At 40.5% G+C, this 115343-nt stretch carries 104 protein-coding genes, 2 pseudogenes and 1 riboswitch (1 of these 107 running past the window's edge); of the genes and pseudogenes, 24 read left to right on the forward strand and 82 right to left on the reverse strand.

Annotated elements, in window-relative coordinates:
• The 13 genes from murA (NST91_RS24400) to NST91_RS24460 all read right to left on the reverse strand — a co-directional run.
• On the reverse strand, nt 1-497 hold the 5' end (the start) of the coding sequence (gene murA / locus NST91_RS24400; RefSeq protein WP_121448482.1) for a UDP-N-acetylglucosamine 1-carboxyvinyltransferase. 802 nt of this gene lie to the left of the window's left edge; 497 of the gene's 1299 nt are visible here — the first part of the coding sequence; its start codon is at nt 495-497; its stop codon lies off the left edge, out of view.
• A gap of 841 nt (nt 498-1338) precedes the next feature.
• A complete protein-coding gene (locus NST91_RS24405) occupies nt 1339-1575 on the reverse strand; it encodes a DUF1146 family protein (RefSeq protein ID WP_099354564.1) in 237 nt (78 codons plus the stop codon).
• 404 nt (nt 1576-1979) lie between these two features.
• Complete coding sequence (gene nuoN, locus NST91_RS24410) at nt 1980-3491, reverse strand: NADH-quinone oxidoreductase subunit NuoN (protein ID WP_341333229.1); 1512 nt, start codon at nt 3489-3491, stop codon at nt 1980-1982.
• 4 nt (nt 3492-3495) lie between these two features.
• Nucleotides 3496-5007, reverse strand: a complete 1512-nt coding sequence (locus NST91_RS24415; RefSeq protein ID WP_341333230.1) for an NADH-quinone oxidoreductase subunit M — start codon at nt 5005-5007, stop codon at nt 3496-3498.
• On the reverse strand, nt 5004-6872 hold the full coding sequence (gene nuoL / locus NST91_RS24420; RefSeq protein ID WP_341333231.1) for an NADH-quinone oxidoreductase subunit L: 1869 nt from the start codon (nt 6870-6872) through the stop codon (nt 5004-5006). Before nuoL ends, NST91_RS24415 begins: the two co-directional genes overlap by 4 nt.
• Before the next feature lie 127 nt (nt 6873-6999).
• Nucleotides 7000-7314, reverse strand: a complete 315-nt coding sequence (gene nuoK, locus NST91_RS24425) for an NADH-quinone oxidoreductase subunit NuoK (RefSeq protein WP_341333232.1) — start codon at nt 7312-7314, stop codon at nt 7000-7002.
• Nucleotides 7311-7826, reverse strand: a complete 516-nt coding sequence (locus NST91_RS24430; RefSeq protein ID WP_341333233.1) for an NADH-quinone oxidoreductase subunit J — start codon at nt 7824-7826, stop codon at nt 7311-7313. The genes nuoK and NST91_RS24430 overlap by 4 nt, the downstream gene beginning before the upstream one ends.
• Nucleotides 7823-8242, reverse strand: coding sequence for an NADH-quinone oxidoreductase subunit NuoI (nuoI, locus tag NST91_RS24435; protein ID WP_010677182.1), 420 nt, complete (start codon nt 8240-8242; stop codon nt 7823-7825). The genes NST91_RS24430 and nuoI overlap by 4 nt, the downstream gene beginning before the upstream one ends.
• Nucleotides 8243-8687: 445 nt before the next feature.
• Nucleotides 8688-9689: an NADH-quinone oxidoreductase subunit NuoH gene (gene nuoH, locus NST91_RS24440; protein WP_121448488.1), complete on the reverse strand. Its 1002-nt coding sequence runs from the start codon at nt 9687-9689 to the stop codon at nt 8688-8690.
• Nucleotides 9689-10789, reverse strand: coding sequence for an NADH-quinone oxidoreductase subunit D (locus tag NST91_RS24445; protein WP_341333234.1), 1101 nt, complete (start codon nt 10787-10789; stop codon nt 9689-9691). The genes nuoH and NST91_RS24445 overlap by 1 nt, the downstream gene beginning before the upstream one ends.
• A gap of 3 nt (nt 10790-10792) precedes the next feature.
• The gene (locus NST91_RS24450) at nt 10793-12184 is read right to left on the reverse strand and encodes an NADH-quinone oxidoreductase subunit C (protein WP_341333235.1); all 1392 of its coding nucleotides are present in this window, start codon (nt 12182-12184) and stop codon (nt 10793-10795) included.
• Nucleotide 12185: 1 nt separating this feature from the next.
• Nucleotides 12186-12698: an NADH-quinone oxidoreductase subunit NuoB gene (locus tag NST91_RS24455; RefSeq protein WP_121448491.1), complete on the reverse strand. Its 513-nt coding sequence runs from the start codon at nt 12696-12698 to the stop codon at nt 12186-12188.
• A complete protein-coding gene (locus NST91_RS24460; RefSeq protein WP_099360914.1) occupies nt 12689-13066 on the reverse strand; it encodes an NADH-quinone oxidoreductase subunit A in 378 nt (125 codons plus the stop codon). Before NST91_RS24460 ends, NST91_RS24455 begins: the two co-directional genes overlap by 10 nt.
• A gap of 975 nt (nt 13067-14041) precedes the next feature.
• On the opposite strand from NST91_RS24460, the gene NST91_RS24465 reads away from it, so the two are divergent.
• From NST91_RS24465 to NST91_RS24475, 3 genes are read left to right on the forward strand one after another with little or no spacing between them, the layout of a single operon-like run.
• A complete protein-coding gene (locus NST91_RS24465; RefSeq protein WP_341333236.1) occupies nt 14042-15142 on the forward strand; it encodes a GerAB/ArcD/ProY family transporter in 1101 nt (366 codons plus the stop codon).
• Nucleotides 15129-16577, forward strand: a complete 1449-nt coding sequence (locus NST91_RS24470) for a spore germination protein (RefSeq protein ID WP_341333237.1) — start codon at nt 15129-15131, stop codon at nt 16575-16577. Before NST91_RS24465 ends, NST91_RS24470 begins: the two co-directional genes overlap by 14 nt.
• Nucleotides 16578-16580: 3 nt before the next feature.
• Nucleotides 16581-17696 carry a Ger(x)C family spore germination protein gene (locus NST91_RS24475; RefSeq protein WP_341333238.1) on the forward strand — a complete coding sequence of 372 codons (1116 nt, stop codon included), beginning with the start codon at nt 16581-16583 and terminating at the stop codon, nt 17694-17696.
• A 79-nt stretch (nt 17697-17775) separates the two neighbouring features.
• On the opposite strand, the gene NST91_RS24480 is transcribed toward NST91_RS24475, so the two are convergent.
• The 15 genes from NST91_RS24480 to upp all read right to left on the reverse strand — a co-directional run bounded on the left by NST91_RS24480 (nt 17776) and on the right by upp (nt 31585).
• Complete coding sequence (locus tag NST91_RS24480; protein ID WP_341333239.1) at nt 17776-17946, reverse strand: ATP synthase delta/epsilon chain alpha-helix domain-containing protein; 171 nt, start codon at nt 17944-17946, stop codon at nt 17776-17778.
• A gap of 2 nt (nt 17947-17948) precedes the next feature.
• Nucleotides 17949-19253, reverse strand: a complete 1305-nt coding sequence (locus NST91_RS24485; RefSeq protein ID WP_341333240.1) for a DUF4179 domain-containing protein — start codon at nt 19251-19253, stop codon at nt 17949-17951.
• A complete protein-coding gene (locus NST91_RS24490; protein ID WP_341333241.1) occupies nt 19229-19768 on the reverse strand; it encodes an RNA polymerase sigma factor in 540 nt (179 codons plus the stop codon). The genes NST91_RS24485 and NST91_RS24490 overlap by 25 nt, the downstream gene beginning before the upstream one ends.
• A 330-nt stretch (nt 19769-20098) precedes the next feature.
• Nucleotides 20099-20503, reverse strand: coding sequence for a F0F1 ATP synthase subunit epsilon (locus NST91_RS24495; RefSeq protein WP_099360911.1), 405 nt, complete (start codon nt 20501-20503; stop codon nt 20099-20101).
• A 25-nt stretch (nt 20504-20528) separates the two neighbouring features.
• Nucleotides 20529-21950, reverse strand: a complete 1422-nt coding sequence (gene atpD, locus NST91_RS24500) for a F0F1 ATP synthase subunit beta (RefSeq protein WP_341333242.1) — start codon at nt 21948-21950, stop codon at nt 20529-20531.
• Nucleotides 21951-22159: 209 nt separating this feature from the next.
• A complete protein-coding gene (locus tag NST91_RS24505; RefSeq protein ID WP_121448501.1) occupies nt 22160-23017 on the reverse strand; it encodes a F0F1 ATP synthase subunit gamma in 858 nt (285 codons plus the stop codon).
• 324 nt (nt 23018-23341) lie between these two features.
• The gene (gene atpA, locus NST91_RS24510; protein WP_099354578.1) at nt 23342-24853 is read right to left on the reverse strand and encodes a F0F1 ATP synthase subunit alpha; all 1512 of its coding nucleotides are present in this window, start codon (nt 24851-24853) and stop codon (nt 23342-23344) included.
• An 18-nt stretch (nt 24854-24871) separates the two neighbouring features.
• A complete protein-coding gene (locus NST91_RS24515; protein WP_341333243.1) occupies nt 24872-25408 on the reverse strand; it encodes a F0F1 ATP synthase subunit delta in 537 nt (178 codons plus the stop codon).
• Nucleotides 25405-25929: a F0F1 ATP synthase subunit B gene (atpF, locus tag NST91_RS24520; protein WP_341333244.1), complete on the reverse strand. Its 525-nt coding sequence runs from the start codon at nt 25927-25929 to the stop codon at nt 25405-25407. The genes NST91_RS24515 and atpF overlap by 4 nt, the downstream gene beginning before the upstream one ends.
• Nucleotides 25930-26156: 227 nt before the next feature.
• Nucleotides 26157-26375, reverse strand: coding sequence for a F0F1 ATP synthase subunit C (gene atpE, locus NST91_RS24525; protein ID WP_116352009.1), 219 nt, complete (start codon nt 26373-26375; stop codon nt 26157-26159).
• 85 nt (nt 26376-26460) lie between these two features.
• The gene (gene atpB / locus NST91_RS24530; RefSeq protein ID WP_121448505.1) at nt 26461-27195 is read right to left on the reverse strand and encodes a F0F1 ATP synthase subunit A; all 735 of its coding nucleotides are present in this window, start codon (nt 27193-27195) and stop codon (nt 26461-26463) included.
• Nucleotides 27196-27252: 57 nt separating this feature from the next.
• Nucleotides 27253-27621 (reverse strand): ATP synthase subunit I, encoded by a 369-nt coding sequence (locus NST91_RS24535; protein ID WP_121448506.1) that lies wholly within the window; start codon nt 27619-27621, stop codon nt 27253-27255.
• 6 nt (nt 27622-27627) lie between these two features.
• Nucleotides 27628-27849, reverse strand: coding sequence for an AtpZ/AtpI family protein (locus tag NST91_RS24540; RefSeq protein ID WP_341333245.1), 222 nt, complete (start codon nt 27847-27849; stop codon nt 27628-27630).
• A gap of 388 nt (nt 27850-28237) precedes the next feature.
• The gene (locus NST91_RS24545) at nt 28238-30475 is read right to left on the reverse strand and encodes a S8 family serine peptidase (RefSeq protein ID WP_341333246.1); all 2238 of its coding nucleotides are present in this window, start codon (nt 30473-30475) and stop codon (nt 28238-28240) included.
• A gap of 480 nt (nt 30476-30955) precedes the next feature.
• On the reverse strand, nt 30956-31585 hold the full coding sequence (gene upp, locus NST91_RS24550) for a uracil phosphoribosyltransferase (protein ID WP_121448508.1): 630 nt from the start codon (nt 31583-31585) through the stop codon (nt 30956-30958).
• Between the two features lie 239 nt (nt 31586-31824).
• Between upp and NST91_RS24555 the strand changes: the two genes are divergently transcribed.
• Nucleotides 31825-32667 carry an SPFH domain-containing protein gene (locus NST91_RS24555; protein ID WP_341333247.1) on the forward strand — a complete coding sequence of 281 codons (843 nt, stop codon included), beginning with the start codon at nt 31825-31827 and terminating at the stop codon, nt 32665-32667.
• Between the two features lie 12 nt (nt 32668-32679).
• Nucleotides 32680-32841 carry an Arc family DNA-binding protein gene (locus tag NST91_RS24560; RefSeq protein ID WP_121448510.1) on the forward strand — a complete coding sequence of 54 codons (162 nt, stop codon included), beginning with the start codon at nt 32680-32682 and terminating at the stop codon, nt 32839-32841.
• Between the two features lie 405 nt (nt 32842-33246).
• On the opposite strand, the gene glyA is transcribed toward NST91_RS24560, so the two are convergent.
• The 11 genes from glyA to spoIIR form a co-directional block, all read right to left on the reverse strand.
• Nucleotides 33247-34488, reverse strand: a complete 1242-nt coding sequence (glyA, locus tag NST91_RS24565) for a serine hydroxymethyltransferase (protein ID WP_341333248.1) — start codon at nt 34486-34488, stop codon at nt 33247-33249.
• Between the two features lie 295 nt (nt 34489-34783).
• Complete coding sequence (locus NST91_RS24570; RefSeq protein WP_341333249.1) at nt 34784-35797, reverse strand: anti-sigma factor; 1014 nt, start codon at nt 35795-35797, stop codon at nt 34784-34786.
• 14 nt (nt 35798-35811) lie between these two features.
• The gene (locus NST91_RS24575) at nt 35812-36324 is read right to left on the reverse strand and encodes a sigma-70 family RNA polymerase sigma factor (protein WP_341333250.1); all 513 of its coding nucleotides are present in this window, start codon (nt 36322-36324) and stop codon (nt 35812-35814) included.
• A 139-nt stretch (nt 36325-36463) separates the two neighbouring features.
• The gene (locus NST91_RS24580; RefSeq protein WP_341333251.1) at nt 36464-37036 is read right to left on the reverse strand and encodes a TIGR01440 family protein; all 573 of its coding nucleotides are present in this window, start codon (nt 37034-37036) and stop codon (nt 36464-36466) included.
• Nucleotides 37037-37138: 102 nt separating this feature from the next.
• Nucleotides 37139-37591: a ribose 5-phosphate isomerase B gene (gene rpiB / locus NST91_RS24585; protein WP_341333252.1), complete on the reverse strand. Its 453-nt coding sequence runs from the start codon at nt 37589-37591 to the stop codon at nt 37139-37141.
• A 122-nt stretch (nt 37592-37713) separates the two neighbouring features.
• Complete coding sequence (locus NST91_RS24590) at nt 37714-39000, reverse strand: methyl-accepting chemotaxis protein (protein WP_341333253.1); 1287 nt, start codon at nt 38998-39000, stop codon at nt 37714-37716.
• A 26-nt stretch (nt 39001-39026) separates the two neighbouring features.
• Nucleotides 39027-39458, reverse strand: a complete 432-nt coding sequence (locus tag NST91_RS24595; RefSeq protein WP_341333254.1) for a low molecular weight protein arginine phosphatase — start codon at nt 39456-39458, stop codon at nt 39027-39029.
• Nucleotides 39459-39674: 216 nt separating this feature from the next.
• Entirely contained in the window at nt 39675-40241 is a 567-nt protein-coding gene (locus NST91_RS24600; RefSeq protein WP_121448518.1) for a manganese efflux pump, read from the reverse strand.
• Between the two features lie 206 nt (nt 40242-40447).
• Nucleotides 40448-41491, reverse strand: coding sequence for an L-threonylcarbamoyladenylate synthase (locus NST91_RS24605; protein ID WP_341333255.1), 1044 nt, complete (start codon nt 41489-41491; stop codon nt 40448-40450).
• 351 nt (nt 41492-41842) lie between these two features.
• A complete protein-coding gene (locus tag NST91_RS24610; RefSeq protein ID WP_341333256.1) occupies nt 41843-42289 on the reverse strand; it encodes a GNAT family N-acetyltransferase in 447 nt (148 codons plus the stop codon).
• Between the two features lie 78 nt (nt 42290-42367).
• Entirely contained in the window at nt 42368-43051 is a 684-nt protein-coding gene (gene spoIIR / locus NST91_RS24615; RefSeq protein ID WP_341333257.1) for a stage II sporulation protein R, read from the reverse strand.
• A gap of 1672 nt (nt 43052-44723) precedes the next feature.
• Here spoIIR and NST91_RS24620 point away from each other — a divergent pair.
• The 3 genes from NST91_RS24620 to NST91_RS24630 all read left to right on the forward strand — a co-directional run bounded on the left by NST91_RS24620 (nt 44724) and on the right by NST91_RS24630 (nt 47384).
• Complete coding sequence (locus NST91_RS24620) at nt 44724-45896, forward strand: IS256 family transposase (protein WP_341333258.1); 1173 nt, start codon at nt 44724-44726, stop codon at nt 45894-45896.
• An 808-nt stretch (nt 45897-46704) separates the two neighbouring features.
• Complete coding sequence (locus NST91_RS24625; RefSeq protein WP_121448522.1) at nt 46705-46908, forward strand: helix-turn-helix domain-containing protein; 204 nt, start codon at nt 46705-46707, stop codon at nt 46906-46908.
• Between the two features lie 2 nt (nt 46909-46910).
• Nucleotides 46911-47384: a hypothetical protein gene (locus NST91_RS24630; protein ID WP_341333259.1), complete on the forward strand. Its 474-nt coding sequence runs from the start codon at nt 46911-46913 to the stop codon at nt 47382-47384.
• A gap of 81 nt (nt 47385-47465) precedes the next feature.
• Here the strand turns inward: NST91_RS24630 and prmC are convergent, their stop codons facing one another.
• The gene (prmC, locus tag NST91_RS24635; protein ID WP_341333260.1) at nt 47466-48335 is read right to left on the reverse strand and encodes a peptide chain release factor N(5)-glutamine methyltransferase; all 870 of its coding nucleotides are present in this window, start codon (nt 48333-48335) and stop codon (nt 47466-47468) included.
• Nucleotides 48335-49411 (reverse strand): peptide chain release factor 1, encoded by a 1077-nt coding sequence (gene prfA / locus NST91_RS24640; protein WP_121448525.1) that lies wholly within the window; start codon nt 49409-49411, stop codon nt 48335-48337. The genes prmC and prfA overlap by 1 nt, the downstream gene beginning before the upstream one ends.
• 484 nt (nt 49412-49895) lie before the next feature.
• Here prfA and NST91_RS24645 point away from each other — a divergent pair, with 484 nt between their 5' ends.
• The gene (locus tag NST91_RS24645; protein WP_341333261.1) at nt 49896-50411 is read left to right on the forward strand and encodes a MerR family transcriptional regulator; all 516 of its coding nucleotides are present in this window, start codon (nt 49896-49898) and stop codon (nt 50409-50411) included.
• Nucleotides 50412-50478: 67 nt separating this feature from the next.
• On the opposite strand, the gene NST91_RS24650 is transcribed toward NST91_RS24645, so the two are convergent.
• The 7 genes from NST91_RS24650 to NST91_RS24680 form a co-directional block, all read right to left on the reverse strand.
• Nucleotides 50479-51099 carry a thymidine kinase gene (locus tag NST91_RS24650; RefSeq protein WP_341333262.1) on the reverse strand — a complete coding sequence of 207 codons (621 nt, stop codon included), beginning with the start codon at nt 51097-51099 and terminating at the stop codon, nt 50479-50481.
• Between the two features lie 173 nt (nt 51100-51272).
• Entirely contained in the window at nt 51273-51473 is a 201-nt protein-coding gene (gene rpmE, locus NST91_RS24655) for a 50S ribosomal protein L31 (protein ID WP_116351985.1), read from the reverse strand.
• A gap of 213 nt (nt 51474-51686) precedes the next feature.
• Nucleotides 51687-52979 carry a transcription termination factor Rho gene (rho, locus tag NST91_RS24660; RefSeq protein ID WP_121448529.1) on the reverse strand — a complete coding sequence of 431 codons (1293 nt, stop codon included), beginning with the start codon at nt 52977-52979 and terminating at the stop codon, nt 51687-51689.
• A gap of 633 nt (nt 52980-53612) precedes the next feature.
• On the reverse strand, nt 53613-54575 hold the full coding sequence (gene glpX, locus NST91_RS24665) for a class II fructose-bisphosphatase (protein WP_121448530.1): 963 nt from the start codon (nt 54573-54575) through the stop codon (nt 53613-53615).
• Nucleotides 54576-55027: 452 nt separating this feature from the next.
• Complete coding sequence (gene murA / locus NST91_RS24670) at nt 55028-56314, reverse strand: UDP-N-acetylglucosamine 1-carboxyvinyltransferase (RefSeq protein ID WP_341333263.1); 1287 nt, start codon at nt 56312-56314, stop codon at nt 55028-55030.
• Nucleotides 56315-57217: 903 nt separating this feature from the next.
• Nucleotides 57218-58081: a class II fructose-bisphosphate aldolase gene (locus tag NST91_RS24675; RefSeq protein WP_341333264.1), complete on the reverse strand. Its 864-nt coding sequence runs from the start codon at nt 58079-58081 to the stop codon at nt 57218-57220.
• A gap of 338 nt (nt 58082-58419) precedes the next feature.
• Complete coding sequence (locus NST91_RS24680; RefSeq protein WP_010677224.1) at nt 58420-58791, reverse strand: response regulator; 372 nt, start codon at nt 58789-58791, stop codon at nt 58420-58422.
• 284 nt (nt 58792-59075) lie between these two features.
• On the opposite strand from NST91_RS24680, the gene NST91_RS24685 reads away from it, so the two are divergent.
• The 3 genes and pseudogenes from NST91_RS24685 to NST91_RS24695 all read left to right on the forward strand — a co-directional run.
• A complete protein-coding gene (locus NST91_RS24685) occupies nt 59076-59609 on the forward strand; it encodes a DUF2529 domain-containing protein (RefSeq protein ID WP_341333265.1) in 534 nt (177 codons plus the stop codon).
• Between the two features lie 736 nt (nt 59610-60345).
• Nucleotides 60346-60636, forward strand: a complete 291-nt coding sequence (locus tag NST91_RS24690; RefSeq protein WP_165918306.1) for a transposase — start codon at nt 60346-60348, stop codon at nt 60634-60636.
• Nucleotides 60630-61520: pseudogene (locus tag NST91_RS24695) on the forward strand (IS3 family transposase); the annotation flags it as partial. The gene NST91_RS24690 and the pseudogene NST91_RS24695, both read left to right, overlap by 7 nt.
• Nucleotides 61521-62356: 836 nt before the next feature.
• Here NST91_RS24695 and pyrG read toward each other — a convergent pair.
• From pyrG to NST91_RS24740, 9 genes are all read right to left on the reverse strand, one after another.
• On the reverse strand, nt 62357-63964 hold the full coding sequence (gene pyrG / locus NST91_RS24700; protein ID WP_341333266.1) for a CTP synthase: 1608 nt from the start codon (nt 63962-63964) through the stop codon (nt 62357-62359).
• Nucleotides 63965-64478: 514 nt separating this feature from the next.
• The gene (gene rpoE / locus NST91_RS24705; protein WP_341333267.1) at nt 64479-65051 is read right to left on the reverse strand and encodes a DNA-directed RNA polymerase subunit delta; all 573 of its coding nucleotides are present in this window, start codon (nt 65049-65051) and stop codon (nt 64479-64481) included.
• A gap of 378 nt (nt 65052-65429) precedes the next feature.
• Nucleotides 65430-68690: a fused isobutyryl-CoA mutase/GTPase IcmF gene (gene icmF / locus NST91_RS24710; protein WP_341333268.1), complete on the reverse strand. Its 3261-nt coding sequence runs from the start codon at nt 68688-68690 to the stop codon at nt 65430-65432.
• 20 nt (nt 68691-68710) lie between these two features.
• Nucleotides 68711-69334 carry a TetR family transcriptional regulator gene (locus tag NST91_RS24715; RefSeq protein ID WP_121448538.1) on the reverse strand — a complete coding sequence of 208 codons (624 nt, stop codon included), beginning with the start codon at nt 69332-69334 and terminating at the stop codon, nt 68711-68713.
• Between the two features lie 202 nt (nt 69335-69536).
• On the reverse strand, nt 69537-70676 hold the full coding sequence (locus tag NST91_RS24720) for an acyl-CoA dehydrogenase family protein (RefSeq protein WP_121448539.1): 1140 nt from the start codon (nt 70674-70676) through the stop codon (nt 69537-69539).
• Between the two features lie 86 nt (nt 70677-70762).
• A complete protein-coding gene (locus NST91_RS24725) occupies nt 70763-71896 on the reverse strand; it encodes an acyl-CoA dehydrogenase (protein WP_341333269.1) in 1134 nt (377 codons plus the stop codon).
• Between the two features lie 73 nt (nt 71897-71969).
• On the reverse strand, nt 71970-72821 hold the full coding sequence (locus NST91_RS24730) for a 3-hydroxybutyryl-CoA dehydrogenase (protein WP_341333270.1): 852 nt from the start codon (nt 72819-72821) through the stop codon (nt 71970-71972).
• 189 nt (nt 72822-73010) lie between these two features.
• On the reverse strand, nt 73011-74189 hold the full coding sequence (locus NST91_RS24735) for an acetyl-CoA C-acetyltransferase (RefSeq protein WP_341333271.1): 1179 nt from the start codon (nt 74187-74189) through the stop codon (nt 73011-73013).
• 209 nt (nt 74190-74398) lie between these two features.
• Nucleotides 74399-76519, reverse strand: a complete 2121-nt coding sequence (locus NST91_RS24740) for a (Fe-S)-binding protein (protein WP_341333272.1) — start codon at nt 76517-76519, stop codon at nt 74399-74401.
• Nucleotides 76520-76834: 315 nt separating this feature from the next.
• On the opposite strand from NST91_RS24740, the gene cls reads away from it, so the two are divergent.
• Nucleotides 76835-78037 (forward strand): cardiolipin synthase, encoded by a 1203-nt coding sequence (gene cls, locus NST91_RS24745; RefSeq protein ID WP_341333273.1) that lies wholly within the window; start codon nt 76835-76837, stop codon nt 78035-78037.
• A 227-nt stretch (nt 78038-78264) separates the two neighbouring features.
• On the opposite strand, the gene NST91_RS24750 is transcribed toward cls, so the two are convergent.
• The 6 genes from NST91_RS24750 to speE all read right to left on the reverse strand — a co-directional run bounded on the left by NST91_RS24750 (nt 78265) and on the right by speE (nt 83437).
• Complete coding sequence (locus NST91_RS24750; protein WP_099360873.1) at nt 78265-78444, reverse strand: XapX domain-containing protein; 180 nt, start codon at nt 78442-78444, stop codon at nt 78265-78267.
• 79 nt (nt 78445-78523) lie between these two features.
• Nucleotides 78524-80194, reverse strand: coding sequence for an arginine--tRNA ligase (gene argS, locus NST91_RS24755; RefSeq protein WP_341333274.1), 1671 nt, complete (start codon nt 80192-80194; stop codon nt 78524-78526).
• Entirely contained in the window at nt 80195-80632 is a 438-nt protein-coding gene (locus tag NST91_RS24760; protein WP_341333275.1) for a YwiB family protein, read from the reverse strand.
• Nucleotides 80633-80946: 314 nt separating this feature from the next.
• Entirely contained in the window at nt 80947-81324 is a 378-nt protein-coding gene (locus NST91_RS24765; protein WP_341333276.1) for a cytochrome-c oxidase, read from the reverse strand.
• A 161-nt stretch (nt 81325-81485) separates the two neighbouring features.
• On the reverse strand, nt 81486-82364 hold the full coding sequence (speB, locus tag NST91_RS24770; RefSeq protein ID WP_121448548.1) for an agmatinase: 879 nt from the start codon (nt 82362-82364) through the stop codon (nt 81486-81488).
• 248 nt (nt 82365-82612) lie between these two features.
• Entirely contained in the window at nt 82613-83437 is an 825-nt protein-coding gene (gene speE / locus NST91_RS24775) for a spermidine synthase (protein WP_121448549.1), read from the reverse strand.
• Between the two features lie 243 nt (nt 83438-83680).
• On the opposite strand from speE, the gene NST91_RS24780 reads away from it, so the two are divergent.
• Nucleotides 83681-85750 carry a transglycosylase domain-containing protein gene (locus tag NST91_RS24780; RefSeq protein ID WP_341333277.1) on the forward strand — a complete coding sequence of 690 codons (2070 nt, stop codon included), beginning with the start codon at nt 83681-83683 and terminating at the stop codon, nt 85748-85750.
• 951 nt (nt 85751-86701) lie between these two features.
• On the opposite strand, the pseudogene NST91_RS24785 reads toward NST91_RS24780, so the two are convergent.
• The 3 genes and pseudogenes from NST91_RS24785 to NST91_RS24795 form a co-directional block, all read right to left on the reverse strand.
• Nucleotides 86702-87904: pseudogene (locus NST91_RS24785) on the reverse strand (IS256 family transposase).
• A gap of 996 nt (nt 87905-88900) precedes the next feature.
• Nucleotides 88901-89410: a YwhD family protein gene (locus NST91_RS24790; protein ID WP_341333278.1), complete on the reverse strand. Its 510-nt coding sequence runs from the start codon at nt 89408-89410 to the stop codon at nt 88901-88903.
• A 299-nt stretch (nt 89411-89709) separates the two neighbouring features.
• Entirely contained in the window at nt 89710-90390 is a 681-nt protein-coding gene (locus NST91_RS24795) for a site-2 protease family protein (protein ID WP_341333279.1), read from the reverse strand.
• 87 nt (nt 90391-90477) lie between these two features.
• Here NST91_RS24795 and thmT point away from each other — a divergent pair, with 87 nt between their 5' ends.
• Nucleotides 90478-90666, forward strand: a complete 189-nt coding sequence (gene thmT, locus NST91_RS24800) for a 2-hydroxymuconate tautomerase (RefSeq protein ID WP_121448328.1) — start codon at nt 90478-90480, stop codon at nt 90664-90666.
• Between the two features lie 57 nt (nt 90667-90723).
• Here the strand turns inward: thmT and NST91_RS24805 are convergent, their stop codons facing one another.
• The gene (locus NST91_RS24805; RefSeq protein WP_341333280.1) at nt 90724-91284 is read right to left on the reverse strand and encodes a DUF4256 domain-containing protein; all 561 of its coding nucleotides are present in this window, start codon (nt 91282-91284) and stop codon (nt 90724-90726) included.
• A gap of 244 nt (nt 91285-91528) precedes the next feature.
• On the opposite strand from NST91_RS24805, the gene NST91_RS24810 reads away from it, so the two are divergent.
• Nucleotides 91529-92830, forward strand: coding sequence for an NCS2 family permease (locus NST91_RS24810; protein ID WP_341333281.1), 1302 nt, complete (start codon nt 91529-91531; stop codon nt 92828-92830).
• A gap of 228 nt (nt 92831-93058) precedes the next feature.
• Here the strand turns inward: NST91_RS24810 and NST91_RS24815 are convergent, their stop codons facing one another.
• From NST91_RS24815 to NST91_RS24825, 3 genes are all read right to left on the reverse strand, one after another.
• Nucleotides 93059-93565 carry a YwgA family protein gene (locus NST91_RS24815; RefSeq protein ID WP_341333282.1) on the reverse strand — a complete coding sequence of 169 codons (507 nt, stop codon included), beginning with the start codon at nt 93563-93565 and terminating at the stop codon, nt 93059-93061.
• A gap of 41 nt (nt 93566-93606) precedes the next feature.
• Entirely contained in the window at nt 93607-94902 is a 1296-nt protein-coding gene (locus NST91_RS24820) for an HD domain-containing protein (protein WP_341333283.1), read from the reverse strand.
• A 210-nt stretch (nt 94903-95112) separates the two neighbouring features.
• Entirely contained in the window at nt 95113-95340 is a 228-nt protein-coding gene (locus tag NST91_RS24825; RefSeq protein ID WP_121448333.1) for a DUF1450 domain-containing protein, read from the reverse strand.
• 298 nt (nt 95341-95638) lie between these two features.
• On the opposite strand from NST91_RS24825, the gene NST91_RS24830 reads away from it, so the two are divergent.
• On the forward strand, nt 95639-96331 hold the full coding sequence (locus tag NST91_RS24830; RefSeq protein ID WP_341333284.1) for an RsfA family transcriptional regulator: 693 nt from the start codon (nt 95639-95641) through the stop codon (nt 96329-96331).
• A 51-nt stretch (nt 96332-96382) separates the two neighbouring features.
• Here NST91_RS24830 and NST91_RS24835 read toward each other — a convergent pair whose 3' ends face one another.
• The 9 genes from NST91_RS24835 to NST91_RS24875 all read right to left on the reverse strand — a co-directional run bounded on the left by NST91_RS24835 (nt 96383) and on the right by NST91_RS24875 (nt 107495).
• The gene (locus NST91_RS24835) at nt 96383-97951 is read right to left on the reverse strand and encodes a hypothetical protein (protein WP_341333285.1); all 1569 of its coding nucleotides are present in this window, start codon (nt 97949-97951) and stop codon (nt 96383-96385) included.
• A 14-nt stretch (nt 97952-97965) separates the two neighbouring features.
• Complete coding sequence (locus NST91_RS24840) at nt 97966-98985, reverse strand: ABC transporter permease subunit (protein WP_341333286.1); 1020 nt, start codon at nt 98983-98985, stop codon at nt 97966-97968.
• 329 nt (nt 98986-99314) lie between these two features.
• Complete coding sequence (locus NST91_RS24845) at nt 99315-100619, reverse strand: IS91 family transposase (RefSeq protein ID WP_083967595.1); 1305 nt, start codon at nt 100617-100619, stop codon at nt 99315-99317.
• A 108-nt stretch (nt 100620-100727) separates the two neighbouring features.
• Nucleotides 100728-101111, reverse strand: a complete 384-nt coding sequence (locus NST91_RS24850; RefSeq protein ID WP_121448337.1) for a VOC family protein — start codon at nt 101109-101111, stop codon at nt 100728-100730.
• Nucleotides 101101-102123 (reverse strand): ABC transporter permease, encoded by a 1023-nt coding sequence (locus NST91_RS24855; RefSeq protein ID WP_341333287.1) that lies wholly within the window; start codon nt 102121-102123, stop codon nt 101101-101103. Before NST91_RS24855 ends, NST91_RS24850 begins: the two co-directional genes overlap by 11 nt.
• Complete coding sequence (locus NST91_RS24860; protein WP_341333288.1) at nt 102092-103630, reverse strand: sugar ABC transporter ATP-binding protein; 1539 nt, start codon at nt 103628-103630, stop codon at nt 102092-102094. Before NST91_RS24860 ends, NST91_RS24855 begins: the two co-directional genes overlap by 32 nt.
• A gap of 37 nt (nt 103631-103667) precedes the next feature.
• On the reverse strand, nt 103668-104744 hold the full coding sequence (locus NST91_RS24865) for a sugar ABC transporter substrate-binding protein (protein WP_341333289.1): 1077 nt from the start codon (nt 104742-104744) through the stop codon (nt 103668-103670).
• A 551-nt stretch (nt 104745-105295) separates the two neighbouring features.
• Nucleotides 105296-105451, reverse strand: a riboswitch (SAM riboswitch).
• A gap of 319 nt (nt 105452-105770) precedes the next feature.
• Entirely contained in the window at nt 105771-106598 is an 828-nt protein-coding gene (gene lipL, locus NST91_RS24870; protein WP_121448341.1) for an octanoyl-[GcvH]:protein N-octanoyltransferase, read from the reverse strand.
• Between the two features lie 357 nt (nt 106599-106955).
• Entirely contained in the window at nt 106956-107495 is a 540-nt protein-coding gene (locus NST91_RS24875; RefSeq protein ID WP_121448342.1) for a CarD family transcriptional regulator, read from the reverse strand.
• A gap of 252 nt (nt 107496-107747) precedes the next feature.
• On the opposite strand from NST91_RS24875, the gene NST91_RS24880 reads away from it, so the two are divergent.
• Nucleotides 107748-108176, forward strand: a complete 429-nt coding sequence (locus NST91_RS24880; RefSeq protein ID WP_121448343.1) for a winged helix DNA-binding protein — start codon at nt 107748-107750, stop codon at nt 108174-108176.
• Between the two features lie 138 nt (nt 108177-108314).
• On the opposite strand, the gene pta is transcribed toward NST91_RS24880, so the two are convergent.
• Entirely contained in the window at nt 108315-109286 is a 972-nt protein-coding gene (pta, locus tag NST91_RS24885; protein WP_341333290.1) for a phosphate acetyltransferase, read from the reverse strand.
• A gap of 293 nt (nt 109287-109579) precedes the next feature.
• Between pta and hemQ the strand changes: the two genes are divergently transcribed.
• The 3 genes from hemQ to gerQ all read left to right on the forward strand — a co-directional run bounded on the left by hemQ (nt 109580) and on the right by gerQ (nt 111641).
• A complete protein-coding gene (hemQ, locus tag NST91_RS24890; protein WP_121448345.1) occupies nt 109580-110332 on the forward strand; it encodes a hydrogen peroxide-dependent heme synthase in 753 nt (250 codons plus the stop codon).
• Nucleotides 110333-110674: 342 nt separating this feature from the next.
• A complete protein-coding gene (locus NST91_RS24895; RefSeq protein WP_121448346.1) occupies nt 110675-111097 on the forward strand; it encodes a cell wall hydrolase in 423 nt (140 codons plus the stop codon).
• A 55-nt stretch (nt 111098-111152) separates the two neighbouring features.
• Nucleotides 111153-111641, forward strand: coding sequence for a spore coat protein GerQ (gerQ, locus tag NST91_RS24900; protein ID WP_246006490.1), 489 nt, complete (start codon nt 111153-111155; stop codon nt 111639-111641).
• Between the two features lie 44 nt (nt 111642-111685).
• Here gerQ and NST91_RS24905 read toward each other — a convergent pair whose 3' ends face one another.
• Nucleotides 111686-112057, reverse strand: coding sequence for a DUF423 domain-containing protein (locus tag NST91_RS24905; protein WP_341333291.1), 372 nt, complete (start codon nt 112055-112057; stop codon nt 111686-111688).
• A gap of 96 nt (nt 112058-112153) precedes the next feature.
• Between NST91_RS24905 and pxpB the strand changes: the two genes are divergently transcribed.
• From pxpB to NST91_RS24920, 3 genes are read left to right on the forward strand one after another with little or no spacing between them, the layout of a single operon-like run.
• Entirely contained in the window at nt 112154-112876 is a 723-nt protein-coding gene (gene pxpB / locus NST91_RS24910) for a 5-oxoprolinase subunit PxpB (RefSeq protein ID WP_341333292.1), read from the forward strand.
• Nucleotides 112863-113621, forward strand: a complete 759-nt coding sequence (locus tag NST91_RS24915; protein ID WP_341333293.1) for a 5-oxoprolinase subunit PxpA — start codon at nt 112863-112865, stop codon at nt 113619-113621. Before pxpB ends, NST91_RS24915 begins: the two co-directional genes overlap by 14 nt.
• A 4-nt stretch (nt 113622-113625) precedes the next feature.
• Nucleotides 113626-114552, forward strand: a complete 927-nt coding sequence (locus NST91_RS24920) for a 5-oxoprolinase subunit C family protein (RefSeq protein WP_341333294.1) — start codon at nt 113626-113628, stop codon at nt 114550-114552.
• A 182-nt stretch (nt 114553-114734) separates the two neighbouring features.
• On the opposite strand, the gene NST91_RS24925 is transcribed toward NST91_RS24920, so the two are convergent.
• Entirely contained in the window at nt 114735-115025 is a 291-nt protein-coding gene (locus NST91_RS24925; protein ID WP_341333295.1) for a YwdI family protein, read from the reverse strand.
• Nucleotides 115026-115343: the final 318 nt, after the last annotated feature.

Genomic DNA, 115343 nt, shown 5'->3' on the forward strand with positions numbered 1-115343 from the left:
CCCACACTTGGGAAATCCATATATACTTTTGCACCACGAAGTCTACCATTGACCTCGGCATCGATATATCCATTTCCAACTTTCACAATTGCACCCATTGCTTCGAATCCTTTTAAATGCTGGTCAATCGGTCTTGAGCCAATTGCACAGCCGCCAGGAAGAGCAACTCTCGCATGGCCATTGCGTGCAAGCAATGATCCCATGACTAGTACAGATGCGCGCATTTTTCGAACATATTCAAAAGGTGCTTCCGTTTTTAGCTCTCTTGATGCATCAACAACGATTTGATTGTTTGCAAACGTAACGTCTGCATTTAAATAACGCAATACCTCATTAATCGTATACACATCTGAGAGCGTGGGTACTTCATTTATTACACTTTTTCCATTACTTGCTAATAAGGATGCAGCGATTACTGGCAAAACGGCGTTCTTTGCGCCTTCTACTTTGACTGTGCCGTTTAGCTTACGACCGCCGCGGACGATGATTTTTTCCAAGGTATTCCCCTCCGCGTCCCATTTTCTATATATTCATATTCATTCATTACAATTGGTGTTCCATCTCGAATGTGTTAAAAGAACCCAATCTTATTACATTCATACCTTTTTTGTGAGAAAGTACATTCACACTGCTGTAGTATATGCAAACCACCGGGCAAGTGTCTCTATTCTGATGTGATGAACCCAATTAGGTCGATCAAACTTTGTTTTTTAAATAATAGGCTAGCTCGTTGCTAAACGGGCATATCCTCATTGTTTTAAGGCTTCATTTTTTTTACAAAACCAATTTACATCATATCACTTAAGCATTCGCTGGCACAAGTGAAAAATGTGGGATTTTCGCACAAATTGTCGAAAAAGTTTAGGTCGTTTGTAGCAATGTTTTCACACGAAAATTTTACATAACTCACATAGTACATGTTATACGTAAGGAACTTTGTTTTTTTGAGGGTTTGTCTTCTTTTTTAGACAGTTTACATATGTGGATAACTATCTTGAAAAAGTAAGTACTTTTGATGACATTTCTAGAAGGGACTAACTTGCGGGCCACCGCTTGGGGTGATTCTTCCGTGAAAATCATCAACTTGGGTTCCTTCGTATTCTACTTCCAGCAAAAACCAATGTATTTTTCTATACCATTGGTATACTAAGGAATGTTTTTAAAAAAAGCATCATGACTCGTACTCTTATTTGATTTCCTCTCCTTACTTACATTTTTTCCGGATGTATCACGCAGGATACGTGGAAAGTAGTGGAGAGAACAGATGAAAACTACTTCGAATACTTTTACCTTAAACTTCTTGCATATATTATTCATTCATAAAGGACAAAGTAACAGTTAATTTAAGATAGTAGGTAATTGTTGTGACCAAAGAAGATAATCTAAGAAAAAATTGCTGACGGTCGATCCAATTGCAATCGTCACAAGAACGAGAAGAACGCGCACCTGAAAAATATGATTTGGCTTTACCAAATGCTCATATCGAATACTTTGCAGCGCCCACCATGTAACTGCAATAAAAATTAAATGTGAAATAATACTTATAAGTGCTTGATACCCAAAACCTGCTAACATAAACCCACTCCTTGAACTTTATTCAGCAGCAATTCCCCTTCAACAAGTGGGAAATGATGCAAAAAAGCATTCAAAATCCAGCCAGGGTTTAAACCCTCACTGAATAAAGATAAGCCTCCGGCGGATGCCACAGATTTATAAAGGAAGTATTTCGAGAAGCTCGAAAAAATCTGGGCGAAAATACGCCAAGGCGCATTTGATTATAAAAAAAGGAAATATGTATGAAACACACACCTATACATTTTAGCATTTTCTGTGACAGAAGTCCTCAAATACAAGCCTACAAAAAGCTACAATAATAAACACCAAAACAAAAGAAGAGGCATCCCCATACCTCTTCTTCTCATACACCCCTATTTGTTTGAAATGGAATGGCAACATTTCATGGTGCTGCCACCCAACTTTTATCCTATAAAATCTGCGAAGCTTTCGAATTGCTGGATGAATTCAAAGGCGACACCTGGGAAAATTCCAAAGCCAATGGTCCCAACCACTGCAACAATTAAAACAATCAACACACCTGCAGGTAATTTAATTTTTTCATCGTTTGCAGCAGGTCTAAAGAACATCTGTGTTAAAATTCCGAAGTAATAGAAATAGGATACAACGGTTGTTGCAATCATAATCGACGCCAGCACATAATGTGGTGGGCTCGTTACAAAAGCTCCAATGAAAATCTCTAGTTTTCCAATGAATCCTGCCGTTCCAGGGATACCTGCTAAAGAAAGGATAAACACTCCAAGTGCAACGGCTAACACGGGTGAGCGCTTATATAAACCTGCAAATTGACTAATATCCTCGGAGTCAGATTTCTGCGTGATCACCTGAAGAACCGCGAAGAATCCAAGGCTCATGAAGAGATAAGCAACTAAATAGAACCAAATCGCATCCATCATAAAATATGAGAAAGCTACAAATGCTACTAACAGGTATCCTGCGTGGGCAATACTTGAGTATGCCATCATCCGCTTTATATTTCGTTGTCTAAGCGCAATGGTATTCCCGATAATCATGGTTGCACCCGCTATGATTGCTAACAGGTCTTGCAGGTGGAACAATAAAAATTCTGCTTCACCATTTCCTGAGGGCGCTTGGATGAACCCTGTTACTATAATTCTTAAGATAATAACAAAGCCCGCTGTCTTTGAAACAACACTTAAAAACGCCGTAACAGGTGTTGGTGCTCCTTGATACACATCAGGTGCCCACATATGGAATGGAGCAGCCGCGATCTTAAAGGATAGTCCAACTACGATCATAAACAAAGCAAGTGCAACAAGATAGATATGTTGTGGATCCTGAAGGTTACCGAATGCTCCGAAAATCTCCCTTAAATTCGAGGTTCCAGTGAGTCCATAGACATAGCTGACACCGAATAAAAAGATGGCTGTGGAGACCGTTCCGTTAATGACATACTTCATCGCGGATTCATTTGATAACCTATTGCGTTTCCGAAGCCCAGCTAATATATAGGAAGAAATCGAGAGCAATTCTAATCCGACAAATAATGTAATCAAGTCACCACTTGATGTCATAATCATCGTACCTAAGAGTGCTGCTAGAAGTAAGTAGTAAAACTCACCACGATACTCAACAAGCCCCTCTTCGGGTTCATAGCTCATTGCTAGCAAGAGTACAAGTCCTGTCCCCACTAGTAAAATTAATTTAAAAGCAATCGCAAAGGAATCAAGTCTAAATGTATCGTACAAAATCGATGTGACATCATTCCCGATTAACGAAACCGTAAACCCGATTGCAACAAGGATTCCCACGACTCCAATCCAACCGAGTGGCCGTCGGTCCTTGTCTTTTCCCATAAATAAATCCAGTAACGATAGAAGGGTTGCAACACCGAGGATGATAAATTCAGGTGCCATAACTCCCCAATCAAAGCTTAGTAAAGTTTCTGTATCCATCGGCTCACCCTCCTAACCCTAGCATGATAGTTTCAAGTGCAACCTGAAGTGGCTGTGTAAGCACGTTAGGATAAACACCAATCAATACGATAAACGCAAGTAACACCAATACCGGTACCATTTCAATTGGACGTAAATCAACTGCTCCCTCATAGGAATGAATCGTCTTACCATATGTCACATGTAGTACTGCACGAAGCAAATACACAGCTGTCATAATAATGCCGATTGCCCCAACCGCAGCGAGAACTGGCATTTCCTTAAACAGCCCAAGGAATGCCATGAATTCACTAACGAATCCGGACATCCCAGGTAAACCAAGTGAAGCCATCGCAGCTGCTAATAAGAATCCAGCCGTTAGTGGCATCACCTTTGCAAGCCCACCAAGCTTATCAATATACGATGTGCCTGCTCTCTCGTACATGACCCCAATTAAGAAGAACAATAATGCTGAAATCAAGCCATGTGACACAACTTGGAATACGGCGCCTTGCACTCCCGCTTCATTCATCGCACCAAGTCCTATCAACACAATTCCCATATGCGAAATACTCGAGTACGCCAGAACCATTTTGAAGTCTTTTTGGACGAATGCTAAAAATGCCCCATACAAAAGATTGATTACTCCCAGCACCGCAACAATTGGAGCAAGTGTGCTGAATTCATCTGGGAAGAATCCCATTCCGAAGCGGATGATCCCGTAAGCTCCAATCTTTAAAAGGATTCCTGAGTGTATCATGACAATGGATGGCGGTGCTTGTACGTGAACACGAAGCATCCATGTATGAAGTGGAAAAATCGGCAATTTAATTCCAAATCCAATGATGATCGCAATCAATAATCCAAGTTTTAGGTCCTCAGAAAATGTACCTGGAATTGGCAAGCTATCTGCCGGGCTGGCAAAAATCGCCGTTAGTGCCGAAATATTCGTTGTTCCAGCCTTTGCAAAAATGATCATGATCACGATCAGCAAGATCGCGGAACCTAATCCGTTATAGATTAAAAAACTAAATGCTGCTTTTTCTTTTTCAAAATATCCCCACTTCCCAATGAGAAAAAACGTAGAGATTAAGGTCATTTCAAAGAACACGAAGAACAATAGTAAGTTCCCGGCTGTGAATACGCCAAGCATTCCTAGTTCAAGTAAAAGGAAGAGCATGAAGTAGCCTTTCCATTCCTTCTTGATATGAACGGATGCAATAGCAGCAAGTGTGGAAATCACAGTTGTTAAAAGAACGAGTACTAGGGTGAATCCGTTTAGACTCATCTCATAATTGACTTCCCACGGATTGCCTTTTGGCAGAAAGCCAAACCAATAGACTGATTCCTTTAGCTTTTCAAGGTCTCCGCCACCTGTATAAAACCCGTACACATAAAGAGCCAATACCAATGAAGGAATAGTAGCTAATACGCCAACTAATTTAATCGTTTTTTCCTCAGTTTTTGGTACAAAAGCAAGTAGTGCAATACCTAAAATCGGGAAGAATACTAAAAGTGAAAGAATAAATGAGCTCATCTTAAGTACCCCCCTGTCAGTGCCACAACAAGTAGTAAAATCGCTAATCCAACAAAGGCAACGGAAGTGTACATTTGAACTTGCCCGTTTTGAAGCTTAGCTCCAAGCTTTCCGATTCCTTGGGTTGCCATTGCCACGCCTTTTACAATTCCCCCTACTAAAAATTCATCTATATAGCGAAGGAATAAACTAAATACCTTTGTCGCGTAGACAACGGTCATGTTATAAAATTCATCAATAAAATATTTGTTATAGACGACACTATACATAATTGGTGCGCGAGAGCTGAAAAAGTCTCTTGAAATAGACTTCCGTTGATACATCCCATAGGCAAGCAGCAGACCAAATAGGGACGCAAATGTTGCAACAGCCATAATCCAACCTGGCCCTTCGTGATGACTTGGTCCATATAGGTTCGTACCTTCTGTTAACCAATCCCCTAAAAAGGTGCCAAACCAAGGTGTGTTCACATATCCTGCTACAACCGCTAGAACTCCAAGAACAATCATCGGTATTGTCATCACACTCGGTGATTCTTTGACATTTGTTTGTTTTCCTCTTGCCTCACCAGTGAACACCATGAAGAACAAGCGGAACATATAAAATGCAGTAAAGAAAGCCGCAATCACCGCTAACCAGAACAGCACGTAATTCCCTTGTGCCCAGGTCGCAATTAAGATTTCATCCTTACTGAAAAAACCTGAGAAAAATGGAACACCACTGATAGCTAAGGTCCCAATTAAGAATAGAGGACCTGTAATGCGAAGTTTTTTCCACAATCCACCCATTTCCTCAATGTTCTGTGTGTGAACAGCATGGATGACGCTACCCGCTGCCAAGAACAACAATGCTTTAAAGAAAGCATGTGTCATTAAGTGGAATACTCCTGCAACATACCCGGCAGATCCTAATGCAAGCATCATATAGCCAAGCTGACTCACAGTAGAGTAGGCCAGAACACGTTTAATATCCTTTTGTGCTAAACCTATTGATGCTGCAAAAATCGCTGTAATTCCTCCGATAATCGCAACTGTCATCAACGCGGCATGACTTGCAGCAAATAAAGGATACGTCGTTGCCACTAAATAAACCCCCGCCGCAACCATTGTAGCTGCGTGGATTAAAGCTGAAACAGGTGTCGGACCTTCCATCGCATCCGGCAACCAGGTGTGAAGTGGGAATTGACCAGATTTACCAACAGCTCCCACAAAAATTAAAATCGCAGTTAATGTGATCATGGTTGGTGAAATATCTCCAGCACCAACGGCGCTAAAAATTTCATCATATTCAAAGCTGTTAACTTGCCAGAATAATAGAATCATCCCAATTAATAAGCCTACATCTCCGATACGCGTCATAATAAACGCTTTTTTCGCTGCAGCTTTTGCTTCTTCCTTATAGAAATAGAAACCAATTAATAGGAATGAACCAAGTCCTACAAGCTCCCAGAAAATATACGTTTGGAGAAGGTTTGGAGAAATGACCAATCCTAACATCGCAAAAGTAAATAACCCAAGGTACGCATAGAAAACAGGAAAGCGCTCATCACCATGCATATACCCTTTTGAATACATATGTACTAAAAAACTGACAAGCGATACTACCACTAACATAAGTGCATTTAATTGATTGACTTCAAACCCCGCTGTTAAGTGAACATCCCCAATTGATAACCACGTGCTCTCATATTTGTATGTTGAGTTCCCAAGTCTCGAAATGAGAACCAACACCGAGTAGACGAATGAAATAAATGTTAGCAGAATGCCTAGATACGCACTCGACTCCTTCAATCGTTTACCGAATATAAGAAGGAACAAAAAAGAGATAAGCGGGAAAAGCGGTATGATCCATGCATTTTCCATCATCGTATCACAATCCCCTTCTTTGGCTTGCGGCTAAGGCTGAGTAGACCATTTGGTTCACAGCCTTTACCGGTACTTCATCAAATACGACTTAGCGTATTGTCGTTTTATTCTCCCAACAAAAGCTAGGTTAATGCTTCATCGTATTCATTTCATCAATATTAACTGTGCGTTTATTTAGGTACAACGCCATCAAAATAGCTAGACCAACAGCAAATTCAGCTGCAGCAATGGCGATTGTAAACAGTGAGAAAATTTGACCCGTAATTCCAGGGACCATTCCGTATTTACTAAAAGCCACAAAATTAATATTTACCGCATTTAGCATCAATTCAACAGAAATTAACACAATAACTGTATTTCTTTTTGTGAATGCCCCGTAAAGACCAATACAAAATAAAATTAACGCTAGGATGAGGTAGGCTGCTAATGGAACAGAACTCATTCCTCGTTCGCCTCCTCTACATTGTCTTTTTTCGCTAAGATGATTGCCCCTACTAACGCCACAAGTAAGACAACAGATGTTAATTCAAATGGAATCACGTATTTTGCATAAAGCTCCATTCCAATCTTCTCCGTATTGTTCACGTGCAGGTCTGTCGCTTGCCCTCCAAAATCCAAATCGTAAATGCCAAGGTAAACAGCAACACCAAATGCAAGGATTCCAAAAAGAACAAGGAAGGTTCGACCACGACTTACTTTTGGTTCGTTTGTGTCATTGTGTTTCGTCAGCATAATACCAAAGAGCATTAAAATGGTGATGGCCCCTGAGTAAATTAAGACTTGCACAGCTGCAACGAATTCTGCATGAAGCATCACATACAAACCTGCGATACTAATGAAGGTGAATACAAGTGCGATTACCATGTGGATGACCTTTTGGAGGTTCAGCATTAATATACCGCCGCCAATCGCACTAATTGCTAGGACTATGAATGCTAAAAATTCTCCAGTCACGCTTTATTCTCCTTCCTTACATTCGTATCATTTTCATCTAACCACTCAAGGTTTTTAAATAAGTCATCACGACTGTATTCCGCAAGTTCAAAGTTGTTTGTCATGACAATTGCTTCTGTCGGACAAACCTCAGTACATAGGTCACATAGAATACAAATTTCAAAGTTAATATCATAGGTATCAATTATTTTCCCTTTTTTGGTCGGGTCAGGGTGTTTTTTCCCGGTTAGCTGGATACAATCGGTTGGACAAATGTTGGCACATTGATTACATACGATACATTTTTCCGGATAAAATTTTTGAATACCACGAAAGCGATCTGGTAGTGGTAATGGTTCATTCGGATAATCATATGTGACTTTTTTATAGGTTAATTGATTAAGGGTATATTTCATCCCTTTCAGCAAGCCAAACATAGTTTGTCACCCCTTTATAAGGTAGTTTCGGTACACGAATCCTTTTTAGAAAAACGTTGTTTTCGCAAACATTGTTGTTTACTATATCGTTGACCTCCGCTTCAGGTGGACGCTTTCCGCGGGCGTGGCTTGATCCTCCTCAACGAAATGTGGAGGCGGCTTGCACAGAAACGAGAAAATTGGCCACTCCGACAAAGAGGCGTAATTTGCCTCTGAAGGAGGAGTTGAAATTTCCCGAGTTTCTAGCCGCTGCAACTGGACAGGTCGCTACTGCTCCTGCGGGGTCTCAAGTCTCACTCTTTTCCCGCTGGACTCTGAATTTGCTTCTTTGAAATAACCCACGCACGAAGAAAATGTGAATACATTTTCGAGGAGTCGCCACCTTACGCTCCAATCAACTAGGTTTGCACACTTATCAAAAAGCAACAAGTTTTTAGAAAAGAACCTAGAAAAATAATTCCTTAATTAAAGCCGATAAGAAGATGTTAGCTAATGCAATTGGAAGGAGTACTTTCCAACCGAATTCCATCAGTCTGTCAGCACGTAAACGTGGGAAGGTGGAACGGAACCAGATTAAAACAAAGATTACCAAGCTAAACTTTAATGAGAACCAAACGGCACCAGGTATAAAGTCTAGGAATAAAACTGGTTTCCAGCCTCCTAAGAAAAGAACGGTCGTTAAGGCTGCCATCGCAAACATATACACATATTCGGCAAGCATAAAGAAAGCCCATCTAAATCCTGAATACTCAATATGGAAACCAGCGACAATCTCTGATTCTGCTTCAGGTAAGTCAAATGGCACACGGTTTAATTCGGCAACAGACGCGATAAAAAATACAATAAAGGCAATCGGCTGTGCAAAAATAAACCAAACCTTATCCTGAGCTTCAACAATATCAGAAAGATTCAAGCTTCCAGATAATAAAATAACCCCAATCACTGACATCACCAGCGGAATTTCATAGGAAATCATCTGTGCAGCTGCACGCATTCCTCCCATGAGGGCATATTTATTATTCGATGCCCAACCACCTGCGACAATTCCAATCGTAGTGAGTCCAGATACGGCGATGTAATAGAGCAACCCCACCCCAATATCTGCAAATTTATAGCTTTCCGTAAACGGAAGTGCTGCCACAACCATGAAGGCTGGAGCAAACGCAAGCACAGGTGCAAGTATAAACAGGGGACGGTCCGCCACTTTCGGGATTACATCTTCTTTAATAAGAAGCTTTAATACGTCAGCCACTGTTTGTAAAAGCCCCCAGCGTCCCCCTACTTGGTTCGGACCCTGACGTGCTTGCATGAAGCCCATCACCTTACGTTCTGCAAGGATTCCATACGTAACGAATCCTAGGATGACTAATAGTAAGACGGTTGCAAGTAAAAAGAAAATACCAAAATTCAGCCAACTCGGAGGTGAATTCAGTAGGTTTTCTATCATTAGCCGTCAACCTCCCCGAGGACAATGTCGATTGCACCTAAAATGGTGATCAGGTTTGCCATATTCTCACCCTTTAAAAGCTTCGGGAGGATTTGGAGATTGTAGAATGACGGACGTCTGAATTTCAAACGATACGGTTCTTTTTTACCATCACTCGAAATATAGCAGCCAATTTCTCCACGTGGTGATTCAATTCGTACATATGCTTCACCCTTTGGTGCTTTAATTATTTTCGGAACCTTGGCCATAATCGGACCTTCTTCAGGGAATTGTTCCACAGCCTGTTCTACTATTTTAAGAGATTCCTCAATCTCTTCCATACGGCAGTGATAACGTGCCCATGCATCTCCACCGTCTCTCGTTGGTACGTCAAAATCAAAGCGGTCATAGATTGAATATGGCTCATCTTTTCTAAGATCCCATTTAACACCTGTACAACGAAGATTCGTACCACTTAGGGAGTAATTTAATGCATCTTCCTTCGTGTACTTTCCAACTCCAATGACACGGTCCCTGAAAATTTCATTTCCTGTTACTAGCTGGTGGTACCCTGGAAGCTGTGACCTCATATATGGAACAAATTCCTTTACCTTTTCAATCCAACCTTCAGGCGCATCCCATTTAACCCCACCTACACGCATGTAGTTAAAGGTCAGCCTTGCCCCGGAAAGCTCATTTAGTAAATTAATAATCATTTCTCTCTCTCTAAATGCATAAAGAAACGGTGTTGTTGCTCCGATATCAAGTAAATACGTGCCCCACCATACAAGGTGACTCGCAATTCGCCCCAATTCCATAGCGAGGATCCGTAAGTATTCAGCCCGCTCAGGAACCTCAATGTCCATCATTGTTTCAACCGCATGACAAAGTACATAGTTATTCGTCATCGCTGACAAATAGTCCATTCTGTCTGTGTACGGAATGATTTGTGTGTATTGCAAGTCCTCTGCAAGTTTTTCTGTTCCACGGTGTAGGTATCCAATTACGGGTGTAGCTTCTGTGATGATTTCTCCGTCAATTTTAACAACAAGACGGAATACTCCGTGCGTACTTGGATGCTGTGGCCCTACATTTAGGAGCATTTCTTCTGTACGAATCATATGCTACACCTCCACGTCAAACGGTTCATAGTCTTTTCTAAGTGGATGTCCCACCCAGTCGTCCGGCAATAGGATTCGTGTTAAATTTGGATGTCCTTCAAATTTAATCCCGAGCAAATCAAATGCTTCACGCTCTGGCCAATTTGCGCCTTCCCATAAAGGCTGTAAGGATGCAGTCGTTGGCTCATCACGGTCAAGCTTCACTTTTAATGCAACAGATTGACGGTTTTTATAAGAGTATAAGTGAACATACATTTCCATATGCGATTGGAAGTCTGTACCATGGAGTTCCGATAGATAATCAAATCCAAGCTGTTCATTAAACTTTAAAAACTGTGCAATCCTATAATATGTATCCGGCTTTGCAACAAGTGTTGGCACATCTTTTGATAATGTATTAATATATGAATCTTCTAAAACGTCACCACCTAGGTGCTCCGTGATTACTTTCACGTACTTATCCAAATATTTTTGGTTAGGTGACGGCGTTGCCTCTTCTTCTACTACTTCCCCAGGTGCTCCACCTGCAGCGGCTTTTGCTTTTGCTGCTGCCGCGGCCTTTGCCTTGGCTGCTGCAATTGCTTTCGCTTTTTCCTTCGCAAGATCGTCGCCACCACCGCCAGCTGCCGCTTTGGCTTTCGCTGCTGCCGCCGCTTTTGCCTTGGCTGCTGCTACAGCTTTCGCTTTCGCTTTTGCTAGTTCATCATCTGTTGATCCTTCGCCCGCTTTTTCAGCCGCCTTCTGCTTCGCCAGTGCTGCAGCCTTTGCTTTCGCTGCCGCAACCGCCTTTGCCTTCGCCTTCGCTAAGTCGTCATCACTTGATGCTCCACCAGCCGCTTTTTGCTTCGCTAATGCCGCGGCCTTCGCCTTTGCCGCCGCTGCTGCTTTCGCTTTCGCAGTTGCTTTGTCGTCTCCTTCTGACGTGTCCGCTGATGCGGCCTCTGCCGCCTTTTGCTTTGCTAGTGCCGCGGCCTTCGCCTTTGCTGCCGCTGCTGCTTTCGCTTTCGCAGTTGCTTTATCGTCTCCCTCTGACGTGTCCGCTGATGCAGCCTCTGCCGCCTTTTGCTTTGCTAGTGCCGCGGCTTTTGCCTTCGCTGCCGCTGCTGCCTTTTGTTTTGCAATGTCAATATTTACTTCTTCTGATGATTCTGAATCTTCATTAGACGCTGTCGCCTCTTCAGCTTGTAGTTTGGCCTTTTGCTTAGCTAGCGCCGCGGCCTTCGCCTTTGCTGCCGCAGCAGCTTTTGCCTTCGCAATATCTATATTTTCTTCCTTGGATTCCTCTTTATTTTTCGCTTCAGCTGCCTGTTTTTCGGCTAGTCGCTTTTTTGCAGCTTCCTTCGCCTTCTCTGCAGCCTCTCGCTTAAGTTGTTCCAGGTCTTTTTCTTCGCTCACGCTAAATCACCTTCTTCCCCGTTTTAGCCTCATAGCGAATCTTTTCTTTTAATTTATTAATCCCGTAAATAAGTGCAGCTGGGTTTGGTGGACAGCCTGGGATGTATACATCAACAGGTACAATCTGGTCGACCCCTTTCACAACCGCATATGATTTCACATAAGGACCCCCTGCTGTTGCACATGAACCCATCGCAATGACCCATTTTGGTTCTGGCATTTGATCATACAATCTCTTTAAAACCGGTGCCATCTTCTTGGTCACTGTACCTGATACAATCATGCAATCGGACTGACGTGGAGATGTTCGGAAAAAGGAACCAAATCGATCCAAATCATAGTGGGAAGAACCTGTCCCCATCATTTCAATTGCACAACAAGCTAGACCAAATGTAAGTGGCCACAACGAATTACTTCGCGCCCAACCTTTCACCTGCTCTAGCGTCGTCATAAATACACTTCTCTTTAACTCTTCCATCTCTAAATCTGAAATTCCATCAATTTTTAAATCCATTTTAACACGCCCTTCTTCCAAGCATATACTAAGCCGATAACGAGCATAACAACGAAAATCAACATCTCAACTAATGCGAAAATCCCGAGTTTTTCGTAGGCAACTGCCCATGGATATAAAAATACAGTCTCAACATCAAAAATAACAAACAATAACGCAAAGATATAATAGCGTACATTAAACTGTACACGCGAATCATGGAATGGCTCAATCCCACTCTCATATGTAGTAGCCTTCTCCTCACTCGGTGCATGTGGCCGTAGCAACTTCCCCAAAAACAACGCCACAATCGGGAGTAGAATTCCCAACAACAAGAAGACAACCACAATCAAGTAATTATTCAAATACTGATTCAACAGATCCTCCATGTAGCCCCCTCCGATATCTAATATAATCAAATGCGCCATGGCGTATTTGCACCCGATTTATTTTCAAGCTTGCGAAAAGTTTCTTTTCAAAATCGAGGCATCCGCCGGAGGCAAACTTTATTCAGTCACGTTTGGAACACACCACAATTATGTATTCAAATTTCATCACCAACTCGAAAAAGTATGGAACAGCACTGAATAAAATTTTATTGCCAAAATATTATAAATGTAACCGAATACATTATAGCACTTTTCCCAGCCTAGTGTCGACCAAACCTGGCACATATTCTACGAAATTACCATTTAAGACAAATAAAGTAAAAATGGGCAGAAAAAGCTTGTAATTCTAGTCATTTTTTCTTTAATTTATTGTTTCAGCCGGGGCTGAAATGATGTGCTTTACGTTCATTAAAAATAACAATTTCTATTTTTATAGAACAATAGTAAGGATCTTCATTTTTTCAATCATGTGATTCATGCCTCGAACAAGCTTTTTCACCAACTGAGGGTACGAATACACTTTATTCGTATCAATGCAATATACATTTATTCCTTTGGCTGTTTTCGCAAACTTTGTTGTTTTTATATCGTTGACTTCCGCTTCAGGTGGACGCTTTCCGCGGGCGTGGCTTGAGCCTCCTCGTCGCCACCTTACGCTCCAATCAACTTGGTTTGCAATTTATTAACAAAAAGCAACAATCTTTTAGAAAAGAGCCATACCTTTTGACTGTAAAATTACCTCACCAAAACCTGCATCTCCAACTCCATTCAATCCCTCCAACCTCTATCGTCCATAAATTTTAAATATTGTCCTATACTAATAGACTATTGTCCATAAACGAAAAATATCAGCCATAAATCAAAATTATTGTCCAAAAAAGGAAAGAGCCATGAAAACAAGCGGTTCTTATGCATAAGCTTTACCTTCAACGCACAACCTATAATAGGAAATGATTGATATTAAGGTGGCTTTAAATGAAAGGAAAGCTTATAAGCGCAGTTCATATATATGTACTTTTGATAATGTCTACCGGTTTTATGGTACATGTCCAGATTCTCCCTGTACTCTTATCAACTTCGAACAGGGATTCATGGTTAAGTGTTATTTTTAGCACGATTCCATTCATTATCTGGATTCTACTTGTTTACTATCTCTATAAAAAAATAAATGGGCAAACTGACATATTTTCATTGCTTAGTAAAAAAGTTAAATATAAATGGATTTACACTTTGCTAAACGGAATACTTGGTTCTTATTTCTTACTTGTAGCCTTGGTTACGTTAAAGTTCACATTTATATGGGCAAAAGGGAACTATTCTCTTGATACCCCAGACTTTGTTATTATCATCATGTTTGCTGTTGTATGTTTTTATGCTTCATTAAAAGGATTACTGACGATAAGTACAATCGCTTTTATTTCTTTACCTGTTGTATCTATCTTTGGTTTCACAGTTGGAATTGGAAACACACCGAGGAAGGATTATGAATTACTTTTTCCGTTTTTTGAAAATGGGTACAGTGAATTTTTGCAAGGAATCCTTTATTCATGCTCAGGTTTATTTGATATCGTTTTTTTATTGTTTTTAACCCCTTTTATCCAAAACAAACTTAAAGCTAAGTGGTTAATTCTGACTGGATTCATGCTTGTATGCTTAATTTTAGGCCCCCTAACAGGAGCTCTATCTGAATTTGGACTACAAGAGGCTGTAAAGCTGAGAAATCCTGCCTATGAAGAATGGCGATTGTTAAAAATAGGTGAACATATTACCCGATTAGATTTCCTGTCCATGTTTCAGTGGCTTTCAGGGGCTTTCGTTCGAATAAGTTTATGTTTGTTTATTGTGGAAAAGCTCTTTACGTTTCGAAAAAGCGCAAAATGGGTGCTTCCTACCCTTTATTCAATTCTAATTTTAGGTGTTTATATTCCATGGGATGCGCATTCCTTTTTTTTATTTTTAAAAAATATTTATTTCCCGATCAGTCTTGGTGTTCAAATCTTCATTTTACTATTCTTTTTATTACTGATTCATTTGGCGGGTGAAAAACATGGAGAAAGTAAAAGTGAACAAAGTTGAAGTCCTCATAAGCAATCTGAAGAATTGGTTTGAAAGTTCTTCAGATATCGTAGTTAAAGAGAAGTCGTATGGAGAATTCACAATAACATTCATGTATTGCCCTCATTTAGTAGATATAAATAATATGAATCAAGTCATTTTTCCAACCATCTACGATGTGTGGGAATCAAATGGATTCTTAACCTATGATGTAATCAGCAATGTCCTCGATGTAAATAAGCCCAAAGATTTTAACCATGCAAAACAAGAAATCGAAGAAAAACTATACTCAGGAGAATTGCTTATTTTTAGTCATGACTTAAAAGATCTTTTTTTTATCCCTGTATCAAAGATTCCAAAGCGGAGTCCTGAAGAATCAAATTTAGAATCCTCTATTAGGGGGCCTCGAGATGGATTTGTAGAGAATATATCGGATAATATGGCGTTAATCCGTCAAAGGTTAAAAACCTCTTCTCTTAAAAGTGTTGAATTCTCCATTGGAGAACGAAGTCGTACAAAAGTAGTCCTGCACTATATAGACGATATTATTAATCCATCTGTATTGGAAGAGGTCAAAAAACGAATTGAATCCATTAAAGTGGATATTCTCGTTAGCAGCTATTCGCTCGAGGAACGCCTATTTGATAGTTCATTTTCTATCTTCCCCCTGATGGATCATTCAGGAAGACCGGATTTCGCTGTAAAATCATTGACCCAAGGGAGATTTGTCATTTTAGTAGACGGAAGTCCATCTTGTTTAATAGGTCCCACTAGTTTTAATCAAACCTTATTTTCACCTGAAGATATGCACGATAGTTTTTATTACATCAGTGTTGTTAGGATATTCAGGCTCTTTGCGCTCCTAATCACCATTTTTCTACCTGGATTTTATATTTCTTTAATCTCCTTTCAAATCGACCAACTACCATATCCACTCGTCGCAACGATATCGGCATCTCGATTAGGTCTCCCGTTATCCGCACCAATGGAGACATTTTTGATGCTCGCCTTATTTGAATTATTTAAAGAGGCAGGGGTTCGTCTTCCAAAACCCGTTGGACAGACTGTGGCTGTTCTAGGTGGATTATTTATCGGAGATGCAGCAATTCGCGCGGGCTTAACTTCGCCTTCCTGTCTAGTCGTGATTTCAATTACCGTCATTTCTGGTTACATACTGATAAATCAAACCATATCAAACAATATTGTGATCTTGCGATTTTCTGTCCTATTGATTTCTTCGTTCCTAGGATTATATGGTTTTTTCATTGCATTATTCATTATTATGACTATACTTGTTTCATCAGAAAGCTTTGGTTATCCTTATGTGACATCCTTATATCGACCTAAGCCTAGAGATCTGATCAATAGTTTGATTAGGCTCCCCTTTCCCTTTATGAAAAAACGAAACCAAGCATTTCAACCAGTAGATTCTGATCGTGAGGCACAAAAGGAGTAGGCTATGAAAAAAACTCTTCTTGTTATCATCATATGGATTATAGTTGTGACCCTTGTCGGTTGTGGAGCAAAAGAAATTCAAAGTCAAGCATATATTACAGGGATAGGGATTGATTACGCAGATGGTGAATTTATTGTCTATATCCAAGCTCAGAATTTTGCAAATATCGCAAAGCAGGAGGGTACGTCTTCACTCCAAGAATCCGTACCAAATTTGATTGGAGAAGCTAAAGCGAAAACTATATACGCTGCCTTAAATGAATTGGAGCAAAAATCACCACTGCCATTTTATTATGGACATGTGAATACCATCATTTTAAGTGAGAATGTGATAAAGGATCAAATGAAATCCGTAATAGAGTATATTGGGCAAAATCCATTATTGCGGTACAATCTCTGGTTTTTTGGGACTAAGGAGAATGTCAAAGATATCTTATTAGGAGATAGTTTCTTTAACTTTGCTTCCCTTTACACGATCATTCACAATCCAGACCTGCTTTTGATAAATAATTATATTATCCCAATCAAAGAATACAATCGTTTTATTTCCACCTATTATCAGCCTACAGGATCATTTATCATCCCTTCTCTCTCATTAAACGATGCGAGTTTCTCAGAGGAGGATAAAAAAAATAAAATCGCCATTGTATCAGGTGGGTTTGCGGTATCACAGCAACAATACAAAGGGTGGATAGCTAAAGAAGACTTAGTAGGATTAAAGTGGTTATCTAAGGATATAAACAACATTCCATATAATTTAATAGAAAATAAGATAAGTTTAATTATCCAAAAACCTAAAATGACAATAAAGGTCGACCGTGGCTCAACACCCACCTATCAATTGACTCTAAAAATGAATGTTCAAATTGCACAAAACCAGGAAAATCTTAGCTATACCGAGATAAAAAAGGAAGTCGAAAAACAAATTAAAAAAGAACTTGAAAAGACCATACAAAAAAGCGATGCTATACAAACAGATCTATTAAACATCAGCGAAAAGGCATATCGGTATCATTTAAAAGAATGGGATTTAGCTACGATTAATTCGGTTAGTAAGGATTCTATTAAAAAGATTGATGTTAAAGTGAATATTATTAAAACTGTGCATTACAAAAGATAGATAATAATAACCTACAAAACCCCCCAGAATCTAAAGGACTCTGGGGGTTTTCAATACTAAAATTAGTATATGTTTGGGGTTATTTATCATTGATGGCACGTTTTAAAGTGATAAGATCTACATTCTCTTGTTTCGCCTGCAAGCGTTGTTCTGCACGCTTTTTTGCTTCTCTAGTACGTTCAACGTCAATTGCTTCAGCTGTTTTTTGCAGCCTTGAGCAAGGATCGTTGCTAGGTAGCCCCGAACTCACATTTACCCCTCGAACTCAATCGTCACCTCTAGCTCCTCTAAATAATTAGGAGCTTTTTGTTTATAGGTAACCACCTTTATATCCTCGACTGCTAGATTAGCCTCACACTGTATAAGATACTGATTGGTCGTGCCTTCTACTCTTTTTGGAGCATTCTCAGAATAATAGGCATTCCCATTTGTATCCTCAATCCAAATACTATTTGACTGGAAGTACCCATTATCTCCAGTGGTCTCTACTGTAAGCGTCACGATCCCATCTTCACTCTTAATATCCAATACCGATGTTTCTCCGATTTCACCTTGTGGAAGTACCAGCTGTTTTCCTTCCCATTTGGTTCTAACTTCTTCTGCTTTCTCCTCAGTTACATCCCACAGATAGGGTTTAATGGTCAGTGACTTTGGAATATTCTCCAGAGGCTCAAAGTATTGTTTCAAAGTCTGCACAAATTTCCCCTTTGACAAACCACCACTTCCACCTCCACTTAAAGGTTGCAGCACACGTCCTTGGTCGTCAATAACCTGATAATCCATCCATTCATATTTATTATTATTGTAAGTTTTTTCATCCATAATTTGACGCATTGCAATTTCAGTACTCGTCGGGAAAAATGTAACCTTATCGACTTGAATCGTTAAATCTTGCGTTTCCAACAACTCATTCACTAAAAATGCTTGATTAGTTCCTTGTTTCTTAATTGGTAATTCCACATCCAATGATTTTTCTTTTTTCGACTTGATTCCTAGCGTAAAATTCTCAGGAAGTTCCTCACGAATTTTAATGCTTATGACTCCAGCATAATCTCCATTTTTTAATTCCTCACCACGTCCTCCCATCCCATAGCTGACTCCTTTCCCATCAATAGTCAACCATAAGTCGGATAGAAAATCAGTAGACTGTTTGTGATCCACTTGTGTATACGATTCAATCAGGTACCCAATATGGATCTGTGAACCATCATAAAGGCTTTCTGTGAAAGTAATCACTTGCCCATTTACTTCTACTTGTTGCCCAAGTAATGTCGTCAGCCCTTCTTCTTCACCCTTTTCAGTTCCAATATCCCCTACCATTTTAAAGATTGAACCGATTACAGGAACAGACCTCATTGTTTCGGCTAATGTCGGTGACATAAACGATATCCCAAAGAGAAGGAACCCTACAATAAAAATGGCAGCAGCTGAATAATAGAAACGTGGATATGTTTTCTTCTTCGGAAGGGATCGGAGTGTTTCATTCATGCGGTGCTCCACACTTACAGGAAGCTGTGGATTTGCCTTTAGCCTTATTTGCTCTTCCCATTTGTCCATATGGATCCCCCCTCAATTTCATTCCATAGTTCACGCATTTTTTCACGGGAACGGCGTAATCTCGTTTTAATCGTATTTTCAGGAACCTCATAAATATGAGCTAACTCCAAAATCGATATTCCCTCAATATGAAAAAGCTTCAACAACCGAGATTGCTCTTCCGGTAATTTTTCGAGCATTTGCTCAACCTCGACTTTTTCATAACCAGTTTCCTTTATTGGAGTTTCTAACCATTCCTCCATATTAACCACATTCTTTTTCTGTCTTAGCAGCTGGTAACATTCATTTATGACAATTTTGCACAACCAGCTTTTAAAATACATAGGCTCTCTCAACGTATCAATCTTTTCGTATGCTTTGATGATAGCCTCCTGTATCACATCCGCACAGTCCTCATCGTTCGATAAAATTGTCTTTGCCACGCGATACATCAAAAGCTTATGTTCGATAATCAGTTTTTCAAAGGAAGACTTGCTCCCACGCTTAGCCTTTTTCACCTCTTTTGCGATATCCAAAGTATGCTCTCCTTTCCGAGTCAACCTACTTCTTAGATACAAGAAAAAGACCTAAGGTTTCATCAAAAATAAAAATTTCCAATATTCTTTTTAGACTGTATGTAAAAAAACATTTTTACAGCCACATAAACCCTGTATGCACCGTAAAAAGGGGAATGTTAAATTTTCATTCTATAAACGTTTTATTGATTCTTTTGGTTATATAACAGTTCTATCAATATTATTCCGGTTCTATCGATTTTAGCAACATCCTCTTACCTGTCAATGTAAATGGTTCCTCATATACAAAAAACCCCCGGGCCATAGGCCACAGGGGTTCCAAATACTAATTTAGTATTTATTTTGTGTTACGTTTAATCGATTGATGGCACGTTTTAAAGCGAGCTCTGCCCGTTTAAAATCTACATTATCTTGTTTCGCCTGCAAGCGTTGTTCTGCGCGCTTTTTCGCTTCACTAGCACGTTCAACGTCAATCGCTTCAGCTGTTTCGGCAGCTTGAGCAAGGATTGTTACTTGGTCAGGACGAACCTCGAGAAAGCCTCCACTTACAGCCACAAGTTCAGTGTTGCCTTCCTTCTTAAGTCTAACTGCTCCTACTTGAAGAGGAGCAACCATAGGAATATGTCCTGGTAGGATACCAAGCTCACCGCTTTGAGCTTTGGCACTTACCATTTCCACATCAGCTTCATAAACTGGGCCATCAGGAGTCACGACATTGACTTTTACTGTCTTCATTTTATACCCTCCTAGGTCCCGTTAATTATGCTTCAACACCCATGCGCTTTCCAGCTTCTACTGCTTCTTCAATTCGACCAACTAGACGGAACGCATCTTCTGGAAGATAGTCGTATTTTCCTTCTAGGATTTCCTTGAATCCACGAACAGTTTCTTTAACTGGTACGTATGAACCTGGTTGTCCAGTGAACTGCTCCGCAACGTGGAAGTTTTGAGATAAGAAGAATTGGACACGACGCGCACGGTGTACGACTAACTTATCCTCATCACCTAACTCATCCATACCTAGGATTGCGATGATATCTTGTAGTTCACGGTAACGTTGTAATGTTTGTTGTACTTGACGTGCAACATTGTAGTGCTCTTCGCCAACAACCTCAGGAGATAAAGCACGAGAAGTAGATGCTAATGGATCCACCGCTGGGTAGATACCCATCTCAGAAAGCTTACGCTCAAGGTTTGTTGTTGCATCTAAGTGAGCAAACGTTGTAGCTGGAGCCGGGTCAGTATAGTCATCGGCAGGAACATAAATCGCTTGGATTGATGTTACAGATCCAACGTTTGTTGATGTAATACGTTCTTGTAATTTACCCATCTCAGTTGCTAGAGTTGGTTGGTAACCAACGGCAGATGGCATACGGCCAAGTAGGGCTGATACTTCAGAACCTGCTTGAGTGAAACGGAAAATGTTATCAATAAAGAATAACACGTCTTGGCCTTGCTCATCACGGAAGTATTCCGCCATTGTAAGACCAGTTAAAGCTACACGCATACGTGCACCTGGTGGTTCGTTCATTTGTCCGAATACCATCGCTGTTTTTGAAATAACTCCAGAGTCTTTCATTTCGTAGTATAAGTCGTTTCCTTCACGAGTACGCTCACCTACACCAGCGAATACGGAAATACCACCGTGTTCTTGTGCGATGTTGTTGATAAGCTCTTGGATAAGAACCGTTTTACCAACTCCGGCACCACCGAATAGACCGATTTTTCCACCTTTAATATATGGAGCAAGAAGGTCTACTACCTTAATACCAGTTTCAAGAATCTCAACCTCAGTTGAAAGTTGTTCGAATGTTGGTGCTTCTCTATGAATTGCATCACGACGTGCATCAGCAGGTACTGGTGCATCAAGGTCAATGCTTTCACCTAGAACGTTAAATACACGTCCAAGTGTTACATCACCAACTGGTACCGAAATCGGCTTCCCAGTATCAGTAACCTCTAATCCACGAACTACACCGTCAGTAGATGACATCGCAACTGTACGTACAGTGTCATCACCTAGGTGAAGCGCAACTTCTAATGTTAAATCGATGTTAACTTCGTTTGCATCACGCGCACTATGTTTAATAGTAAGGGCGTTATAAATCTCAGGAAGATGGCCGCTGTCAAACTGTACGTCTACAACAGGACCCATAACTTGGGTAACGCGTCCTTTTGTCATCGTTTTCCCTCCTAACTTACTTTTAGGAAGTTCAAAAAGTCCGGGAAAAATTGCTGTCGAATCTCTTCGTTGGCTTGCTTCTCCGGTGCTCATGTATTACCTCATACACTCCGCTCCTCAAAGCTTCGCCGCCTCGACCTTCTCCGCCCTTTTTGTCCTCCTTTTTGAACGTCTATTGACATAAAGTATGTTAATTTTATTTTTTATTTTTACTCTAAAGCTGCTGCTCCACCGACAATTTCCGTAATTTCTTGCGTAATTGCCGCTTGACGTGCACGGTTGTATGAAAGAGTAAGTGAGTCGATAAGCTCTTTTGCATTGTCTGTCGCATTTTTCATCGCAGTCATACGAGCTGAGTGTTCACTTGCTTTTCCGTCTAAAAGTGCTCCGTAGATGAGACTTTCAGCATACTGAGGTAGCAATACCTCTAAGATATCTTCTTGTGAAGGTTCAAATTCATAAGAAGTTTGTTTTTTGTTTGCAGCTAAGTCCGTTAATGGAAGTAGCTTTTTCTCCGTTACATCGTGTTGAATCGCACTTACGAAGTGGTTATACCACATGTAAAGCTCATCATACGTACCATCCGCGAACATGTTCACAGTAGCATTGGCAATATCTTTAATTTCAGCAAAAGATGGCTGATCAGATAAACCAGCGATTTCTAAGCTAACCGAAATTCCTCTTTTTACAAAGAAGTCTCGGCCAACACGACCGATTGCGATTACTGTGAACTCGTCTGTGCTTTTATGACGTTTTTGCATCGCTTGGTATGCACCACGAATCACGTTACTGTTATATGCGCCAGCTAATCCACGGTCAGAAGTAATGACGATATAAGCAGTCTTCTTAATTGGTCTAGAAATTAGCATTGGATGACTTGCATCCGAGCTGCCTACTGCGATATTCGCAACGACCTCTTGAATTTTTTCCATATAAGGAACAAACGATTTTGCATTTGCTTCAGCACGGCTAAACTTAGATGCTGAAACCATCTGCATCGCTTTAGTAATTTGACTTGTTTTCTTCGTTGAAGTGATTCTTGTTTTTATATCACGTAAGGATGCCAAAGGTTCTCACCACCTTTTCCTCGATTATTCGTAAACGCTTTGGAACCGAGTCTTCCTAGCTTTATTCAGATAAGCGACGCACGCATTGCGCGTCGCTTACGCATTTCGTTTTATGTCCAGCTTCAGCTCCCAGCGACTAGCGAGACTTCCCTCACCCTCCGTACGATAAGCTCAACATCGAATCGCTTTGCTCTTCGTGTTTCCTTTATCTCCAGTAGTAGGAACACAGACTAAGTTCGCCACGTCCTGTGGCAACGTCTGTGTGACCCACATCGTGTGGGCCTCAGTCCATACGTCGCTATACGGTCGCTTACGCATTTCGTTTTATTCAGAAACAGCGAATGTCTTTTTGAAATCATTGATTGCAGAAGTAAATACTTCATCATCTGGAAGTTTTCCAGTTGACTTAATGTGATCAAAGATTTCAGCTTTACGGTTATGCTCTAACCATACGAAGTATTCTGCTTCGAAACGAGAAATATCTTCTACTGGAATATCATCTAAGAATCCACGAGTTAATGCATATAGAATCGCAACTTGCTTTTCTACTGCTTGTGGTTTATTTAGACCTTGTTTTAATACTTCTACTGTACGAGCACCACGGTTAAGTTTCGCTTGAGTTGCTTTATCAAGATCAGAACCGAACTGAGCGAATGCTTCAAGTTCACGGTAAGAAGCAAGATCAAGACGTAATGTACCTGATACCTTCTTCATCGCATTAATTTGCGCAGATCCACCAACACGTGATACGGATAAACCTGCGTTAACGGCAGGACGTACACCTGAGAAGAATAAGTCAGATTGTAAGAAGATTTGTCCGTCAGTAATCGAGATAACGTTTGTTGGAATGTACGCAGATACGTCACCAGCTTGTGTTTCAATAAATGGTAAAGCTGTGATAGATCCGCCACCTTTTTCGTCAGAAAGCTTCGCAGCACGTTCTAATAGACGAGAGTGTAGGTAGAAAACATCCCCTGGATATGCTTCACGACCTGGAGGACGACGTAGTAATAGTGAAAGTTCACGGTATGCAGAAGCTTGTTTTGTTAAGTCATCATAAATAACTAAAACGTGCTTGCCATTATACATGAACTCTTCGCCCATTGTTACACCCGCATAAGGAGCTAAGAATAACATTGGAGCTGGTTGAGATGCAGAAGCAGTTACAACGATTGTGTAATCTAATGCACCGTTTTTACGTAAAGTTTCAACAACACCACGTACTGTTGATTCTTTTTGACCAATTGCAACGTAAATACAGATCATATTTTCGTTCTTTTGGTTAAGGATTGTGTCGATTGCAACAGATGTTTTACCTGTTTGACGGTCACCGATGATCAACTCACGCTGACCACGACCGATTGGAATTAATGCGTCAATCGCTTTAATACCAGTTTGTAATGGTTCATGAACAGATTTACGGTCCATGATTCCAGGAGCTGGACTTTCGATTGGACGAGTTTTAGTAGTTTCGATTGGACCAAGACCATCAACTGGTTGTCCTAGAGAGTTTACAACACGGCCGATCAATGCTTCACCAACTGGAACCTCCATGATACGTCCAGTACGACGTACTTCGTCACCTTCACGAATGTCTGTGAAAGGACCGAGGATGATAATACCAACGTTGTTTTCTTCAAGGTTTTGTGCCATACCCATGACACCGTTTGAAAATTCAACGAGTTCTCCAGCCATGACATTGTCGAGGCCATGAGCACGTGCGATACCGTCACCGACACTGATAACTGTACCAACTTCGCTCACTTGTATTTCAGACTGATAGTTTTCAATTTGCTTTTTTATCAGCGCACTAATTTCTTCAGCTTTGATGCTCATGAATTTCACCCCTATCTTTTAGCGGATAAGTTCACGCTCTAAGCGTTCTAACTTACCTTTTACACTTCCATCAAATATACGATTTCCGATTCGAAGCTTAACGCCACCAATCAGACTAGGATCTACAATATTTTGAATACGTAATGATGTCTTTCCAACTTTACTAGCAAATACGCTTGAAATTCCTGATTCCTCTGAGTCTGTTAAAGGACGTACAGAGTATACTGTTGCATCAGCAATCCCGCGTTTGTCATTCGCTAATGTGATAAATTCATCCGCAACGTCTGCGATGATATCCTCACGATGACGGTCAATCAGTAAATGTAGCGTGTTTAATGTCATCTGAGAAAATCCTTGAAAGGATTGCGTTACAATCGCTTTTTTCTTATCGACTGAAAGCTTTGGATTTCTTAACACAGTTTGGAATTCATCGCTATTTGAAAACACTTGTTTAACCGTACGAATTTCTTCTTCGTACTGGTCAAGTGCATTTTGTTCACTTGCTAATTGAAAAAGAGCTACTGCATATCGCTTTGCTACGATTCCTTTGCTCATCGCCCTTCTCCTACCTCTTGAATATATTCGTTAATTAACTTCTCTTGATCTTCAAGGCTAAGTTCCTTTTCGATAACCTTAGAAGCAACTAACACAGATAGTGATGCAACTTGTTCGCGTAAAGCTGTAACAGCTTGTTCTTTTTCTTGAACGATTTCCTGTTTTGCAGCTTCCTTTAAACGGTTTGCTTCCTCACGAGCAGCTTGGATAATTCCATCTTTCTGCTCTTCACCTAATTTACGTGCATTTTCGATTAACTCAGCAGCCTCAGTACGTGACTTTTTAAGTAATTCACGTTGTTCTTCTGCTAATTTTTTTGCTTCTTGGTGATTTTGTTCTGCAGAATCAATTTCATTCGCGATATGTTCTTCACGTTGTTTCATGATGTTCATGATTGGACCGAACGCATACTTACGAAGTAACGCTAATAAAATGATGAATACAACCAATTGGAAGATGATGTCACCAAGGTTGACTGGTAATCCACCAGCGGCAGCGCCTAAGACAAAAAGATCTAACACCTATATTCCCTCCTTTTGCGAGTTCCAGGTCGAATGGAAGTCCTTATTTTCATCAAACATGCGCAAATACGCACAATTATTTTTAAAAAAATTTGGTTTATACAAAGGAATGGCGAAGGTTCTCTTGGAATGATCTTCGCCATTTTGTTCATGTTGCCTTCACTTTTATATGGTTACAAAATAAGAGAATCCTTACATGCAACCAAGGAAAGCTTCGAGAAATCTTCTTACGCGTTAGCACCAAATACCATGAACGCGATAACAACCGCGATGATAGGAATCGCCTCAACTAACGCAACCCCGATGAACATAGTAGTTTGAAGTTTACCTTGTGCTTCTGGTTGACGAGCAATCCCCTCAACTGTACGAGATACGATAAGACCGTTACCGATACCAGCACCTAGTGCCGCTAAACCAATTGCAATTGCTGCTGCTAATAAACCCATTGAAAAAGTCCTCCTTTAATTGTATAAAAAAATAGTAGTAGTTTATTTTTGTTGTCCAAAAAGTCTCATTTTGGACAAGTTTTTATTAGTGGTCTGTACTCACTTTGTGAGAAATATAAACCATTGTTAACATTGTGAAGATGTATGCCTGAATGGCACCAACAAAGATACTGAATCCTTGCCATGCAATCATCGGAATAAAGGCTCCGATTGTACCTAAAATTCCACCAAAGAAACTTTCGCCATAACCACTTACTGCCATACCTGCGATTAATCCAAGCAGGATTTCACCGGCATAGATGTTACCAAATAGACGCAGTCCGAGAGTTAAAGTGTTTGCGAATTCTTCGATAATTTTTAACGGGAACATAAATGACATAGGTTTAAAGAAATCCTTACCGTATTCTCTAGCACCTTTCATCTTTATTCCATAGTAATGCGATAGTCCAACAACCATAACAGCTAATGTTAATGTAATCGTTGGATCTGCAGTTGGAGACTTCCACCATAACTCATGGCCAAAAATGACCGCGAATGGTAACCCTAGAAAGTTAGATACAAGGATATACATAAGTAAAGTAATCCCTAATATTTGGAAGCGTCCGCCAGTTTGCCAGTCCATCGAACTTTTTATAATTCCTCGAACAAAGTCCATGACCCATTCCATAAAGTTCTGAGCACCGGTTGGCTTCATTGCAAGGGTACGAGTTCCAAGAACCGCGATAATGAATACAATCACGCTTGCGATTGTGATCATTAACATGTTAGATGCACTAAACCAAAGTCCAAACAATTTAAACGTAGGAGCTTCGTGACCCAACAGTATTCACCTCTCTTCCCATATTGTCTAGCACAAAGCTTTGCCTCGCGCTTTAGTCTATTTATGAAGTTTTTGAAAAAAGAAATCTATCATAATGACAAAATAAGCTGTCATTAATCCAATAATCATACTACCTAAATGAAACTCTTGTGGATACTCCATTACGACTAATACTGCCAAACCAGCAATCGCCATACGAGACATCGTCCCAAGTGAGCGTACCGTTCGTCCCTCTTCATAAGCTTTTGTAAATTGCTTATTTTTCCGAGCCAACGAAAAGAGGAAATACAAACTTCCTACTGTCCCTAGTATTAATCCTAAGAAGACAGCTTTGTATGCAGTAAATCCCCAGCCTAGTACATAGATTGCAAGTAAGTAGAATATGTATTTACGATACCTCGTAAATGCTGTGGTTAAATCCTGCATATCAAGTTAATCTCCTGAGAAAAAATGATTGACTAGTCGAAGTGTTGCATATACTCCAGTTGCTAGTCCTAATAGAAGGCCGATAATTAAAAAAAGTGGTTCTGTGTCAAGCATTCGATCAACCCATCTACCGAGGAAAATACCTGCTAGAATTGATCCCACTAATTGAGATAGAATACCAGACATGAGCGCATAGGCTCGTAAAGGGTGCTTGTCATTTTTACGCATCCGCATACCTCACTTCAGCGTCCGAGGCAGGTTTTTTTACATGTCTGAAAATACTTAATTTTTCAAGAGTTTATACGATGTAAACCTTCTCATCGATACCCTTTGTAAGCATACAATAGGCACCCTTTAATGTCAATTGTTTGCAGGGAAAAAGTTCAGTTTCTCACAAGCATTTTTGGGGGTTCCATTTTTGCTTACAAAAAGCGATTTAACAGTGATTTTTATTAGTCCTATTATGGTAGTGCAAATCCAAAAATTCAAACATCGTTCACAAAATGTTCATAAATGACTAGCCACTATCAAATACGCCTTGGCTTATTTGCGTCTGATTTTTTGCGGCTCCGCTGGCGGTTTAAAAATAGATTCAGCAGAAATTGCTGAATCTATCTTAATGGCTGCCTACCATAGTATCTTCAAACGAAATCTCCGTTTCAAGTATATCCTCTTTGCCTGCTTTTTTTACATAGATGACAGCCTTAAATACCCCTCTTAATTTTCGTTCTTTTCGATTCACCTTTCTCTCTACTAATCCTCTCGCAACATTTCGGTCCCAGTCTAAAAATGTGACGAACCTCAACGTGTCTGGGTCATAGAGAACAATTCCATACTCTTCCGCTCCACCAGGTAAGTATAATTCATACCGGAATATATCCTCCTTGTCGTCTTTTCCAAATTGAAAGCCCATGATTCGAGGATAATCAGGTTCTTCGATCACGTACATATATGGGATATGGTAACGATTCTTCCCTTCTTTTAAAAATAAATTCCCGTGATGTAGGCCCGAACCAATGATATTAGGTGTAATATCTAATCCGATTGTGATTATCTTTTTCTGTTTTGGTTTTATCGAAAAAGGGATGGGCAAGTCCCACTGGACACCTTTCATATTATCCGGAACTTCAAATGAGTATCTTTTTTCTTCATCGGATTGGTTATCTACCGTTACTCTTATTCTTTTTTTCGTCCGCCTATCCTGGTGGTGAAGCAATCCAGCGGAAAATGATCCTGGATAGATTAAGGTTTCTGAGTGAATCGCTTCATGGAGTTGAATCCTTCCTGCCCCTTGTTCATATGGCTTGTACAAGTTCCCCTCCTCATTATTTAAGAGGCGCGCCGTATTCATCAGGGCTGCTTTTATTTGTTCTGGTGTCCAATCAGGGTGTGCCTGTTTTAATATGGCACTAGCCCCCGCTACATGTGGGGCAGCCATACTTGTACCTTGCATTTCCTGATAGCCATTTGGAATGGTACTATCTATCGCAACCCCTGGAGCAACCACATCAGGCTTAATTGCCCACGTATGTGTAACCGGTCCACGTGAACTAAATTCAGCAATTGTATCCTTAATACGTTGATAGGAGGTACTTACTACATTGTTTTTCATTTTAATTTGTTTTTTAAGCCATTCTCCGTCCGCTTTTGAGAGGGAAGCAACTGGTATCGGAAGTTCCTTCTCAAGGGATCCTGAGAAATTCCCATCTGTATTATTGTAGATGAGTACAGCAATCGCGCCGGATTCATACGCTCGAACCGCTTTTTGGGTAAAAGTAATTTCTCCTCGCTCCATTAGAACAATTTTATTTTTTATTTTTGGAAATTCAGTTTCTGTGCCGATTCCAGCTTTTGCGATTTCATATTTCTTTTGCAGTTTCCAAGGAATTGACCCTTGGAGTGGCTGAAGTTGAATTTTTCGATCAGCAAATCCAACGGTTAGATATGGCAAAGTCATGGGTGGTGTGGATGCACCTACAGAAATGGCTTTTGAAGAAGTTCCCGGAGACCCAACCGTCCAGACCATCGGCCCCGAGTTCCCGCTGGAAGTGACAGCAACAATCCCTTCTTCCGTTGCTTTATCTAAAGCGAGACTAGTCGGCCAGTCAGGCCCATTGATGGTGTTGCCGAGAGAGAGGTTGATGACGTCCACTTTATCTTCAATTGCTTTGTCAATGGCCGCAATAACCTGTTCAGATGTCCCCATTCCACCAGGACCAAGAGCACGGTAGCCAATTATATCAGCCTCGGGTGCGACCCCTTTAATTTTGCCATTTGCCGCAATTATTCCCGCAACATGAGTTCCATGTGAGGTATTTCGACCTGCAATCCCTTTCGTTTCCATCGGGTCATCATCCCCGTCAACAAGGTCATAGCCACCCTTGTAATTCATTCTAAGGTCCGGGTGTGTGTAATCAACACCTGTATCAATCACCCCAACTTTTACTCCCTTACCCGTTAAGCGGTGATCTCTTTTATCAAAATGACTGCGAATTTCGTTGCCGCCAATAAAAGGGACACTTTCTTCAACAGACACTTGGTATGTAGCAACAGGGGAACTGTGCTGAATACCTGTTTCGGCTTTTAATTTCTGTATATCCTTTCTCTTTCCCGTCACAGAAAAGCCTGGAAATACATGTTTGTAAATGTGGTTAATTTTAATGGAGGAATAGTTTCTTTTTATTTTTTCTACTATTAAATCAAATTGATTATCTTCCGTGATGATTATTTCATGCGCCATTTCATCCATATCCAACTCAGGCAATGGTGGCCTATCAGGAAAACGGTGAGCATGGGCTGGTATTGGTGAAAATAGGAGGATCAAACACATGCAGATTGCCGGTAAAATTCTCACAAAAAAACCACCTCTTTGAGATAGTTTTTCTCAAAAGGTGGTCAAATATGTGGATGTTGATTTGTTGTAGCGTTTAGAAACTCTTTTCGTTTCTGGGCAAGGCGCTTCCACTTTTCTTGATTGTCTAGTTGTAGCTCGCAGCGACTAGCAGACTTCCCTCACCCTTCGTACGATAAGGTCAACATCGAATCGCTTTGCTCTTCGTGTTTCCTTTATCTCTGGAGGAACACAGACTAAATTCGCCACGTCGTGTGGGCCTCAGTCCGTACGTCGCTAATCGCTCGCTTCCACTTTTCTTTATTGTCTAGTTGCAGCTCGCAGCGACTAGCTGACTTCCCTCACCCTTCGTACGATAAGGTCAACATCGAATCGCTTTGCTCTTCGTGTTTCCTTTATCTCTGGAGGAACACAGACTAAATTCGCCACGTCGTGTGGGCCTCAGTCCGTACGTCGCTAATCGCTCGCTTCCACTTTTCTTGATTATTTCGTACCGAATAAACGGTCTCCAGCATCTCCAAGGCCTGGAACAATGTAGCCATGGTCATTTAGTTGCTCATCGAGTGCCGCGATGAAGATATCGATATCAGGATGAGCTTCTTTAATTGCTTCTACACCCTCAGGCGCTGCGATTAAGCACATGAATTTAATATTTGTAGCACCACGCTTCTTTAATGCGTTGATTGCTTCTACTGCTGATCCACCGGTTGCAAGCATTGGGTCAACCACGATGAATTCACGCTCTTCAATGTCAGAAGGCATTTTAAAATAATACTCAACTGGTTGCAATGTTTCAGGGTCACGATAAAGTCCGATATGCCCTACTTTTGCAGCTGGGATTAAGCGTAGAATTCCGTCTACCATGCCTAAACCAGCACGAAGAATTGGCACAATCCCGATCTTTTTCCCAGATAAAACCTTTGATTTTGCTTTGCGTACAGGAGTTTCAACTTCAACTTCCTCAAGTGGCATATCGCGTGTAATTTCAAATGCCATTAAGCTTGCAACTTCGTCTACCAATTCACGAAATTCCTTTGTACCTGTGTTCTTATCACGTATGTATGTAAGCTTATGTTGAATTAGTGGGTGATCAAAAACGTACACTTTCCCCATCGTTCATCTCTCCTTTTTTGAGTATCGCTGTTCTTAGAATGACCATCAGCAGAAAAATTAACACCACGAACTTTATTTTTCACACTTCAATAAATTTTACAGAAAAAATAAAACATGTTCAAGACGAAATTTAAAAATACATATAATGAATAATTTACAACGAATTAATTTACAGTATTATACAAAAGTGATATCATAAAGATATAAAACATATATCCAAACGAAATGGGGTTGATTTCATGAAAGAATCACAAGTATGGAAGCTTAATGGGTTTTTAGGCATTCTAATCATTGCCGTTTTCATTGCATTAGGTGCCGTGATGCTAATCAACACAAAAATTGTTCTAGGGATATTCTTTGTTGCCGCGGCTTTCATTCTGGCTTCTGGAATTACAATTGTCCAGCCAAATAAGGCTGGAGTTGTCATCTTTTTCGGAAAATATTTAGGGACAATTCGCGATAGTGGGATGTTTTTAACTGTTCCATTTTCACTTCGTAGAACAGTGTCTTTACGTGTAAATAACTTTAACAGTAAAAAACTTAAGGTAAACGACGTCGAAGGTAATCCAATTGAAATTGCAGCCGTTGTCGTGTACAAAGTAATTGATTCAGCAAAAGCAGTATTTGATGTTGATCACTATGAAGAGTTTGTTGAAATTCAAAGTGAAACAGCCATTCGTCATGTTGCAACTCGATATCCATATGACACTTTTGAAAATGTAGAGCTTACATTGCGCGGAAACTCTGAAGAAATCTCGAATGAGTTAGCAGCAGAACTTCAGGAACGCTTAAAGGTCGCAGGCGTTCAAGTACTTGAGGCTCGCCTAACTCATCTTGCCTACTCTACTGAAATTGCTCAAGCGATGCTTCAACGTCAACAAGCTACTGCGATTATCGCGGCACGTCAAAAAATCGTTGAAGGTGCGGTCGGAATGGCCCAGATGGCAATCAAACAGCTTGAGCAAGATAAAACGGTTGACCTTGATGATGAGCGTAAGGTTCAAATGGTAAATAACCTACTTGTCGCAATCGTTTCCGAAAAATCTACTCAACCTGTTATCAACGCAGGTACGCTATATTAATGAGTGACAAATATGTCTAAAAAAAAGAGTTTTCCATTACGGATGGATCCTGACCTCTATGAAATTTTGCAAAAATGGGCTGCTGATGATTTCCGCAGTGTCAACAGCCATATCGAGTTCTTGTTAAGAGAAGCAGCCAAAAAGGCAGGCCGGTTACCGAAAAATAAACAGTAAATTAAGGATGCGCTTGGATTTTGGTCCAAGCGCTTTTGTTTTGTGGTGATTTGTGTGGGATTTGGGGAAATGTACGGATGAATTTTTTGCTATATCGGACACAACTTCCTATATATCGGACATACTTGCAAATATATCGGACATTGATTTGATTTTATCGGACATAGTTGCTATTATTTCGGACATTCAGCTAAATATATCGGACATAAGCGGTTGAGTGGGAAAATGCAGAATAGGATTGTGCCCTAATTCTATTTAATTGCGCCCTAACTCTGAAGAATTGTTCCCTATCATCGATTAATTGTGCCTCAACCTCCGAGAATTGTGACCTATCCCCAAATAATTATGACCCAAGCAAAAAAAGGCAGGACGCCCAAACAAACGGGAGTCCTGCCTTCAACTATTTTAATACTCTTTATAAAGGACAAACTTGCTAGTTAATGCTTCTACACGCGCGCTTGCTTCAGCTAACTTCGCTTCGTCTTCTGAATTTTTTAATGCAAATGCGATGATAGATGCAATTTCATCCATATCCTCTAAACCAAAACCTCTGCTTGTAACAGCAGCTGTTCCGATACGGATACCACTTGTTACAAATGGGCTTTCTGGGTCGAATGGAATCGTATTTTTATTAACTGTAATGCCGATATCATCAAGAACTTTTTCAGCCACTTTACCAGTTAAACCTAATGAACGAACATCAAGTAGTAGTAAGTGATTGTCAGTTCCACCAGATACAAGGTCTAAGCCTTCTTTTTGTAAAGAATCTGCTAGTCTTGCCGCATTGTCAACGATGTTTTTTGCATATTGTTTGAATTCATCTGTTAACGCTTCTCCGAATGCAACTGCTTTAGCAGCAATAACGTGCATTAATGGACCACCTTGGATACCAGGGAAGATGGACTTATCGATTTTCTTCGCGAATTCTTCTTTACAAAGAATCATACCACCACGTGGACCACGTAATGTCTTGTGAGTAGTAGTTGTTACGAAATCAGCATATGGAACAGGGTTCTCGTGAAGACCTGTTGCTACAAGACCTGCGATGTGAGCCATGTCTACCATTAAGTACGCGCCCACTTCGTCCGCGATTTCTCTAAACTTTTTAAAGTCAATTGCACGTGGATACGCACTCGCACCTGCAACGATAAGCTTAGGCTTATGTTCAACTGCTTTAGCACGTACATCGTCGTAATTGATTTGATGTGTTTCAGGATCTACTCCGTACTCCACGAAATTGTATTGAATTCCACTGAAGTTTACCGGACTACCATGTGTTAAATGTCCACCATGGGAAAGATTCATCCCAAGTACAGTGTCACCCTGCTCTAGGATTGTAAAGTATACAGCCATATTCGCTTGAGCCCCAGAGTGAGGCTGCACATTTACATGCTCTGCGCCAAAGATTTCCTTTGCACGGTCTCTAGCAATGTTCTCTGCTACATCCACATGCTCACAGCCACCATAGTAGCGACGGCCAGGATATCCTTCTGCATATTTGTTTGTTAGTACGGAACCTTGGGCCTCCATGACTGCTTCACTTACAAAGTTTTCAGATGCAATCAGCTCAATTTTAGTACGTTGTCGTTTTAGTTCATCTTGTATTGCCTGAAATACTTGTTGATCTTGCTCCGATAAATGTTTCATTTGGAATCCTCCTTTTAATCTATTATGAATTATTCCGTTAATTTGAAAAACACTTTTACATTGTAACACTTTTATTCGGCAGTAGGAAGATTAAGTTTTAGATTCATTTTTCATTGAAACCGCTTTAAAACGGGGTTGAATGCCGCTAATACGCGATTACTATTACCTTTTCTGGTAATTAAAAAAATTTAATGTTTTTTCTAAAATACGAACGTTTTACTATTATTTGTAAAGTATCGTTCACTTATTCTTCATCAATATAAAAAAAGAGACAAAGCACCCCCTGTCTCTACCTTCACTCTGTCTCCCAGTTCCAGTATTCGAATTTGCCAACCTGAATATTCCTGAAATCTTGTTCTTCTCTTAATTTCAAAAGTTCCTTCACTGGGCCCGTAACAACTGCACCATATACTAAAAACTCATTTTCTTTTAGATATTCGTAGCGCTCTTCTAGGTACCTTAGTCCGAGCACATTTTGACGATAGGTTTTACTTTCATGATCAATCAGATTCTTCATGTTCTTGAGCATCATTTTTTGGGTTTCCTCGATAATACGACTGTCTAGCAAATATTCAGCCCAGCCATTATAATCTTCATCCATATCCACAGCTCTTGATAATCCGAGTGTATCAACCGACAAATGCGCCCCACCGCCTGTTGAACCCCAGGATGGCTCAAATGCTTTCAACTCGCCTGCATATAAGGGCATCCATTGAATATCCAGATCATACTTTTCCAACTTCTTTAATAACTCTTTCGGATTATAAAATTGTGACGTTGAAAATGCTAGATTTGCAACCGTTCCCTCATGAACCATCTCGAGCTTCTGCCACTCATGATGGTCTGCCTCATTCGTTACACCAACCAATTTCTTACCTGTACGTGGATCCTCAGGCAAAATAAATCCGAACTTCTTATTATCTGAGCTTTGAAAATAAGTCATCTCTTTTGTTGAAAATATATTTAGCAAACGTTTCGTTACATTCCACTCTCCAATGACCTGTTCTTCCTTTCCTATTGTCTGCGAAATAGGAATGGTCATTCTTTGACCTAGAAAAGGTGTAATTTCGGCATTGATTGGACTACCATACTCACCATGAAGGCCCGGTTGCGTCCAGTCAATCGCTAGATTCAAATGAAATGAATTCTTATCATCAAGCTTTGAAAAACTGTAACCAATCGAAAGTAATACCATATAGATGCCATACAAAAACAAGAGAATGAGCACAACTCGTATGATTCTCATTGTCAGTGAAAATCGATACTTCCATAAAATCCGTTTTTCCTTATCCTTTGTCCACTCTGTCATTATGTATTCACTCCTTAATCCTTCGATTCTCTCTCAGCTAATATTTGCAGTCTTTTTCGCGCGCGATGAAGTGTCACTTTTACCTGTGATTCAGTCAATTCCATCGCTTCCTGAATTTCTTCATACGAGAATTCTGCGATTTCCCGAAAATAGATAATTGTACGGTAGTTTTCCGGAAGTAATTCCAGTAAATCAGCCAACTCCCCGATTTTCTCCCTCGTTACGACCTCTTCCTCGGGGATCCCGTATGGACTCTTCATATCCCCTTTATCGTAAAATGGGACCCACTTCCACCGTTGTCGTTTTCTCCATTCATCGAGGTATGTATTACGGGCAACCTTAAAAAGCCATGGTTTGACATCCTCATATTTGTAAAAGGACAGGGACACCGTTGCCCGAAAAAAAGTTTCCTGAACAAGGTCCTCGGCTAAAGTAGAGGAACCTGACATTCGTAACAAATAATAAAAAAGGGGTTCCGCATAACGGCGATAAATATCATCCAATTTTTCATTTCGTTCTTTCCCCATCTGCGTCCCCCTTTCTCGCTTTCTCCATCATACCTCACTTACTAAACGATCAAATCCCCAAATAGTTACACCTGTAATTATAAATATTTTACTAAAATGAAAAGAACCACAGGAACCGTCTCCGTGGTCCCTGTGGTCATTAACATTTCTTATTTTCCTTTTTATTCGGATAGACTGCTCTTTCGCCACCAATGAGTTTTGGTCTTGCTTTGGCCATTGTAACATGTGCACCACCTAGTTCTTTAACCGAACTTCGAATCGGAACTGCAACATGTTTTAGATGCATGCCAATGAAGGTATCACCAATATCAATTCCCGCTTCGGCTTTAATAAATTCAACAACAACAGGATCATTAAAATGCCCAAAAGCATATGTGGCCATCGCACCACCTGCGGTTCGAACCGGAACAACTGTTACTTGCTCGAAATTTTTATGTATCGCTGTTTCTCGCTCTACCACTAATGCACGATTTAAATGCTCACAACACTGAAACGCGAGCTCCACGCCTATATTTTTACGAAGCTTAGCCAATTCTCTAAAAATCATTTCCGCCACTTCTTCTGATCCGGCCGTACCAATTCGTTCACCAATGACTTCACTTGTACTACAACCGACAACAAGAAGCTCTCCTTTTTTCAGCGAAGCACGTTCCGCAAACTCCGAAAGAATCGTCTGAAGCTGCCTTCTCCACACCTCAAGATCTGCAACCATCCTCGTTCCCTCCTTCGGGACAGGCCCTTGTCCCACAAAAGTATTGAAGTAATTAAATATACGCCTGATGCATCATGTCCTCAGGCGCTGTAATCTCATATGTTATTCCCCAGAGGGGTTGTTTTCATAAGCGGTGATTTTGTTGATTCTGTTTTCATGACGTCCACCTGAGAATTCTGTAGTAAGCCATGTTTTTGCAACTTCAACTGCTAGCCCTGGGCCAATCACACGTTCACCCATTGCTAAAATATTGCTGTTGTTATGCTCACGTGTAGCCTTTGCACTAAATACATCATGACAAAGTGCACAACGGATCCCTTGTACCTTGTTCGCAGCAATACTCATCCCAATCCCCGTTCCACAAATTAAAATACCACGGTCATATTCCCCGTTCGCTACTTTTTTCGCTACAGGTAGTGCATAATCGGGATAATCAACAGATGTAGAGCATTCACATCCGAAATCATCATACTCAATTTCAAGTTCGTCCAATACCTTTTTAATTTCCTCACGTAATACTAAACCGCCATGGTCTGAAGCTATTGCAACTTTCATTGTAAATCCCCCTTTTATGAATTGAGACTTGGCTCGATATTTCTCCAAAAGACATTCCATTAATTTTTATTATACCTAAAAAAGAACTCCCGAACCAAAATAGGAGTTCTATCTTTTTAAAATTACATTGTAAACCGTTGAATCGTCTGCTTTAACTGTCCTGCTTGTGTAGCAAGTTCCTGTGCCAATGCATCCACTTCACAAATTACACTTGTCTGATGTTGCGTTGCCGCACTTACTTCTTGAGCACCAGCTGAAGTCTGTTCCGCAATCGCTGCAACCTCTTGAGACTGCAGGGATGTTTCTTGAATGCGTTCCATTTGTTTTTCAACCAAGGTAACAATTTGTTTTACTGCATCTGCCACTTCATGAACGGACGTTGTCATCTCAGCAAGCGCCTCATTTGTGATGGTTCCCTTTTTCGCTTCCTCATTTGCAACAGCGACTTGTTCTGAAATTTGAACGACTACATTTCGAACCTCTTGCTGAATACTTTGGATAAGCTCCGTAATCCCTTGAACAGCCTTTGAGCTTTCGTCCGCAAGCTTCCTTACTTCTTCAGCAACAACCGCAAAGCCCTTACCATGTTCACCAGCACGAGCCGCTTCGATTGACGCATTCAATGCAAGTAAATTTGTTTGGCGTGCAATATCGCCAACTAGAGAAATAATATGCTCTACTTCCTTCGCATTCGTCTCAAGACGATTGACGGCTTGAAGTGAAATTTGATTGTTATCAACAAGCTTATTAATGCCCGAAATTAACGAATGAACAACCTCTTTGCTATCATGTAATGTATCGACCATTTCAACAGACAAGTTTTGTGAGGTTTTCGCAATTTCTTGAACCTCTCCTGCAATTTGAATCACATCCTCGACAGATTCAGCTGTTTCTTGAATCGATACGGCCGAGCTATCCGCCCCTTTGGAAATCTCAGAAATTGTTCGATTAATATTTTCCGCCTGTTCGGAGGCAAGACTGGAAGCTTTTGTAATTTCAATAACCTTTTCATTTGTATTTTCAAAGTTTCCTTCAATGTTTTGAACCATTTCGCGGAGATTGTGAAGCATTTTATTAAAAGCAAGACTCAAGCTACGAATCTCGTCATCTGATTTCGAAACAGGAACATCCTCACGAATATCACCATTCGTCGCATGAATCGCTACCTGCTCAAGCTTTTGGAGTGGTTTTGTAATAAAGGAAGCCGCAAAATACGCAAGAATCCCAGACCAAACAATCCCTAAAACCAGCGTGCCAATGATAAAAATTTGTTGATTGATCAACTCATTTACGAACGGATACACAAAGTAAATGAATAACGCAGATGTTGAGTATGTCACAATCGCTAAAATAGTCGTAAGTAAGACTAATTTTAGCTTTATACCAAATTTATAGCGCTTTTTTTTCAACCGATTCTCCCCCTGAATCTATCTCTCTATTTAAGTTTTGAAAGTACCTCGTCAATTAATGGTTCGAGCTCTGCATAGGTTTCTCTATAAATCTCTACTGGCCCTCCAAATGGATCAGAAACATCCCCACTACCATTTGTAAATTCCTTTAAGGTATGTACTTTGTCCTGGGCTTCTGGAAAACGTTGAAGTATTGCTTGCTTATGGTGGTTAGTCATCGTTAACACATAAGTGGCCCAATCAATATGCTCTTGTATTAAAAAGGAAGAAGAGTGCTGACACTCAATTCCATTTTCCTTCAAGACTTGTGCCGTATTAGCCGAAGCAGGACTACCATCCCCAGCAAATATCCCCGCTGATTTTACTTCGATATCTTCACCGCACTTTTTTCGTAAAATCGCCTCAGCCATTGGACTTCGACATGTATTTCCTGTACAAACAAATAAAACGCGAATCATTTTATCACCCTTTTCTACCTGCCTTTATGCTGCGAACGACCTGCACAAATAGACAAAATTCGATATAGTACTATTATAAATGAGATCAACCCAAAACACATAGACAATAAATGAAAAAAAGAGCACGAGTTTTTCACTCATACTCTTCCATGGGTCACAGCTTCCTCATAACCGTTTCAAATTCCCTGGGTCACAGGGACAGGTCCCTTGTCCCACTTATAAAGGAAATAGCAATTTCACTCCGAAGACCAGGAGAATACAACCACCTAGCACCTCACTATATGTACCGAGCCAATGTTGGACCTTTCTGCCTAGCAGTAGACCGACCCACGACAGGATCATGCTAACTACACCGAACATCAGAATAACCATAATCGTCTTCGCACCATAAATCCCTAATGAAAGCCCAACAGAAAAACTATCAAGACTCACACTTAAGGCAAAAATAAACAAACCAAATCCAACAGGTGTAATCATGCGTTTGTCACCGTCATCGTCCTTGAAGGAGGAAATGATCATCTGCAATCCTAAAAATAAGAGCAATCCCGCACCAACATAGGTTGCAATTGCTCCAAATGTATCTGATAAAAAATGGCCGATCATCATTCCAGCCAAAGGCATCCACATATGAAACACACCGATGGTTATCCCGATTGTTAAAATCTGCTTAAGCCTTAACCGGATTAATCCCATTCCAAGTCCTACGGAAAATGCGTCCATTCCTAAAGCAAATGCCATTATAAATAAGGTTATAAGTTCCCCGAGAAATGCTGTAATATCCATCTTCTACCTCCTTGGACGTGCCTATTTCAACATATGCATGTACAAAACGAAATAGAAGAAGGTTGTTCAAAAAGTTGCCAAATGATAGACTGCGAATCTCTGCATCACTCGGCCTCGCCGTTCCTCAAGTCTCACGTTTCTTGACCTTCTTGCAATAAGATTCGTCACCTTCTTGAACCATATATCTCAGCTAAGAATTTCCCAATTTATTCAGTTATCAATTTATGTCCCGCTGCTTTGATTAACCGATTCATAATAGCTTGCCCAATGCCCTCACTTGGAAAACTCTCACTAAAAATAACATCGACGTTACTTTCATCAAAGAGGCGGAGGACATCATAAAGTCTGTTTGCCACCGATTCTAAATCTTCACGCGAACCACAAGCAATAATGTTATCTGCACTGTATTTCTTTTCACGTTCCGTTGTTGTCAAAACGCCAACTTTCAACCCCTCAGCTTGCTTTTCTTTTACAAGAGATTGAATAAATTCCATTGAACCATTTACGATTGTAAGTGGCGCCGTTGGTGCATAATGTTTATATTTCATTCCTGGTGATTTTGGCGCTTCATCTTCTTTTAATATCGCCTTGTCAACCTTGACTACACCACACACTTCCTCAAGCTGCTCTTTCGTCACACCGCCTGGACGTAGAATGATAGGTACCTCACCTGAACAATCCAGAACTGTGGACTCAAGTCCAACACCTGTTGCTCCACCGTCAAGGACGCCAGCGATTTTTCCAGTCAAATCATCCGCTACATGCTTGGCTAGTGTCGGGCTTGGTTTTCCCGAAAGATTCGCACTTGGCGCAGCAAGCGGAAGCCCTGTTGCCGATATTAATGCCAAAGCAACTGGATGGCTTGGCATCCGTACTGCCACCGTTTCTAGACCTGCTGTTACTTTACTTGCAACAGCATTTTCCTTCTTTTTTAAAACAAGTGTTAACGGACCTGGCCAGAATTTCTCAATCAAACGCTCAGCTTGCTCCGAAATATCCTGTACGATATTATAAAGCTGCCCAATTGTGGAGATGTGGACAATCAGTGGATTATCGCTCGGGCGCCCCTTTGCTGTATAGATCTTTGCAACCGCCTCGTCAGATAAAGCATTTGCTCCAAGGCCATAGACCGTTTCAGTAGGGAATGCAACCACTTCATTTGCCCGTAAAAGCGTTGCAGCCTCTTTTATTTGTGGATAAGATTCTAAATTATGTTCATCTTTATCCACAACCCATTGTTTTGTTTCCATGTAACGCAACTCCTATAATAAATTCCTTTAATTATGTAGTTTATTTATTATTACAATATAAAAAAGTATAGGTATATAATGGGTAGAAAACAAGTGTTATCCACATTTTGTGGATAATTTAACCGAAAATGTGGATAATTTTGTGGATATAACCAACTTTTCCATAAATCACATCTATAGGGAAAAATGTATCCACAGCCCATATTTTTCATCACGTTCCATAGACTATCATATTTTATACCTTTTTAACAACAAAACTTATCCACATTATCCACAATTCAGTTGTGTAAATACAAATAAAACCCCCGCCTGCAAACATTCCGTCCACAAACAAGGGTTTGAAAACTAATTTTATTTTTCAATTTGCGAAACCATGAACATCGGATCCGCTTTTTCAAGCAGCTGTGAGATATGATTGGATCCTATTATATGTACTGGTAGCTCATTCGTTTCAACTTGTCCAAAACCAAGCATGGTGAAAAATTGAATCGACGCTTGCTTATTTGTCGCTAAATACAATCGGCTAATTTCCTTATGTTTCGCTAGTGAAATCGCACTTTTAAACAGCGTTAATAAATTCGTTTGGTCAACACCCGGCGAGATCACGAGCGATCGAAGTAAACCATCCTTTTCAATCCTCTCAATCCCTAAGGTCGCGAGGATTTGTTGCTCAGCATCTTCCAGTAATATAAAATGGTCAATTATCGATTCAATACCTTCCGCACTTACTTCAGCTTGTACTAAAAATGCTCTTACTTTTTCAATATCCTGTTCTGTCGCCGTTCTAATTTGTTTCATAGTTCTCCACCCCATCTTTCATTATCTAGTAACTACTCTATGAGGGCTTCTAAACAAATAGAACCAAATGCTAGACTTTTAGCTAAAAAGTGACGTAAAAAATTCAACTAAGAAGAATTTTACCTCTACTTCTTCTCCTTCACTTTCCTTATTTTCCGCACTGTCTTTGTTGTCTTTCTTTTCTTGCTTTTCTTCCTTCTCCACTTCTTTTTCTTCTTGCTCCATTGCTACATCTTTTCCTTCTTCATCTGACGCTTCAATTGCATCACCTGTTGAAAAGTCTAAGAAACATAATGGAGGGAATAACACGCACCACCAGTTTGCTCCTTCAGCCTCGCCAATTGAAATTAAAATGGCTTCATACTCACCTGCTGGGTATAGAAATTGACCGTAAAGCTTTGTTGGAAATTGAACATTGCGTCCATATTTAACTGAGTAATTTTGATTGCCCTTTTCTTCTTCTAAAACTCTAGCAACGATTTTCTCAATTTCTGGTAGTCTCTCTTGAATCAACTCTCTAGCTGCTTCAATTGAAGTTAACTCCGCAACCCATTCCGTAATTTCTGCGTTCACCGCATCACGCACCTTGCGCTTTAAAGCTTGATCTTCTTCGGAATCACTGTTTGCCAAGATGCGAAGTCGAATCGCTTCATCAGGAATTACCTGATACCCTTGCGCACTTGTTTCTTTTATCAATAAATGGCTATTCGCCCCAATTAACAGTAAAAATATAAATGATATAATTGCAATTTGTTTACTCACTCTCTAGCACCATCCCTTCACAAACCATTCTCGCCAAAAAAATAGAATCCTAAACTACCAAATTTGAAAAATCTATTAAACTATTTTTTAGTAGAATGATTCCGTCAAGCCGAGCTGTTAAAGCCTGCTCTGTGTCTGAATACAAGGCTCTTTCGGACTAGTCGATCTGAAATAGCGAACCGGGGCGTAGCTGATTTAGACAGAGCAAGCATGATTTGCGAACAGTGAGTCCGAATAACAAACTGATTCCGACAGTATAACCAAACTCCCCGAGCTGTGAGTCCGAATAACACATTGATTCCGACAGTACAACCAAATTCCACTAGCTGCGAGTCCGAATAGCACACTGATTCTGACAGTAAAACCTAATTCACCGTGCTGCGAGTCCGAATAACACTCTGATTCCGACAGTACAACCTAATTCCACGAGCTGCGAGTCCGAATAACACACTGATTCTGACAGTAAAACCTAATTCACCGTGCTGCGGCTCCGAATAACACTCTGATTCCGACAGTACAACCAAATTCCACGAGCTGCGAGTCCGAATAACACTCTGATTCCGACAGTACGACCAAGTTCCCCGAGTAGTGAGTCCGTATAACACACTGTTTCCGACAGTATAACCAAACTCCCCGAGCTGTGAGTCCGTATAACACACTGATTCCGACAGTACAACCTAATTCCACGAGCTGCGAGTCCGAATAGCACACTGATTCTGACGGTAAAAAGCAAATTCCACGAGCTGTGAGTCCGAATTCCTCGCTGATTCCGACAGTAAAACCAAGTTTTCCGATCAGCGGAGTCCAAATTCCTCACTGATTCCGACAGTAAACCCAAGTTCCTCGTGCTGTGAGTCCGAATAACACACTGATTCTGACAGTAAAACCAAGTTCCTCGTGTTGTGAGTCCGAATAACACACTGATTCCGACAGTATGACCAAGTTTCTCGTACTCCGTGTCAGAATTCCTCGCTGATTCCGACAGTAAAACCAAGTTCCCCGTGCTGCGAGTCCGAATTCCTCGCTGATTCCGACAGTAAAACCAAGTTCCCCGTGCTGCGAGTCCGAATAGCACACTGATTCTGACAGTATGACCAAGTTTCTCGTACTCCGTGTCAGAATTCCTCGCTGATTCCGACAGTAAAACCAAATACCCAGTGCTGTGAGTCCGAATAACACACTGATTCCGACAGTAAACCCAAGTTCCCCGTGCTGTGAGTCCGATTTCCTCGCTGATTCCGACAGTACAACCAAGTTTTCCGATCAGCGGAGTCCAAATTCCTCACTGATTCCGACAGTAAACCCAAGTTCCTCGTGCTGTGAGTCCGTATAACACACTGATTCTGACAGTAAACCCAAGTTCCTCGTGTTGTGAGTCCGAATAACACATTGATTCCGACAGTACAACCTAATTCACCGTGCTGTGAGTCCGAATAACACTCTGATTCCGACAGTACAACCAAATTCCACGAGCTGTGAGTCCGATTTCCTCGCTGATTCCGACAGTACGACCTAATTCCTCGTGCTGTGAGTCCGAATTACACACTGATTCCGACAGTACAACCTACTTCACGATTAAGTCCATATAATTGTGTAAAAGAAAAGAGTCATTTTATTCCTTTTTGTCAACAATGTTTAACGACCAAGTAAAACATTGAAAAGAGGAATAAAAATGACTCAAATACAGTTTAACCTAGATATTGATGTTTTAAAAGAATCAGTAATGAATTCTGATATTGACTCCGTTATTAAAGCTTCGATTGTTCTTGTTTTAAATTCTGTGATGGAGAAAGAACGTGATGACTTTCTTCAAGTTGGATCTTATGAACGTTCTACTGACCGATTTGATTCTCGAAATGGTTACTATGAGCGAGAGCTCATTATGAGTATTGGTAGGGTGAATCTCAGAGTTCCTCGTACTCGCAATGGGGGATTTTCACCTTCCTTGTTTGAAAAATATGCACGTTGTGACCAAGCATTTGTGCTTTCAATGCTCGAAATGGTTATAAACGGTGTGTCTACTCGTAAAGTAAAGAATATTGTCCAACAACTTTGTGGAGAAAGTGTTTCGAAGTCTTTTGTTTCTTCTCTTACGGAACAACTCGACCCAATTGTTCAAACTTGGGCAAACCGGCCTTTAAATACAACATACTACCCTTATATTTTCGCTGATGCCATGTATATTAAGGTGCGTGAACATAATCGTGTTGTATCAAAGGCTGTCTATATCGCTACTGCCATTACGGAAGAAAACCGCCGAGAAATATTAGGAATAAGAGTCGATCACGTAGAAAGCTATGATGCTTGGAAAGCATTTTTACATCACTTACAATCTCGAGGAGTACAATCTCCAAGACTATTTATTACAGACGCACATCCCGGATTAAAAAGGGCTCTAAAAGAAGTATTCGTTGGAACTGTTTGGCAACGTTGCACTGTCCATTTCAAGCGAAATATTTTTAATGTACTACCTAAAAAAGGGGTAGATGAAGAAAAACTAGGATTAAAGAGAATTTTTGAAGCTGTTAGTGTGAATGATGCCAGAAGGTTTAAAGATGAATTTCTTGAACGATTTGGAGAAGATTCAAAGCTGGAGAAAGCGACCCGAATTTTAGAAGATGGCTTCGAAGATGCTATCCAGTTTTTAAATGAACCCAATAAGTTTCAACAATATATTCGCAGCACAAATTCACTGGAATGCTTAAACCAAGAGGTTAGAAGAAGGGAAAAGGTAATCCGAATATTTCCAAATACTCAATCCGCGTTTAGAATGATTGGAGCAGTCCTCATGCAAATAAATGAGGAACAAGAAATGAAAAAAATCATTAGAAGTAGGAAAGGTTGAGAAAAGCGCCACCTACCAAGTAAAGTGTGAACGCCTAATTTCGAATTGACATTGAGCCTCCGGTGGGCATGAATAAAAGCCAGGAAGCCAGGAGTTTAACAACACCTGGCTTGCCACCAGGCTATCATGCCCACCCCTCAATGTAAATTCGAAATAATTCTAACTCGCTATACAAATTTATAAATAAGTTGAAAATCATTGTTGACACTTTTACACAATATTAAGGACTTGACTTACTTCACCGTGCTGTGAGTCCGAATAGCACACTGATTCTGACAGTAAAAGCAAATTCCACGAGCTGTGAGTCCGAATTCCTCGCTGATTCCGACAGTAAAACCAAGTTCCCCGTGCTGCGAGTCCGAATAACACACTGATTCCGACAGTATGACCAAGTTTCTCGTACTCCGTGTCAGAATTCCTCGCTGATTCCGACAGTAAAACCAAATACCCAGTGCTGTGAGTCCGAATTACACACTGATTCCGACAGTAAACCCAAGTTCCCCGTGCTGTGAGTCCGATTTCCTCGCTGATTCCGACAGCACTACCTAATTCCCCGAGTAGTGAGTCCGAATAACATACTGTTTCCGACAGTATAACCAAACTCCCCGAGCTGCGAGTCCGAATTCCTCGCTGATTCCGACAGTACAAACCAGTAATTGCCGCCAATGTGTCCAAATGGGAAAATAATTTGGATTGAATAAACAGAAGTAGGCTTTTCAATTGTTTTTTAAAATAAATGTAAAGTCGACTTTACAAAATGTATAGTCTACTTTACAATAAAAGCAGAAACGCTTGGAGGATATTACCAATGGAAATCAAAAATCGAGTGAAGGAGCTCCGTGCAAAGCACAGTCTTACACAAGGGGCTCTTGCTGAAAAAGTGAACGTGACGCGGCAGACAATTGTGGCATTGGAAAAAGGAAGCTATGTACCATCACTATTGCTCGCAATGAATATCGCACGAACGTTTAACTTGCCAATCGAGAAAATTTTTTATTTGGAGGATGAATGAAGATGAGTATTGTTCGTAATGTTGTTTATTCAATTGTTTCAATCATGCTTATGGGCTGGGCCTTATCGTCAATGTATTATGCACAAATGGACTTTGCCAAAATCGTAAAAACGAATCAAGAACCACCATGGACCATCGAGATAAACACATTACCCATTTTAATCGCAATCGTAGTAGGCACTCTTTTTACCGTATTTACGTACCCAAAAATAAAAAAGAAACGAAAGTCATGGAAAAATGTATTTTTATTGCCGATCGAATTTGAAGAAGGAGATGAACGCGAAAAGGAACTCACCGGAAAAGCATGTCGCACTTCATATATTAGCATGTGGTACACATTCCCGATCATCAGCGCCCTATTTTTACTCTATCCCTTCATCTCAGACAACGTACCCTACTACCCAATTATCTTATTTTTGTTGTATCCATTGATACAAATCATTGCTTATTTTATTTCTTGGAAGAAGAACTACTAGACTGGCCATTAGATTTGATCAGAACGCAAAGCCAGCCACTATACCCACAGAAAAAAGGCTTGGCACCTGTGCCAAGCCCTTTTAAAATCCTATTTCTGCAAAAACCATCCGGTCTTTTCCATTTATGTCGTTCACAACTTCTACTTTTGCTCCAGGAAAAGCATCACGTAGCATTTGCGCAACGGCTTCACCCTGACCAACGCCTACTTCAAAGGCAACGATCCCTCTTTCTTTTAAAACAAGAGGTATCTCCTTCATAAATCGACGATAGAAATCCAATCCGTCTTGGCCACCCACTAGAGCCCGAAGTGGTTCATGATCCTTCACAACCGTTGACAACGTCTCGATATCATCTTCTGGAATATACGGTGGATTGGATACAACCACATCTACCTTTTTTTCTTCTTCTATTAACGGTCCTAATAAGTCACCTTCAATAAACCTTACCTTCGCGCCTAACCGAGCTGCATTTTCCTGTGCAACATCAATAGAAGCCTTCGCAATATCTACTGTCATCACATCTAATCGATTGCTTTCAAGAGCAAGCGTCACCGATATCGCTCCACTCCCTGTACCGACATCCACGATCTTAATCACATCTGTTGCAGGATACAACCGTCCCATCCTCGCAAGTAACCCTTGAACCAATTCTTCCGTCTCAGGCCTTGGAATTAAGACTTCCTCATTCACTAAAAATTTACGCCCGTAAAACTCCTCATAGCCCATGATGTGTTGGACCGGAACTCCACTCACGACTTTTTCCATAGCTGATACAAACTTCTCCTTCACATCTGGAGGAAGTTCTTCTCTAATTTCCGCAAGGAGTTGCGCCCTACTTAAATCTAGATAATGACATAACAGCATTTCCCCGATATTCTCTTCCCGACCATGCTCCCGTAAAAAAGAAGAAGCCCATTTGAGGGCTTCGAATATTTTATGAAATTCTGCCATTATTCGGCTTGCTCCATTTTTCTTGCTTGGTCTTCCATGATGAGAGCATCAATAACTTCATCAAGTTTCCCTGTTAGGATTTGATCAAGCTTTTGAATCGTTAACCCGATCCGGTGGTCGGTTACACGGTTTTGTGGGAAATTGTACGTACGGATACGCTCTGAACGGTCACCTGTACCTACGGCTTGCTTACGGTTTTGGTCGTATTCCGCTTGTGCTTCTTGTTGGAATTTATCATAAACACGGGCACGTAATACCTTCATTGCTTTTTCCTTGTTTTTGATTTGTGATTTCTCGTCCTGACAGGAAACCACCGTTCCAGTTGGCAAATGCGTTAAACGTACCGCTGACATTGTGGTGTTAACACTTTGTCCTCCAGGTCCACTGGATGCGAACGTATCGACTCGAATATCCTTTTCATGAATTTCGACTTCAACCTCTTCTGCTTCAGGTAATACCGCTACAGTTGCAGTTGATGTATGGATACGTCCACCTGATTCTGTTTCAGGAACACGTTGCACACGGTGTGCCCCATTTTCAAATTTCAATTTCGAATAAGCACCTTTTCCGGTAATCATAAAGATAATCTCTTTATATCCACCAACACCAGTTGAGTTTGAATCCATCACTTCAGTCTTCCAGCCTTGGTGTTCAGCAAAGCGGCTGTACATGCGATAAAGATCACCAGCAAATAGAGCAGCCTCATCTCCACCTGCAGCACCACGGATTTCCATGATAACGTTTTTGTCATCATTCGGATCCTTCGGCAATAGTAACACGTGCAGGCGCTCCTCGAGTTCCTCCATTTGGTCCTCAAGCTCATTGATTTCTTCCTTTACCATTTCACGCATCTCTGCATCAAGCTTCTCTTCAAGCATTGCTTTAGCATCGGTTAACTGTTCCTTAACCTCTTTATACTCTCTATACTTCTCTACAGTTTCTTGTATATCAGATTGTTCTTTTGAATATTCACGTAGTTTATTTGTATTACTTACGATATCCGGGTCACTCAATAGTTCATTTAGTTTTTCATAACGAGCTTCAACAGCCTCTAAACGATCGAACACGTTCTTCACCTCAAAATTTAGTCCATAACAGTATAATTATAGTATAGGGTACCCACATCGTCAAAGCAAATTACAAATGAAAAGCGCAGGCGCCCTGTAAAATGGAACATCGACTAACTACTTCCACGTCATGTGAGCACTTCCTCGAAAATACAGGCATTTTCTTCGTGCGATATTAATGCTGTCGAAGCCCTCCTTGTCCTGTGAAAGTCTGACAAGCATAAGAAAAGATGGCGAGAAGGATGCTTTTTATCCTTCTTGACTGATTGGCTAGGCGCTGGAGTTAGACACGATAACCTTATAATCATTCTCTCCCAAATTTCGCTGTCGAATTACAGATATTATGTTGGATTGGTTCTTTCTTTGGCGAAAAGGTTCTAGTTTTGTCTAGACGGAAGGATTTTATCGATAAAAGGAGAATCGTAGTAGTAGATAAAGAATCGGAAGAAAGTCTTTCAATATAATAATAGAGATAATAGGGGGATTGGTTGGTGTGAATACTGCGCAGTTCGCAAAAAAATTGGGGGTATCAACAAAAACGGTTCGGAAATGGATCAAAATCTTTAATCTTAAGTGTACCAAAAACGAATACGGACACTATGTATTTGAGAACACGGACCTTCCATTATTCGAGGGAATACGGAATCAAGTGAAATCCGGTGTCCCTTCTGATAAAATCGAATTAACTACACCAGCGCCTAGGAAGGGGACCGCACGGAAAATGGTTCAAGCATCAGATAAAACACTCTCAGAAAAGTTAAACGCAATCATGGATCGGATTAAAGAAAATGAAAGACAAATTCAAGAAAAAGCAAGTGACGTTGTTTCCTATCAACTTCTTCAACATCGCAAGGAAATAGATGAACTTCAGAAGAGGATGCAAAAAATGGAGGACTATATCGAGCAACTTGAAAGAGAAAAGGAAGAACTACAAAAACAAACGGCCATTACACTCGAAAAAGTAGAAGGTTCAAGAAAACGTAAAAGAGTTCTCGGATTCCTCTTCTAAGATCAGGACACTTAAGCCTGGTCTTTTTTTATGCCCAAAATGAAAAAGCACCCCAATCAGGAGCGCCTTATAATTTCATTGTATCCTTTTGAACAGTAGATTGTAATAATGGTTTTCCTGGCACTTCATGATGGTGACGGCAACGTGGCTCATAGGACTCCGAAGCACCTACTAAAATAATCGGATCATCATAGGATGCAGGTTGTCCATTAATTAAGCGTTGTGTTCTACTTGAAGGTGAACCACAGACTGAACAAACCGCCTGTAATTTAGTAACAAGCTCAGCTAGCGAAAGTAGCTCAGGCACTTTTCCAAACGGCTCTCCACGGAAATCTTGATCCAAGCCAGCAACGATGACACGATGACCACGATTTGCTAGTGTCTGAACGACATCTAAAATCTCATCATCAAAAAATTGAACTTCATCAATTGCAATTACATCTGTATCTGCAGAGACCTCTTTTAAAAGATCAGCTGAAGTTGCAACTGGTTTTGCTATAAACGAAGAACCATTATGGGATACAACGGAATTTTCACTATATCGATTATCTATTTGAGGCTTAAACACCTGAACGGATTGTCTTGCGAATTCAGTACGACGTACACGTCGAATCAGTTCCTCAGATTTTCCTGAAAACATGCTTCCACAAATTACTTCAAGCCAGCCACTTTGCTTCATAATATACATGAAACGAAAGTCTCCTTTCCTCGGGTTGTTTCTACCGAGCCAACTAATTGACTATGGATTTGAGGATTATTTTTAAGAGGTAAGTATCTATAATTGCGAGAAAAAATAGGTTTAGTAGCAAAAAAAACAGGCAAGAAGAAAAAACTTGCCTGTTTTTGGCTTTCAAACCGATATTATTTAATACCGTATTTTTTGTTGAATTTATCTACACGTCCACCTGCATCAGCGAACTTCTGACGGCCTGTATAGAATGGGTGACACTCTGAGCAAACCTCAACGCGGATCTCCTCTTTTACAGAACCAGATTCAAATTCGTTACCACAAGCACATTTCACCATAACTTTTTTATAGTTTGGATGAATTCCTGATTTCATTCGTCTCATCTCCTTCCGCCCTGAATCATTGATCGAAACAGAGTTACGTTTTAGCAAAATCACATGTATTTTGAATACCTAAAACGCACATGTTGAAATTATAACAAGTGAAGCTGTGAATTGCAACTTAATCCTGCTGTTAAAAACCGTTAATTCTCAATATTTTTTCCAACACAGAGATTTGTTGCATTCACAAACTTCAGTGTATTTACCTTAGGAATCAGAACGATTGCCGCTTCTTCTAGCAGCTGCCGCTTTCTTTTCTGCTTCTAGCATTTCAAAGAACTCTGCATTTGTTTTAGTTTGCTTAAGTCGACGTAAAAATTTCTCTGCAAAATCTGGAGAATCTGACATTGCTTTTCGGATTGCCCAAATTTTATCCAGCTTGCCTTTTTCGATAAGAAGCTCTTCTTTTCTTGTACCAGAACGACGAATATCAATCGCAGGGAAAATACGTCTTTCTGCGAGTGAACGATCAAGGTGAAGTTCCATGTTACCAGTACCCTTAAATTCCTCATAGATAACGTCATCCATACGTGAACCTGTGTCGACAAGCGCAGTCGCTAAGATTGTTAAGCTTCCACCCTCTTCGATGTTTCTCGCCGCCCCAAAGAAACGCTTTGGACGGTGGAATGCAGCAGGGTCAATACCCCCTGATAATGTACGTCCGCTTGGCGGGATAACAAGGTTGTATGCTCTTGCTAGACGAGTAATACTATCCATTAAGATAATGACATCCCGTTTGTGCTCAACAAGACGCATCGCCCTTTCTAACACAAGTTCAGCAACCTTAATATGGTTTTCCGGAACCTCATCAAAAGTAGAACTTACAACATCTCCTGCTACGGATCGTTCGATGTCTGTAACCTCTTCTGGGCGCTCGTCGATTAGTAATACGATTAGCTCAGCCTCTGGATGGTTGGTTGTAATGCTGTTTGCAATTTCCTTAATCAGCATCGTTTTACCAGCCTTAGGCGGTGCTACAATGAGTCCACGTTGTCCGAAACCAACCGGTGCCAAAATGTCCATAATTCGAGTTGAAATATGATTTGGCTTTGTTTCTAAGATAACTTGACGATCTGGATATAGAGGTGTTAGACCTGGGAAGTGAACACGTTCCTTTGCGGATTCTGGATCATCACCATTAACAGCCTCCACGTGAAGCAGTCCATAATAACGTTCATTTTCCTTTGGAGGACGCACTTTCCCCGAAACCTTATCCCCGTTTCTCAAGTCAAAACGACGGATTTGAGATGCAGAAATATAGATATCTTCAGACGATGGAGAATAGTTGATAGGACGAAGGAAACCGAATCCTTCTGATTGGATAATTTCCAGAACACCCTCCATAAATAAAAGGCCATCCTGCTCTGCGCGTGCTTTTAAGATTGCAAAAATCAATTCTTTCTTCGTTAACTTGCTATAATAAGAAACCTTAAATTCACGTGCTAATTCGTATAATTCTTTTAGCTTCATGTTTTCTAGGCTTGAAATTGTAATACTCATTCGTACACCACTCTTTTTCTAGTTTAAAATTGTTTCTACTTAACCGTAAATGCTCTCCAATTGATTGGTTATAACGCTCGCCAAAGCGCATTTGATGATTGGTTCATTCGTCCATTATATAAAAGCGTTTTCGCATTTTTCTCTTAAAAAAAATAAGAGATAGATGAAACATTTTATATGTAACAGTATGGATGGAATGATATAGAAGCATTATGAGGATTGCATAGAAGCTTTACCGCGGTACTCATTTTTGTTAAGGAAATTGGAATCCCTAAACATGAATTTAATTGAAGTAAAAAAGACAATCAAACACGCCTTGGCGTATTCGCGCCCAGATTGTTTCGCGACTAGGCGAAAAGTGACTTTTGAAGATCGCATGTCTCCGCCGGAGGTTTTGACATTATTTAGCCAGGGTTTGAACCCCTGCGAAAAGTTTTCACTTTTTCAATCATTCGTTATTAAATATAAAGGAACATATTCTGTTAGATAATCCTCTTTATTTTACCCTATTCTTGTATTTTTAATCAATACCCTTATTTTAATAGAGTTATGAAGTTACAGTGTCAAGAATGCTTTTAAGCAAACACGCGAGTGATTAAAAGTGAGAAGCGAGTCTAAAGACTCGCTTCTACTTTATTTAATTACTAGATTAGGCTTTTTCTTCAAACTGTGTCTACCATCTATGAATCTAACAGTTCCTGATTTCGCACGCATGACAAGTGAATGAGTGGTGCCAATTGATCCCTTAAATTGCACGCCACGTAATAGCTCACCATCTGTAACACCGGTTGCTGCAAAAATGGCGTCATCTCCGCTAACTAGATCTTCCATTTTAAGAACTTTTGAAACATCAAGTCCCATTTTGATACAACGCGCAATCTCCTCATCATTTTGAGGTAGAAGCTTACCTTGAATTTCGCCACCTAGACATTTCAATGCAACAGCTGAAAGAACGCCTTCTGGGGCACCGCCTGAACCGAATAAAATATCTACACCAGTATGGTCAAATGCTGTATTAATGGCTCCCGCAACATCGCCGTCATTGATTAGCTTAATTCGAGCACCTGCTTCGCGAAGCTGTGAAATGATATGCTCATGTCTTGGTCGGTTTAAAACGGTTGCCACAACATCTTCAATATCCTTATTCTTTGCTCTTGCAACAGCTTTTAGGTTATCGATTATTGGTGCGTTAATATCAATTAACCCAACCGCTTCCGGACCGACCGCAATTTTGTCCATATACATGTCTGGTGCATGAAGTAAATTACCGTGATCCGCTACAGCCAATACAGACAATGCATTCCATCCACCAGACGCTAAAATATTGGTCCCTTCAAGTGGGTCCACCGCTACGTCAACTCTTGGACCATAGCCATTTCCAAGCTTTTCACCAATATAAAGCATTGGAGCCTCGTCCATTTCTCCTTCCCCAATGACAACTTGTCCCTTCATTGGGATTGTGTCGAACACATCTCTCATTGCAGAGGTTGCTGCTCCATCTGCTTCATCTTTTTTACCGCGTCCCATCCAACGAGCTGATGCTAATGCCGCTGCCTCTGTAACACGTACAAGCTCCATCGATAAGCTTCTTTCCACACTCTCTTCCCCCTAGCAAATAATTTTATTCTATTTTTCCACATAACCTTAACATAACAAAAAACGTTTTCTCTCTACTTTTCCATCTGTCTAGCTCCGACTCGCAGCAACTAGCAAAACTTCCCACACCTTCCGTACGATAAGCTCAACATCGGCTCGCGCCACTCGCCGTGTTTCCTTTATCTCCTTGAGAGGCAAGGTTCACAGACTAAGTACGCCACACCCACATCATGTGTGCCTCAGTCCGTACGTCGCTATACGCTCGTCTGGACTTTTCTTCTTAAGGATACATGAAAACTCCCACTTTTTGTAGTGGGAGTTTGAGTTTCTATATAATTACATATAGATCAGGCGGCTAGAAATCCGATAAACTTCAACTTTTCCTTCAGAGGCAAATGGCTTCTCTTGCGTTGGAGTATCTGATTTTCCTCGTTTCTGGTCAACCCGCTTTTCTATGAATTTTGGAGTTGTTCAATTTCATCTTCTGTTAGGCTTTCTCTCCAAATAGTAGCGCCTAAGCCTGTTAGTTTTTCTTCTAAATGGCTATAGCCACGGTCAATATGCTCAAGGCCAGTAATTTCAGTTACACCTTCTGCCATTAAACCAGCAACAACTAGTGAGGCACCTGCACGTAAATCACTTGCTTTAACTTTTGCACCTTGAAGTTGAACTGGTCCAGTGACTATCGCTGAACGGCCTTCAACTTTAATTTGGGCGTTCATACGACGAAGCTCATCGATATGCTTAAATCTAGCACCATAAATCGTATCGGTTACAACACCTGTTCCAGTTGCTTTTGTTAGCAAGGATGTAAAAGGCTGCTGTAGGTCCGTTGGAAAACCTGGATACACAAGTGTCTTGATATCAACAGACTTTAGATTCTTATTACTGGCAACCCAAATTTGGTCGTCACTTGTTTCAACAGTTACACCCATTTCACGGAATTTTGCAATCAATGATTCCAAGTGAAGTGGAATGACATTATCAATTAATACACCTTCACCCATTGCGGCACCAATAATCATATATGTACCAGCTTCAATGCGGTCAGGAATAATCGTATGGCGGCAACCTTGCAGAGAATCTACACCTTCAATACGGATGACATCTGTTCCGGCTCCCTTAATTTTTGCCCCCATGCTTGTTAACAGTGTTGCCACATCAATAATTTCAGGTTCTTTTGCCGCATTTTCAATGACAGTACGACCTTTAGCACGCACTGCTGCTAACATGATATTAATAGTTGCTCCAACACTTACAACATCAAGGTAAATGCGGGCACCTCTTAACTCATCAGCTCGAAGGTAGATTGCTCCTTGCTCATTTGTCACTTTAGCCCCAAGCGCTTCGAAGCCTTTAATATGCTGGTCAATTGGTCGTGGACCTAGGTGACATCCACCTGGTAGACCGATAACTGCCTTTTTAAAACGACCTAGCATTGCCCCCATTAAATAATAGGACGCACGAAGCTTTTTGACTTTACCATTTGGTAGTGGCATTGAGACAATATTTGTCGGGTCAACATAAACTTCTTCTTTACTTATTGATACGTGACCACCAATCTCTTCAAGCAAATCTCCTAAAATTTGCACGTCCGAAATATCTGGTAGCCCCTCAATTGTTACCGGCGTTTCTGCTAGGATTGTTGCTGGAATCAGGGCAACTGCACTATTCTTTGCCCCGCTGATTTTTACAGATCCTTTTAGTGGATAACCGCCTGCTATTTTTAGTTTTTCCATATGTGGCTCCCTTCTAGCGAAGATGACGGTTTTGTAAGGGAATCCTTGAATTGCCACGGATACAACCTGTCCGGAATATTTTCCGGAAGAAAACTAGCTTTAGGCAGTTCTTTTCCCTTATTTACGTTACACAATCGTAACGACACTTCACTTGAATTGGTATATTTTAACATAGATTAACTGCACGAGTATTAACTCTTAGTTTACATGAAAATAAGAAAATCATGTATCATTTTATCCTTTTTCATCAAAACAAGCAAATCCACCTAAAGAGGATAAAATCAATAGGTCTAAGTTCGTACTACAAAAGCATTGCTCTTATTTCATATTCAAATTGAGATCATTTTATGTGGCACTTAGTGTGTTTGAAGTGATTCTTGTTGAAGGTCAATGTCTTGTCTAGCCCCATGCGCCATCGGCTCTTTGGTCTAAGCCAATCGCTTCGGAAGGTAAAATGCTCGCCGATTAACGGGCGCGCTTAGCGCTTTTCTAGTTATACGTTATAGCGTTCGTCTAAGTTTCAGTTTTTATGGGTAAGTTACACAAATCAGCTCCTTCCACTTTTTTTGTGTTTGATTACCTGTAATTACCCCTAGACTCCCATCTAATACGGCAAGGTTTTTCCAAAAGGCTCCTTGCGCAATTCGTACTGTCTAGCTCCAGCCGCTATCGGCTCGAGGTCACAAGCCATGCACTTCTGAAGGCGGAAAAATGCGCCTTCTATCCGTACCTGTCTAGTGCTTATCGCCGATACTTGAGCGTCTTTCGCTTTTCTTATTATAACGCAAGAAAACCGCTATCTCCAAATCATGTTGTCAATAACAGGAAATAAGCGGTTTTTTTGGGGTTGGAGACCATTCTCCAATCTATTTAATTAGACGTTTTCTACATCCAAAAGGTTACTTACGCGTTAGCTTTTCCAGAGGAACCAAATTCACGCATTTTGCCTTTAACTGTTTCACGAATTGCATCACGAGCAGGTCCTAAGTATTTACGTGGATCATACTCATTTGGCTTAGCAGCTAGAGTTTCACGAACTGTTTTTGCTGAAGAAATTTGGTTTTCTGTGTTTACGTTGATTTTAGCTGTTCCAAGAGAGATTGATTTTTGAATATCTTTTGTTGGAATACCGGTTCCACCGTGAAGTACAAGCGGTAAACCAGTTTTGTTACCAATTTCTTCCATCTCTTTGAAACCAAGGTTTGGTTCACCTTTGTAAGGACCGTGAACGGAACCTAAAGCTGGAGCTAAGCAATCGATACCAGTGCGGTTAACAAGCTCAACACACTCATTAACATCCGCATAGATAACACCTTCAGCTATTACGTCATCTTCTTGTCCACCAACAGTACCAAGCTCAGCTTCTACAGAAACTCCGTGGAAATGTGCAAGCTCAACTACTTTAGAAGTTATCGCAATGTTCTCTTCAAATGGATGATGAGAAGCATCAATCATAACAGATGTGAATCCAGCATGAATAGCTTTTGCACAATTCTCGAATGAAGAACCATGATCAAGATGAATAGCAACCGGAACTGTGATATTGGATTCTTCCATAATCGCTTTAACCATTGCTACTACAACTTTGAATCCACCCATATATCGGCCAGCACCTTCAGAAACACCAAGAATAACTGGTGAATTTTCTTCTTGAGCAGCTTGTAAAATAGCTTGTGTAAATTCAAGATTGTTAATGTTAAATTGACCTACTGCATACCCTTCTGCTTTTGCTTTTTCAAGCATTTCTTTCATTGAAACCAAAGGCATGTGAATTTCCTCCTTTTGTACCGTTTTATTGTGTAAATTAAGGCATTATCCCTATACACGATAGAACCACGGCAAAGTCTCACCGGGTTATTGTTTACCTATTCCCATTGAGTTCGTATCACCTAATAGAATGACCGAAAAAAATCATAATATGTAAGCTTTTGTTAGAAATTAACAGACAAAAAGCACACAAAAATGCCCTTTGTGTTAAGGAATAGCAACAATACAGTACTAAGCATATCACAAGATTTTGATTTCGCAATACAGGAATGTTTCACATCTTTTTCGTGAAGCGTTTCCATTTTGTTCATACCAGTATTTTGTATTTTTTAAGTTTTTTATTCAGATTTTAATGGGATATTTGCTCTTACTGCTTCTCGAAGCTCGTCAATGTCAAACGGCTTTGCAAAATGTGTAATTGCTCCCAAATCTTTCGCTTCTTGGATCATATCAAGTTCACCATAAGCTGTCATAATGATTACCCGAATATCCTGGTTTATTTTTTTCAGTCTTTTTAGTATTTCAATCCCATCCATACCAGGGATTTTCATATCTAACAAGACCAAATCCGGAGAGTGCTTTTGAACAATATCAATTGCTTGTACTCCATTAGCTGCTTGGAATGTCTTATAACCTTCTTTTTGAAAAACTTCATTTAATAGAATCCGTATTCCGTATTGATCATCCACAATTAAGATTTTTTCTGACATTCTTGAATAACCCCCCTTAAATAGATAAAAATAGTTGGATAAATTACGTTGTCTTCACGATCGTTTTTAGATACGTTCGTTTTTTCGAATATTATTATATCGTTATTCATTTTTAATTCTACCACACCTACTTAATTTCCTGCTTTTTACCTAAAAAACTTTTATTTCCAAGACCGAAACAATTAATACTACAAATTTCGACATCATTTCTTATTTTTTTTGTATAACGTTATTATGATAATATATGGAAATAAGTCTATCGACAAGAAAGGAAATATACATTTATGTTAAAAATTTTTACTACACAACTTCAAGGTCAATTTAAGAGAATAATGGAGCATGAGGAAATGAATATGGAGGATGGGGCAAGAATTCTGGCTCAGTCAGTCATTAGCGATGGCACAGTCTTCGTACATGGTTTTGGCGAAATGGCAGCAGTTGCTACCGAGGCGCTGGCTGGGGCTGAACCCTTAAAATCTGCAAAGCCATTATTTACTGATGAAAAAATGAACGAAATCGAAGATATTGACTCTGTTCTATTAATCACAAGATTTTGTACCGATGAAGATGCGATTAAGCTTGCAGAAGAACTGCGCGGTAATGGGATCCAAACCGTAGCGATTTCGGCAATTGTAAAAGCGGAAGATGAACGTACTCTTGAGAAAAGCGTCGATATTCATATCGATAGCAAGCTACAAAAGCCACTCATCCCCGATGATGATGGAACCCGCTTTGGATTCCCAAGCGTGATGACTGCTCTATATGCCTATTACGGCCTAAAGTTCACAATTAAAGAAATGGTCGAGGAATTTGAATAATAATTAAATCGGATAAAATTTGATGAATGCCTGGACAGGGCTAACTTTATGAAGAGGAAGTGTAGAGGTATCTTACGCTTTTTCCTTTTTGTATGATCAATGAAGGGCATTCTGGTTCAAATTTTTGTGCTATTTCCACCTCATTTGATCGATGAAGAGGATTTGGATTCAAAACCGGATGCTGTTTACTCTTCATTAGTCCGATGAAGAGGATTCAGATTCAAAACCGGATACACTTTCCTCTTCATAAGTCCGATGAAGAGGATTCAGATTCAAATTTTTGTGCTTTTTCCTCTTCATAAGTCCGATGAAGGGGATTCGGATTCGCAACCGGATGCTTTTTACTCTTCATAAGTCCGATGAAGAGGTTTCGGGTTCAAAATCGGATGCTTTTTACTCTTCATAAACCCGATGAAGAGGATTTGGATTCAAAACCGGATGCTTTTTACTCTTCATTAGTCCGATGAAGGAGATTCGGATTCAAAATCGAATGCTTTTTCCTCTTCATAAGCTCGATGAAGGGGATTCGGATTCAAACTCGTATGCTTTTTCCTCTTCATAAGCTCGATGAAGGGGATTCGGATTCAAAATCGAATGCTTTTTCCTTTTCATAAGATCAATGAAGTACATTTCCAGCCTCTTTTTCATGCGTAATGAGGTTAGTCTTAATAGTGGACAACGTAAAATGAGATTTTATTATATAATACAATCATCATTTATAAGGACGTGTCCAGGTATGGGAAAACATTATGATCAAGAATTCAGAGATTATGTTTCAAAATTAGTTATTGAAGAAGGTAGAAAAGCAGCTGATGTTGCACGTGAATTAGAAATCTCATCCAAATCCATTAGTCGGTGGGTTTCAGCGTATCGACAAAAAAACTGTGGAGAAACGAGTGAGAAGTATTTAACGCCCAATGAGGTTGAAAAATTAAAAAAACAACATGAAAAAGAACTAGAAAAACTAAGAGAGGAAAACGAGATCTTAAAAAAGGCCATGCACATCTTCACCAAAAACCAAGCGTAGTTTATAGTTTTATACTTGACCACTCTGAAGAGTATGCTATTTCGAAGATGTGCAGTTTATTTAATGTATCGAAGAGTGGATATTATAAGTGGCTTAAAAAATCTAGAGTTCTATCGGAAAAAGAGGATTATCGTTTAGAACTTCAACAAAAAATAAGTAAATCATTTCATGAGAGTTTTGGAACTTACGGCAGTCCAAGAGTACATTCTGATTTAGATGAATGGGGTTATTCGGTTTCGGAAAAGACTGTAGCTAGAATCATGAATGAAATGGGTTTAAAAGCGAATCAAAAAGCGAAATTCGTGGTCACCACAGATTCAAACCATAATTTAAACACATATCCTAATCTGCTTAATCGACAATTTAACGTAGAAGAACCTAATAAAGTTTGGGTTTCTGATATTACGTATATTTGGACGGTAGAAGGCTGGGTGTATTTGTCCTCCATTATGGACTTATGTTCAAGAAAAATTGTGGGTTGGAACCTGGGGTCAGATATGAAAAAAGAGTTAACTATTCAAGCATTAAATATGGCCATTGTTTTAAGGCAGCCTGGCGAAGGTTTAATTCATCACTCGGATCGCGGTTCTCAGTATTGTGCCCAAGATTATATCGATATTATGGTTGAAAATAATATGGAAATCAGTATGAGTAGAAAAGGTGATCCATACGATAATGCTTGTATCGAGTCATTTCATTCCACAATCAAGAAAGACTTAATTTATAGAAGGCGATTCAAAACAAGAGAAGAGGCAATAAAAGCGGTCAATTATTATATTAATAATTTCTATAATGAAAAAAGAAAGCATTCAACTTTAGGATATACTTCTCCAAATGAATATGAGAGAAATCTTCAACCAACAAATGATGTATTTATCTCATAAATTAGACTTTTGGTATTAGAAATGAGCAGTCATGTTTTCGACTGGTCATTTCTAATACCGTACCAAACGAAGTGCGGTAGCGTTGAGTTATAAAAAGTCTCAAATTTTATTGTCCACTTTCTTGACAGAAGACCAGTAATGTTCTTCATGAGCCCAATGAAGTACAAAACCCGTCTCTTTTTCGTGCGTAATGTTCTTCATAAGATCAATGAAGTACATTTCCAGCCTCTTTTTCATGCGTTATGTTCTTCATGAACCCAATGAAGTACATAACCCGTCTCTTTTTCGTGCGTTATGTTCTTCATAAGCTCGATGAAGGGGATTCGGATTTAAAATCGAATGCTTTTTCCTCTTCATAAGCTCGATGAAGGGGATTCGGATTCAAACTCGAATGCTTTTTCCTTTTCATAAGATCAATGAAGTACATTTCCAGCCTCTTTTTCATGCGTAATGTTCTTCATGAGCCCAATGAAGTACATAACCCGTCTCTTTTTCGTGCGTTTTGTTCTTCATAAGCCCAATGAAGTACATAACCAGTCTCTTTTTCGTGCGTTATGTTCTTCATAAGCCCAATGAAGTACATAACCAGTCTCTTTTTCGTGCGTTATGTTCTTCATAACCTCGATGAAGTACATAACCATACTTTCCTTCGAGAGTTATGTTCTTCACAAGCTAGATGAACTACATAACTGTGCTTCTATACAACCAAATCGTCCTTCATAACACCAACGACGGACTTAACCAACCAATACTTGGGACAAACCCGTACTTCATCCTATTTCATCCCACATAACCCCATACAAAAAAGCGAGTGAATTGACACTCGCTTTTTTCCATTACATTTTTTCAGCTTGAGTTAATGATGCTTTAATAAATTCTCTGAACAATGGCTGTGGACGGTTTGGTCTTGATTTAAATTCTGGGTGGAATTGAGAAGCCACAAACCAAGGGTGGTCTTTCAATTCAATAATTTCCACAAGACGGCCGTCTGGGCTTGTCCCTGAGAAGATAAAGCCTGCTGCTTCCATTGCTTGACGATAATGGTTATTGAATTCGTAACGGTGGCGGTGGCGCTCATATACCACTTCATCGTTATATGCTTCATATGCCTTTGTGCCTTCCTCAATTTTACATGGGAAGATGCCAAGACGAAGCGTACCACCTAAATCCTCAACATCCTTTTGTTCTGGTAAAAGGTCAATAATTGGGTGAGGAGTATCCGGATTAAGTTCTGCAGAATGTGCTCCTTCTAAACCTAGTACATTACGTGCAAACTCTACAGATGCAAGCTGCATACCAAGACAGATACCGAGTAATGGTGTCTTTGTCTCCCTCGCATATTTGAGGGCTACAATTTTCCCTTCCACTCCACGGTCACCGAAACCGCCTGGAACTAGAATTCCATCTGAGCCTGCAAGTAATTCTTCAACATTTTCAGCTGTTACTTTTTCAGAGTCTACCCAGTTGATATTGATATCAGCATCAAATGCATAGCCAGCATGCTTTAATGCTTCTGCAACAGATAGATACGCATCCTGAAGCTCCACATATTTTCCGACTAATGAAATATTCGTTGTTTTTGTAAGGTGTGTCACTTTCTCAACAAGCTTGATCCAATCTGTCATGTCTGCTTCTTGGCAATCAAGTTGAAGGTGCTCACATGCAATTTGGTCAATACCTTGCTCCTGAAGGGATAAAGGAATTGAATATAATGTTTCTGCATCACGACTCTCAATAACCGCTTTTGGATCGATGTCACAGAATAGCGCAATTTTCTCTTTCATATCTTCTGAAATTGGCATTTCTGTACGAACAACAATGATATTTGGCTGAATTCCAAGGCTACGAAGTTCTTTAACACTGTGTTGGGTTGGCTTTGTCTTCATTTCACCAGCCGCTTTAATGTAAGGAACAAGCGTACAATGGACATACATTACGTTGCGGGCGCCAACATCACTTTTAATTTGACGAACTGCTTCTAGGAAAGGTAATGACTCGATATCTCCAACTGTACCACCGATTTCAGTGATCACGACATCTGCATTGGTTTCACGTCCAGAACGGAACACTCTTTCCTTGATTTCGTTTGTAATGTGCGGAATAACCTGAACCGTTGCCCCTAGGTAATCACCACGACGCTCTTTCTTTAGTACAGTTGAATAGATTTTACCAGTCGTTACGTTGCTGTATTTGTTTAGGTTAATATCGATAAAACGTTCATAGTGGCCTAAGTCAAGGTCTGTTTCAGCGCCGTCATCGGTAACGAAAACTTCACCATGCTGATACGGACTCATTGTTCCTGGGTCCACATTTATGTATGGATCAAATTTTTGAATCGTTACATTCATACCTCGGTTTTTCAATAAACGACCTAAAGATGCAGCAACAATCCCTTTTCCTAGGGATGATACAACCCCACCTGTTACGAAAATATATTTAGTCATCTTTCTCTTTTCCCCCAATCATGTAATTAGTTAAAGTTTGCTCAAAAAATCAAAATGTATAAAGAAATTCTTTGTCTAGTTCAGCGCCTAGCCCCTCGAGGTCATGAGTCAAGCCGTCAATAAGGATAAACAGCATCCTTTTTGCCATCTTGTCGGACTTGCACAGGAAGTGCTGACATCGACGTTTACCACAGGACGTGGCAGTTTTAAGTCGATGTTCCTCTATTAAAGGCGCCTGCACTTTACTTCTTGGTGCGGGGGTAAATTGTTTTTAACTCACCGAACCTTACACTTCTATAAAGTGAAGCTTTAACTGACAGCCGCCTTCCAAGGGACTTGCTGCTAGTTAATGCGGGATAAAATAAAAAAGCTCCACTTACAATATGTAAGGGAGCGAAACTTTAATATGGTTTCGTAGATACTCTTTTTTTAGAGCCCAAAAAGTATTCTACCGAGATAAGATTAAAAAGTCAATATGAGTTTGAGTTTAATTTAACTAGTTAGATCTTGAGGATTAGTCTTCTTCCTCTTCTTCAAACTCTTCGTCTTCTTCTTCCTCGTCTAATTCATATTCTTCATCATCAATGAGTTCTTCATCGTCATCATCGAAGTCATCTTCGTCGTCGATGTCATCAAAGTCCTCATCTTCTTCTTCTTCTTCGTCATCCTCGATGTCATCCACATCTTCATCTTCTTCATCAAAGTCCTCATCATAATCAAGATCATCTTCGTCAAGATCGTCAAAGCCAAGGAGTTCGTCATCCTCATCCTTCTTCTTGCTCTTTTTCTTCTTCTTCGGCTTTTCAGTATGAGTAACCTCTTCGTCGATTTGCTCGTATGGATACCAAGTACGAAGTCCCCAACGATTATCACCTAATGTAATAAAACGACCATCGATATTGAGATCTGTATAAAACTGAGAAATTCTTGTACGAACCTCTTCTTCTGAAAGCTCTAATACTTTTGTTACTTCGTCAACTAGCTCGTTAAATGTAATCGCGTCTTTTCTCCCTAAGAAAATCTCATACGCTACTTCAAGCATTGACATTTCTTTAATTTGCTCTGGTGAGTATTGATCGAGACTCATCAAGGCACTCCCTTTCTATGTATGTAACTGGAATTCTGGTAAAAACTTGTTGTCAGGATTCTTCTTATAAAAAATAAAAAAGAGTTCTGTAAAATACATATCATTCATTATAAACAAAATCAACCACTTTATGCCAGACATATCATAATTTAAGGCTGAACTAACTAAATAAAATACGCCTTAAAGTATTTGCGCCCAGATTTTTTTCGACTTGCTCGAAAAACTTCCTCTAAAAAATCTGAGGCATCCGCCGGAGGCTATAACTTTATTCAGCCCATATTTAAGTTCTTCACTCATTGTATACTTATCATTAATTTCCCATACTAAAAAAATCGAGGCCTCCCTGAATAAAGTTATTAGTTCAGCCTCGATCATTTTCTACATATTTCTACGGTACTGTCCGCCAACTTCATAGAGCGCCTGTGTGATTTGGCCAAGACTTGCGACCTGAACCGTTTCCATCAATTCTTCAAAAATATTGCCATTGTTCACTGCAACTTGTTTAAGCTTTTTTAATGCTTCTTCTACTTTATCCTTATTTCGTTCTTGGAATTCCTTTAAATTTTTAATTTGAAGTTCTTTTTCTTCTTTCGTTGCACGCGCAAGCTCGATATTGTTTAAATCCTCCTCTGTTGGCGGATTAGGATTTAAATACGTATTTACGCCAATAATCGGAAGCTCACCCGTATGCTTTTTCATCTCATAATACATGGACTCATCTTGAATTTTTCCGCGCTGATACTGTGTTTCCATCGCACCTAGAACACCACCACGGTCATTCAGTCGGTCGAATTCCTGAAGCACTGCTTCTTCCACTAAATCAGTGAGTTCCTCAACAATAAAAGAACCTTGTAGCGGATTTTCATTTTTCGTTAATCCATGCTCTTTCGTAATAATCATCTGAATCGCCATCGCACGGCGAACCGATTCCTCGGTTGGTGTTGTAATGGCCTCATCGTATGCATTCGTATGAAGCGAGTTACAATTATCGTGAAGAGCCATTAGTGCCTGCAGTGTCGTACGAATGTCATTAAAATCAATTTCCTGTGCATGGAGGGAACGTCCAGATGTTTGTACATGGTACTTTAATTTTTGACTACGCTCATTTGCTCCATATTTTTCTTTCATGACCGTTGCCCAAATGCGGCGTGCCACCCGACCAATTACGGTATATTCTGGGTCGAGCCCATTACTGAAGAAGAAGGATAAGTTTGGTGCAAAATCATCAATATTCATCCCACGGCTTAGGTAATATTCCACATACGTGAACCCGTTTGATAAGGTAAAGGCGAGTTGAGAAATCGGATTAGCACCCGCTTCTGCAATATGGTAACCAGAAATTGATACTGAATAATAATTTCTTACTTTATGATCTATGAAATATTCTTGGATATCCCCCATCATACGCAACGCAAATTCAGTTGAGAAAATACACGTATTCTGGCCTTGATCTTCTTTTAAAATATCCGCCTGAACTGTTCCACGAACTGTCTGTAATGTTTTCGCGCGTACCTCTTGGAACTCCTCCACCGTTAAGATGCGGCCAAGATCCTGTTCACGCTTTTCAACCTGTTGGTGAATAGCAGTATTCATGAACATGGCTAGGATAATTGGTGCTGGTCCATTGATTGTCATTGAAACCGAAGTAGACGGTGCACAAAGATCAAACCCTTTATAGAGCTTTTTCATATCATCGAGGGTACAAATACTGACGCCGCTTTCTCCAACTTTCCCATAGATATCTGGGCGATAAGCAGGGTCTTCACCATATAAAGTTACAGAGTCAAATGCTGTACTTAAGCGTTTTGCATCATCATCCTTTGATAAATAATGAAAACGTCGATTCGTCCGATCTGGGGTCCCTTCGCCTGCAAACTGACGTTTCGGATCTTCACCTTCACGTTTGAACGGAAACACACCTGCTGTATAAGGGAATGAACCCGGAACATTCTCTTTGTAGACCCAACGGAGAATTTCTCCGAAGTCCTTAAAGCCTGGGAGAGAAATCTTTGGAATCGATAGACCCGAGAGACTTTTCGTTTTTAAAATGGTCACGATTTCCTTGTCACGAATTTTCGTAATGAATTTCTCACCTTTATAGGTTTCTTTCAAAGATTCCCAGTTTCCAAGGATTTTCTTCGATTCATCCGAAAGATTTGTTTCATATTGGGATTGAAGTGTTTCAAGAGCTTTGAGGACGTCCTCCTTGCCCAGTTCCTTCACGCTCTCAATCGTACCGCTAATTTGGAATAGCTTTCTTGCGATTTCCACCTGTTCGGCTGCTTTTTTATGATAGTTACGAACTGTGTCAGAAATCTCACGTAAATAATAGCGTCGGTCATTCGGGATAATGACATTTTGTTTTTGGACATCTGCCGTTTTTTCGAATGAAGTTTCCCAGTCTGCACCCATTTTTTCATTGATTTTATCCACTAGATTAGCAAAAAGGGCGTTCGTTCCTGGATCATTAAACTGACTTGCAATCGTACCGAATACCGGCATATCTTCGTAGTCTTTTTCAAATAAAAGGTGGCTACGCTGATACTGCTTTTGCACCTGACGTTTTGCATCTTCTGAACCCTTGCGTTCGAATTTGTTAATCACAATCAAGTCGGCATAGTCAATCATGTCGATTTTTTCAAGCTGTGAAGGTGCACCAAATTCACTTGTCATAACATACATGGAGATGTCACAGACCTCTGTAATTTCGGCGTCACCTTGCCCAATCCCACTTGTTTCAACAATGATTAAGTCGAAGCCCGCTGCTTTTACTACTGCAATTGCATCTTTAATGGCTAGCGACAATTCTGATTTTGAACCTCTCGTAGCAAGGCTTCGCATATAAACTCTTGGAGAGAAAATAGCATTCATGCGAATTCGGTCACCAAGTAAAGCACCACCGGTTTTTTGTTTAGTTGGGTCAACGGATAGAATCGCAACCTTTTTGTCGTCGAATTCATTGATAAAACGGCGAATCAATTCATCTGTGAGGGAGCTTTTCCCTGCGCCACCTGTACCCGTAATCCCCACAACTGGAACTGTTTTCTCAAGGTCTTTTACTTTTTGAATGGCGTTTTGCGAAGCTGCAGCCGTTTCATCGTTGGTTCCAATTTGATTTTCGGCAATTGTGATGAGCTTAGCGACTGTTTTGTAGTCCCCATTTTGAAGGAGCTCAAGCTCGTCACTTAACTCCGTGCTTGTTGGGTAATCACACTCTTGAAGCATTTTGTTGATCATCCCTTGAAGACCCAGAGTGCGACCATCATCTGGTGAGAAAATCCCAGCAATTCCGTATTCATGAAGCTCCTTTATTTCACGAGGGATAATAACTCCGCCACCGCCGCCATAGATGCGAATATGAGAAGCCCCGCGCTCTTTTAAAAGATCATACATAAATTTAAAATATTCCACATGTCCACCCTGATACGAGGAAATCGCGATACCTTGCACATCCTCTTGGATTGCTGCATTCACTACTTCCTCCACCGAGCGGTTATGTCCAAGATGGATTACTTCTGCACCACTCGCCTGTAGGATGCGACGCATGATATTAATCGAGGCATCATGCCCATCAAATAAGCTTGAAGCCGTCACAAACCGAACATGATGCTTAGGACGATATACCTCTACCGTACTCATTTCCATTCCCCCAGTCTCACCTATTTTGAAACGATACCTTTTAATAAAAGCTCTGTTTGCATCTCAATATATTCCTCAAGCGTGAAAAGCCTGCGCATCGCCCAGCGGCGAAAGCCCCACATCTGGCCTTGAACAAAAATATTATGAGCTACAAGTTCAACCTGTTTTTTCGGCAATTGAAGTTCCCCGTTGGCAATGCAATCTTCAATTGCCCTTTCAAACATACCCACCATTTCTACTTCTTTGTTCAACACATATGGAAGGGCATCCTTTGAGAGAGATTTCGCCTCCTGATAAAGGACAAGTACCTCATCCTGCATCTCATCCATTACAAGAAAGTAATTGCGAATCGCAAGCTTTAGACTTTCGATACTACCTTCCTTTGTGTTGATTGCTTCTTCCATTCGCTCTTTAACCTGATCGTAAATACTGTCTACGACCAAATAAAGAACATCTTCTTTCTTACGGATATACTCATAAAGTGTGCCAATACTAAAACCAGCAGCTTTCGCAATTTCTCTCGTTGTTGATCGATGAAACCCTTTTTCCTTAAAAAGCGTCACCGCACCCTTAATCATCTGATCCCGCCGCTTCTTAATCAACCGCTCATCCTTCACTGAAGCCGGAACATCATTCCTCCGCATCTTTTCACCTCCAAAGATAAAGCCCAGGGCGCTCGAACATATCGGCTACAAGCATAACGAGCGCTGACAGAAGGTGCATGTTACCTTCCGAAACGATTGGCTTATGACCTAGAACCGACGTCGCATGGAGCTAGACATTTTGAAGCAACTGTCCCTCGTTCCACCTTTTTTCTTGGGACAAGGGACCTGTCCCCTTGACCCACTATTTTGTTAACATTCTAGATATGACGAGGCGTTGAATTTCTTGTGTGCCTTCATAGATTTGAGTGATTTTTGCGTCACGCATATAACGCTCGACTGGATAGTCCTTTGTATAGCCGTAACCACCAAACACTTGAACCGCTTCTGTAGTTACCTTCATCGCTGTATCTCCAGCAAAAAGTTTTGACATTGCAGACTCTTTGCCATATGGAAGTCCTTCTGATTCTAACCACGCTGCTTGATAGGTTAAGAGACGAGCTGCCTCGACACTTGTTGCCATATCCGCAAGCTTGAAGCCGACTCCCTGTTGAGCGGCAATTGGTTTTCCGAATTGGACACGTTCTTTCGCATATTCAGTAGCTGCATCAAGGGCACCTTGAGCAATTCCTACCGCTTGGGCTGCAATCCCATTACGACCTCCATCAAGCGTCATCATGGCAATCTTAAAGCCTTCACCCTCTTCGCCGAGTAAGTTTTCCTTAGGGACACGGCACTCTTCGAACATAATTTCAGTCGTAGGTGATGAACGAATGCCCATCTTCTGTTCTTTTTTCCCTACAGAGAAACCAGGGAAGTCGCTTTCGATAATAAACGCACTTGTACCTTTATGTTTTGAAGATGGGTCAGTTAACGCAAACACCACATAAATATCAGCAATCCCACCGTTTGTGATGAAGATTTTCGAACCGTTTAACACATAATGGTCGCCTTCTAATCTAGCAGTTGTCCTCATTCCACCTGCATCTGAACCAGAGCCAGGCTCTGTTAATCCATAGGCACCGATTTTTTCACCCTGTGCCATTGGTCGTAAGTATTTTTGCTTCTGTTCTTCACTACCAAACTTGTAAATCGGCCAACCTGCAAGGGATGTATGAGCGGAAAGAGTTACCCCTGTTGAAGCGCATACTCTTGAAAGTTCTTCGACAGCGATACAATATGCTAAATAGTCACTACCAATTCCGCCATATTCCTCTGGCCACGGAATTCCCGTTAACCCAAGCTCTGCCATTTTATCGAAAATTTCACGATCAAAGCGTTCCTCTTCATCACGCTCCGCCGCTGTCGGTGCAACCTCATTCTTTGCAAAATCACGAACCATCTTACGAATCATCTCATGCTCTTCAGACAACTTAAAATACATTTCCATTACCTCCATTGGGACAGAGGGACAGGTCCCTCGTCCCACCATTTTTTTCCTGGGACAAGGGACCTGTCCCCTTGACCCATTTATAGATGTTTGCTGATGACGATTTTTTGAATTTCGCTAGTTCCTTCGTATATTTCAGTTATTTTGGCATCTCGGAAGAATCGTTCAACCGGATAATCTTTTGTATAGCCATAGCCCCCGTAAACCTGAATGGCTTCGGTTGCAACCTCCACCGCTGTTTTCGAGGCAAACAGTTTTGCCATCGAGGATTCTTTGCTACATGGCAAGCCCTGGTCGTGTAGGAATGCAGCCCGATAGATTAGTAGTCTAGCAGCCTCAACATTTGTCGCCATATCTGCAAGCTTAAAGCCGACTCCCTGCAAGGAGGCGATTGGTTTACCGAATTGGTAACGATTCTTCGCATACTCCACTGCATGTTCTAGCGCCGCTTCCGTAATTCCAAGCGCTTGGGAAGCAATGCCGATTCGACCCATACCTAGATTCGCCATCGCGACTTTAAAACCCTCACCTTCAACCCCTAGAATGTTTTCAGTTGGTACCATTACATCTTCTAGGGTGATTTGAAGCGTACGTGATCCGAGAAGTCCCATTTTATGCTCATCTTTTCCGAACACAAAGCCCGGTGTATCTTTTTCAATAATGAAAGCCGTAATGCCCTTGCTTCCCGTTTCGTTCGGGTTTGTGCGGGCAAATACAATATATACATCCGCTTCGCCACCATTTGTGACAAACACCTTTGACCCATTCAACACATAATGGTCACCTTGTTTGACTGCTCTTGTTTTTAAACTAGCAGCATCTGAGCCAGCGCTCGGTTCTGTGAGACAAAAAGCTCCCAAATACGCTCCACTTGCAAGCTTTGGAATATATTTTTGCTTCTGCTCTTCTGTTCCAAAATATAAGATAGGATGCGTACCAACTGAGGTATGAACGGATAAAATAACCCCGATGGTTGCGCTCACCTTAGAAAGCTCGTTGATCGCAATAATATAGGACGTAAAATCCATCCCTGCTCCACCATATTTTTCAGGGGTTGTAATTCCCATTAATCCAAGGGACCCCATTTTCGAAAGAATTTCTCGTGGAAATTCTCCTTTTTCCATGCGCTCCACGAACGGTGCGATTTCTTCTTTTGCAAAATCACGCACCATTTTTCGCATCATTTCTTGTTCTTCTGAAAAATGAAAGTTCATGCTGTTTCCCTCCAATGCGGGATCTTGATGAGTTGGGTTGTATTTAAGAGTTGTCACTTCGTGCTCACCCCTATTATTCGTATGTGTAGAAACCTCGACCAGATTTTTTCCCTAACCAACCTGCTTTCACGTATTTCCGAAGCAATGGACACGGTCTATATTTGTCATCACCAAAGCCTTCGTGTAGGGTTTCCATAATGTAAAGACATGTATCAAGCCCGATAAAATCAGCAAGTGTCAGTGGCCCCATCGGATGATTCATGCCAAGCTTCATCACTTCGTCAATTGCTTCTTTTGTAGCGACACCTTCATAGAGGGTGTAGATTGCTTCATTTATCATCGGCATTAAAATACGGTTTGACACAAATCCTGGGAAGTCATTGACTTCAACTGGTACCTTATTCAACGTTTTTGTCATATCTTCAATCACTTGATAAACTTCATCAGCTGTGGCTAAGCCACGAATAATTTCAACTAATTTCATTACTGGAACTGGATTCATAAAATGCATTCCAATTACCTTTTCCGGGCGCTTCGTGGCTGCGGCAATTTCTGTAATCGGAAGAGAGGAAGTATTGGTTGCTAAAATAGTATTCTGAGGTGCAATTTCATCTAGTTGTGAGAAAAGTTTTGTCTTGATGTCCATATTTTCAACTGCCGCCTCAATCACAAGGTCGACATCACTTGCATTCTGCAAATCAAGAGAGGGAGTAAGCCTTCCCAAAGTTGCTGCTTTTTCTTCTTCACTCATGCGACCTTTATCGACTTGTCGTGTAAGGTTTTTTGTGATCGTCCCAAACCCGCGATCCACGTATTCTTGTTTTAAATCATGGAGCTTCACATCGTAGCCTGCCATCGCACAAACCTGTGCAATCCCAGAGCCCATCTGTCCTGCACCTATGACCATCACTTTTTGTACCTTCATCAAACATACCTCCTAATTTGAAATGCGCAGGCGCCTTGCTCAGCCCCGACAAGCACAATACATGCCGGCTAGAAGGTTGCTCTCTGACCTTCTTGACGGAATGGATTGTGACCTCGAGGGGCTAGACGCCGGAGCTAGACACAGAAATCTAAGTATCGAATTAATTACGTTCCTACCTTATAAATAAAGTTATACCTGAATCATAATGGCATCGCCTTGACCGCCACCACTACAAATCGCAGCTATGCCTATGCCGCCGCCACGGCGTTTTAATTCATGAATAAGGGTAATAATTATCCTCGCCCCACTAGCTCCAATTGGGTGACCAAGTGCTACAGCCCCACCATTGACATTGACTTTCTCAGGGTCAAGATTCGCAATTTTACCACTTGTTAAGGCAACTGCAGCAAAGGCTTCGTTAATTTCAAACAAATCGATTTCATCGACTGACTTGCCCGTTTTCTTTAACAATTCATTGATAACAAGGCCAGGAGTTTTCGGGAAATCACTTGCTTCAACAGAAATTGCAGCATGGGCAAGTATCGTTGCAAGTGGCTCTTTTCCTTCTTGCTTTGCTCGCTCCTCACTCATGAGAACAAGTGCAGCTGCACCATCATTCACGCCAGGTGCGTTACCCGCCGTAATCGTGCCATCTGCGCTAAACACGGACTTCAGCTTTGTTAACTTTTCAATGGTTGTGTCTGCTCGCGGTGCTTCGTCTTTGTCAACAACTGTGGTTGCACCTTTACGACCTTTTACCTCTACTGCAACGATTTCCTCTGCGAGCTTGCCAGATTCAATTGCCGCTATGGCACGTTCGTGACTGCGAAGAGCCCACTCGTCTTGTTCTTCACGGGAAATGCTAAACTCTGACGCCACCTCATTGCCGTAGGTGCCCATATGAACACCCTGGAAGCTGCAGGTTAGGCCATCATGAACCATTAAGTCCTTTAAGCTTGCATCTCCCATTCGTAATCCAAATCGTGCTTTAGGTAAAAAGTAAGGCGCATTGCTCATTGATTCCATACCACCAGCGACAATTATCTCTTCGTCACCTGCACGAATAATTTGATCAGCAAGTGTGACACTGCGAAGCCCTGATGCACACACTTTATTAATGGTTTCTGTTTTTACTTCCCAAGGAATTCCTGCATTTCTTGCAGCCTGTCGGGATGGAATTTGCCCTTGGCCACCTTGTAGAACATTTCCAAAAATCACTTCATCAACCTTTTCACCTTCAATGCCTGCCCGCTTTAATGCTCCCTTGATAGCGATTCCACCAAGTTCGGACGCTGTTAATGAACTAAGATTTCCCCCTAATTTCCCAAACGGAGTACGAACACCACTGATAATGACTGTTTTTCCCATGATCCAACCTCCTTGATTTTTCTCGACTTAACGCAAAAATCGAAACCGCTTACATTTTTCCGACTGAACGCTCGCTCAGCCTTGTCTGAAAGAAGGAGGCGTACCAATGTACACCTCTCTTTATCTGTTAATCTATTACAAATAAAATAAATGTTTCCTATACTCCTATTTTACAATATAGAGATTGGAAGATAAATCATATTTTTCCACTATGATGCAATTTCTTTTTGATCACCGACAACGGATCTTTCAAGGATTTCAGCAATATCATATGTGCCGATTTGCTCCTCTACTTCCTTCGCCTTTGTACCATCGCTTAGCATTGTTAAGCAGTACGGACAACCAGAACCAATCGTTGTAGGACTCACCGCAATCGCTTGCTCTGTTCTTGCTACGTTAATACGAGTTCCTGTATCCTCTTCCATCCACATGAGACCACCGCCAGCACCACAGCACATTCCCTTTTCACGGTTACGTTCCATTTCAACCAACTGAACACCTGGAATTTGTTTTAAAATTTCGCGAGGTGGATCATACACATCATTGTATCGGCCTAAATAACAGGAATCATGCCATGTAATGACTTCATTTACCGCATGCTTTGGAACCAATCTACCCTCTTTTACCAGGTCATACAATAGCTCTGTATGGTGGACAACCTCGACATCTTTAAGTCCCATATCTGGATACTCATTTTTGAAGATATTGTAGGCATGTGGGTCGATTGTAACAATCTTCTTCACTTCTGCCTTTTCAAATTCAGCAATATTGTTCGTGGCAAGCTCTTGGAATAGGAATTCATTTCCGAGTCGACGTGGTGTGTCACCAGAGTTTTTCTCTTTGTTTCCAAGAATCGCAAATTTCACGCCAGCCTCATTCATAAGCTTCGCAAAAGATAGAGCGATTTTTTGGCTTCGGTTATCGAATGCACCCATTGAACCAACCCAGAATAAGTATTCGAATTCTTCTCCGGCTTTTTTCATTTCTTTTACAGTTGGTACATGAACATCTTCACGAACTTCACGCCAGTTTTCTTTTTCCTTACGATTCAGTCCCCATGGATTTCCTTGGCGCTCAATATTCGTCATCGCACGTTGAGCATCCGCATCCATTTTTCCCTCTGTAAGAACAAGATAACGACGTAAATCAATAATTTTATCAACATGCTCGTTCATGACTGGACATTGGTCTTCACAGTTACGGCAAGTTGTACAAGCCCAAATCTCTTCTTCTGTAATAACATCACCAATTAAGCTTGGGTTGTATGCTAACTCTGCTGTAGCAGCTGTTTCATTTGCACCTTGGCCAGCTGAAGCCAGCGCTAGCTGATTTGCCTTTGTATGATTGAATGCAACTGCTGGAACCCACGGAACCTGTGATGTTACAACAGCACCTGTTTCCGTTAAGTGATCACGCAATTTTACAATTAAATCCATTGGGGAAAGCATTTTTCCTGTACCTGTTGCCGGACACATATTTGTACAGCGTCCACATTCCACACATGCATAAAGGTCGACTAACTGGGTTTGCTTGAAGTCTTCAATTTTCCCAACACCAAAAGTCTCTTGTGTTTCATCCTCAAAATCAATTTTCTCAAGCTTCCCTGGGCTTGTTTGTCTGCTTAAATACACATTTGCAGGCCCGGCAATTAAGTGCGCATGCTTTGATTGCGGCACATAAACTAAGAAGCTTAACAGGAAGAGTAAGTGAATCCACCATGCGACATAAAAAATCACAATGGCAACTGTTTCATTAAGCCCGCCTAATGCAAGTGAGATGATGGATGCAATAGGCTCGGTCCATGTTGTTTCATGGCCATGCCAAACGATTGCAGCACCGTTTCCTAATAAAACAGAAAGCATTAAACCACCAATAAATAATAAAACGAGTCCTGATTTAAAGCCCCTTTTCAATCGAACAAGCTTTTCCACATAACGGCGGTGGAAAGCCCAAACGACTGCAACTAAGATCATAAATGTGACAATCTCTTGGAAAAAAGTAAAGCCTGGATACAAAGGTCCCAGTGGCAGATGTGAACCTGGTTTTAGACCCTTCCAAATAAAATCAATCGCGCCAAATTGGACAAGAATAAACCCGTAAAAGAACATCACATGGATGATTCCACTCTTTTTATCTTTTAAAAGCTTTTTCTGCCCAAACACGTTGACCCAAATCCGCTGAAGGCGCTCCTTTACTTCTCCATCAAATTCGACCTTTTTGCCAAGCTTGATATAGGCAATCCTTGTCTTGATCAGATAAACGAAAAGATAAATAGCGTAAGCGGTTACAGATAAGAATGCAAGAAGATTAATGACTAAGAGGATATTCACTTTTTAACCCCTTTCTAAAATTTGCTAAACTTAATCAAATTCACCTTGGGAATTTGCGCCCAGATTTTTATCGAGCTTGCTCGATATATTTTCTCTAAAAAATCTGAGGCATCCGCCGGAGGCTTAACTCTTTTCAGGCAGGCTTGCCCTGCTGAATGGAGTTAAAATTCTGACTATATAGTTCGTATCTCCATTATATAATGAATGAGCATTCAGTCAACTACTTTTTCTTTAAAAACCTTAAATAATCAATCCCATTTTCGTATAAACTAAGTGAACGCCATTAAGCACAACCTCATCATAGGAGGGGTATATTTGCGAGCTATCTTCTGGATTGTCCTTATTATCATTATTCTATTACTGTTACTCCGCCTTGATTACAGTCTCGGAAGAAAAAGTCATCTAAAAAAACAAGAGGATGAGGAATTTCCTCTACGCGACAGTAACATTTCCCTTTATTCAACAGGAGAAACACTCTTCAACGATTTATTTACAGATATTCGAAACGCGAAAGAACATGTCCATGTTGAATTTTATATTTTGCAGGATGATGACTTTAGTAAAGGATTCGTCTCGCTTGTGAAACAAAAGGCCGAACAAGGTGTGAAGGTTCGCCTGCTTTTGGATTGGGTGGGCAGCCACAATGTTACAAAGGAAATGGAAAAAGACCTAACTCGCTCAGGAGTTTCGTTAGCCTATAGCAATAAGCCCAAATTTCCGTACCTTTTTTATAAGCTGAATGCCCGCAATCATAGGAAAATCTCCGTCATTGATGGAAATATTGGTTATATTGGCGGCTTCAATATTGGAAAAGAATATCTTGGTAAGGATCCGAAATTTGGGTTCTGGCGGGATTACCATCTGAAACTAACCGGTGAAGGAGTCGCAGATCTTCAAACACAGTTTTTGAAAGATTGGTATGGCGCCACAAAAGAGGAAATTGAAAACCGAAATGCCTATTACCCGCCACTTCCTATAGGAAAGTCAAAAACGAGACTCATTTCTACTAATGGAGCATATCTTGAAGGACAATTTATGAATATGATCAAACAAGCTGAACACGAAATCATTATTGGCTCCCCTTATTTCGTACCAAGTGAACAACTCAAAGAAGAGTTAAAAAATGCAGTGAAACGAAATGTTAGGATTCACATCCTTTTACCGAAAAAGCCGGATCACCCATTGGTCAAAGAGGCCGCCATTCCGTATATGGACGAGCTCTCAAAGCTCGGCATTCAGTTTCATATGTACACTAGAGGTTTTTACCACGCAAAAGTCATTTGTATTGATGACAAGCTTTGCGATATCGGAACAGCCAATTTTGATAAAAGAAGCCTTTACTCTAATTATGAAATTAATTGCTATATCCATGATAAAGAAGTGATTCAAGAGGTTAAAAATATGGTAACAGAGGATTTTAAAACTTCAAATGAGCTTACTCGCGACCGAATCGAAGAACTAAAGACTGAGAATAAGTTAAAGATTAAGATTGCAACATGGGTTTCTCACTTTTTATAAGGAGATGAGTGCGGAATAGTGTTAAAGGAATAGCAGCTTGTGCAACTAATACTGTCACTAGCCCAAATTTACTGTCACCATCTAAAAAATACTTTCATTAGCCCGTTTACTGCCAGTAACCAAAAAATACTGCTACTATTTCAGATTTACTGCCGCTAATCGAAAAATACTGCCACTATTCGAGATTTATTGCCACTAACAAATCAGGCACCCGTGATGGGTGCCTGTTATTTTGGTCCAAATTGAATCATTGGTGCTAACCATTGGAATAGCTTAAATCCTAAATAAACCCCCACGATTCCAGTTACCCCTGCAAGTGCTGGTGGAGCAGGGATTGGTAGCTTTAATAAAGCAAAAATAAATCCGACAACGACACCTGTCAAAAGTGCCAATATAACCTCTTTCATATGTGTATCCTCCCTTTTCCCTTCATTATTCCCGTTAAAAAGGCCCTCTACTCAACGTAAGGGCCTCTTAATATATAGATTACATTTTTTCTGGTGCAGATACACCGATTAGCTTTAATGAATTTTGCAAGGTGATTTGAACAGCTTTCATTAACGCAAGACGTGCTTTCGTTTTTTCAAGATTGTCTTGGTCAAGCACTTTCTCCGCATTATAGAAGCTATGAAGAGCCGCTGCAAGTTCATTAATATAGTTCGTGATGCGATGTGGAATTCGTTTTTCTGCTGCTTCTGTCACGGCTGCAGGGAATTCTCCAAGCTTTTTCAATAGGTCAATTTCTTTTTCAGAATTGATATAGTCAAGCGCATAATTGCCATCTAATGCAATATTCAACTCATCACCAGAGCGTAGCATGCTGCAAATACGTGCATGTGCATATTGCGCATAGTACACAGGGTTCTCGTTTGATTGTGAGACCGCTAAATCAAGGTCAAAATCAAGATGAGTGTCTGAGCTTCTCATTGCAAAGAAGTAACGAACCGCATCTAAGCCAACCTCTTCTGTCAGTTCACGCATTGTAACAGCTTTTCCTGTACGCTTACTCATCTTCATTTTTTCGCCATCTTTAAATAGGTGAACAAGCTGAATGATTTCAACCTCAAGTGTGTCTTTATCATAGCCTAGTGCTTGAATCGCCGCCTTCATCCGAGGAATATAGCCGTGATGGTCTGCTCCCCACACATTGATCAACTTTTCAAAGCCACGCTCGAGCTTGTCCTGATGGTACGCGATATCAGGAGTTAAATACGTATAAGAACCATCATTTTTAATTAAAACACGGTCTTTGTCATCACCGAATGTTGTTGAACGGAACCAAGTTGCACCGTCTTCTTCATAAATATGTCCTGCATTACGAAGCGCTTCAAGTGCGCGGTCAATTTTTCCATTATTGTATAAAGACGTCTCAGAATACCAAACATCAAAACGAACTCGATACTCCTCTAAGTCCTTTTGAAGCTTTTCCATCTCGTATTTCAAACCATATTCACGGAAAAAGTCAAAGCGTTCCTTTTCATCCATCGCGACATATTTATCACCAAATTCTTCAGCAAGACGCTTTCCGATGCCCACGATATCTTGGCCATGATAGCCGTCTTCTGGCATTTCAGCCTCTTGACCAAGGGCTTGAAGATAGCGTGCCTCAACAGACTTTGCAAGGTTATTAATTTGGTTCCCAGCATCATTGATATAGTACTCACGTGATACATCATAACCTGCTTTTTGTAAAATATTACTTAAAGAATCACCCACCGCTGCACCACGAGCATGTCCAAGGTGCAGGTCACCTGTTGGGTTTGCTGAAACAAACTCCACCTGTACTTTTTGCTTGTTGCCAACGGTTGTTTCACCGTAAGCCTCACCCGCTGTTAAAATGGTCGGGATAAGATCCGTTAAATAGGAATTATTCATATAAAAATTGATGAACCCAGGTCCTGCAATTTCAATTTTTTCGATCGATGCTTTTGATTTATCAAAATTAGCTACAATTTCTTCTGCAATCATACGAGGAGCTTTTTTAGCCACACGTGCTAGTTGCATTGCCATGTTTGTCGCATAGTCCCCGTGCGCTTTTTCTTTTGGAAGCTCCAACACAACTTCTGGAATCTGCTCTTCCGTTGCTAGTCCAGCCTTAACAACTGAGTCTTTAATTTCCGCTTTTAAGCGTTCTTTTACCTGATCAACAACATTCATCTAGTTTCGCTCCTTAAATGTAATGGTTATTTTATGTAATCCAGACACTTCACCATGTAGTGAAAGCTCATATGCTAAAAATAAAATCCCTTTACGAGAGTTTTTGTACCATTTGTATTCAATATTATTTGTTTTTGCGGTGAGGTCAAAGGTTCCGTGCTGGTTTTGGAATGAACCTTGTGTGGTTTCATTTTTCCGGTAAACCTGACGCATTTTCACCTGTCCCGAACGAAGGATGAGGACCTCTTTTTCAGAGATTTTAATCACTGTTTTAACCGTACCTGTTTCTTGCTTTTCATCAAATTGCAAATATGTATTGTCGCCTTTTATGTAGTATAGACCATTTGCATCAAAAGCAACATTTTCTTTTCGCGGTCCGTCTTTAATTTCTGTTACAAATTTGAGATCAATAGGTACTCCTGCTTGACTCATTTCCACACATCCCTATATGAGGATGTTCAAAATATCCGGTGAAAATGACACTTCGAATTTCTTCGTTGGCTTGTTTTTCCGTTCCTTGGAAAAGAAAATCACTTTTCCTTCGTGCTAGAACATCTGCTCACGTATTAACTACATACGTTCCGCTACTCAAAACTGCACCGCCTCGAACTTCTTGGTCCTTTTCATCCTCCCTTTTGAACAACGTATTTAAGTCATTAACTTTACTAGTATACGGCATTTTATGAGGGGATTTCAAATTAAAAAAGAAAACCCGGCCTAGGCCGAGTTAGAGGTTAAGTTATATGAAGGTATTATTGCTTTGTGACTTTAACGTTCAAGAAAATATTGATTGCAAAGAGGATGATCGCAAGGGTTGTCACAGTACCACCGACAGCAATTACGGGTTCGACTGCAGCATTTCCGAGCAATAACAATGTGAGTCCAATCATCATAACCGGTAAACCAATATTATGAAGCCAAAAATGAGTCTTTCCAAGCTTGGATTCTCCTGCTTGAGGGAATAAATAATAGACAATACCTGCAAGCCCCATAGATGCCCAGCCTAATAAGTTAATATGAACATGGACCCCTGTTAATGTGTAATTATGTGACATCGACATCCCCATCCCAATGAGAACACCAATCACAAAATACACGGCAGCCATTTTCAAAAAGCGAACCCCAACCATCGAACTCCCCCTTAGATAGGTAATTTATAGTTCAAAAGTATTATATTCACCTGGCTAGAGAGAATTGTCATAATAGTTAAATTTATTTTTTGCGGGACTTTGGTTTTGCGGAATCACAAAAAAAGCTTGAGCCACAAGGCCAAGCTTTTAAACGCAAGTATTTACTTTTTTGGTATCCACCCTAAAATCATTTCACGAATCAGTTTACTTGCCGTATTCGCCGTTTGTTCAGACGTATCATAAATCGGTGCAACCTCTACCAAGTCTGAACCAACTACACGCACATCTGATTTTGCAATCTCATGAATCGCGCCTAACAACTCTTTAGATGTAATACCACCGGCATCAACTGTACCTGTACCCGGTGCATGTGCTGGATCTAATACATCTATGTCAATGGTCACATACACTGGACGACCCGCTAACTTCGGAAGAATCTTTTTTAGCGGCTCAAGCACTTCAAACTTTGAAATATGCATGCCGTTTTCCTTTGCCCATTGGAATTCTTCCTTCATCCCTGAGCGAATGCCAAATGAAAACACATTCTCTGGTCCGATTAATTCAGCAATTTTACGAATTGGCGTGGAATGAGAAAGTGCTTCTCCCTCATAATTCTCACGTAAATCAGTATGGGCATCCATATGAATAATCGCAAGATCTGGATACTTTTTATAAACAGCCTTCATGACCGGCCAAGAAACGAGATGCTCGCCACCCATACCAAGTGGGTACTTTCCTGCTGCAAGTACTTGATCCACAAAGTCTTCAATCATATCAAGACTACGCTGCGGATTTCCGAAAGGCAATGGAATATCACCAGCATCATAAAATTTCACTTCTTCTAGCTCTTTATCAAGATATGGACTGTATTCCTCAAGTCCAATCGACACCTCGCGAATTCGGCTAGGGCCAAAACGTGAGCCTGGACGGTAGCTAACTGTCCAGTCCATTGGCATTCCGTAAATGACGGCTTCGCTCTCTTCAAAATTCGGATGGCTTTTGATAAACACATTTCCTGAATAAGCTTCATCAAATCTCATCGAAAATCCCCCAATAATTATTAATCAAATACGCCTTGGCGTATTTGCGCCCAGATTTAGGCCCACAGGAAGTGGGTCATAAAGACGTTGCCACAGGACGTGGCGCTTTTAGTCTTTGATCTTACTGATCGAAAAACATCCTTTGAAAATCTGTGGCATCCGCCGGAGGCTTTTAATTTAATTCAGTTGATTATTATCTTTTGCAAATTGCAGTTGTACTCCACAATAGGTGTGTTAATTACAACTTATTAAATTAAATCTGCAACAAATTTAGGCAATACAAATGCTGCTTTGTGGAGTTCTTTTGTGTAATATTTTGTTTCAATTTCATGGAAGCGGTCATCACTCACTTCTAGTGGATCATATTTTTTCGAACCGATTGTGAATGTCCAAAGTCCACTTGGGTATGTTGGGATGTTCGCAATATAAAGACGTGTGATTGGGAAGATTTCCTTCACATCACGCTGTACGTTTCGGATTAAGTCGGGTGTAAACCAAGGGTTGTCCGTTTGCGCCACAAATACACCGTCTTCTTTTAACGCTTTTGAAATCCCTGCATAAAAGCCTTTTGTGAACAGATTTACCGCTGGACCTACAGGCTCAGTAGAGTCAACCAAAATAACATCATACTCATTTTCACTTTTTGCAATATGCATGAAGCCATCATCAACTTTTACATCGACACGTGGGTCTTCAAGCTTTCCTGCAATTTCAGGAAGGTATTTCTTTGAGTACTCGATTACTTTTCCATCAATATCAACTAAAGTTGCTTTTTTCACACTTGGGTGCTTTAACACTTCACGGATTACCCCGCCATCACCGCCACCTACAACAAGGACGTTTTCTGGATTTGGGTGAGTGAATAATGGCACGTGTGCCACCATTTCGTGATAGACGAACTCATCCACTTGAGTGGTCATAACCATCCCATCAAGAACGAGCATGTTACCGAATTCCTCAGTTTCTATCATATCGAGTTTTTGAAACTCTGTTTGTTCTGTATGTAAGGTTTGCTTAATTTTTGCTGTGATACCAAAGCTTTTTGTTTGTTTTTCCGTAAACCATAATTCCATTTTCATAACATCCTTTCATTGAATAACTTAGGGATTTATTCCCTTATCGTTCCCTATTCCCTTAAAAAAATCGATGTCAACTTCAAAAAGTATAAGGCAACCGCCCGAAAATGCAAGAAAATTTTTCATCTTTTAGCAAATAAATGTTTAAAAAGGCAGAAAACTTTTCATACTGATTGATATATGCCTACGAAAATGGCTCTATATGAAGCTTTCAAATAGAAAAAGAGAGAGGTGAACTCTGTGGAGCTAATTACAAATGATCGTTTAAAAACCGCTATTAAAATCATGCGAGCTCTATTATTTATTGGCTTAATTTGCTGTACACTAGTTGCTGTCGGGATATTAGGTGTGCTTGCCTATGCAAAGACACAGGGGGCACCTCCTCTTGCAGTTCCTTTATCCACCTTATTCTACGCCGAGGACGGAACGTTAATTGGGGAAGAACGTCATCAAGGTGAGACTCGCTATTGGGTATCTCTCGACGATATGTCTGAATCCATTGTTGATGCCACCGTTTCCATTGAGGACCGGAACTTTTTTGATCATCATGGGTTTGACTATAAGCGAATTGGCGGAGCGATTATTGCCGACATTAAAGCAATGTCAAAGGTGCAAGGGGCGAGTACCATTACCCAGCAATATGCCAGAAACCTCTTTTTAGAGCATGAAAAAACATGGAATCGAAAACTTACAGAGGCCCTGTACACCATTCGACTAGAACTAAATTATTCGAAACAAGAAATTCTAGAAGGATATTTAAATACAATCTATTACGGACATGGCGTCTATGGAATTGAAGCAGCTGCTAATTACTATTATGGAAAAAGAGCAAGCGAGCTGTCTCTAGCGGAAGCCTCCATGCTTGCAGGAGTGCCAAAGGGTCCAACCCATTACTCACCATTAGTAAACGAGGAAAAAGCGAAACAGCGTCAAAAAGTCATCCTCCTTTCAATGGTGGAGAATGGCTTTATTTCAAAAAAGACCGCTGAACAGGCACAGGCTGAGGAACTAACCTTTACAGGAAACAAAATGGTCGGGCGTGAAGACATTGCCCCGTATTTCCAGGATGTTGTAAAAAAGGAACTTCAAACAAAACTAAAACTTGACCAACAAACAATTGAAACAGAGGGATTACGTGTCTACACCACGCTCAACCCAAAGCTTCAAGAAATTGCTGAGGATAAAGCGAAGAACTCGATTAAAGAAGAGTCAAAAATTCAACTTGGGTTTGTTGCGATGGATCCAAAAAATGGTGAAGTTCTTGCACTCCTTGGTGGACGGGATTACGAGGAAAGCCCATTTAATCGGGCCACACAGGCAAAACGGCAGCCTGGTTCAACCTTTAAGCCATTTTTATACTATGCAGCCCTTGAAAAAGGCTACACTCCATCGACCCAAATTCGAAGCGAGTTAACGACGTTCTCGTATGATGACAATCGCTCAAAATATACACCACGAAATTACAAAAATTATTATGCTAACGACTCAATTACGTTAGCTCAAGCAATTGCCCTATCCGATAATGTGTACGCTGTGAAAACCCATCTCTTTCTTGATGATGGAGAACTCATCGACACTGCGAAAAAGCTTGGCATTACAAGTAAACTTAAAGATGTTCCTTCTCTTGCTCTTGGAACATCTGGTGTAAGTGTAATCGAAATGGTTAATGCCTACGCAACCATTAATAATGGCGGAATGCGCCATAAGCCTGTTTTTATTACTAGAGTTGAAAATTACAAAGGTGAAGTCATTTATGAAAATTCCCCAAAGCCAAAACAAGTGCTTGATGAAGATCTCGCCTTTGTCACAACACAGCTAATGACAGGCATGTTTGATGAAAAACTTAACGATTACACAGCTGTCACCGGATCTACAATTAGCGATAAACTGACCAGATTTTACGCTGGCAAATCAGGTTCGACTGACGCAGATAGCTGGATGATTGGGTACTCACCCCAGCTCGTCGCAGGTATTTGGACCGGTTATGACAATAATGAACCAATGACAATTGTTGCAGAAAAACAGTATGCAAAGAATATTTGGGCAGGTTTCATGGAAGAAGCACATCAGGACATTGCACCAACACCATTTAAACCGACTGAAGGGGTTGTTGGAGTGTATGTAAATCCAGACACAGGTTTGCTCCCGACGAAGGATTGCCCCGTTTCAAGGCTTACTTATTATAAAGCAGGAACTGAGCCAACAGAATATTGTTCGAAAAATACAGAGGATGTAAAGAAAGAGAATCCAAAAAAGGACGAAGAGAAAGAAGACAAAGGTTTCTTTAAGCGAATCTTTGATTGGTTTTAGATAAAATGCACTGTATTTCTGCTCAAGCGTTATAGAATGGGAAAAAATCTTGGGGGTTTGGGGCAGATCCAACCCCCGATTACTTGGGGTGACTGCCCCCTGTTTGAATTTGGGATGGATTCGGACTCTAAGTACTCGGGGTGACTGTTCTCTGTCTGAATTAAACCTTGATTCGGACTCTGAGCATTTGATTTAGCCGTTCTCTGTCTGAATTTGAACCGGGTTCGGACTCTGAGCATTTGATTTAGCCGTTCTCTGTCTGAATTTGAGCTGGATTCGGACACAGACCGCTCGATTTAACCGATCTCTGTCTGAATTTGAACTGGGTTCGGACACAGACCGCTTGATTTAGCCGTTCTCTGTCTGAATTTGAGCTGGGTTCAGACTCTTACCGCTCGATTTAACCGATTCTCTGTCTGAATTTGAGCTGGGTTCAGACTCTGACCGCTTGACTTTGCCGCCCTCTGTCTGAATTTGAGCTGGGTTCGGACACAGACCGCTCGATTTAACCGATCTCTGTCTGAATTTGAGCTTGGTTCAGACACAGACCGCTTGATTTAGCCGTTCTCTGTCTGAATTTGAGCTGGATTCGGACTCTGAGCCCTTGATTTAGCCGTTCTCTGTCTGAATTTGAGCTGGGTTCGGACACAGACCGCTCGATTTAACCGTTCTCTGTCTGAATTTGAGCTGGATTCGGACACAGACCGCTCGATTTAGCCGTTCTCTGTCTGAATTTGAGCTGGATTCGGACTCTGAGTACTCGATTTTGCCACTCTCTGTCCGAATTTGAGCTGGGTTCGGACACAGACCGCTCGATTTAACTGTCAAGTCCTGTATTATGTGTAAATTCATTCCTCATGAAAAACAGTGTTAAACGATCTTATTTGTTTTTGGTTACTGGAAGGGGGTACCCCCTTCCAGTAACCAAAAATTCGCGCGCTATCGCGCAGACTATTTTTGTTTTTTCTTTTTCTTTTTTTCCTTCTTTTCTTCTAACTTGCTCCCGATAATATTGGAGACCTCATCGGCATAATCCATTAAGACAGCCCCAATGAGTCTAAAAGCTGACTGAGTATTTGGGAAGATTCGTATAACTCTTTCTCTTCGTCGGACTTCCTCGTTTATTCTCTCTACTGAGTTAGTGCTACGTATATGCTTATGTAATTTTGAATCTTCATTTAGATATTGTACGGCATCTTCGAAGCCCTCTTCTAATATTTCAATTGCTTTTTCAAGTTTTCGATTGGTTCCAAAGAGATCAATAAACTCTTGTTTATATTTCCTTGCATCATCTACTGTAGTAACTTCAAAGATCCTTTTTAAGCCCATCTTAACTTCTACCATGTCCTTTTTCGGCATATGAGTGATGATATTCCTTTTAAAATGAACTGTACAGCGTTGCCAAGAAGAACCCACAAATTCTGTTCCAATTGCAGCCTTTAATCCTTTATGCGCATCAGATATGATCAGTTTGGGCGAGTGTAAACCTCTAGACTTTAAGGATTGGAAAAAACGTTCCCAAGCCTCTTTACTTTCAACGTGATCTACTTTTAAGCCTAAGATTTCACGTCTATTATTTTTGTCTACCGCAGTTGCGATATAGACGGCTTTAGAAACTACTCGATTGTGTTCTCTCACTTTAATATACATGGCATCAACGAAAACATAAGGTTAGTACATTGTGTTCAGTGGGCGATTCGCCCATTGATTGACTATAGGGTCTAACCTTTCAGTAAGTGTTGATACAAAAGATTTAGATACCTTTCTTCCACACAGTTGTTCCACAATATTAGTAACTCGTCTAGTGGAAACACCATTAACAACCATTTCGAGCATAGCTAGAACAAAGGCTTGGTCACAACGAGCGTATTCTTCAAAAACTGTAGTAGAAAAGTCTCCGTTACGAGTCCGAGGCACTCTTAGCGTAATTTTTCCAAAACTCATTAAAAGCTCTCGATCATAGTAACCATTGCGGTAATCTTGACGCGTACTGGTGCGCTCATAGACACCTGCTTGTAGGTAGGCATCCCGTTCCTTTTCCATAAACTCATTGAGGACAAGAACAACGGATGCCTTGATAATAGAATCAAGGTCAGAATTCATCACGGATTCTTTTAAAACATCTAGATTTAGGTTAAACTGTAACTGAGTCATATTAATTCCTCCTCATTGTTTTCGTCGCTGTTAACATTGTAGACAAGAGGAACTAATTTGACTCATTTTCTTTTTACACAATTATATGGACTTAATCAATGAGAGCTGGGTTCGGACTCTGGGCGCTGGATTTAGCCACTCTCTGTCCGAATTTGAGCTGGATTCGGACACTGACCGCTTGATTTAACCGATCTCTGTCTGAATTTGAACTGGGTTCAGACTCTTACCGCTGGATTTAGCCACTCTCTGTCCGAATTTGAGCTGGGTTCGGACTCTGTGCCCTTGATTTAGCCACTCTCTGTCCGAATTTGAGCTGGGTTCAGACTCTTACCGCTTGATTTTGCCGTGCTCTGTCTGAATTTGAGCTGGGTTCGGACACAGACCGCTTGATTTAGCCGTTCTCTATCTGAATTTGAGCTGGGTTCGGACACAGACCCCCTGATTTAGCCGCTCTCTGTCTGAATTTGAGCTGGATTCGGACTCTGTGCGCTGGATTTAGCCGTTCTCTGTCTGAATTTGAGCTGGGTTCGGACTCTGAGCATTTGATTTAGCCGTTCTCTGTCCGAATTTGAGCTGGGTTCGGACACAGACCGCTCGATTTAACCGATATCTGTCTGAATTTGAGCTGGGTTCAGACTCTTACCGTTTGATTTTGCCGTTCTCTGTCTGAATTTGAGCTGGATTCAGATTCTAACCGACAGAATTGGCCGTTTCCTGTCCGAATGACGGCTGGATTCGGACACATTCATCGGGTACTTTAAACTTTGCGTCACAATCAGTTCCTAATTTTACCAATCATGGACTCTATACTTAGAACGAACCCTCTTTTCTCAAATCATCTTCTGTAATTGTGACATTTTGGTGAACAAACAGACTAAAGCTTGAGCTTTTTTAACAAAATAAAGTACACTAAATTTACAATGTACACACATTGAAACTAGGACATAGAAACCCCCAGACCTACACAGCCTGGGGGTTTCGCTTTTATTCTCATCTTTATTTGACCTTAAGCCCCTCTTTTAACTCCTCACTTGAGTTATCCCAAATTTCTTTATTGTGGTTAATTAAGAAATCCGCAAGTAGCTTCTTTGATTTGTCGTCCATAAAATCGACCATGATATGGCGCTTTAATGATTTATCCATTTTGTTTACGTGCTCCGGTAAGGATTTATAGCCACGACGAATCGAGCGGTCAACCGTCATTTCACAAGCTGTTACTCCCGCATAATATGGACCCTCTTCCCTTCGATCAATCGTTACCCACACAAGCCAGTATGGCTTCCCATTAGGGACATCTTCTTTATTCGGTAGAAATTTTATCCCTTTTTCAACCACACTTCGTGCATGCATTGCACCGACGTCAACAAATACATCTTCAGCGTCTATATCAACAAATACGGGTGAAATATTTTCGAGGCTAAGCGCCCCAATTCCATATCCTTTATGCCCATCAGTTGGATCATTTTTAATGATATTAAAGGCTACTTTTTTCTTGTTTTGATCCACCGTACATCCACCTTTCCCTTTCCAAAGGATGTTCTAAAAATCGGCCGAAAGTGACGCATAGAATTTCTGGGTGCATTACTCCACGAACATAGTGAATAACCAGTTATGCGCTTGCGTCCTAGTTTATTCACGAAGGCAATTCCTCACTGCAAGGCTGCAAAGGAGTTAACTCAAGCAGTCGCCTCGCTCCGGTATTCAGGAGCTCGCGCCGCCTTGAAATTCTTGGTCCTTTTCACCCTCCTTTAGAACTCACATTTTTCTATTCATTACCAACCATTTTACCATATGAACTTCTAATTTTATAATTGAAGAATTGGTCTGAAGATCATGACCAGTAGATCTGTGATGGCATATACCCCATTCGTCAGTAACGGATATAGAAACCGATCCCCAACTGGTGTAATGACCAGAACCAAAAACAGCACAATTCCAAGTCCCTCATACTGTGTTAATTTTGGGCGGATACGAGCTGGGACAAGGTCTTCAATGATGCGATATCCATCAAGCGGTGGAAACGGTAATAAGTTAAAAATAAACAGCACAAGGTTCAACCGTACAAACAGGTTAAAGAACGTTTCAAAACCCTCTCCAAATGCTTCTGGAATCGCTGCAAATACACCAACACGAATCAAGATGATGTAAATGAGTAAAGCAAGTGCCGCTACAAGCAGGTTACTTAGTGGTCCAGCGACAGAAACAAGAATCCCAGCAAGCCTTGGCCGTTTAAAATGAAATCGATTAACAGGTACAGGTCGTGCCCATCCAAACCCAGCTAGGAAAATCAGAATTGTCCCAAAAGGATCTAAATGAGCAATCGGGTTTAAGGTCAATCTCCCTTGCCGCTTTGCTGTGTCATCCCCAAACTTATATGCCACATACGCATGAGCAAACTCATGTACCGTAAAGGCAACCAGTAATGTGATCACTACAAATGGTATCAAAGATAAATCAAATGCTAAAAAACCACTTAATTGTTCCACCAAATTTCCCCTTTTTATAGAAAAGTTGTTATTTTCAGTATACAATACTCTTATGATGATATAAAAGAATGATTGGAGAGATTCATTGTGCCATACGTAACAGTAAAAATGCTAGAAGGACGCACTGAAGAACAAAAAAAGGCGCTCGTTGAAAAAGTAACTGCAGCAGTATCTGAAACAACTGGAGCTCCAGATGATAAAATTGTTGTTTTTATTGAGGAAATGACAAAAAACCATTATGCAGTAGGCGGCAAACGCTTAAGTGATCAAGAATAGAGTGTTTAAAAACCCGTGGTAAAGAAACCACGGGTTTCTATTTTTATTATGTAAAAATTAAACCCTCAATGAGCCACGGAAGCCTCTTGCCCCATAGTAGGAATCTGCTCCATTGTGGTATGTAAAGACAGTGTCATAGCGACGATCACAAAAGATAGCCCCGCCAAGTTTTCGAATAGCTGCCGGCGTCTGGACCCAACTCGACGTTTTTAAGTCAAAATTTCCAAGTTCCTGAAGTTCACGATATTGTTCTTCTGTTAATAGTTCAATGCCCATTTCCGTTGCCATATCGATAGCACTGTTTTCAGGTTTATGTTTTTTTCTGGCTTCAAGTGCTTCACGGTCGTAACAAACACTTCTACGGCCTTTTGGGCTTTCTGCTGAACAATCATAAAAAATATACTCATCGGTATCCTTATCATAATCAATAACATCCGGTTCACCGCCAGTTGCTTCCATTTCGTTTAATGACCACAGTTTTTCTGTATTAGCTTCTAGCTTTGCTTGAACTTTTGCCCATTCAAGATCGCTGTGGCGGTTCAAATTTTTCTCAAATCGCTCTTGTAGTGTGTTGAGCAATTCTTCAACTTGTTCTAGTGACAATTCCTTTTTTGCCATGTTGAATTCCTCCTTATAACTTCTACTCTAGTAAGCTTATCTTAATTTTACCCCAAGATTGCTATTTTTTGCAGGGCAAACAACCTTTCTCTCAGTCAAAATCCACGATTTTCCACCTCACCAAATGACTATTCTGGGAAAACTAACCGAAGACAATTTAAACTTTCTCTTGCAGTCCATCTTTAAAACGAATATTATAGAAAAGGATTTTTAAATCGTTCGTCTTTTGGAGGTACAAACTATTATGTTTAAATTATCGGAGTTAAATACAACCGTTAAAAAGGAAGTTCTAGCAGGGATTACGACCTTTTTAACCATGGTATATGTCGTCGTCGTAAATCCTGTTATTTTATCAGATGCAGGCGTTCCTTTTGAACAAGTGTTTTTAGCTACAATTATCGCAACTGTTGTGGGAACACTTTGGATGGCACTCTTTGCAAATTATCCAATTGCGATTGCTCCTGGAATGGGATTAAATGCTTTTTTTGCTTATTCAGTTGTAGGTGCAAATGAAAACATTACGTATGAAACAGCATTTGCCGCGGTATTTGTGGCTGGTATCATTTTTGTCATTTTGTCATTGACACCGTTTCGTGAAAAATTAATTGAGGCGATTCCACCAAACTTAAAGCACGGGATCACAGCAGGAATTGGTTTATTTATTGCCTTTATTGGTCTTCGTCTTACAGGGATTATCACCGCACATCCAACAAATCTAGTTACATTAGGTGATTTACACGCGCCACAGGTCCTTTTGGCACTTGCAGGATTAGCAATCACCCTTATTCTCATGGCACGTAAAGTAAACGGAGCTTTATTTTTCGGAATGATTATCACAGCTCTTATTGCTTACTTTACGGGACAACTTGAGTTTAAAGAAGGATTCATGGACAAGCCGTCTCTACCTGAAGGGTTAATTATTGCAAATCCATTTGCTGCGATTGGCGATGTCATTCAGTACGGACTATACGCTGTTGTCTTTTCATTTTTACTCGTTACAATCTTTGATACGACAGGTACGATGATTGGAGTTGCTGAACAGGCAGGGTTAATGAAAGGTAATGTTATGCCACGTGCAAGACAAGCCCTTCTTGCTGATTCGGTTGGTACAACGGTTGGAGCCATGTTTGGAACAAGTCCTACAAGTGCTTATATTGAATCGTCAACTGGGGTAGCTGCAGGTGGTCGAACAGGTCTCACTTCAGTAACAGTTTCAATCTTGTTTATCATAGCTGCCTTCTTCGGACCTTTGGTAAGTGCCGTTTCTGGGATTGCGGCGATTACAGCCCCAACCTTAATTATTGTTGGTTCACTCATGATGGGAAGCATTGCACATATCAAATGGAATGAGATTGATGAAGCCTTTCCAGCATTCTTAATTATTCTAAGTATGCCACTCACATCGAGTATTGCAACAGGAATTGCATTAGGCTTTATTTCCTACCCGCTTATGAAAGTGGTCATGGGTAAATGGAAAGAAGTGCACCCACTTGTTTATCTATTTGCTGTATTGTTTTTCTACCAACTTGCATTTTTACCACATTGATACAGAATGTGAAAGCGACTTGAAATTGAACGTCTACTAACTACTGCCACGTCCTGTGGCAAACGTAGACGTCAGCACATCGTGTGCAAGTCCGACAAGCATAAGAAATGCCAGCAAGAAGGATGTAGTTTATCCTTCTTGACGGATTAGCTTATGACCTCGAAGTGCTAGGCGCTGGAACTGGACTATACAAAAAAACTCGGCAGATTCTACCTGCCGAGTTTTCTATTAATGTTTTACAAGATTGCGAAGAGAATCGATATATTGATAAGCTTCTTCAACTTCCTCGTCTGTATAACGTTGCTTTGCTTTTAATGTAAATACTTTCTCTTTGACTTCTTCCTTTTCAAGTCCCTCGAAGTATAAGACAGTAGACACCAGCTCTAAAAAGCGCGCACTTTGTTCATTTAGGGCTTGCATGCAGTCTTCAAGTGGAGGCATGTCCAATTGGTAATGTCCCAAAAACTGCTCGCCTTTTTCGGTCAATGCGTAGCGATATTGATAATAGCCACCTTTTTTCTCTTTGACCTCATCCAAAAATCCAAGGTTGCAGAGCTCCTCCACACGTAATGTGAGCTCCTCTGAGTATGGCCCGTAAAAATGAAAGTTGTACTTTTCGTAAAATGGGTAATCAATCTTTTTGGCGATGTAAATCATTTTTTGAAGTTTTTTTCGACCCGTGATTTCCCCTGCAGCAGCGAATGCCTTCATTACCTTTGCATGTTCTGTTAACAAAACCCCTTCATCTCCTCATCCGAAATTGGCCAGAATACCTTTTATATATCTAAAACATCTTTTATTTTCTGTTTTACTGTATCATTTGGTAATTTTCCAATCATGTCTTGTGGAAAATATAGCTTGTGATCCGTACGCCTTTTTCCAGAAATGGCATCCACAATTTCAGACTGCCTTGATAATTCGCGAATTTCTCCATTTGGCATTAACAAGTTGATTGGAAGTCTTTCTTCTTCCTCACCCGGCCGGTAAAAATCATACGGCAAATCTGATGATGAATCGACCACTAAATAATAAGTCGGATCAATCCCTGCTTCCTCAAAAAGAGTTCTTAGCTCCATCATTTTCATCATTTGTGCACTAGGATCAAACTCTACATATTTAAAGAGATTACGATTGAGAAAACGACGGCATAAATCACTTAAAATTTCGTCATCCTCGTCCTGCCATACCTGAAAATAGAAAGTAAAAATCGCTTCATCTAGTTTTACATAATCATGTAATGTCAGCTTTTCTTCAAAAATGGATATCAAATGGACAGGGGCTGTTTTAAATTCGTAGTGTTCCTTGTACAAATGTTTGGCACGATGGAGGATTTTTGTTAAAATGACCTCTGCGCTTCGTGTAACGGGATGGAAATACACTTGCCAATACATTTGGTATCTGCTCATAATGTAATCTTCAACCGCATGCATCCCACTGCTTTTAAAAACAACTTGGTCTTCCTGCGGTCTCATGACACGCAAAATCCGCTCCATATCAAAGTTTCCGTAACTAACACCCGTATAATAAGCATCTCGTAATAAATAATCCATACGGTCAGCATCAATTTGACTGGAGATGAGACTCACGACTAATTTATTTTTATATGTTTTTGCAATCACTTCGGCGACTTTTTTCGGAAAATCATCTCCGACTTGTTTCAGTACGCGATTTACTTCTGTATCCCCAACAATGATTGCTTGTGTAAATTCTTCATGATCATAATGAAATACTTTTTCAAATGAGTGTGAGAATGGCCCGTGACCTAGATCGTGAAGTAGTGCCGCACATAAGCACAGTAAGCGCTCCTCGTCATTTAACAAGGGGCGTTCACGAAATACATCATCGATAATTCTCCGGACAATTTCATATACACCTAATGAATGGTTAAAACGGCTATGTTCCGCCCCGTGGAAGGTAAAATAGGTTGTCCCTAATTGGCGGATGCGACGCAATCTTTGAAACTCCGATGTTGCGACGAGTTCCCAAATCACTTTATCCTGAACATGAACATACCTATGTACAGGGTCCTTAAACACCTTTTCTTCACTTAATTTCCCATTGGAATTTGTCATGTATTCAACCTCTTCCATACTGGCATGCTATTATTATATATTTTTATGACTGACAAAAAAACCTAAAATTCTTCATAAATCGCCTTTAGCCAAGTCATATCAATGGTTGGAAAATTTTTCGACATGCATTAGAATTTCTAGGTGGATTTTGGGAAACCCTGCATAAAAAGCATAAAAAATCACCTTTTCTCTTAGGAGAGAAAGGCGATTTTAGTCCATTTTCAATTTCTTCATGACTTTTTCAATCAACTCGTCTTCAGTTGGAGCTGATACCGGACGGTTGTTAACGAATGCGAATGATTTTTTTCTACCAGGGCCACAGTATGATTGGCAGCGGATATCAATGGTTGCCTCACTATCTACTTCCTTTAAGCGTGGCACTAATGTTTTAATATTGGTTGCCTGGCAATCATCACAGATGCGAAATTCGTTTGCCATATTACGTACAATCCCTTCATTTTGTAAATTCCGAGTAGTTCATATATTTGATCAGTCATGATTAGCATGACGATTTCCTTTAAAAACACTACATGGTATTTTAACCCTTACAACATAGCCATTGCAAGGGAACGAGACAATTTTCAAAAATTCTACACATGTACGAGGTATGATATCTAAATATAAATAAATAAGTCTACTATCCTTTTACAAATATGGTATAAAGTTTGAATCTATTGACCAATATAAGTAATAACCTAATGCAACTATATACATTTATATTGGGAGATGAATAAATATGAAAGAAAGACAAGATGCTTGGACAGAAGAAAATGATTTGTTATTAGCTGAAACTGTTTTAAAACACGTAAGAGAAGGTAGTACACAACTAAATGCTTTTGAAGAGGTTGGAGATAGATTAAACCGTACCTCTGCTGCTTGCGGCTTCCGTTGGAACGCTGTTGTTCGTCATAGCTACGAGAAGGATTTACAGCTTGCAAAGAAGCACCGTAAACAACGCCAACGTGCACTTGGTAAAAATCAACCTGTGAAAAAGCAGCTGTTGTATACACCACCAACTCCAAGTCTAGAAGAGTTTGCGGACGAGCTCCCGCTATTTCCATCTGAATCTACGAGTATACGTCAGGAAACACGGACACCGCAGTATTCTACTTCTAGACCACAAATGACGATTGATTCCGTGATTTCCTATCTTCAATCTATGGGCAGCAAAAATCTCGGGATTGAAGCACTGAAATCCGAGAATGAGAGATTGAAAAAAGAAAAGAATGAGATACTTCGTAAAAATGAGGAACTTGAAAAGAAAATTGCCCAGCTTGAGCAAAGTTCTGCCAATATTCAAGAAGACTACGAAACATTAATGAAGATTATGAACCGTGCACGAAAACTCGTCTTATTTGAAGACGAAGAACGTCCAGCTACTTCTTTTAAAATGGACCGCAACGGAAATTTGGAGAAAATGGCGGAATAGAGTAGATACCCCCCTGGCTGTTTGTTTTTACAAACGGGCAGGGGGTTTGTTTTACCAAGGACCTACTCCTTCAAATTCTACTTTTTCAATCGTTTTTTCTGGTGTGATGTAGAACATTACAAATATCGATTTAATACCAACCTCTAAATAGCTCTCTTTCAATAGGGAACTTTCTAGGGCGTAAACATATCTTTCTTTGTCTTGAAACTCAACATCTTTTACTGCATCTATTGGCAAATGGTCCACCAATAGTTGATAAGCTTCCTCTACATTGGTAATAGGTTTTTTAAACTTAATCACGGGTTTTTCACAACGACCCGCTCCAATTGTTCTACATTTAAGGACGAAGGTATCGGTCTCATAATCGTTATCTGATTTCTTCTCCATATGGAGTTCTAGATGCTCTAATTTATCGTAAAACCCACCTTTTGCAGTGGTTGCAACTGTTGTCGCTACAAGTTTTCCATTTTCAAACACATATTTATCTTCATCAAAATGTTTTGCTTCATTAACTACTTCCTCGACTTCCTCCTCAACCTCTTCCTCAACTGGTGCAGCCACTTCTGTTGTCTTATTTCCAACCCCAGTTACAATAACGGTTCCAACCATAACCACAAACATGACTAGTGTCACAGCCCCCGCCATTTTACTAGTAACAAACGCTTCTCCAACTCTTTCAACCAAACGTCTTACCGTTTGATTTTTCTCACTAGATGTCTGTCTTTCAAATAATTTCCTGAACCCCTCACTCAATAATTGAAACGTTAGCAGCAGCAATGTAAGTGCAAGTGCTGGGAACAGCGGTATCCAGATGGCCTTCATTACTTCATAACGGGCAGCAGACAATAGCCCTGGCCAATCGAACACTCCAGTCACAGAGTTATATCCAGATTCCTCATGAAAAGTCCCACCACCTGGAATATAGTCAATTGCATGCTCAATAAAATATTGAAACAATGCAAGCTGTCCCACTAGCAATGTCACACGTGCTAAATCATTAAAAAAATTGACAACTACACTTTGGGAAACGGATTGCAAATAATGCATGACTGATAACTGAAAGGGAGTGCTCCCCACCGTCACACTCGCTTGGACAAACTCTTTCTGCGAAACCTCGTAAATTTCATGGGATAGAATATAACTAACCCTCCCCACTTCAATAAGTGCGATGATCATGACTTTCCAATATACAGCGTTTTCCAGGCCTTCAACTGGGACAATTTCAAGAAGCAAAATGGCAGCAATAATAGTGGGGATACTCCCAAATAAGGAATACCACCCATTTGACACCATGTAGGCAATTCCTTTTTTCGTAGAAGCCAGAAATGCCATCGGAATCGCAATGATGTACCGAATGAATGTGATGAGCACGATAATTTTAAGGGTATCTTTTGCACCTATAACTATCATACTCAATATATCGCGAGCTTCGCGGTCAGTCCCCAGTGGATCTTCTTTAGAAGGCGGAAAAGGCGCCCTTCCAATCTCTCCACCCTCATAAAACCTCATACGGTGTTCGGGAGCAGTATCATCAATAAAAGGCAAATGTGGCCCAACAAAACTAATAAATAACATGAATCCGAGTAGAACTAACCCTGTCCAAAGCGAACAATTTTTCATGAACACCCTCCTCCCTAATGACCAGGTTTTACGTAAGAAATAATATAAAACACAAATAACCAAACAAATGCATATTGAAAAATAACTTTTGTAATTTTGGTCAACATATTTCTTTTTTCAATCTCATACTTATTTTGCCAAATCACAGACACGACTTGAGTGATTAATAGGAGAACGACAAAGCAGAAAGAAATTTCTACGATTAGCCCTGTTTCCGGAAAATCAGCATATGGTTGATTTTCCGGAATATTTAAATCTAACCGTTTGATTGACACCATCATTCGCCAAGCTGCACCCTTATACTCCATCAACCACTCAACAATGAATAGATTCGAAACGACATAGGTCATGACAACACCAACATGTTGTAAGATCGAACGAAAGCATTTTTTCAAGATATGCTTATATATAACATATCGTTGGGTCAGTCCCTTTGCGCGAGCATATTGAATATACATCTCGCCATCCTCAGCTGATAGTGCAGTAAAGATAATTCTCGCAAAATACATCATTGGATAGAGAGACACTAAAATCCCTGGTAATATGAAGTTAAACCACTGGTCATGACCAAAAAAATCAATAAATCGAAAGTGAATTAAAATAATCCACTGCAACGAAATAATCATAAAAAAGTCAGGTAAAGAATTGAGGAAAGAGGTTACCCCTGTTCCTAAAAAGTTTAGGGACGTATAACGATTACGATAATCAAAAATTCCTTTTCCGATTCCTAGTGCAATCGCTAGCAAAAAGGCCGTCACAATCACCGATAAACTTCTCGGAAAATATTCAAGGACGATTTCTTCAAATGGCTCCTTATTTTTCGTTGCCCCAAGACTGCCCTCAGTCTGAAAATTGCTGGTAAAATGCTTGATTGTTTCCCAACTATCGGAAACAGGGAATAACATTTTTAGTCTTGAAAAAAACGTTGACACATCCCCATTCCCTAGAAAATAGGCAATACCCAGTACAACCAGCACAAAATAAAGAATCGATACCAAGTCTCGCCCACTAAATACTCTTAATCTCTTAAGCACCCAAAATCCCCCTCTCACCTCTTACTGTAAAAAATAGGAACTACCACAAAATCATACCATATATGTAATTTTCAGAAAACACCCTCATTTATTGACGTATATAGACATAAAAAAGTTGCACGAAAAATAAGAAAAACCGGGCATAGCCCGGTCCTTTTCATGGTTAGAGAATATCCGATAATTTGTACTCTATGCCATGTACCCCTTTATAATACTCAGGATACATTTCACCCCCACATTTTTCACATGCAAACATAGGAGGAGTTGTCGGATCTCCATCATCCATTAAATCGAAATCCCTTACCACGTTAATAGGAATCTCTTCTTTCTCATGACACGCCAAACAAACATAGCTGACGCTCTGTTGCTTGGACTGGTTTAGGCTTATGTTTTTCTTCTTTTTCTTTCCCTTTTTGCGGGTTTTTGATACCGGTGAGATCGTTAATCATCCTTTCTAAATAAGCTCTTGTAGTTTTGCATAAGGCTACCTTTATTTCTAATTTACCATTTTCAAGGCAGACTTCTCCCTTGTATTCATAGTAACATTCACACCTCTGACAAACGAGAGGGTCTTTCTTGCCACTGGCTACTATTCTTTCACGCCACGTCTGGCGACGTAAGGTTTTCTTAACTTTTACAACCCAACGTCTTGCTTTTTGTTGCCAAGTACTCAACACTTTTTTACACAAGTTTTTTGATCTTCTAGAATACATACCGTAATGCCGAATAGTTTTAAATTGCTCGTCTGGGATATGGCGAATTAAACGTGAAATAAATTCTTCGACACTTACGGTTTCGGATTTGTCTTTTCCGTCAGTTTTATCCTTATATTTGAACGTAACGAATTGCCCATCATATGCCTCAATCCGATTGATTCCAATCGCTGGTCGACGAATATAACGGCCAATATAACGAAGTTGTTCTTTTATTTTTCCCCTCTGTTTAGGTGCATACACATAGAAGCCTTCGCCATTATTGGTGAACGCCTTTTGAAGTCTTGGTTGGATTCTTTTCTTTTCTCTTGGTGAAACTCCGTTTCTAATTAATTTTAATACGACCGTTTGCCATTGTTTACGAAGCATCGTAAATGGCAAGAAATCATACTGCTTCCATTCTCCTTTTTCTGTTAATCCACCCATTGTAACTAACATATGTACGTGAGGATTGAAGTTGACCCTTGAACCAAAAGTGTGGAGTCCAGCAATAATCCCAGGTGTTACCTTTGCTTTCTTTTTGAAGAAGTCAGTAAGTAGTCTTGCAGAAGCATCCATTAAATCTTTTAATAGATGTCGGTGAAGGAGAAATACATCTCTTAGTCCTTCATCAATCGTAAAAATTACGTGCCGATGATTAACCTGAAGAACATCTTCAGTAAGTAACCTACTCCATTCTTCACTTTCTCCAACAGAGCACGTGGTACAAAATCGACCTTTACATCGGTAAGGAACCTTTCGCACATCATGACAACCTTCACACACAAATAACTTAAATCCATTTTTGATATCCCCACAATCTCGAAATTTCTCAACCTCCTTAATTACGATAGGGCGGATTTTAGCACCGTGTTTTCTTTTGAAAGCTTCCCAATGTTGGTGTTTATCAAAAAATATTCTTCTCAATATATTGGTCTCCATAAAATGAAAATACCACAGCTTAAATGACTGTGGTAGACCCAAATTTTTATACTTTCTTATCTTTTAAAAAAAACCAGAGGATCCCCCCTGGTCGCAAATTACTCTCTATTATTTTTGAAACAATTCAATCCATTCGCCGTCTGGCCCATTGAAGAAAACGTATTTAGCCCCGCTTGGAAGCGTCGTAATGTTTTCATCAACAAACGTAACACCATGCTCTTTAACTCTTGCAATTTCTTCTTCGATATTTTCAACGGTAAATGCGATATGATGTACCTTTCCTTCTGTTGGAAGGTTTGGATTATATCCGGAAATGAGCTCAATCACTGTTTCGTCTGAATCACTAAAGCCAAGGAATGCTAGCTTCAAGTTTGGATCGACATGGTCCTGTTTTTCTAGCAACTCTAACCCCAATACTCTTGTATAAAACTCAATTGTCGTGTCTAAATCCTTTACTTGAATTCCAACATGTTCTAGTTTTTTAAGCGGCATGTTTTTGCTCTCTCCTTTTTCGAATGATTTTTGGTCGGTATTTAACGCCAATGTAGGTCACAGCAAGTGCCAAGACCAGCACCCCACCTTTTACAATTTCAAATGCATAGTATGGTAGATTTAGCATGGTTAGTCCATTCAAAAGAACTCCAATAAGTGCTGCTCCAAAAAAGGTTCCAAGTGCATTTGGCTTTCCAGCACCAAGCACGGAGAATCCAACAAACACCGCAGCAACAGACTCCATTAACAGTGAAGCACCCGCATCTATTTGTCCCGAACCGACACGAGCAGTAAACAATATTCCCGCCATTGAAGCAAACACTCCAGAAACGGTATACGCAATCAGCTTTACCTTATTTGTATTGATACCAGACAATCTTGCAGCCTCTGCATTTCCACCTGTCATATATAGAATTCGGCCCCATCTCGTATGGTTAAGAATCACATAAGCAAGAAGCACGAAAACGAGCATAATCCAGACCGGAACCGGTAATCCCAGCATCTTCCCTTGCCCAATCCATAAAAATGCTTGATTGAACTCACCAGGGGCCGTCCCGCCACTGGTCAATGGCATATGGTTATAGATGGAATACCCTTCCGTATAGGTCCGGTGCAGACCTGATACGATATACATCATTCCAAGTGTCGCGAGTAGATCCGGTATCCCTATTTTTACGATTAAAAACGTATTTACAAGACCAACTACAACCCCAACTAATAGTGGTAATAGCAGTACCACCCAGAGCGGTAACTCATACCAGACCATCAATGACGCCGTAATCACGACCGACAATGACATAGTTGACCCTACTGATAAGTCAAATCCATCAACAACAAGCGTAAACGTAACCCCTAACGCAAGAAGTGTTACAATTGAGATGGATCGTAGGATATCTGATAGATTTCCATATGAAAAAAATGCACTGTTCACAGTACTAAAATAGATTAAGATAAAGCCCATTAATAAGATTGCCCCATATTTAAACAGGAAGCTGATGATATTCCCTTTCATGTACGTCATCCTTTCCACCACTAGCATACAAAAGGATTTGATCCTGTGTGGCCTCTCCTCCTGAAAGTTCCTTTACGATTTCTCCGTCATACATCACAAGAATCCGGTCTGAAATTCTTATAATCTCATCGATTTCAGAAGAAAAATAAAGGATCCCTTTCCCCTCATCGGCGAGGGAATAAATAAGCTTGAAAATATCCTGCTTCGCACCGACATCAACCCCTTTTGTCGGCTCATCAAACAAATAGAGGCCCGCATTTCGAGAAACCCATTTTCCAATCGCAACCTTTTGCTGGTTTCCTCCACTTAAATGCTCAGCCAGAGTTTCCGTATCGTTTGTTTTTATTCCAAGCAATTCAATAATGGAGCTTGCATAGCTCTTTTCAGCCTGTCGATTCATCATTAAAAACGGTGAGAACTTTTTCAAATTGGCAAAGGATAGATTTGTAGAGATTGATTCATGAATAAACAACCCTTCCTTACGGCGCTCCTCTGAAATAAGCGCAAAACCTGCCTCAATTGCTTGTTGTGAATGGGTAAAATGATGAGATTTCCCCTTAACGATTACATCACCCTGTTCGTAAGGACGAAGACCAAACAATGTTTTCGCAAGCTCTGTTTTTCCGGCACCAACTAACCCGACAACCCCAACAATTTCCCCTTCAGAAACCGTAAACGAAACATCGGTAAGCTTTTCCCCATCATCAAGCCCCTTTACCTCTAAAAGAAGATCACCCGTCACGGCTTTTCGTTTCGAGGATTGTTCTGTATAGGTACTTCCAAGCATCGTTTCGACAACTGTTTTTGGAGTCACCTCTTTAGTTGAAAAAGTGTTTATCGTCCTGCCATCACGCATAATCGTTAACCTGTCACAGATTTCAAACACCTCGGGTAATCGGTGTGAGATAAAAACGCAACCGACACCTTTTTCCTTCAGTGTTTTTACAATATCGAAAAGGTATTTTGTTTCCTCAATCGATAATGGTGCAGTTGGCTCGTCAAAAATGATGACCTTCGCTTCATGTGCAAGGGCTCTCGCAATCAAAACCAACTGCTTTTCGGCAAGTGATAACTCTAATGCCTGCTTTGTCATTGGTATATCCGTGACATTCAAGAGCCTTAGAATCGAGGCTGCTTTTTCACGAAACTTTCTTTTATTAATGAACAAGCTTTTTTCAGTTGAAAAAGTATCGAGTAAAATATTTTCAGCAACCGTTAACTGCGGTACAATCGCCGTATCGACCTCTTGATAAACAATGTGAATACCAGATGATTTTGCATCCTTCGGAGAACGAATATCAATTGTTTTGCCTTCAAGGGTAATCGTCCCAGCGTCGAGCCCATAGGCTCCTGATAGAATTTTCATCAGCGTGCTTTTTCCAGCGCCATTTGCCCCAAGCAACGCGTGGACCTCGCCCCTTTGTAGCTCAAAAGAAGCATTCTCAAGTGCAACCACATTACCGAAACCTTTTGTAATTTCCTTCATTTCGAGTAAAGGCATCTGCATATCCTCCTTTACAGAGGACCCCTTGAGGCCCCCATTTTTACTCCCCAGCTTCAAGCTTTTTCAGCTCATCTGTGTAACCTTGTTCGCTTTTACCCCAGCCTTCAATGTATTGGTCAAGCTCTGCAGTTGTAATTTTTTCTTCAGGCAGTGCATCCTTTGTTACGAATACTGGCTCTAGTTTTACTCGTTCTGGTGTTTCATCACCATTTAGTTTTTGGTAGGCAAAACGAACTTGAATACGTCCGATATCTTTTGGATCAACCGCCGCAGATGCAACCCATGGGCTGTTTTCTGCTTGAATCATTTGTAAATCTTCATCACTCATGTCAATTCCATAAACTTTAATGTCTGAACGGCCTGCTTGTTCAATTGCACGAACAGCACCTTTTGCAAATTCATCCCACGCTGCCCAAACTGCTGTAATTTGACCCTCTTCAGGATATTGCTTTAAAAGAGCTTCCATCTGTGCTTGTGTATCAAGCGCAGTATTAGCAGTCGCTGCACCAAACGTTGCAATTTCCTTTATACCAGTATTGTTGTCAAGAAACTCTTGATAGGCGATTTGACGTCTTTCCATTGGAGCAAATCCAGCCACCCAAATTTTTACGATATTTGCTTCACCACCAGCATCTTCCGCTAATTTCTCAAGTGTCATTTGCGCCATTTGCTGGTCACCTTGTTCAAGAACTGTAACCCCATCCACTTCCACTTCTGCATCAAACACTACAACTGGGATACCTTTTTCTACCGCTTTTTGAACTGAACCTTGTAGGGCTTCTTTTGTTCCGTGGTCAATCAAGATAGCATCAAATCCTTGGTTTACCGCCGCATCGACGTTTGACGCCATTTTTGCTAGGTCTCCATCAGATGTAAAAACAGTTGTATCGCCAGCAAACTTTTTCACCTGCTCTTCAACACCCTCAATATATTGAGCAGAAAAAGTTCCTAAGTTTTGTTGCATAATTAAAGCGATTTTTTTGTTTGCTAATGGATGTTCAGAATTTTTTACTTCTGTACTATCTGTTTTTGTTGTTTCCTCTGCGACTTTCGGTTGGCATCCAACCAATACTGCAATAAGTAGTAACGCTGTGAATAATAGTTTTGTTAATTTCATTGTGTTTCTCCCCTTTTTTGTATGTCATCCATTTTCATATTAAATGGCTGATTTCGTAGACATTGTTGCTTTTTGCACCGTTGATCTCCACTGCAGGCGGACGCTTTCCGCGGGCGTGGCTTGAGCCTCCTCAACGAAGTGTGGAGGCGGCTTGAACAGAAACGAGAAAATTGGCCGACTAAAGCGCCACGTCCTGTGGCGACGTCGGCACTAGCACATCCTGTGCGTCGGAGACTCCGACAAAGAGGCGTATTTTGCCTCTGAAGGAGGAGTTGAAATTTCTCGAGTTTCTAGCCGCTGCAACTGGACAGGTCGCTGTCGCGTCTGCGGGGTCTCAAGTCTCATGCTTTTCCCGCTGGAGTCGCCGCCTTCCGCTTCAATCAACTTGGTTTGCACTTCTTATAAAAGCAACAATCTATTAGAAAAGAGCCATTTTAATCTACTTACTTTTTAAAAAGCCACCACTCTCCCGTTTATGAGGCCTTTTTTGAAAAAAATAAAAGCCTCTTTCTCATCAGAAAGAGGCTTGAAGCATACAAAAGTCTTCGCACCTCTTATCTACCAGAAAGAAAAATCCTTCTGTTGGAATTAGCACCGTGCCTTACGGGTCATACCCGGCGAAAAAAACTCGCCCCATTTCACAATGGTATTACGGTCGGTTGCTGGGCGTCATAGGGCCAAATCCCTCAGCCTACTCTTGATAAGAGAAAAATACAGCAAACATATTCAATTAACTTCATTCAAATAACTTACTTGACGAGAATCATATCATGCCCAAAAATAAAATTCAATATTTTTATAATAAAAAATATTTTAATAGTGAAAATATCTTTTGGAGAAAAAAATTACGGTAAAACGCAATCATTGGATTTAGTACGCAATTGTGATCTTCTATCACGCAATTATCGAATTTAACATACGCATTTCCGGGCATCTATCGCGCAATTATCATATCTAACACGCAATTGCACGCCCACAATCCCATTTTTCCACAAAAAAACTAGGAGAACCAAATCTCCTAGTTTCCTATAATGCTTTTTCGTTCCGATCAAGTACACGTGCATAATTTTGCTCAAATAACGGCATTTCTTCTCCCGTTAATTGTGAAGCAAAAATGTGCTCACTTTCTTTTTTTAATGTTTGAAGCAACAGCATCATGACGGTTTGTACGGTAAGGTTTGGATCAACTAATTCCGCCAAAGAAGCCATTGTTTCGGGTTTTACATCTGGGTAAACAAATTTCGTCTCCGCACCTTGCAAACCTATATCATAGAACCGACGGATGATGTCTGCTCGTTCTGACCCACTTCCGGTCACACCTAAATAAATTTGCACAGCCACTCCATTACGTAAGCGGCGCTGAGAAATCCCCGCAAACTTTTTCCCATCTATACTTAGATCATAGCTTCCAGGGCAATATGATCCAACGATTTCTCGTGCAACGATATCGACTTCATAGCCCTCAAGCATTTTTCGAATGAGTTCAAGCATTGTATCGTATCCGCGGTTGATATCAATCCCTTTTTCCGTCTCAGGAAAAATGAGTGAAATGTTCAACACTCCCTCATCTAATACCACTGCTAGTCCACCTGAATTCCTAACAATCGCGCGATAGCCCAATGATTCAAGGAACTCAACCCCTTCATCCAAAAAAGGCAATTTAGTATCCTGTATCCCAAGAACTATGGTTTGATGATGAACCCAAGTCCGCGCTGTAGCTGGCGATTCACCTTTACCCACAAACGCACAAAGAGTGTCATCTATCGCAAACGATTGTAGTGCATCAAATTGATAGCCTAGACTAGATTGATCAATAATCCGCCAACTTGGCTGAAATAAAAGACTTTCGGTCATAAGGCATACTCCTATAATATCAAATGCGCCATGGCGTATTTGCGCCCAGATTTTAGGCCCACATGAAGTGGGTCATAAAGACGTTGCCACAGGACGTGGCGTTCTTAGTCTTTGAACTTACTTGCTCGAAAAGTTTCCATTGAAAATCTGTGGCATCCGCCGGAGGCTTTAACTTTATTCAGTCAGAGTTAGAACCCCGACTGAATTGTATACTCTGTTTGCATTCATCCCCCACAGAAGTAGGAGACTTCTGAATGAATAAAGTTAATAAATACTAGATTAACAATGAGGTTCTTAAAAGAAATAAACCCCAAAAAACCAGGCGATGCCTGGTTCCTGTACCGTCCTATTTTACCCTTAATTTACGTATTTAGCTACCTCATGTCGTGAGGTTTTGCTCATTTTAAAGGCAATCATTTGATTGATTTTTTTCGTTACGGCCTCAACCGTTGTATCTAACGTAATCGCCAATTCTTTATAAAATATTTTTTGTAAATAAAGAAGTAAACGACGGTCATGTTCCGACAATTTTTTATCGTTCATTTCAAATTCATGCTTTTTACAAAGCAATGTATTTAGTACTTTAGATATTTCTTCTCTATTTCCGGACGAAGCTATTCCAGAATAGACTTTATGACGCTCCGAACTGTTGTCAATCCACTGAATTCCTGGTAGCTTAAAGGATTCTAAGATTTCCTCTGATTCACTTTTATCAATAATTCCTTGCATTAATACTTTGTCATTATCCACTGGGTTTTGGATTATCAACGTGCTGTCTTCAATTGGGTGCATTATATAATAAGTCCGAGTCATACCACCGTATGTTTTTTCACAAATATCATCTATCTGGCATATACCCATATTCGAATAAATCACTAGATCACCGATATTAAACATGTACCATGCTCCTATCCAATGGATTGTCAACTTAGTTGACTTTATTTAATCATACACCATAATTCAAAAAATATCAACTTGGTTGACAAAAATAACATTTCCAAGACAAATAACCGACCTGTAAAACCTCAATATCCTGTATAAATCGACAAAAGTTTCAGCTTAACCCTCACATAAATTTTGTCAACTTAGTTGACTACATCTATTTATTTTTGTATAGTAATGGCGATTATAAAAACGGGAGTGGAATTTATGGACCCTGTACTTCAACATTTAGATTTAATCGACCTCTTAAGTGAAAGACATGGACAGCTTCGAGGGATTGCAGAAAAATTATGGAATGAGACCAGCGACATCGCGATTTCAAATTCAGAATGGTATATCATGTCGCGGATCTATAAAAGACAAACAACGATTGCGAATGTTTCTAAAAATGTTGATATAACTAGGCAAGCAACACATAAATTTATAAAAAACTTAAAGGCAAAAGGGCTAGTCAACGTAATGGATGTTGAAAACAACAAAAAGGAAAAACGAATCGAATTAACCCCCCTTGGTGAAGAGTGCTATGAGAAAAATGAGGAACTAAAAGCAACGATTGAAAAACAAATCATAGAAAATATCGGGGATGAACAAGTAGAGCTATTAAAAAAAGTATTAAAAACGGATTGGAACATTTGAAATTCAGACAATTGGGTGTGTAGCTGACGATTTACTGCCACTGTTTCAGAAATACTGCCATTAATCTTAATTTACTGCCACTAGCAAAAATACACCCACAAAAAAGGCCATGTCCTAAAGACATGGCCATTCTCATTCTTACAACGCTTGCGCTGCTGTGATTAAAGCAAGTTTATAAACATCCTCTGAGTTACAACCGCGTGAAAGGTCGTTTACTGGCTGATTTAAGCCCTGTAAAATTGGACCAACCGCTTCAAAGTTTCCGAGACGCTGTGCAATTTTATATCCGATATTACCCGCTTCAAGGCTTGGGAAAACAAATACATTTGCGTCTCCTTTGATTATGGAATCTGGTGCTTTTTTCTTTGCAACAGATGGAACAAATGCCGCATCAAATTGGAATTCTCCATCCAATACTAAGGCAGGATTCATTTCTTTTGCAATTTTAACAGCCTCTGCTACTTTTTCCGTTTCAGGAGATTTTGCAGAACCTTTGGTTGAGAAGCTTAACATAGCTACTCTTGGTTCGATATCAAACATATCAGCCGTATTGGCACTTTCAATTGCAATCTCTGCTAAATCCTGACTATCTGGTGCAATATTAATCGCACAATCAGCAAATACATATTTCTCATCTTCACGAACCATGATAAATACACCAGAAGTCTTCTTCACACCTTGTTTTGTTTTAATGATTTGAAGGGCAGGACGAACCGTGTCTGCAGTTGAATGTGCCGCACCACTTACAAGCCCGTGTGCTTTACCTGTATACACTAGCATGGTTCCGAAGTAATTTTCATCCTTAAGGATCTTACGTGCATCCTCCTCAGTTGCTTTGCCCTTACGTCGTTCAACAAATGAAGCCACAAGCTGATCGAACTCTGGATATGAATTAGCATCATAGATTTCCACTCCTTCAAGGGAAACACCAAGTTCCTTCGCTTTGTTTTCAACCGCTGCTTTTTCGCCAACTACAATTGGTACAAGTACCTTTTCACTTGCCAAACGGCTTACCGCTGTTAAAATGCGCTCATCTAATCCTTCTGGAAAAACAATTTTCATTTCCTTTCCAGATACCTTTTGTTTTAATTGAGTAAATAAATCGCTCACTCTTATTCCTCCTAGTATGTTAATAAATGCGTTTTATGTAAGTTAGGCATATAGCCGTACCAAAACTGCCAACCATTAGGATACGGCTTTTTTCATCAATTGAAAACCAAAAAGCCTTAAAAATCATGTGACAGTATTATGACACTATCTTCAATTTTCCCAACAACCTGACAAAATACTCACTCTCACTTTTGTTCACAAAATCTCCTAAGGTTTAATCACTTTGCTATAGGGGAAACTGTGATATAGTAGTGTTGAATACATAAACATGTGATAAATAAGGAGTGATTGTAATGGCTGAAGCAGCACAAACGCTTGATGGCTGGTATTGCCTACATGATTTTCGTTCGATTGATTGGACGTCTTGGAAAACCCTTTCTAGTGACGAGCGACAAGCAGCAATTCATGAATTTCTTGGTTTAGTAGATAAGTGGAATAAAACTCAAGCAGAGAACCAAGGAAGCCATGCATTATATACAATTGTCGGCCAAAAGGCTGATTTCATGATGATGATTCTTCGCCCAACAATGGAAGAACTAAATGAAATCGAAAATGAATTCAATAAAACAAAGCTTGCTGAATACACAATTCCTACATATTCTTATGTTTCTGTTGTTGAATTAAGTAACTATGTAGCAGGCGAAAGCAATGAGGATCCATATCAAAATCCTTATGTACGCGGACGTTTATACCCAACCTTACCGAAGAACAAATATGTTTGCTTCTATCCAATGGACAAGCGCCGTGAAGGCAATGACAACTGGTACATGCTTTCAATGGAAGAACGCAAAGAGCTTATGCGCAGCCACGGTATGATTGGCCGCCAATATGCAGGAATCGTAAAACAAATCATCACAGGCTCTGTTGGCTTTGATGATTATGAATGGGGCGTAACCTTATTCTCGGACGATGTGCTTCAATTCAAGAAGCTTGTCTATGAAATGCGCTTTGACGAAGTAAGTGCTCGATACGGTGAATTCGGAGCATTCTTCGTTGGAAACATTTTAACTGAAGAAAAAGTACCACAATTCCTACACATTAATTAAGAAAAGTGACAGGCGCCCTGTTTTAGGCGACAAGCATAAGAAAAGCGCTGACAGAAGGTGCATTTTACCTTCCGAAGCGCTTTTCTTAGACCAGAGAGCCGATGGCGCATGAAACTAGACATAAAAAAAGAGAGGGACTTCCTCTCTTTTTTTTATCCATATTCATAATCCTTTTTCCTCGCTCATACAATGCAATGATGAATCCACTAAACATACCACCAAAAAGTTCTAGTCAAAATCCCAAAAATAATCAAAAAGTAGGAACCCATCTTTCACCTAAACAATAAGTTAGTAAAGAGGCTTTTTCATTATCCTTGTCTTCTTTTGTAGTGAGGTGAAAAGATGGCAGTAGTTGCGCACACGGAAGCAGATGTAAAGCTGTTAGCAAGGTTGTTACGCGCTGAGGCTGAAAGCGAAGGTAAACAAGGCATGCTATTAGTAGGGAATGTCGGGGTAAATCGCGCGAGATCTCGTTGTCTGGATTTTAAAGATATTAACACCATCCGAAAAATGGTCTTTCAAAGTCCTGGTGGCTTTGAAGCAACCCAAAAGGGCTATTTCTACCAGGCCGCTCGACCGTCTGAGATTGCACTTGCACGAAGGGTACTAAAAGGGGAAAGGTTTCACCCTGCCAGGTTTTCTTTGTGGTTTTTTGAACCATCAGGAAACTGTCCAGCACAATGGTTTAACCAGTGGAACGTGGGAAGGTTTAAAGCACACTGCTTCTACCAACCAACACAGGAGGATTGTCCAGACGTTTTCTAAGGCATATGCCTTAATTTAAAAAGAGAAAAATTAAACATTCTGAGGAGGGCTTACATTGAGTCAAGATAATCAATCAATGCAAAATCCATATGCTGCTTACGGGTTTAACCCGCAAAGTATGGGCCAGTTTGGGGGCTACATGGATCCAAACCAATTCGCATATGGGGGATATCCATTCCAACAGCAACAACAAGGAGGCTTTCAGGCACCACAAACGCCAACTTTCGCTCAAACGGGTGGGGTCGCGCAAAATGTACCGGGTATGCTTCCGCTTGAAGAATCCTACATCGAAAACATTCTTCGCCTGAACAAAGGAAAGCAAGCGACTGTTTACATGGGCTTTGATACCACGAACCAACAAAAAGTCTTCAAAGGCGTTGTTGAAGCTGCAGGGCGTGACCACATTATTTTAAGTGACCCTCAAACAGGCGTGCGCTACTTACTCTTAATGGTCTACTTACAATACATTACATTTGACGAAGAAATTGAGTACCAATATCCATTTGGTGGAGGCCAAGGCCTAGTCAATTACCCACCACGCTAAAAAAGTAAGGAGTGTCCGCGGACACTCCTTTAATCTTTCGTTTTTTACATATGTTTTGCGGCAGCCACTATTAATAATACCCAACCTAGTAAAAAGGCAACCCCACCAAGCGGTGTGATGGCACCAAGGATTTTAATACCAGTCACACTTAAAACGTACAAGCTTCCAGAAAATAAAAAAATTCCCACAAGCAAACTCCAACCAGCCGTTGTAATTAAACTAACTTGTGAAAACTTGTCCGCTAAAAAGGCAACAACAAATAATCCAATCGCGTGAAACATTTGATATTGGACAGCTGTATTCCATGTTTTTAAGTATTTTTCGGTAATTTTTCCTTCTAAACCATGGGCACCAAATGCACCAAGCGCAACTGCTAAAAATGCATTAATCGCTCCCAATATTAAGAACAATTTCATTTTCGTTCTCCATCCTTTTTTTAAAATTCGTATTTTTATTCTACCATATTCATTATAAGATAGGAGTAGGACTCTAGACCATAAAGGAGTTTTACTATGAACTACGAGATTATACCTATTGGAGACATGGCCCTGCAAATTCTATACAAGGAGCCTGCTTCAGACAACTTGCAGCGTCAAATTCAGCAAACCACGAAACACATTGAACAAATGAATATACCAGGTGTTGTTGAACTCGTTCCTGCCTTTCAGTCAATAACAGTTTACTATAATCCAATTCTCACTACCTATCATCGTCTTTTTGCTCAGGTTGCTGAGATTTGCGAAAAGCATTCCACAGAACAAAGCACCACTTCAAAAGAGATCATTGTGATTCCAACCTGTTATGATGGTGAGGACCTCGAGAATGTCGCTCGCAGGAATGGGCTCTCAACCGAAGAGGTGACTTCCATACATAGCAGCGTTGATTATCTTGTCTATATGATTGGCTTTTTACCGGGCTTCCCGTATTTAAAAGGGCTTCCAGCTACACTTAGCACACCGCGCCTGGCAACTCCCCGATTAAAAGTTCCAAAAGGGGCGGTCGGCATCGGCGGTGATCAAACAGGGGTGTATCCACTCGAGTCACCAGGAGGGTGGAATCTCATTGGACGAACTCCGGTACCTTTATTTGACCCGGAACGGCAGAATCCGTTTTTACTAAAAGCAGGGGACTACCTCCGCTTCACTCAGATTTCAGCACAAGAATACAGAGCAATTGAAAATCTAGTAAAAGAAAACCAATACAAAGTAGAGGTGAAAAAAATTGAAAACCATTGATTTAAATTGTGACTTAGGGGAAAGTTTTGGTGCCTATAAAATCGGGAAAGACGAGGAAGTCCTCTCCTTTATTTCCAGCGCAAATATCGCTTGTGGGTTTCACGCAGGCGACCCGCATGTAATCAATCAAACTGTACAGCTGGCGAAGAAATATGGCGTCGCTATCGGTGCCCATCCAGGCTTTCAGGACCTTGTCGGATATGGCAGGAGAGCCATGGCCGTTTCACCAAAAGACGTCTATGATCTTGTTCTTTATCAAATCGGTGCTCTTGCAGCATTTTGTAAAGCACACGAAGTAAAGCTCTCTCACGTAAAACCACACGGTGCTCTTTATAATATGGCCGCAGTCGACACTAACCTTGCAGAGGCAATTGCTAAAGCTGTCAGCATATTTGATCCAACTCTTTCACTCTATGGACTAGCTGGTAGCAAGTTAATTGAAGCTGGAGAAAAATACGGCTTACATACGGTTTCCGAAGTGTTTGCTGATCGAACCTATCAACCTGATGGAACCTTAACACCGAGGACCCAAGGGGACGCAGTTATTCACGACAGCCATGTTGCAATCAAACAAGTTCTGCAAATGGTGAAAGAACAAACCGTTCAAACGACAACTGGCGAAATTATTCCAATTAAAGCTGACTCCATTTGTGTTCATGGAGACAATGATCACGCCCTCCAATTTGTACAAGAATTACGACATGCACTAACCAATGAAGGCATTACAATTAAGGCATTTAGGTGATTATATGGGACAACCGCTATTTACCGTCCTTAAAAAAGGACTTTTAACCACATTTCAGGACCTTGGCCGCTATGGCTACCAACAATTTGGAGTCGTAACAAGTGGAGCAATGGATACATATTCAAGCCAGCTTGCTAATATTCTGGTCGGTAACTCTAGAGAGGAGGCCGTACTTGAAATTACCATGCTTGGCCCGACATTACGGGTAGAAGCAGACGCAATGACACTCTCTGTTTGCGGGGCAGACTTGAGCATGACTGTGAATGGAAACAAAGCCCCATTATGGCAGTCGTTTGTTGTGTCAAAAGGGGATATTATTAAGTTTGGCAAACCCGTATCGGGAACTCGCGCATACTTAGCAGTGGCGGGCGGATTTGAAGCTCAAGAAGTCCTCGGAAGTAAATCATATTACGCAAAGGCAAAGCTTGGGACAGAGATCAACGATGGTGATATTATTTACGGTTCTGTTGATACTCTTCGAAAAAATACAGGACTCTCGCACTACCTTGTTCCAACCTTTGATAAAGGGGTAACCGTTCGCGCAATTTTAGGGCCACACCAGGATTATTTTACAGAGAGTTCCATCGAACAGTTTTTTAGCGACACCTTTCAGGCCCTTCAAGGGGACCGGATGGGGTATAGATTAAAGGGGACAAAACCCTTGCAGCATAAAGAAAGGGCCGAAATTGCATCCGACGCAATCCCTCTTGGTGGTATTCAAGTTCCAAGTAGCGGCGAGCCCATCATCCTATTAGCAGACCGGCAAACAACAGGGGGCTATCCTCGAATCGCAACGATCATTGCCGCCGATACTTATAAAATCGCCCAGCTACCGCCTGGTGGAACGATTCGATTTGAGCGCTGCAGCATTGAAACTGCCCATCAACTCTATAAAAAAAGAGAGAACTTTCTCAAAAACCTCCAATGGTGACGCACCTTGGGGGTATTTTTTTGCCTCATACTTTGATATCGGACACAATTTTACAGATATCGGACAAAGAAAGAATTTTAACGGACATAAATTTCAATATATCGGACATTCCCGGCCAGATATCGGACATAACTCTCCTTTTATCGGACAAAACCAAAACAGATAAAAAAAGAGACCTCTGTTTAGAAATCAAACAGAGAATCTCCATTAGCATCGTCTTCCTCTAATTTTGTAGCGTTTTGGATTGTCGTTGTTTGCGGCATCGCAGGAATGGACTGCACAACCTGTCGCACTGGTTGTACAGGCACCGCCTCAACCCGCTTTCCCTCTGTTGGGGCCTCATCCAACACAAGGTCACATAAGGTCCGAATGGCCAACAAACGCTCTCTTACCTTTTGTTCACTCTCTTCACTCTTTACTCTCAACAATTCCTGCTGCATTTTATCTAAAATCTTATTCAAAGATATATTCACAAAGTTCACTCCTCTATGCCCGAATATCTACGTTGTAGGAAGGGGTTTGCTGTTGCTTGATATGCTTTTCCTCATACTTCATACAATGTACCCCAGAAGATCTAAAAACCGCTATAGAGGGCATTGCCTGCGTCTTAAAATTGAAGGCGCGACAGCCACGAGGAAATTTCGGTTCCCATGTCGTATAAAAATGCTTGCATTTTAAGCAATTGACTCGTTTTTGCATCCCTTCACTACCTTTGTAAAATCGATACTCCTATTTTCCCATGAGCAATAGGGGTGCGTCAAACTCACATTTTGACAATCTAGCAATTCGCA

The sequence above is a fragment of the Ferdinandcohnia sp. FSL W7-1320 genome, from assembly GCF_038050315.1.
Lineage (GTDB): Bacteria > Bacillota > Bacilli > Bacillales > Bacillaceae_L > Ferdinandcohnia > Ferdinandcohnia aciditolerans.

What these genes read in the sequence shown, in the direction of transcription:
- NST91_RS24405 (WP_099354564.1), bottom strand. Translation starts at nt 1,575, where the DNA reads ATGTTAGCAGGTTTTGGGTATCAAGCACTTATAAGTATTATTTCACAT.
- nuoN (WP_341333229.1), bottom strand. Translation starts at nt 3,491, where the DNA reads ATGGATACAGAAACTTTACTAAGCTTTGATTGGGGAGTTATGGCACCT.
- NST91_RS24415 (WP_341333230.1), bottom strand. Translation starts at nt 5,007, where the DNA reads ATGAGCTCATTTATTCTTTCACTTTTAGTATTCTTCCCGATTTTAGGT.
- nuoL (WP_341333231.1), bottom strand. Translation starts at nt 6,872, where the DNA reads ATGATGGAAAATGCATGGATCATACCGCTTTTCCCGCTTATCTCTTTT.
- nuoK (WP_341333232.1), bottom strand. Translation starts at nt 7,314, where the DNA reads ATGAGTTCTGTTCCATTAGCAGCCTACCTCATCCTAGCGTTAATTTTA.
- nuoI (WP_010677182.1), bottom strand. Translation starts at nt 8,242, where the DNA reads ATGTTTGGCTTGCTGAAAGGGATGAAATATACCCTTAATCAATTAACC.
- nuoH (WP_121448488.1), bottom strand. Translation starts at nt 9,689, where the DNA reads ATGATAGAAAACCTACTGAATTCACCTCCGAGTTGGCTGAATTTTGGT.
- NST91_RS24445 (WP_341333234.1), bottom strand. Translation starts at nt 10,789, where the DNA reads ATGATTCGTACAGAAGAAATGCTCCTAAATGTAGGGCCACAGCATCCA.
- NST91_RS24455 (WP_121448491.1), bottom strand. Translation starts at nt 12,698, where the DNA reads ATGGATTTAAAAATTGATGGAATTTCAGATTTAGAGATGGAAGAGTTA.
- NST91_RS24460 (WP_099360914.1), bottom strand. Translation starts at nt 13,066, where the DNA reads ATGGAGGATCTGTTGAATCAGTATTTGAATAATTACTTGATTGTGGTT.
- NST91_RS24465 (WP_341333236.1), top strand. Translation starts at nt 14,042, where the DNA reads ATGAAAGGAAAGCTTATAAGCGCAGTTCATATATATGTACTTTTGATA.
- NST91_RS24475 (WP_341333238.1), top strand. Translation starts at nt 16,581, where the DNA reads ATGAAAAAAACTCTTCTTGTTATCATCATATGGATTATAGTTGTGACC.
- NST91_RS24485 (WP_341333240.1), bottom strand. Translation starts at nt 19,253, where the DNA reads ATGGACAAATGGGAAGAGCAAATAAGGCTAAAGGCAAATCCACAGCTT.
- NST91_RS24495 (WP_099360911.1), bottom strand. Translation starts at nt 20,503, where the DNA reads ATGAAGACAGTAAAAGTCAATGTCGTGACTCCTGATGGCCCAGTTTAT.
- atpD (WP_341333242.1), bottom strand. Translation starts at nt 21,950, where the DNA reads ATGACAAAAGGACGCGTTACCCAAGTTATGGGTCCTGTTGTAGACGTA.
- atpA (WP_099354578.1), bottom strand. Translation starts at nt 24,853, where the DNA reads ATGAGCATCAAAGCTGAAGAAATTAGTGCGCTGATAAAAAAGCAAATT.
- NST91_RS24515 (WP_341333243.1), bottom strand. Translation starts at nt 25,408, where the DNA reads ATGAGCAAAGGAATCGTAGCAAAGCGATATGCAGTAGCTCTTTTTCAA.
- atpE (WP_116352009.1), bottom strand. Translation starts at nt 26,375, where the DNA reads ATGGGTTTATTAGCAGCAGCAATTGCAATTGGTTTAGCGGCACTAGGT.
- NST91_RS24535 (WP_121448506.1), bottom strand. Translation starts at nt 27,621, where the DNA reads ATGCAGGATTTAACCACAGCATTTACGAGGTATCGTAAATACATATTC.
- NST91_RS24540 (WP_341333245.1), bottom strand. Translation starts at nt 27,849, where the DNA reads ATGCGTAAAAATGACAAGCACCCTTTACGAGCCTATGCGCTCATGTCT.
- upp (WP_121448508.1), bottom strand. Translation starts at nt 31,585, where the DNA reads ATGGGGAAAGTGTACGTTTTTGATCACCCACTAATTCAACATAAGCTT.
- NST91_RS24555 (WP_341333247.1), top strand. Translation starts at nt 31,825, where the DNA reads ATGAAAGAATCACAAGTATGGAAGCTTAATGGGTTTTTAGGCATTCTA.
- NST91_RS24560 (WP_121448510.1), top strand. Translation starts at nt 32,680, where the DNA reads ATGTCTAAAAAAAAGAGTTTTCCATTACGGATGGATCCTGACCTCTAT.
- glyA (WP_341333248.1), bottom strand. Translation starts at nt 34,488, where the DNA reads ATGAAACATTTATCGGAGCAAGATCAACAAGTATTTCAGGCAATACAA.
- NST91_RS24570 (WP_341333249.1), bottom strand. Translation starts at nt 35,797, where the DNA reads ATGACAGAGTGGACAAAGGATAAGGAAAAACGGATTTTATGGAAGTAT.
- NST91_RS24575 (WP_341333250.1), bottom strand. Translation starts at nt 36,324, where the DNA reads ATGGGGAAAGAACGAAATGAAAAATTGGATGATATTTATCGCCGTTAT.
- NST91_RS24580 (WP_341333251.1), bottom strand. Translation starts at nt 37,036, where the DNA reads ATGGTTGCAGATCTTGAGGTGTGGAGAAGGCAGCTTCAGACGATTCTT.
- rpiB (WP_341333252.1), bottom strand. Translation starts at nt 37,591, where the DNA reads ATGAAAGTTGCAATAGCTTCAGACCATGGCGGTTTAGTATTACGTGAG.
- NST91_RS24595 (WP_341333254.1), bottom strand. Translation starts at nt 39,458, where the DNA reads ATGATTCGCGTTTTATTTGTTTGTACAGGAAATACATGTCGAAGTCCA.
- NST91_RS24600 (WP_121448518.1), bottom strand. Translation starts at nt 40,241, where the DNA reads ATGGATATTACAGCATTTCTCGGGGAACTTATAACCTTATTTATAATG.
- NST91_RS24605 (WP_341333255.1), bottom strand. Translation starts at nt 41,491, where the DNA reads ATGGAAACAAAACAATGGGTTGTGGATAAAGATGAACATAATTTAGAA.
- NST91_RS24610 (WP_341333256.1), bottom strand. Translation starts at nt 42,289, where the DNA reads ATGAAACAAATTAGAACGGCGACAGAACAGGATATTGAAAAAGTAAGA.
- NST91_RS24620 (WP_341333258.1), top strand. Translation starts at nt 44,724, where the DNA reads ATGACTCAAATACAGTTTAACCTAGATATTGATGTTTTAAAAGAATCA.
- NST91_RS24625 (WP_121448522.1), top strand. Translation starts at nt 46,705, where the DNA reads ATGGAAATCAAAAATCGAGTGAAGGAGCTCCGTGCAAAGCACAGTCTT.
- NST91_RS24630 (WP_341333259.1), top strand. Translation starts at nt 46,911, where the DNA reads ATGAGTATTGTTCGTAATGTTGTTTATTCAATTGTTTCAATCATGCTT.
- prmC (WP_341333260.1), bottom strand. Translation starts at nt 48,335, where the DNA reads ATGGCAGAATTTCATAAAATATTCGAAGCCCTCAAATGGGCTTCTTCT.
- NST91_RS24650 (WP_341333262.1), bottom strand. Translation starts at nt 51,099, where the DNA reads ATGTATATTATGAAGCAAAGTGGCTGGCTTGAAGTAATTTGTGGAAGC.
- rpmE (WP_116351985.1), bottom strand. Translation starts at nt 51,473, where the DNA reads ATGAAATCAGGAATTCATCCAAACTATAAAAAAGTTATGGTGAAATGT.
- rho (WP_121448529.1), bottom strand. Translation starts at nt 52,979, where the DNA reads ATGAGTATTACAATTTCAAGCCTAGAAAACATGAAGCTAAAAGAATTA.
- murA (WP_341333263.1), bottom strand. Translation starts at nt 56,314, where the DNA reads ATGGAAAAACTAAAAATAGCAGGCGGTTATCCACTAAAAGGATCTGTA.
- NST91_RS24675 (WP_341333264.1), bottom strand. Translation starts at nt 58,081, where the DNA reads ATGCCTTTGGTTTCAATGAAAGAAATGCTTGAAAAAGCAAAAGCAGAA.
- NST91_RS24680 (WP_010677224.1), bottom strand. Translation starts at nt 58,791, where the DNA reads ATGTCAGAAAAAATCTTAATTGTGGATGATCAATACGGAATACGGATT.
- NST91_RS24685 (WP_341333265.1), top strand. Translation starts at nt 59,076, where the DNA reads ATGTTAAAAATTTTTACTACACAACTTCAAGGTCAATTTAAGAGAATA.
- NST91_RS24690 (WP_165918306.1), top strand. Translation starts at nt 60,346, where the DNA reads ATGGGAAAACATTATGATCAAGAATTCAGAGATTATGTTTCAAAATTA.
- pyrG (WP_341333266.1), bottom strand. Translation starts at nt 63,964, where the DNA reads ATGACTAAATATATTTTCGTAACAGGTGGGGTTGTATCATCCCTAGGA.
- rpoE (WP_341333267.1), bottom strand. Translation starts at nt 65,051, where the DNA reads ATGAGTCTCGATCAATACTCACCAGAGCAAATTAAAGAAATGTCAATG.
- icmF (WP_341333268.1), bottom strand. Translation starts at nt 68,690, where the DNA reads ATGAGTACGGTAGAGGTATATCGTCCTAAGCATCATGTTCGGTTTGTG.
- NST91_RS24715 (WP_121448538.1), bottom strand. Translation starts at nt 69,334, where the DNA reads ATGCGGAGGAATGATGTTCCGGCTTCAGTGAAGGATGAGCGGTTGATT.
- NST91_RS24720 (WP_121448539.1), bottom strand. Translation starts at nt 70,676, where the DNA reads ATGTATTTTAAGTTGTCTGAAGAGCATGAGATGATTCGTAAGATGGTT.
- NST91_RS24725 (WP_341333269.1), bottom strand. Translation starts at nt 71,896, where the DNA reads ATGAACTTTCATTTTTCAGAAGAACAAGAAATGATGCGAAAAATGGTG.
- NST91_RS24730 (WP_341333270.1), bottom strand. Translation starts at nt 72,821, where the DNA reads ATGAAGGTACAAAAAGTGATGGTCATAGGTGCAGGACAGATGGGCTCT.
- NST91_RS24735 (WP_341333271.1), bottom strand. Translation starts at nt 74,189, where the DNA reads ATGGGAAAAACAGTCATTATCAGTGGTGTTCGTACTCCGTTTGGGAAA.
- NST91_RS24750 (WP_099360873.1), bottom strand. Translation starts at nt 78,444, where the DNA reads ATGAAAGAGGTTATATTGGCACTTTTGACAGGTGTCGTTGTCGGATTT.
- argS (WP_341333274.1), bottom strand. Translation starts at nt 80,194, where the DNA reads ATGAATGTTGTTGATCAGGTAAAAGAACGCTTAAAAGCGGAAATTAAA.
- NST91_RS24765 (WP_341333276.1), bottom strand. Translation starts at nt 81,324, where the DNA reads ATGGTTGGGGTTCGCTTTTTGAAAATGGCTGCCGTGTATTTTGTGATT.
- speB (WP_121448548.1), bottom strand. Translation starts at nt 82,364, where the DNA reads ATGAGATTTGATGAAGCTTATTCAGGAAATGTGTTTATCAAAAGCCAT.
- speE (WP_121448549.1), bottom strand. Translation starts at nt 83,437, where the DNA reads ATGGAATTATGGTTTACGGAAAAACAAACAAAAAGCTTTGGTATCACA.
- NST91_RS24805 (WP_341333280.1), bottom strand. Translation starts at nt 91,284, where the DNA reads ATGGCAAAAAAGGAATTGTCACTAGAACAAGTTGAAGAATTGCTCAAC.
- NST91_RS24810 (WP_341333281.1), top strand. Translation starts at nt 91,529, where the DNA reads ATGTTTAAATTATCGGAGTTAAATACAACCGTTAAAAAGGAAGTTCTA.
- NST91_RS24820 (WP_341333283.1), bottom strand. Translation starts at nt 94,902, where the DNA reads ATGACAAATTCCAATGGGAAATTAAGTGAAGAAAAGGTGTTTAAGGAC.
- NST91_RS24825 (WP_121448333.1), bottom strand. Translation starts at nt 95,340, where the DNA reads ATGGCAAACGAATTTCGCATCTGTGATGATTGCCAGGCAACCAATATT.
- NST91_RS24830 (WP_341333284.1), top strand. Translation starts at nt 95,639, where the DNA reads ATGAAAGAAAGACAAGATGCTTGGACAGAAGAAAATGATTTGTTATTA.
- NST91_RS24835 (WP_341333285.1), bottom strand. Translation starts at nt 97,951, where the DNA reads ATGAAAAATTGTTCGCTTTGGACAGGGTTAGTTCTACTCGGATTCATG.
- NST91_RS24845 (WP_083967595.1), bottom strand. Translation starts at nt 100,619, where the DNA reads ATGGAGACCAATATATTGAGAAGAATATTTTTTGATAAACACCAACAT.
- NST91_RS24850 (WP_121448337.1), bottom strand. Translation starts at nt 101,111, where the DNA reads ATGCCGCTTAAAAAACTAGAACATGTTGGAATTCAAGTAAAGGATTTA.
- NST91_RS24855 (WP_341333287.1), bottom strand. Translation starts at nt 102,123, where the DNA reads ATGAAAGGGAATATCATCAGCTTCCTGTTTAAATATGGGGCAATCTTA.
- NST91_RS24860 (WP_341333288.1), bottom strand. Translation starts at nt 103,630, where the DNA reads ATGCAGATGCCTTTACTCGAAATGAAGGAAATTACAAAAGGTTTCGGT.
- NST91_RS24865 (WP_341333289.1), bottom strand. Translation starts at nt 104,744, where the DNA reads ATGAAATTAACAAAACTATTATTCACAGCGTTACTACTTATTGCAGTA.
- lipL (WP_121448341.1), bottom strand. Translation starts at nt 106,598, where the DNA reads ATGACCGAAAGTCTTTTATTTCAGCCAAGTTGGCGGATTATTGATCAA.
- NST91_RS24875 (WP_121448342.1), bottom strand. Translation starts at nt 107,495, where the DNA reads ATGTTTAATATCGGTGATCTAGTGATTTATTCGAATATGGGTATATGC.
- NST91_RS24880 (WP_121448343.1), top strand. Translation starts at nt 107,748, where the DNA reads ATGGACCCTGTACTTCAACATTTAGATTTAATCGACCTCTTAAGTGAA.
- hemQ (WP_121448345.1), top strand. Translation starts at nt 109,580, where the DNA reads ATGGCTGAAGCAGCACAAACGCTTGATGGCTGGTATTGCCTACATGAT.
- NST91_RS24895 (WP_121448346.1), top strand. Translation starts at nt 110,675, where the DNA reads ATGGCAGTAGTTGCGCACACGGAAGCAGATGTAAAGCTGTTAGCAAGG.
- NST91_RS24905 (WP_341333291.1), bottom strand. Translation starts at nt 112,057, where the DNA reads ATGAAATTGTTCTTAATATTGGGAGCGATTAATGCATTTTTAGCAGTT.
- pxpB (WP_341333292.1), top strand. Translation starts at nt 112,154, where the DNA reads ATGAACTACGAGATTATACCTATTGGAGACATGGCCCTGCAAATTCTA.
- NST91_RS24920 (WP_341333294.1), top strand. Translation starts at nt 113,626, where the DNA reads ATGGGACAACCGCTATTTACCGTCCTTAAAAAAGGACTTTTAACCACA.